This window comes from Flaviflexus salsibiostraticola (genome assembly GCF_003952265.1).
In the GTDB taxonomy this organism is placed as follows: Bacteria; Actinomycetota; Actinomycetes; order Actinomycetales; family Actinomycetaceae; genus Flaviflexus; species Flaviflexus salsibiostraticola.
Genome location: NZ_CP034438.1, coordinates 57,672 through 171,069 on the forward strand (window position 1 = coordinate 57,672; position 113,398 = coordinate 171,069).

Below are 113,398 nucleotides of genomic sequence, written 5' to 3' on the forward strand. Positions count from 1 at the left end.
GCGAGCACCGCTTCGTCGCGCTGACCGACATCCTCGGTGCCGAAGACGCACTGGGTGACATGGACTTCAAGGTCGCCGGTACCCGTGAGTTCGTCACCGCCATCCAGCTCGACACGAAGCTCGACGGTCTCCCGGCGCAGGTGCTCTCTGCGGCACTCGGCCAGGCGCGCGATGCCCGCATCGCGATCCTCGACATCATGGACGACGCCATCTCGGTGCCGGACGACATGAACGAGACCGCTCCCCGCATCATCACCATCAAGATCCCGGTTGACAAGATCGGCGAGGTCATCGGCCCGAAGGGCAAGATGATCAACCAGATCCAGGAGGATACGGGCGCCGACATCTCCATCGAGGATGACGGTACGGTCTTCGTCGGTGCGACCAATGGCGCCGCAGCCGAGGCTGCTCGCCAGGCCATCAACTCGATCGCCAACCCGACGATGCCGGAGGTCGGCGAGCGCTTTGTCGGCACCGTCGTCAAGACGACCTCCTTCGGCGCGTTCGTCTCGCTCTCCCCGGGCAAGGACGGCCTCCTCCACATCACCCAGATCCGTCGCATGGTCGGCGGCAAGAGGGTGGAGAACGTCGAGGACGTCCTCAACGTGGGCGACAAGGTCCAGGTCGAGCTCGCCGAGATCGATCAGCGCGGCAAGCTCTCGCTCCACGCCATCGTCGAGGGCGAAGAGAACGAGAAGGACAGCTCAGCCGACGATGTCGAGGAGAACGGCAACGACGAGAATGGCAACGACGAGAACGGCGGCGAGGAGCGCGGCGAGCGCAAGCCCCGCAGCCGTCAGCGTCGCCGCACCCGCAAGTCCGACGAGGACTGAGCAACCGGCATAGCCGATCATCGAACCGTGGGCCGATCCGTCAAGGATCGGCCCACGGCCGTCTCACGGTGAACCGAGAAGCGGCGGCCCGGTATTCGTCGGTAGAGTGATCGCCATGAAGGTTGCAGTCATTGGAGCACAGGGCCGCATGGGCCACGCCATCTCCGCGGGAATCGAATCGACCGACGGTCTCGAACTGGTCGCACGCCTCGATGCGGGGGACGACATCACGGCGGAGAGCCTCAACGGGGCGGAGGTCGCCGTCGAGTTCACCAGGCCGGACGCAACGCTCGGCAACGTCCTTGCCTGCATCGATGCAGGCGTGCACTGCGTCGTCGGCACCACCGGGTGGACGGATGAGAGCCTGGCCCAGGTCAAGGAGAGGCTCGCGGGCACACCCGGCACAGGCGTCATCATTGCCCCGAACTACGCGCTATCGGCGGTGCTCGCCATGGCATTCGCAGCCCGGGCGGCGGCCTACTTCGAGTCGGCCGAGGTCATCGAGCTGCACCATCCGAACAAGGTCGATGCCCCGTCGGGGACGGCCATGACGACCGCGAAGCACATTGCCCAGGCCCGCAGGGATGCAGGGATGGGTGCAATGCCGGACGCGACGGAGACCGACCCGCACGGCGCCCGCGGCGCCGATATCGATGGCGTCCGCGTCCATGCTGTCCGGCTCCGTGGCCTCACGGCCCACGAGGAGATCGTCTTCGGCAACCCGGGCGAGCAGCTGACGATCCGGACGGACTCATTCGACAGAGCGTCCTTCTATCCGGGCGTTCTGCTGGCGATTCGCGAGGTGGCGAACCGGCCCGGGCTCACCTACGGGCTGGATAGGATCATGGACCTGTAACAGGTCGCCGAGGGCCTGCGGGCGCACGTCGCCAGGCGGACCCAGGCCGCCGATCAGCCGTGGTTGTGTCCGGCGTCGTCGCCGTGGTCGTCGCCGGTCATGATCGTGTACCAGCACTGCTCGGTCACGCGCTCAGCGCCGAGGTCGAGGCTGCGCTGGATCCCGCGGGGGGCGAATCCCGCACCCTGGAAGAAACGGGTCTTCGCCTCGTCACCGACGAGGATCCAGACCTGCATCTCGGTCACCCGATCCTTCTCGGCGAACTCGGCGATGGCGGAGAGCAGGCGGGAGCCGTGACCCTTTCGTCCATTGTTCCGCGGAACCTCGAGTGCGAGGATCTCCATGACCCCGGGATTGTCCTCCGGCGCGCCCGCGAGTGCCTGATCCGCGGGAGCGGTCGCGGCGAAGCCGACGATGGCGGCTCCCTCGACCGCGGTCAGCGTGCGGTACGCGGGGGAGGGCGGTGCCGAGATCGAGTCCGACCAGCCCTTGGCAAGCTCCTCGGCGCTGATCTGCCGCTCAAGCTCCTCCGATAGATCGTGGCCGAGGGCGGCCGCCAGGGCCGCCTTCATGGTCGTCGCGTGCATCGTGCCGATGAAGGGGACGTCGGAGACGATCGAGGGCCGGACAAACGAATCTGGGAGAGCGGCAGTCATTGTGCCACCCTATCGGCAGGCCCATTCGAGGTCCACATAGTTGACACTTGGCGGCGGCGGGGTCTGCAGTATGAGGCGACGCGCTAGGCTGTGGTCATGGGTACATCACGCACATTCGGCTCCGTCGCAGTGGCCATGGCCACGCCATTCGCCCCCGACGGCTCGCTCGACACAGACTCAGCTCGCCGCCTCGCCGCCCACCTCGTTGAGGAGGGCGTCGACTGCATCGTCCTGTCCGGTACGACCGGTGAATCCCCGACGACGCACCAGCCGGAGAAGGACGACCTCGTCCGCGCCGTCGTCGCCGAGGTCGGAGACCGGGCGATGGTCATGGCCGGCGCGGGCTCCAATGACACGGCGCACGCGGTGCGGATCGCGCGGAGTGCCGAGAAGTGCGGCGCCCAGGGCCTGCTCATCGTCTCGCCCTACTACTCGAAGCCGTCGCAGGAGGGGATCTACCAGCACATCTCCGCGATCGCCGACTCGACGGATCTGCCCGTCATGGTCTACGACATTCCCGGGCGCACGGGGGTGAAGATCTCCGACGAGGTCTTCGACCGTCTGGCCGATAACCCGAAGATCAGGGCCGTCAAGGACGCGGCTGCGGACCTGCCCCGCGGCATCGCCACCGCTCGCCGCACCGGCCTCGAGTACTACTCGGGCGATGATGGCCTCAACCTCGCGTGGATGGCGATCGGCGGATCCGGTGTCGTCTCCGTTGTCGGTCACGTGGCCGCACGGAAGTACCGGGCGATGGTCGAGGCGCTCGACGCGGGCGATCTCGCGGCGGCCCAGAGGATCGACGAGGAGGTGCACCCGCTCGTTGAGGCGATCATGGGCACCGGCCAGGGCGCCGTCATGGCGAAGGAGGCTGTCGCGATGATGGGAGTGCTGCCGACTCCGACCGTCAGACTGCCGCTCGTCGGAGCGAGCCAGCTCGAGCTCGACAACCTGCGCAGAGTCCTATCCGCCCAGGGCTATATCGACTAGCCCGACCTTCCGTACCCTGAACGAGGCCCATGCGTGGGCCTCGTTCTCGTCTGTCGGCGCCGTCTCACGGCGCTTCTGCATTATGTGGCGCGTTCGTGAAACAATGATGAGGTGAACTACGCGCTAACCGAACTTCAGACCCCAGGCCCGCTCAAGAAGAACGCCCTGAGGATCGTCCCTCTGGGGGGCCTTGGCGAGGTCGGCCGCAACATGACCGTCTTCGAGATCAACGGCAAGATCCTCATCGTCGACTGCGGCGTCCTCTTCCCCGAGGAGGCCCAGCCCGGTGTCGACCTCATCCTGCCGGACTTCGAATACATCGAGGACAGGCTCGACGACATCGTCGCCATTGTCCTCACCCACGGGCACGAGGACCACATCGGAGCGGTCCCGTACCTTCTGCGTCTCAAGAACGACATCCCGATCGTCGGCTCGCAGCTCACCCTCGCCTTCATCGAGGCGAAGCTCCAGGAGCACCGCATCAGCCCCTACACCCTTCAGGTGGCAGAGGGTGACATCGAGACCTTCGGACCCTTCGAGCTGGAGTTTGTCGCGGTCAACCACTCGATTCCGGACGCGCTCGCCGCGATGATCCGGACCGTTGCCGGCAACGTCCTCATCACGGGCGACTTCAAGATGGACCAGCTGCCGCTCGACGGCCGCATCACCGACCTTCGCGCCTTCGCCCGTCTCGGTGAAGAGGGCGTCGACCTGTTCATGGTCGACTCGACGAATGCGGAGGTGCCCGGCTTCACGACCTCAGAGGTCGAGATCGGTCCTGTCCTCGAGCAGGCCTTCTCCCAGGTGACCGGTCAGATCGTCGTCGCCTCCTTCGCCTCGCACGTCCACCGCGTCCAGCAGATCCTCGACGCGGCGGCTGCGAACAACAGGGTCGTCGCCTTCGTGGGCCGATCCATGGTGCGCAACATGGGCATCGCCTCCGACCTCGGCTACCTCGACGTGCCGGACGGCGTCCTCGTCGATCTCAAGAGGATGAACGACTACCCGCCGTCCAAGCGCGTCTACATGTCGACGGGGTCGCAGGGTGAGCCGATGGCGGTGCTGTCCCGCATCGCCAACGAGAACCACCAGAGTATCGCGGTCGGCCCGGGCGACACCGTCATCTTCGCCTCGTCCCTCATCCCCGGCAATGAGAACTCCGTATTCCGCCTCATCAACGGGCTCATGCGCCTCGGCGCCAAGGTCATCCACCAGGCGAACGCCCGCGTCCACGTCTCGGGCCACGCCTCCGCCGGTGAGCTCCTCTACTGCTACAACATCGTCCAGCCGACCGCGGTCATGCCCATCCACGGCGAGATCCGGCACCTCGTTGCCAACGGCGCGCTCGCCGTCAAGACCGGCGTGCCGGCCGAGAATGTCATGCTTGCCGAGGATGGCGCCGTCATCGACCTCGTGGACGGCGAGGCGTCGATGGTCGGAGCCGTGCCCTGCGGATACGTGTATGTTGACGGCTCGTCCGTCGGCGATATCACCGAGGCCGAGCTCAAGGACCGCCGCATCCTCTCCGAGGAGGGCTTCGTTGCGATCTTCGCGGTCGTCGACACGGCGAAGCGCGCCATCATCTCCGGCCCCCACATCCAGGCTCGCGCCATGGCCGAGGATGATGATGTGTTCGAGAAGGTGCTTCCGGAGGTGACGAAGGCGCTCCAGGACGTCCTCGACAACGACGGTGACACGTACCAGATGCAGCAGGCGATGCGCAGGGCGGTCGGCCGCTGGGTCTCCCGCAGGCTCCGCCGCCGCCCGATGATCGTCCCCACCGTCATCGAAGTCTGATTCTCATCGAGGAGGCCGCCCCACGGGGCGGCCTCCTCAGTATCGGAGGGACGGGAGAGAAGTTTGGGGGCTCTGATCTCCAACCGATCGTCGTGTGGGTTCCTCATGGGGAGAGATGCCCGGGGAGATGGCGCGCCTATGGCGCTCTCGTGTGTCTCATGGCACAATCTGTCCGAAGGACCCTCGTGTCCGCATCGTGAGAACCTTCGGGGGACTGGCACACAATGCCGCCACGAGCGGGCCACGACCCGACCAGGGGAGTGACGGCGGGGCACAAGAGGCAGGAGCCGCAATGACGCAATTCGTCGGTGTGAAGGATATGGCGAGGTGGATCGCGCGTGACGGGCTGCAGCCCGTCATCCGGGCAATCGCCGCGGGCATTGAAGAGGACCTCGCCAAGTGGGAGGCGTTCGAGAAGATCCCCCGCATCGCCACGCACTCCGACATCGGAGTCATCGAGCTCATGCCGATCTCCGATGAGGACCTGTACGCCTTCAAGTATGTGAACGGGCACCCGTCCAACCCCCTGCGCGGAATCCAGACCATCGCCGCCTTCGGCGCGCTCGCCGATGTCAACACCGGTCATCCGGTCTTCCTCGCGGAGATGACGCTCCTGACAGCCATGAGGACAGCAGCGATGTCGGCCGTGGCCGCCACACACCTCGCCCGCCCGGGATCGACGCGGATGGCAATGATCGGCGCGGGCTCGCAGGCCGAATTCCAGGCGCTGGGCATGCGCGAGCTCATCGGCGTCGACGAACTCCTCATCTATGACGCTGATGGGCAGGCGACGGCCAAGCTCGCCGACAACCTCGAGCCTCTCGGCTTCCGCGTCAAGGAATGCTCAAGTGCCCACGAGGCGGTGACGGACGCCGACATCATCACCACCTGTACAGCCGACAAGCAGCAGGCGACGGTCCTCCTCGACTCCCACGTCGAGCCCGGTGTCCACATCAACGCGATCGGCGGTGACTGCCCCGGTAAGACCGAGCTCGATCCCCGTATCCTCCAGCGAGCACGGGTCTTCGTCGAGTTTGAGGAGCAGACGAGGATCGAGGGCGAGATCCAGCAGCTGCCCGCCGACTTCCCTGTCACGGAGATGTGGCGGGTCGTGACCGAGCGCGCCGAAGGCCGCCTCAGTGACCGCGACATCACCGTCTTCGACTCGGTCGGCTTCGCGCTCGCGGACCTCAGCGCCCTGCGCGTGTGCTGGCGTGCGACGGCCGGAACGGACCTGCAGACCGATATCGACCTCATCGCCGATCCGCGTGACCCAAAGGACCTGTTCTCCCTCATCATGCACCCCGTTGAGTCGACCGAGTCCCTCGAAGAGCGCCTCGCGTGAGATAGTCCGCCCCCGGCGGTTCGGCGCGTGGGTAGGAAACAGGCTGGTCGGAGAACTATCCTCGAGGGTGTGAGCAAGTCAGAACCCAGGAGACCCGGCCGCAAAGCCTCGCAGGAGACGAGCGGGCGCCGCGTGCGGCGCCGCCAGGACCCGCCGAAGACGGAGGTCCAGCCCGAGCCTGCTGTGGAGCCGTCGCCGGCCCGGCAGGATGGGCTCGCGCTGACACTCGTCGGTGCGGCGATCATCGTCGCGCTGCGGGAATGGTTCCAACTGTCGGGTGCCCTCGGCTCCGTCATCCATCACGTGACGGCTGGCCCCGTCGGCCTGCTCTCCGTTCTGGTCCCGATTGTCCTTGTCTTCTTCGCCGTCCGCCTGTTCCGGGACTCGACGAGGGGCGCCAATCGGAGCCTCGTCATCGGTACGGTCCTTCTCATCCTCGCCATCACCGGCATCCTCCACATCGTCCTCGGCGCGCAGAGCCCCCTCGAGTCGATCGAGTCGGTTGAAGCGGCCGGCGGGATCGTCGGATGGCTCGTCGGCGGCGGCTTGTCCTACCTGCTCTCGCCGTGGGGCGCCGTCCCCATTCTCGTCCTCCTCGCGATCTACGCGATTCTCTACGGCAGCTCGACGTCGATCCGGCAGATTCTCGATCGCTACAGTGCCGCACAGCCGACGGAGCGGCGCGAGCCCCTCGGGGAGCGTCTGAGGCGCCGGCGCCGGGAGGCGATCGAGGCCGAGGACGAGCCGTACGAGGAGCCGTATGAGATCGAGGAGGCGCCCGATCTGCCAGCCCCGATCGCGACACCGAAGAGGCGGTCGAAGCCTGCCCCCGCTTCTCCGTCCACCGCCGTCATCGACCCTCCCGAGGCGCCCGAGCCGACCGCTGACACCGAGCCCGAGTCGCCGACCGTCTTCGAGCAGCCCGAGCTCTCGCCGAGCCTCGCCTACGAGCTGCCGGACATGGGGATGCTGGCCGCGGGCGCCCCGCACAAGGAGCGCTCCGAGGTCAACGACTCGGTGGTCGCGACGCTGACGAACCTGTTCGAGGAATTCGCGGTCGATGCTCAGGTCACCGGCTTCTCCCGCGGGCCGACAGTGACTCAGTACGAGGTCGAGCTGGGCCCCGGCACCAAGGTCGAGAAGATCACTCAGCTGTCGAAGAACATCGCCTACGCGGTGGCCTCGGCCGATGTTCGCATCCTCTCGCCGATCCCCGGCAAGCAGGCCATCGGCATCGAGATCCCCAATGCCGACCGGGAGACCGTCGTTCTCGGTGACGTGCTGCGCTCCTCGGTGGCGAACAAGCAGACGCATCCGCTCGTCGTCGGCCTCGGCAAGTCCGTCCAGGGGAACTACGTGGTCGCGAACCTGTCGCGCATGCCGCACCTGCTGGTCGCCGGCGCGACGGGCTCGGGCAAGTCGTCCTTCATCAACTCGATGATCACGTCGATCCTCATGCGTGCGACACCGGATCAGGTCCGGCTCATCCTCGTCGACCCGAAGAGGGTCGAGCTCACCGGCTACGCGGGTATTCCCCACCTCATCACCCCGATCATCACGAACCCGAAGAAGGCGGCCGAGGCCCTCGAGTGGGTGGTCGAGGAGATGGACAGGCGCTACGACGACCTCGCCGCCTTCGGGCACCGCCACGTCGACCAGTTCAACGAGGCTGTCCACGCCGGCCATATCCAGCCCCTGCCCGGCTCCGAGCGGGAGATCAAGCCCTACCCCTACCTCGTCGTTGTCGTCGACGAGCTTGCCGACCTCATGCTCGTCGCCCCCCGCGATGTCGAGTCCTCGATCCAGCGGATCACCCAGCTCGCCCGCGCCGCCGGCATCCACCTCGTCCTCGCCACCCAGCGGCCCTCGGTTGACGTCGTCACCGGCCTCATCAAGGCCAACGTGCCCTCGAGGCTCGCGTTCTCCACCTCATCGCTGGCCGATTCTCGCGTCATCCTCGACCAGCCCGGTGCCGAGAAGCTCATCGGCCAGGGCGATGCCCTGTTCATGCCCTCCGGCGCATCGAAGCCCATCCGCGTCCAGGGCGCCTGGGTCGGGGAGTCTGAGGTCGAAAAGGTCGTCGACTACGTCAAGACGAAGATGACCCCCGAGTACCGGGAGGACGTCACGGTCAAGGCCGAGTCGAAGAAGCAGGTCGACGACGACATCGGCGACGACCTCGACATCCTCCTCCAGGCGGCTGAGCTCGTCGTCTCGACGGACTTCGGCTCGACCTCGATGCTCCAGAGGAAGCTCCGCATCGGCTTCGCAAAGGCGGGGCGGATGATGGACCTGCTGGAATCGCGCGACATTGTCGGCCCCTCCGAGGGGTCAAAAGCCCGCGAGGTTCTCGTCAAGCCCGAGCAGCTTCCCGAGGTGCTGGCCATGCTCCGGGGCGAGGAGCCGCCCGGCGGTGCCTACGAGTCGGCCATCGATGAGGAGCCGGTGGACGGCACCCAGGTCCTTCCCGCCGCCCGTGAAGCAGAAGAGTACTGGGACGAGGATGACGACGACTCCGAAGACGCCTGGCAGCTGACCGGTCGGTGATCGGAGAGTCGAACCGCCGTTGGTGACGTAGATTCCCGTGGCGATCTCGGTCTGACAGGCCTACTGTGCCGTCATAGGCCGAGAACACTGAGTCCTTCTGAGCCGATCACCCGGAGGAGGATCGTGAAGAAGAACCTCGTCATCGCAGTAAGCTCGGCCTTTCTGCCGCCGCTGTCGCGGGGGCGACATGGCCGTGGGGCGGCGAGTCCACCAGTTCGGGCCAGAGAATCGACACTGCTCCCGTCATCTACGCCTCCTTTGACGATGCGCAGAGTCAGCACGACGGGACTCTCGTCGTCACAGTGATATCGCGTGATGGAGAGTATGTCGACCACGGCGGGGACGGCACGCCCGATTCTCCCGGCGATCCGGGTCTTCCTATGGAGCACCTGACGGCACGAGTCGATGAGGTGCTGTCCGGTGACGAGTCGCTTGCGGGCAGCGAACTGACCGTCGTTCAGTCTGTGCTTGGGACGATAAGCGAGACGACGTCCGAGGAGCATCTCGTCCCCGAGAGGACATTTGTCATCATCGCGTCGGAGCACGAGCCCAAGGGACCATCGAGGGCACCGCGTGGTCAACGCCTCTCGCAGGCCAGGGTGTCTTACCTGTCATCGACGGCCGCGCTGCTCCGACGCGTTCGGACGTCTTCCCCGAGACGTTCAGCGATGGTCCGGTTCCCCTGGCAGCGCTCGACGAGAAGTAGGGCTGCGCCCAGCCAGCGGAGCCGACCTGAGGGGTTCGCGGTCACGGACAGCGACATGCGACAGGGGCCCAGCAGCAGGGTCGCTCCTGACCACCAGCTCCGTGCGGTCCGGCTATCTCCAGGGAGTGACCGACTCGACCTGGCGGGTCGGCGGATCCGTGCGCTCCGCGCGCTCGCTGCCCTCCATGACCGGATAGGTGACGTCGGCGCGGGCCTGCAGCTCGGCCGGTCCCAGCGTGAGTACGGTCGGCGGGTTGGCCATCACCTCGTTGAGGACGTAGAGACGGTTGGCTCCTGGTGCGTCCTGCGTGACGGCAGTCCAGTCAAGCGCAGTGACCGATGCAGGACCTTCTGCGGGCACCTCGACGGTCGCCGTCCCGAGGTAGCCGGTGGTGACCCGGTAACCATGGTTGGCGATGGTTTGGCCGGAGATGAGGTTGCCCATCGACCAGGCCACCCACATGCCCTCACCGCGCGGTCCGCCGTCGAGCTCGGCGACCGGCTCGGGCACGTGGGAGTGATTGCCGTAGACGAGGTCGACCTCGCCGGAGTCGGCCAACTCCTGGGCGATGGTCACCTGCTCCTCGATGGGCTCCGACACGTACTCGGTGCCCCAATGCATGGAGGCGACGACGAGATCGGCGCCCTGCTCGCGCGCTGATTGCGCCATATCGACAACGTCCGAGGTGTCGTACGGGCCGAGCTCGCCGATGACGAACCACGACCACGGCTGCTCGGCGCGGATCGGAATTCCGTTCGTCAGGGTGGTGGCGGAGATGTGGGCGACGGTCACCGTGCGCCCTTCGACTTCCAGGTCATAGAACTGCGCCTGCGTCGACTCATCCTCGGTGCGGGCGCCGCCGTGGAAGCCCATGCCGTTCTCCTCGAGCACGGTGTTCGTGCGGACGACGCCCTCGAAGCCCCTGTCCATCGTATGGTTCGTCGCCGTGTTGCAGCCGTCCCAGCCGACCTCCTTGAGGGAGGGGATGAGATCGGCCGGGGCTCCGAACATCGGATATCCAGAATAGTCGGTGCCCTCGGGCGCGATCGGAACCTCGAGCGAGCACAGCGCAAGGTCCGCGCCACTGATCCAGTGCTCGATGTGCTCGTACTGGTACGTGAAGTCGAAGTCATCCGCGCCGACACGGGCGCTCTCATAGATCGAGGGGTGGAGGAGGATATCGCCACCGGAGACGATCGACAGCTCCGCAATCGGCTCGTCGGGATTGCTCTCGGGCGTGTTGGGCGCGGCCTCGGGCGTACTGTCGGGGGTCTCCTCGACAGGCGTACTCGCCTGGTCGCTGGGCGCGGAGGCATCGGTGCTCTCAGTGTCGGCGATGACACTGGAGCAGGAGGCGAGCAGGAGGCTGGCGGCGAGAGCCGCGACTGCTGTGCGGGTCGACATGGCACCAGCATAGGGGAGGAGGTGGTTTCGGCGTAGGCTGGGAGAGTGAACTCTCAACCTCCGGTGCTCAACGTCGCGAACGCAGTGACGGTTGTCAGGCTGCTGCTCATCCCTCTGTTCATCTGGGCGTTCTGGGACGCCGATCCGGCGTCCCGCTATCTCGCGACCGGCATCTTCTTCATTGCCACGCTGACCGACAAGCTCGACGGGTATCTCGCCAGGTCCCGGAATCTCATCACCGATTTCGGCAAGCTCGCGGATTCGATCGCGGATAAGGCCCTCATCGGCGCTGCTCTCATCATGCTGTCCTGGCACGACATGCTCTGGTGGTGGGTCACGATTATCATGCTCGCCCGCGAGATCGGCATCACGATCATGCGGATGTACATGAAGAAGAAGGCTGTCATGGCAGCCGGTAAGGGCGGCAAGCTCAAGATGTTCCTCCAGTCCCTCTTCATCGGCGGTCTCCTCATGCCGTGGCGGGATTTCCTTCCGGATGGACTCGCGCTCACGATGGAATGGCTGACGTGGGCTCTGGTCGCAGCCGCGCTCGTCGTCTCGATCGTCTCCGCCATCCAATATGTTCAGGACGCACGAAGGATCAATCGTGAAACCAACTGAACTGCGGCCCGCCGAGATCCTTCTCGAGCGCGGCGACACGATCGCCACTGCCGAGTCCCTCACCGGAGGAGCCGTGTGCGTGCGCCTCGTGGAGACAGAGGGGATCTCGGCGATCCTCCTCGGAGGGATTGTCAGCTATACGGACGAGATGAAGGCCCGGATGCTGGGAGTCGATACGACTCTGCTCGACGAGCAGGGGCCCGTCTGCGGGCAGGTGGCTTCACAGATGGCGCAGGGCATCGCCCGCGTGACCGGAGCCGTCCACACCGTCTCGACGACCGGCGTCGCAGGCCCTGGTCCTGCCGACGGCCACGAGCAGGGCACCGTCTGGATCGGCCGGGAGGATGGCAGAGCCTTTGGGTTCACCTTCCCGGGGACCCGAGCCGAGGTCAGTGAATCGACTGTTATCGCCGCCGTGCATCTCCTCGCCGATCTGGAGCTCCCCGCCGACCTGGCCAAATTCCTCACGGCCGAGGAAACCTGGAGATAGCCTGTGCGACTGATCGCTTCGGTGGGAATGCGGGAACAAAAGTCGGGAATGAACCGTTGGAGATGGTGATGGCAATGGAAACACGAACCGGCGTAAACCGGAAGAACCATGCAGACATTGTTCGCCCCCGCGAGGCGCGTGCGTCTGAACCTGTGCTCCTCCGCCGCGAACTGGGCGATGTGCTTCGCGCCTACCGCCAGCGACAGGGTCGCACCCTTCGAGAGGTGTCCTCGGACGCCCGCGTCTCGCTCGGTTACCTCTCCGAGGTCGAGCGCGGACAGAAGGAAGCCTCGTCAGAGCTTCTCCTCTCAATCACCCAGGCGCTCAACGTGCCCCTGGGCCACGTCCTCCGGCTCGTCGCCGACCGGATCGACCTCTCCGAGGGCCGGGTGCCGCCGAGCTTCCGTGTCCCCGACACTGTTCAGGAGGCGCTGGCCGAGGCCGGAGTCAAGTGACAGATCACTGTGAGAGGCCGCGGCGCTGCCGCGGCCTCTCACGTTCTCGATGATGAATCACTCAGAATTCCACGACGTGCTCGCCGATGTCTTCGGGCCGGCGTACGGGCAGGCCCTTGCTCGGACGCTGGCTCTACCCGGCCTTGGGCACCGCACGGCCGACGAGCTCCTCGAGGCAGGGGAGTCGCCGCAGAAGATCTGGACCGCGATCTGTTCCGAGATGAATATCGAGGACGAGGCGTTCCGGCACCGCGTCAACAGGGACGAGCGCTGATCTCGGCGCGCCGCATTTATTCGAACGAATGTTCAGTTACGATGTTCTCCGGAGCATCGCGGCCCCGGCTTTCCACAGCGTGGAGAACACCGGGGTTATTGTGCCAAAGGCGTGGCCTAGCGTTGCTCTTAGGATGCCGCTCGGAGAGGGCGGGTTCCCTATTCGACGCCTGCTCTACCCGCATCTATCAAGGAGACACCATTGGCCGCAAAATCTGACGACCGCCAGAAGGCGCTCGACACGGCTCTCGCGCAGATCGACCGCCAGTTCGGCAAGGGTTCGATCATGCGCCTCGGCGATCAGGCCGCACAGAAAGTCAAAGTCATTCCCACCGGCTCGGTTGCCCTTGATGTTGCACTTGGGATCGGCGGGCTTCCCAGGGGCCGCGTCGTCGAGATCTACGGCCCGGAATCGTCCGGTAAGACGACCGTCGCCCTTCACGCCGTCGCCCAGGCCCAGAGGGCGGGCGGCATTGCCGGCTTCATCGATGCGGAGCACGCGCTTGACCCCGCCTACGCGCGCAACCTCGGCGTCGACACCGATGCCCTCATCGTCTCGCAGCCGGACACAGGCGAGCAGGCGCTCGAGATCATGGACATGCTCATCCGCTCGGGCGCACTCGACATCGTCGTCATCGACTCCGTCGCCGCGCTCGTCCCCAAGGCCGAGATCGAAGGCGAGATGGGCGACTCGCATGTCGGTCTCCAGGCCCGCCTCATGTCCCAAGCACTGCGCAAGATCACGGGTGCGCTCTCCGCATCCGGCACGACCGCGATCTTCATCAACCAGCTTCGCGAGAAGATCGGCGTCTTCTTCGGCTCGCCCGAGACGACGACGGGCGGCAAGGCTCTCAAGTTCTACTCGTCGGTCCGTCTCGACGTGCGCCGCATTGAGACGCTCAAGGAGGCAGGCTCGCCGATCGGCAACCGCACCCGCGTCAAGGTTGTGAAGAATAAGATGGCACCGCCGTTCAAGCAGGCCGAGTTCGACATCATGTACGGCAAGGGCATCTCCCGCGAGGGTAGCCTCATCGACATGGGAGTCGACAACGGCATCGTCCGCAAGTCCGGCGCGTGGTTCACCTACGAGGGTGAGCAGCTCGGCCAGGGCAAGGAGAAGGCGCGCGCCTACCTCGCGGAGAACACGGATACCGCCTCCGAGATCGAGCAGAAGATCCTCGAGAAGCTCGGCATCGGCGAGTACGCCGATGTCCCGAGCGCGGACAGCCCGGATGCCATGGCCGACGAATCGGTGCCCGCGGACTTCTGATGAAGATCACGGGCGAGGAGTCCCCGGAGGAGCTCCGCGAGGAGGCCAGGGCGATTGTCCTGCGGCAGTTGGCGATGATGGACCGATCGCGCCAGCAGCTGCTCGACGCCCAGATCTCTCGCGGGGTCCCCGAGGAGATCGCGATCGAGATCGTCGACAGGTTCGAGGAGGTCGGGCTTGTCGACGACGAGAAGTTCGCCGCCATGCTCGTCCGCTCGAGGATGGCCGAGAAGCCCGTCTCGCGAACCGGTCTCGCTCGGGAGCTCTCTCGGAAAGGCATCGACCGTGAAGTCGCCGATGCTGCCCTCGAGGAGATCAGTCCGGACGATGAGCGCGAGGCGGCCATCGCCCTCGCCGAGAAGAAGGCTCGGTCGACACGAGGGCTCGATGATGCGGTCCGTCGTCGCCGCATCTACGGCGCCCTTGCCCGCCGCGGCTTCAACCCGGACCAGATCATGCACGCGCTCCGCTCCGTATTGGATGACACGGACGATTCAAGCTATTAGGCTTGGAATTACTTAATCAAGTTCTATGGCTTGAATAGGAGTGGTCATGTTCGTCCTCACCCTTGATCAGATCGGCTCCCGACGCGATATCGACCGGGTTCCGGACCTCCTCGCGCGCTATGACAGCGCCGACATGGTCCGCTCCTTCGAGCGCACCGTTGGCGACGAGGTCCAGGGTGTGACCGACGATGCCGCCACAGTCCGAACAATCGCCCTCGAAACTCTGCGCGACGGGCATTGGCACATCGGGATCGGCTCCGGTCTCGCCAAGCTGGGCGGGAGTGCCCGCGAGGGCAGTGGACCCGCCTTCGAGAATGCACGGACCGCGGTCGAAGGGGCTAAGAGCACCACCCGCTTCACGCCGTCGATCGCCGTCGTCGGAACGAACGAGGGGACAGCGGCGGAGGCCGAGGCGCTGCTGAGACTCCTCGGCAATCTCATCGAGTCACGGACGGAGGCCCAGTGGGAGGCGATCGATGCTCACCGGGCCGGCGAGACGGGACAGCAGATCGCCGAGCGGCTCGACATCAGCTCTGAGGCCGTGTCCCAGCGTCGAGGGTACGGTGCCCAAACGCTCGAAGAGGCCTGCTGGCCGCTCCTCGATCGCCTGCTCGCAGAATCGGAGGACTGATGGACATCCTCATCGCGGTCCTCGCGCTCCTCATCTCCGCCGTCGTTGGCTGGCTCGTCGTCGAGGGTGTGCTCGCCATCGCCCGCGTGGTTCCCGATGTGCGAGAGGGGAAGCTCATCCTCGAGCCTGAGCCGCCCAAGCGTCGTGTGCTGCGCGGCGGGACCGTCATCGGGATCCTCGAGCGCCTCTCGGTCACCGGCCTCATCATCGTCGGTCAACCCGGCCTCATTGCCGCCGTCGTCGCCATCAAGTCGCTCGGCCGCTGGTCTGAGCTCAAGGAGGACCCGGCCGTCAGCGAGCGCTTCATCATCGGCTCGCTCGCGAGCTGCATGTGGGCCGGGGCCTGCGGCTTCATCGCCCTCCAGCTCATAGTGGCGTGACCGCCCGCGGTAGGCTCCAGCGGGTCCGAACTGCCTGCCGACGCACCCGGGTCCGCCCGAGATCAGCGTTCATGAAGGGTTTGTCGGCCCGGAATCTCGGGGACCCGGTCATGTTCGGACGATTCTCCCGCATTGACCGGCCTTCCCGAAGGACCGTCGCCTCACAGAGTTCCATCTCTGCAGGCTGTGAGCCCTACAATGGTGGGCGATGACTGAGACAGCCCTTCCTCGCACCTACGCCATCCGCACCCTCGGGTGCCAGATGAACGTCCACGACTCTGAACGTCTCGCCGGCCTCCTTGAGGGTGCCGGTTATCGACATGTCGACACCGTGCCAGAGGCGGCCGCGCGGGCCACGGACGCCGGTGACGCAGGCGCGGACATCATCGTCCTCAACACGTGCTCGGTCCGCGAGAATGCGGCGAGCCGTCTCTTCGGCAATCTCGGCCAGCTCGCGGCGGTCAAGCGTGACCGACCCGGCATGCAGATCGCGGTCGGCGGCTGCCTCGCGCAGCAGATGCGGGACGGGATCGTCGAGCGGGCCCCCTGGGTCGATGTCGTCCTCGGCACCCACAACCTCGACGTCCTGCCGACCCTGCTCGAGCGCGCGCGCCACAACAGCGAGGCGGCCGTCGAGATCGAGGAGTCGCTCAAGGTGTTCCCGTCGACTCTGCCGACAAAGAGGGAGTCGGCCTACGCGGCATGGGTGTCGATCTCCGTCGGCTGCAACAACACGTGCACGTTCTGCATCGTTCCCCACCTGCGCGGCAAGGAGCGGGACCGCCGTCCCGGTGAGGTCCTCGCCGAGATCGGTGCGGTTGTCGCCGATGGCGCCCTCGAGGTGACGCTCCTCGGGCAGAACGTCAATTCGTACGGCGTGGGCTTCGGTCAGAAGGGCGCCTTCGCCGATCTCCTGCGCGCCTGTGGCGGCATCGAGGGACTCGAGAGGGTCCGGTTCACGTCGCCGCACCCGGCAGCGTTCACCGACGACGTCATCGACGCGATGGCGGAGACGCCGAACGTCATGCCCTCGCTCCACATGCCGCTCCAGTCCGGCTCCGACAGGATCCTGCGGGCGATGAGGCGCTCCTACCGCTCCGCGAAGTTTCTCGGCATCCTCGAGCGCGTGCGAGAACGGATTCCCCACGCCGCCATCACGACCGATATCATCGTCGGCTTCCCGGGGGAGACCGAGGAGGACTTCCAGGCGACACTCGACGTCGTCGAGCAGTCGCGCTTCTCCTCCGCGTTCACCTTCCTCTACTCGCCCCGGCCCGGTACACCGGCGGCCGACATGCCCGACCAGGTCCCGGCTGACGTCGCAAGCGAGAGATATAACCGGCTCGTCGCCCTGCAGAACCGGATCTCGCTCGAGGAGAACCAGGCGGTCGTCGGCAGGACCGTCGATATCCTCATCGCCGAGGGCGAAGGCCGCAAGGATGCCGATACCGCGCGTCTGACGGGGAGGGCCGAGGACAACCGTCTCGTCCACGTCGCCCTACCCGATCACCTGCGCCCGCACGTCGACTCGTTCTCGAGCGACGATCACGCTGAAGTGCTGCCGCGGCCGGGAGACATGGTGACGGCGACCGTCACCTACGGAGCTCCGCACCACCTCCTCGCCGATTCTGCACTGACCGGTGGCACCTTCTCGGTCCGGCGGACGCGTGCGGGGGATGCGTGGGAGAGGGCCCGCAGGCGCGTCGCCGAGCTCGATGCTGAGGCGGCCGCCCCGGTCACGCTCGGCATGCCGACGGTGCGACGATGATCATTGCCGTCGTCGGGCCGACCGCTGTCGGCAAGTCGGCGGCGGCCATCGATCTCGCCCACCGGCTCGGCGGGCCCGACGCCGCCGAGATCATCGGCGCAGATGCTCTGCAGCTGTATCGGGGCATGGATATCGGCACCGCGAAGGTGACTGCAGCTGAACGGCGCGGCATCGCCCACCACCAGATCGACGTGCTCGACATCAGTGAGGAGGCGTCGGTCGCCGCCTACCAGGCGCGTGCCCGACGTGACGCCGAGGTCATCGTGGCAAGGGGGCGGACCCCCATCGTCGTCGGCGGCTCGGGTCTTTACGTCTCTGCCATCCTCGATCGGATCGACTTTCCCGGCACTGTGCCCGAGGTGCGGACCCGGCTCATGGCGGACCTCGAGCGGCTCGGCGGGGCGGCGATGCATGCGCGGCTCGCGCAGATCGATCCACCGTCGGCCGCCGTCATCGACGCCCGCAACGAGCGCCGCGTCGTCCGCGCCCTCGAGGTCAACGAGGTGACCGGTCGGTCCTTCCAGCCCGTCTTCCCCAGGCATACCTCCTTCTATGATGACGTCATCATGGTCGGGCTTGAGATGTCGGGGGATGTGCTGGAGGCTCGGATCGAGGCGCGTACGCGGACGATGATCGAGGAGGGACTCCTCGACGAGGTGCGGTGCCTCCGGGAGAGGGGCTTGGACAATGCGCCGACGGCACGCATGGCGACCGGATATCGGGAGGCCCTCGCCGTCCTTGACGGCGACATGACGCTGTCCGAGGCCGCCGATGCCATCACCGCCGCCACCCGCCGGCTCGTGAAGAAGCAGCTCACCTGGTTTCGCCGGGACCCGCGGATCGCCTGGATCGACGCCGGTGACGCCGCGGCGCAGATCGAGCAGATCATCGAAGAGACGTCAGCCCAGTAGACTGGTGCCATGATCATTCCGGCACTTGAAGGCCTCACTCTGTCGAAGGGCAACGCGGGCGGCACCGATGCCATCATCGTCCCCGACCTCGACGGGCACCGCGATTTCGGACCAGACGACATCGCTCTCATCTGCGACCGGCGAAGCGGCGTAGGCGCCGACGCGCTCATGCGCATCGTCCGCATCGTCGGCGGCACGGGCGAGACAGGCTGGCGTATCGACGCCTGGGACGCCTCCGGCGACCTCATCGATGATCCGGGGCCGCTGGTGCGGCTCGCCGCCCACTATCTGCGCGTCTCGGGACTCATCCTCATGGAGGACGGCCAGACAGTCGACTTCGAGACGGCCGGAGGTCCTCGTGCGGCAACGCGATCGGGCGCGGGCTACGCCGTCGCGGCCGCTCTCGCGCTGCCCGCGAGCGATGAGGGCCTTGAGCGCGGCTTCGACGTGGCGGTCACCCTCGATGGTGTGGACGGGATGATGGCGGGGTTGACGATCAGCTCCGACCGCAGATCCGTCGTCGTCGCAGTCGAGCGGGAGGAGGACCTCACGTCAGCCACTGGCGGCGTCCAATACGATCCGAACCCGAGGGCGCCGGGCCTCGTCCTCGTCCACCCCGAGGGCGACACGGCCTTCCTCGACTTCGATGGAGTCGAACGGCCGGCGACGGTCTTCCAGCTGCGTGCGTTCGAACGCGGGGTTGAGGGGCCTGCCGGGGATCGTTGGGTCCGCGATGCGGCAATCGCGCTCGCGACGTGGGCGGGGGAGTCCGCAACGGGCATCTACCACGCCGAGTCCGGACGTTATCGCACGGAGGTCCGGTTGACCGGTGGCGAGGTCGAGATCACCGGCATGGCCGAGATCGTCGCGGAGTTTATGCTGACGGGGCTCGCCGGCGAGGGTCGCTGACCTTCAGCACCCGGAAGCCGCCAGACGAACCGATCCGGTCGACCTCGTACCCGCGCGTCCCGAGCCACGAGGACAGCGAGTCGGAGCCGAGGTTCTTCGAGACGACGATGTCGGCGTACCCATCCAGGTGCTCGAACCAGTCGAGAAGCAGCTGCTGAAGGGCCGGCTTGCCGATGCGGACAGGCGGGTTGGACCAGATGGCTGCGATGCCGCGCTCGCGGGCGAGTGCGAGCCCCTCATCGGGGTCCGCGACGATAACATTCGTCAACCCGGCGCGAGCGGCGTTGGCGGCAGTCAGTGCTCGAGCCCGTTCGTTGACGTCCACGGCGAGCACGGTCGCGTTGGGGGAGGCGGAGGCCAGTGCGAGAGTGATGGGCCCCCAGCCGCAGCCGACATCGACCAGAAGTCCCTCCTCAGGCGGATCCTCGCAGTATTTGAGCAGAACCTGGGTTCCCTTATCGATTCTGTCGTGAGAGAATACACCGCCCGCCGTCTCGACGGTGAAGACCTCGCCACGGATCGTGAACCGGTGCTCACGCCGCTTGTCTGGTCCGATCGGCTCGGGGGAGAAATAGTGGTCTGACACAGGACCAAACTACCGCACAGGGACGGCACGTGAGAGAATGGCCGTACGAAAAGGAGAGTGCCATCACCCAACGCGATATGAGTTCCCGGGAGGGGACAGCCCTGCAGGCAGACGCAGATTACCGGGCAGATTACACGGGCGACAGCCTCGATCGCGAGGAGCGCTCAGCGCTCCGGCGCGTACCGAATCTCACGACAGAGCTCGACGACATCACCGAGGTCGAATACCGACAGCTCCGCCTCGAGAATGTCATCCTCGTCGGCGTGTGGACCTCGGGAACGGTGGAGGACGCTGAGGTGTCCCTCCGTGAGCTTGCGGCCCTCGCCGAGACTGCGGGATCGGTCGTCCGGGGCGGTGTGCTTCAGAGGCGGGCCAAGCCCGACAACGCGACCTATCTTGGATCGGGCAAGGCCAAGGAGCTCGCTCAGCTCGTCGCCGAGACTGGGGCCGATACCGTCATCGTCGACACCGAGCTGTCCCCGAATCAGCGGCGCAACCTCGAGGACGTGGCGAAGGTCAAGGTCATCGACCGCACCACCCTCATCCTCGACATCTTCGCGCAGCACGCGAAGTCGCGCGAGGGTAAAGCACAGGTCGAGCTCGCCCAGCTCGAGTACCTTCTTCCTCGCCTGCGCGGCTGGGGCGAGTCGATGTCCCGCCAGGCCGGTGGCCGCGTCGGTTCCGGAGACGGCATCGGGGCCCGTGGTCCCGGCGAGACGCAGATCGAGCTCGACCGCCGTCGGATCCACCAGAGGATGGCGAAGCTCAAGCGCGACATCGCGGCCATGGAACCCGCGCGCCGCACCCAGCGCTCCAACCGGCGCCGCAACGCGCTGCCCTCCGTTGTCGTGGTGGGCTACACGAACGCCGGTAAGTCCTCGCTCATGAACCGTCTGACGGATGCGGGGGTGCTCGTCGAGAACGCGCTGTTCGCCACCCTCGATCCGACCGTGCGCCGCAGTGCGACGGAGGATGGGCGCGTGTACACGATCTCGGACACCGTCGGATTCGTCCGGTCGCTGCCAACCCAGCTCGTCGAGGCGTTCCGCTCGACCCTCGAGGAGGCCGCCGAGGCGGACCTTCTTCTCCATGTCGTCGATGCCTCGCATCCGGATCCCGTTGGCCAGGTCGATGCTGTCCACGCGGTCCTCGCCGATGTCGAGGGTGCGGAGGATGTTCACGAGCTCATCATCCTGTCGAAGTCCGATCTGGCGGACCCCGTCGACGTTGCGGCGCTTCGCTCCCGGTACCCGGGCTCGGTCGTCGTGTCCGCGAAGACGGGTGAGGGAATCGAGCTGCTCCGCTCCCGCATCGCCGAACTCCTGCCGCGACCCTCGGTCAAGGTCGACGTCACCGTCCCGTTCGACCGCGGCGATCTCATCTCACGCGCCCACACCGAGGGAGAGATCCTCTCCGAGGAGTACAGCGAAGACGGCACGGTGATCTCCGCTCTTGTCGATCCTGAGCTTGCGGCGGACCTCCGCAGTGCCGGTGATTGATGTTCTCGATGCCGTCGTCGACTCGATCGGCGGCAGCCGCCGAGAGGGGCAGGTCGAGATGGCGGAGGCCGTCTACGATGCCCTCGACGGCGGCGGGCATCTGCTCGTCCAGGCCGGCACCGGTACCGGCAAGTCCATGGGCTATCTCGTGCCCGTCGCAATGTGGTGCGCGAAGACCGGCGGCCGCGCCATCGTCTCCACGGCGACGCTCGCCCTCCAGCGGCAGATCACGCAGGAGGATGCCCCCCGCGTCGTCGACGCTGTCGCCGAGGCAACAGGCGTGCGCGTCAAGACGGCCCTGCTCAAGGGCTGGCAGAACTACGCCTGCCTGAAGAGGATCAACCAGGACGGTCAGGAGGCCCTCTTCGGCGATGGTGAGGCGACCCGCATGGGGGAGCAGGTCGTTCGGGCCCGTCAGTGGGCGCTCGAGTCCGAAACGGGCGACCGGGATGCTCTTGTCCCCGGGGTTCCTGATCTCGTGTGGCGCCAGATCTCGGTGTCGAAGCAGGAGTGTGACGGCCGGGAATGCCCCCTGTTCACCGAGTGCTTCCCTGAGAAGGCAAGGCAGGCCGCCATGGAGGCGGACATCGTCATCACCAACCACGCGATGCTGGGGGTTCAATCCTCGGGTATCGAGGTGCTGCCCCCTGCCGGAGCCATCGTCGTCGACGAGGCGCACGACCTCGTCGGCCGCGTCACCAACCAGTTGACGATCCGCATCGGCTCCTCCGACATCTCTCGCATCTCCCGGATGATGCGGGGGCTGGGCAAGCTCGATTCCGAGTTCGTCCGCCATGGCGACAGTCTTCTCGCCGCCCTGAAGGACGTCGACGGGCGCATGCGACTCATCCCGGACTCCGTGCGGGAGTCCCTGGGCGCGATGGCTCGCGCGCTCAAGGAATCGTGCGAGTCGGAGCAGTGGGCCAAAGCCTTCATGAAGGACGTCGACGATCTGCTCGCCGATGATGGGTGCGTCGTGTGGGCCTCGGAGCAGACCCTCTATGGAGCTCCTCTCGACGTGGCCGGCCCAATCGCCGACAAGATCTTCGCCGAACGAGCCACGGTGCTCACCTCGGCGACCCTCGAGGTCGGGGGCTCCTTCAAGCCGATGGCGCATCAGGTTGGCCTCGCTTTTCCCAGTCAGGGGCCATGGGAAGGAATCGACGTCGGATCGCCCTTCGACTACGGCAGACAGGGAATCCTCTACGTCGGCGCCGATCTGCCGCCGCCCGGCCGCGACGGCCAGAGTGACGAGGCCCTCGAGCGGATGGCAGAGCTCATCCGCTCCTCGGGAGGTGGAGCGCTCGGCCTGTTCTCATCCCGGCGCGGCGCCGAAGCCGCGGCCGAGTACCTGCGCAAGCACCTGGACGTTCCGATCCTCTGCCAGGGCGAGGACCAGCTGTCGACTCTCGTCGACCAGTTCAAGGCGGATGAGCACTCATGCCTCATCGGTACGCTGTCGCTGTGGCAGGGGATCGACATTCCCGGCCCCGCGTGTCGCCTCGTCCTCATCGATCGGATCCCATTCCCCCGGCCGGACGACCCCGTCTCGCAGGCGCGGACAGAGCAGATCTCCCGGCACGGCGGGAACGGTTTCATGCAGGTGTCGGCGACGCACGCCGCCATTCTCCTGGCACAGGCCGCTGGCCGGTTGCTGCGGAGTACGAGCGATCGCGGTGTCGTCGCCGTCTTCGATTCTCGTCTCCTCACGAAGGCATACGGCGCGTACCTGAGGGCGGGGATGCCGCCCATGTGGCCGACCTCCGACCTGGAGATCGCCAAGACGTCACTCGAGCGCCTGAGTCAGAGCCTCGTGACGACGGAGCAGAGCAGCAGGGCATAGCAGCTTCGCCGCGCTCCGGCGGAGTCACATGCGGTGACGATGTGCGCCTCGGGGATCAGAGGGCGCGGATCACGGTGACAACACGGCCGAGGATTGTCGACCTGTCGCCGGGAATCGGGGCATACGCGGGGTTCTGCGGAAGCAGCCAGACGTGTCCGTCCTTCCGGTCGAACGTCTTGACGGTGGCTTCGTCGTCGATGAGTGCGGCGACGATGTCGCCCTTCTCGGCGACCTGCTGGCGTCGGACGACGACCCAGTCGCCATCGAAGATGCCGACGTCGATCATGGAATCGCCGGAGACTTCGAGCATGAACATCTCACCGGTGCCCGTCATCTGACGGGGAATCGAGAAGACCTCCTCAACCATCTGGTCGGCGAGGATGGGTGAGCCGGCGGCGATGCGGCCGACGAGGGGGACCTCAACTGAGTCGGCGTGGGAGAACCCGAGTTCGATCGGGGGATTCTGCCCCGGCATTGCCTCGAGCGCGGCATCGGTCAACATGAGGGTGCGGGGCCTGCGCGGGTCGCGCTCGATGAGGCCCTTCTTCTCCAGCGCGTCGAAGTGGTACTTGACCGAGGAGGGGCTCGAGAGGCCGATGCCGGTGCACGTCTCCCTCACGGTTGGGGCGTACCCATTGTCGGCGATGAACTGTCGCAGGAACTCGAGAATCGTCAGCTGCCGTCCCGAGGGCTTCTCGCTCATGCTCACTCCTGCACCGTGGACCCGGAATCTGTCCGAACCGCTTTCTAAGTTGTGACAAGGATATGCGGAGTCGACAGAGACAATCAAACACTTGTTCTAATCGGCATGTCGTGTATAAGATGCAAACAGATGTTCGAGAACAAACGTTCGACAGAGGAGTCAGATCATGGGTGCTGTGCTCGACAGAAGGTCACACGCAGGGACGCTGAGGCCGGTTGATCTCCCGCGGCTGCGCGCCGTATCGGCTCGCGCTCCCATCGATGTCCCCGCACTGACCGTGACCCGCCCCGAGCGAGTCGAGCTTCAGGCCGTGCCGGACATCGCCCCGGAGCATGAGCGTGATCTTGGAGGAATGGAGCGGCTGGTGGGCGTGCTCAAGGTCGGCATCATCGCCTCCGCCAGCGCAGCCTTTGCGTTCGGTCTTGAGCTCTGGCTCACTTTCTAGGTCAGTGTAAAGTGAAAGGGTGCACTGTCCTTTCTGCCACAATACTGATTCCCGAGTCATCGACTCCCGTTCTCTCGATGACGGGCAGGCGATCCGGCGCCGGCGGGAATGTCCCGCGTGCAAACGCCGATTCACAACCACTGAGACGGCGTCCCTCGTCGTCGTCAAGCGTTCCGGCGCGACCGAGCCGTTCTCCCGCGAAAAGATCATAGCCGGGGTATGGAAGGCCTGTCAGGGTCGCCCAGTCTCCCGCAGTGACCTCGCGGTTCTCGCGAGCCAGGTGGAAGAGGCGGTGCGCGCATCAGGAGCCGCCCACATCAACTCGGACGACATCGGCCGAGTCATTCTCGGCCCGCTCCGCGACCTCGACCAGATCGCTTACCTGCGATTCGCGTCCGTCTATTCGAACTTCGAAACGCTCGACGACTTCCAGCACGCCATTGAAGAGCTTCGCGCAGGTGGATCCAAGGAGTCTGAGGACTGACCTTGCCTCTCCTGCAGACGGAGTTCCACGACTAGATGAGTGCCGCCGCCCTGTTGGGCGGCGGCACTCTTGGCTTCACGGGTGGCCGATCACATCGGCCACCCGGCTTTCATCAATTCTGCGGGGGTGTCGGTCCCTGCTCGTCGTCGTTCGCGGGCTCCGGAGCCGATTGCTGGTTCCTGCCCTCCTGCGGGCGGGTGCGCTCCTCGATCCGCTCGCGCAGTTCGGTGGCGCGTCCCTTGAGATCATCGCCCGTGGCGGAAAGCTTCTTGCGCCACACACCAGCCTGTAATTCGAGGTCCTGGAGCTGGTCGCGCACCGAGCGCCTCATGACCTTGCCGAGCTGGGAGCGGGGGAGTTCATCCATGATCGCGATCGAGCGCGGCATCGAATAATGGGAGAGCTTGTCCTGGGTCCACTTTCGAACGTTTTCGAGGTCAATCGAGGCACCGGGCTCGAGAACGAGCGCGGCAACGACAGCCTCGCCGCGGCTGCCGTCGGGCATGCCGACGACCGCGACATCGTGGATGCCGGGCATCGATCGCACCGCCTCCTCGACCTGTGACGGGTAGATGTTGAAGCCGGAGGTGATGATGAGCTCCTTGCGGCGATCCGCCATGACGAGGAGCCCGTCATCCATCCGCACGAGATCTCCCGTGCGCAGCCACTCGCCGTCGACGAGGGTCTGCTCGGTCTCTTCGGGGTTGTTGAGGTAGCCGACGAAGATATTCGGCCCGCGCACGAGGAGCTCGCCGATCTCGCCCTCGGGAACCTCATTCTCGATGTTCTCCGGGTCGACGATCTTGACGTCGACGGACGGGAACGGCAGTCCGAGGGTTGACGGCCTGCGGGCGGCGGAGACGGGGGAGCCGGAGATGACCGGCGAGGCCTCTGTCATACCGTAGCCCTCGATGAGAAGGGAATCTGTCGCCTCTTCCCAGCGTCGGGCGAGGTCCGGATCGAGCGGCATAGCCCCCGAGACGGAGTAGCGCAGCTTCGTGAATGGCTTATCTCCGTTGAAGGCCTGGAGGATGCGCTCATACATCGGCGGGACACCGCCGAAGAACGTGATCGGGTGCCTCTTGTTCGCCGCAATGAGCATCTCCGGGTCGAATGACGGAAGCACGTTCTGAGTTGCGGCGAGTCCGATCGAGAGGATGAGGGACAGTATCATGCCGAATGCGTGGAAGAACGGCAGGATCGATCCAACGGTCTCCTTTCCGCGCTCGAATTGGAGCCAGGCGATGACCTGCTCGAAGTTCGACATGAGATTGAAGTGGGTGAGGCAGACGGCCTTCGGGGAGCCCGTCGTGCCACCCGTGTGCAGATAGACGGCCACGTCGTGGAGGTCGGGACCCTCTGCGACGAAGGAGGACGGCGCGGAGGCCACCATCTTCTCGAAGGAGTAGACGTGGGCGGGCACCCTGCCCCTCATCTTGTCGCGCTGTGCGCGGGCCGCCTTGACCGGTAGCTTGAGGAGCATCCGTGAGCGCCTCGGCAGGGCCGCCGTCAGATTGACGGCGATGATCGTCCGGCCGGGCAGCATGTCGGCGAGGTCGACGAGCGTCTTCTCCCAGCCGACGACCACCTGGGCGCCATCGTTCTCGATCTGCGCGACGAGCTCCTTCGCGGGGGCGAGCGGGTTGTGCTCGGCGAGGATCGCGCCGATCGACCAGGTCGCGTAGGCGAGCGCCACATGCTGTGTGCAGTTCGGGAGGATCGCGGCGACCACGTCGCCGCGCTTGATGCCGGCCAGCGTCAGCATCGAGGCGGTCTTGCGAACCATCTCTCCGAGCTCTGCGTAGCTGGTCTTCTCACCGATGAAGTCGATGGCATGGCGGGTCGGGAAGTCCGCCACTGCCCGATCGAGCAGATCGGGAAGCGGTTTCGTTGGAAGCTCGATCTCATCCGGGACACCCGGAGAGTAATGCTGACGGGCCATCTTGATCTCCTCACGCAAAATTATGGAACGCACTCCATTTTGCCATGCGGAGCGACGTCAGTCTCGAGAAAGCACCCTCAGACGGATGGTCTCCTCGGCTTCGGCGAGCTCAGCGACGGCTTCCTCTGGAATGTTCGACGAGATGTCGGTCACCGAGTAGCCCACCTGGCCCTGCGTTGCGAGCTGCTGGGCGTCGATGTTGGCACCCGATTCCGCGAAAATCCGGTTGACCTTCGCCAGGGCGCCCGGCATGTTCGAGTGCACCCAGGCTATCCGGTACCGTGCGGATTTGGCAGGGGAGTCGACGATCTGCGGCATATTGATCGACATGTCGGTCGCGCCCTTGCGGTAATAGGACACAAGCTTTTCGGACACGAACAGGCCGATGGCCCGCTGCGCCTCCTCGGTCGAGCCGCCGACGTGAGGCGTGAGGATGACATTGGGCAGGCCCGTGAGGACCGAATCGAAGTGATCGCCGTTGGCGCGGGGCTCAGTCGGGAAGACGTCGACACCGGCACCCGCGATCGAACCGTCTTCGATTCGGGCGGCGAGCGCATCGATATCGACGAGGAAGCCGCGCGACAGGTTGAGGAAAATCGCTCCGGGCTTCATCATCGCGAACTCCTTCTCGCCGAAGAGGTTCCTGTTGGAGGCGCGGCCGTCGACGTGGATGGAGACGATGTCGGCGACCTCGAGGAGCTCCTCCATCGAGTTCATGCGGCGAGCGTTGCCGATGATGAGCTTCTCGGCCGTGTCGTAGAAGACGACCCTCATGCCGAGCGCCTCGGCGACGACCGAGAGCTGCATACCGATGTTGCCGAAACCGATGATGCCGAGAGTGCGACCACGGACCTCGTGGGCGCCGACGGCGGACTTCTCCCAGATGCCACGGTGCAGCGCATCGTTCTGGACAGGAAGGCGGCGCGAGAGCGAGATGATCTCGCCGATGGCCAGCTCGACAACGGATCGCGTATTCGAGTACGGGGCGTTGAAGACGGCGACGCCGCGGTTCGTGGCGGCCTCGAGGTCGATCTGGTTGGTGCCGATCGCGAAGGTGCCGATGGCGAGCAGATCGGGGTGTGCGTCGATGACCTTCTGGGTCACCTCGGTCTTCGATCGGATGCCCAGCATGTCGAAGCCCTCGAGGGCCTCGATGAGGTCGGACTCGTCGAGCGCACCGTGGTGGCGCACGACCTCGATGCCGGCGCGGACGAACGCGGCATCAGCATTTGAATGGGGATTTTCAAGAAGCAGGGCACGGGTCATTGCTCTATCTTCGCGCCACCGGCGCCGCCTCGGCAAATGAAACCCATCTGCTGAGAAGCTATGCGTCGAAGATCTCTCGAGCCGACGGATCGCACTCGTCGAGGAATGCGGAGATCCGGTCGACTTCGGCTGTCTCGCCGATTGCCGCGGCGGCGCGGCCGAGGCAATGGAGCGCCTGGAGGAAACCGCGGTTCGGTTCATGTGAGGCAGGGACGGGGCCCTTGCCCCGCCAACCAGCCCTGCGCAGCGCGTCGAGGCCGCGGTGATAGCCGACTCGTGCGTATGCATAGGAATCGAGCTCGCGGCCCTCGGTCCAGGCCAGCTCCGCGAGTCGCGCCCACGCGAGGGGCGACTGCGGATGCCGGCGGGCGACCTCGTCGGGTGCTGCGCTCTCGATGAGCGCGCGAACCTCAGGCTCGTCAGGCAGGTGCGTGGCCTCAGGGCCGATTGAGATGTGCATCAGATCTCCGTTCCAGGGGTGAGGATGAGGTGCTGGGTGGGCCGCGTCATGGCGACATAGAGGTCACCCGGCTCCGCTATTGTCCCATCGACGATGACCGAGTCGAACTCGAGCCCCTTCGCTTCCCGCGGCGTCATCGTATGGATCTGCGGATGATCGATGGCGGGCGGGTTCTCGGAGATGATGGCGATGAGGCCCTGGCCCTCACCGTATTCGGCGGTGAGGAACGCGAGCTCCTGCTCGATCGCGACGTCCAGCTCCTCGTATCGGAGAGAGCGGTCGACCTCGCGAACGGCGTTGACCGGATGGCGGAGGCTGATGCCGCGCCGGTTCATCGCCGCCTCGGCCTCCTCGAGTACAGCCGCCGGAGTGCGGTAGGAGATCGTCAGCACCTCTTCTCGCATATGGCTCGCGAGCGGTCCGAGCAGCTCTCGCCAGCCGCCCTCGGGGGCGCCCGACGGGCGCTGATCGAGGTCGCCGACGATCGTCAGCGACCGGGACGGGACACGCCGGGCAACCATGCGCCACGCGAGGGGCGACAGCTCCTGGGCCTCGTCGACGACGACGTGCCCGTACGCCCACGTGCGGTCCTGTGCGGCGCGTTCCGCCAGGGGGAGGCGCCTGCCGCCCTGGCGCTGGCGCTCCGCCAGCATCCTGCCGGTGACGATACCGCCGCCGAGGTCCATGCTCGCCAGTGTCGCGCTCGCGTACGATTCGAGGCTGTCGTCGTCCGACTCCGCCGCGGGAACGTCGCCGAGCAGCTCGGCGAGCTCGTCGAGGATTGGAATGTCGGCCTCGGTGAAACCGGATCCTCGCGGTCGCTCGAGCAGGGCACGCTCGTCGTCCGACAGTTCGGGTGCGAGCCGCTTGAGCAGACCGGGGTGGGCATAGAGGTGCTCGAGGAGCCACGTCGGAGTCGCGGGCAGCCAGCAGAGATTGACGGCGCGGCGGACCTGCTCGTTGGACGCGATGTCGGCCTTGAGCCAGTCCTGCTCCTCCGTGTCCGAGACTTCGAGGTACTTCCTCACGAGCTCCTCGATGACGGCGCGGGCGTAGGACTGGCGCGCCTCATTGTGCGGCCGATCGCCGCGGCGGGCACGCGCGTGGCCGATCGCGATGACGTCGGGCGTCAGCTCGATATCGAAGGAGTTGATCCGGAGGGTCGTCGGCGTCGTGAGCGGGCGCTGGAGATAGTCGACGGCGCGCCGCGCGATTCGGACCCAGACGGCTCTGCCCTTGATCTCCTCGACCTCAGGGCGGTCGACTCCGGTCGCGGTCACCCCTGGGAGAAGATCGGCGACGGTCGACGACACGACGTCGGATTCGCCGAGCGAGGGCAGGACGCGTGAGATGTAGGAGAGGAACGAGGGGGAGGGCCCGAGGATGAGGACGCCGGAGTTCGCGAGCCGGTTGCGGTGCGCGTAGAGCAGGTAGGCGGCGCGGTGGAGTGCGACGGCGGTCTTGCCGGTGCCGGGGCCGCCCTGAACGATGAGGACGCCGGTGGAGTCGGCGCGGATGATGCGGTCCTGCTCAACCTGAATGGTGGCGACGATGTCCCCCATGTGGCCCTGACGGGCGGAGCCGAGAGAGGCCATGAGGGCGCCCTCGCCGGTGAGGTTGAGATTGGCGGTCGCCTCCGTATCCGACGTCAACAGCTCATCCTCGACCGAGATGACCTTCCGCAGGCGGGACTGGATGTGGCGGCGGCGCACCATGCCCTGTGGGTTGAGGGCCGTGGCCTGGTAGAACGGCTCGGCCTGAGGGGCTCGCCAATCGAGAAGAATCACATTGCGATCCTCGTCACGGAGCCCGATGCGCCCGATATGGCCCACGTCACCCGATTCGGTGTCGAGCCTGCCGAGGACCAGCTGGTGCTCGACGTGCGACAGGCGGGCGAGATGGTCCTCGTAATCTGCCGCGAACGAGTCTCGTTGGAACAGCTCCTCGGGGTTCCCGCGACCCCCCTGTCGGCGGATCTCCGCCAGTTTGCGGGTGTAGCCCGCAGCTAAGGAGTCGAGCCGTGAGTACGCCCTGTCGACGTAGGCCTGCTCCTCGGAAACTGCATCCATTGATTCTCCATCGCTCATGAGACATACAATTATCCAAGAGAGACAACTGGTTGTCATCATCGAGCGGAGGTGGAGCATGACGGACCTGCTGGAATTCACGTCGGATCCCGACGAGGCCCCGCAGCAGATCTCGACACTCATCTGCGCGGTCGGCGGAGGCCCGTTCGACGCCGGGGGGATCGCGGGATCGATCGCCCAATCCTTCGGAGAGGGCGAACTCATCGCCTCCTTCGACCCGGATCTCATCTTCGACTTCCGCTCCGAGCGGCCCATGATCACCTTCGAGAACGGCGCAATGACCCGCATGGTCGACCCGCGCCTCGACGTGTTCGTCGTCGAGGACATCGAGGGCGAAAAGCTTCTCATCCTGCGCGGCAACGAGCCGGATCTGCGCTGGCATTCGCTTGCCGAGGGCGTGCTTCAGCTCGCGACCCAGTTCGGCGTGGAGAAGTTCTACGCCATCGGCGGATTGCCGTCCGGGATACCGCACACGAGACCGGTCGATCTGCTCATCCGCGGTTATCGCCGGACCCACCCCGAGCAGGACGCGACCTACATTCAGTCCGTCAACTTCTCCGAGTTCCTCGTCTACACACTGGGCACGTCCGGAATCGACACGTCATCGGTCCTCGCCCGGGTGCCCTTCTACCTCGTCAACGGCGTCTATGCCGCGGCTGCGGGTGCGGTAGCCACGTTCGTGGCCGACGATTCGGGACTGGCGCTGCCCGTCGGCGACCTCGAGCGCGTCGCCCAGACCGAGTCCGACCAGATTGAGGCCGTGTACGGCGAGCAGGAGGACTTCCGCTCGCTCGTCGCCTCCCTCGAGGACGACTACGACACGGAGGGGCCGAACTCGGGCTTCATCCTGCCCAATGATGAGCTTCCAGAGATCCCCACCGCTGACGAGATCGGGGAGGCCGCGGAGAAGTACCTGGCTCGTCGCACCGACAGGCCCCAGCGGAAGCGGGGTCGGCACGCCCGACGCCCAGAGGAGTAGTCTGTGCGGATCTGGCTGGCGGGTATGGCCATCTACATTATGGCCATCGCCGCACGCACCAGCTTCGGCGTCGCATCGCTCGACGCGCTCGCCCGATTCGACATCTCGGCAGCGGAGCTGTCGATGTTCACCGTCATCCAGCTCGGCGTCTATGCGGCCTGCCAGATTCCGCTCGGCATGCTCCTCGATCGCTTCGGCTCGCGGCCGATTCTCGTCATCGGCGCCATCATCCTCGCGGGCGGCCAGATCTGGCTTGCGCTCGCCGCCACCTATCCGTCGGCGCTTGCCGCCCGGGTTCTCATCGGCATGGGCGATGCCTCGGCGTTCACGTCTGTGCTCCGGCTCGTTCCGCAGTGGTTCCCGCCGCGACGGGTGCCGCTGTTCACGCAGCTGACGGGAATCGGCGGTCAGGCGGGGCAGGTCATCTCCTCCATCCCGTTCGCGATGATGCTCGCCCGGTTCGGGTGGGAGACCGCCTTCATCTCGCTCGGGCTCACGGGCGCGGCGGTCGCCCTCATCGCCGCCCTCTTCATCAGGGAGAAGGAGAGGTTCTCGACGTCGACGACGAAGACGAGCGGGGGTACCTTCAGCCACCCGGGGGTGTGGCAGGGCTTCTGGACGCACTTCACCCTCGGTTTCCCGGGGCACGTCTTCCTCCTGCTGTGGGGAGTGCCGTTCATGGTCGCCAACGGCATCGACCAGCAGACGGCGGCGGCCATGCTCATCATCGCCGCCGCCGCGGGCGTCGTCACCGGGCCGCTCGTCGCACGCATGACCTCACGGCATCCGCTGCGCCGGCCGATGCCGATCGTGGCCATCATCGCGGTCTTCACTCTCTCGTGGGCGTACCTGCTGCTCATTCCGCGACCGATCCGCCTGTGGGAGTTCGCGGTGCTCCTCGTCGTCATCGCCCTGACCGGATCCGGCTCGTCGATCGCCTTCGATCTCGGTCGCACGGCAGTCCCGCTCAGCAGGCTCGGCACCGCGAACGGCATGATCAATCAGGGAGGCTTCGTCGCCGCGCTCAGCGCGTCCTTCCTCATCGGGCTCGTCCTCGACTGGCGGGCACCGGACGGCGACTACAGTACGGGCGACTTCAAGCTCGCTATGGCCTCGCAGTTCATCATCGTCGCGATCGGTGTCGTCGGCTTCCTCGCGGTCAGCCCCTTCGCGAAACGTCGATTCGAGAGGGACCGGGGACTGCGAATCGTCCCTGCGAGGGTCGCGATCGAGCGGATCATTCGGGAACGTCGTGCAGAGGCGCGGCGGAGGGAATCAGATCAGAGTAGAGCCGGGCGGGCAGCGGGAGACGATGCACCTCCCGGTGCATAGCCGGCCAGGGGGCCATCGAGGCGCCGACCGTGATGTTGCCGTAGCGCCTGCCCGACCAGACGGCGGGATCGGTGATGGCGACGACGTGGTCGAACACCGCCATGAGGGTGGCGAGCTCCGGCTTGTAGTGGCGGGAGAGATTGACGAGATAGACGCCGTCGGGTGCCAGAGCGCTCCTCGCATCGACCGCCGCCTCGTACGTCATGAGCTGATAGGGGACCGTCCCCTGGGCGAAGGCGTCCCGCACGATGATGTCCCAGCCACGGCCGGCCTGGCCCCGCATGACCGAGCGGCCCTCCGCGACCCTGATCCGCAGCTGCGGTGACCGGGGGAGGGGAAACCATTCGCGGACCTTCTCGGCGAGAATCGTGTCGATCTCGACGGCGAGCTGGTGGGCCTGGGGGTGGGAGGAGGAGAATGCGCGGGCCAGCGCGCATCCGGCCCCGCCGATGTGGAGGGCCCTCATCTTCGTGCCCCGCGGGCGGGCCGCCTCGGCGAGGATGCGCATGTGCTGCATGTACTCGAACTCGAGGTACTCGGGGTCGTCCAGATCGATCGCCGACGAGGGCACCCCGTCCAGATAGAGTATGAGCAGCGAAGGGCGATCGGGATCGACCTCGATGCGGGCGGTTCCCATCGTCGTCATTTCTTCCATGCCCACCAGCCTAAGGGAGGCGTCCATGTCTCGCGGCCCGCGCTCGGCCTCCGCCCGCCGGTCACTCGGCAGCGATGACTCGCAGACGCCGATCCTCCACGTCGACATGGATGCGTTCTTCGTCGAGGTCGAACTCCTTGAAAGGCCACACCTGCGCGGCCTGCCGGTCGCTGTGGGCGGCGCGGAGCGCGGCGTCGTCACCTCAGCGTCCTACGAGGCACGCTCCTTCGGTGTCAATTCCGCCATGCCGGTGGCGCAGGCGAAGCGCCTCTGCCCCGACCTCATCATGATCCCCGTCCGGCACGGCGTGTACTCGGCGGTGTCCCGCCGCGTCATGGAGATCCTCGGCTCGTTCACGCCACTGCTCGAACAGGTCTCCGTCGACGAGGCGTTCCTCGACGTGTCGGGCGACCGGAGGCGCACCCCCGTCCAGATCGCCACTCTCATCCGCGAGGAGATCAGGGCCAGGGAGGGAGTGCCCGCCTCCGTCGGCATCGCCGCCACCAAGCACGTCGCGAAGATCGCCTCCGCGCACGCGAAGCCCGACGGTCTACTCCTCGTCCCCAGGTCCGAGACCGCCGCCTTCCTCGGCGAGCTGCCGCTCGGCGCGATCTGGGGCGTCGGCGAGGCGACGAGAAAACGGCTCGAGCAGCGCGGCATCCGCTCCGTCTCCGATATTCGAGAGCTCTCACGTGACGACCTCGAGCGCGTGCTCGGCAGGTCGGGGGTGAAGCTGTGGGAGCTCGCGAACGGGATCGACCCGCGCCCCGTCGTCACCTCGCGGCCGGAGAAGTCGATCGGCAGGGAGGAGACGTCGTTCGATCTGCTCACCGATCCGGACCACGTGCGGGCGCGGATGCTCGAGCAGGCCCATGACTGTGCGCGGCGCCTGCGCGCCCGCTCGCTCGTCGCATGGCGCGTCACCATCAAGGTCCGCGACGCCTCCTTCACGACCATCACCCGCTCCCACACCCTTCAGGCCCCGACAAACCTCGCCCACGAGATCTACCGCGTGGCATCGACGCTGCTGGAGATGCCGCGCGGCGGGGTGCGCCTCATCGGGGTGCGGGTGGAGAACCTCGAGCCGGGGGACTCGGGCCAGGCCACGCTCGAGGACGGCGGACGCACCGAGCAGGCTGAAAAAGCCCTGGACACAATCAGGAAACGCTTCGGGACGGGGGCAGTGGGACCCGGCACCCTGCTATCGGGATCGGAGGGGGAGCGGCTATGATGGGGAGGTACGACACTAGGGAGGTTGCCATGGCGCTGTCGGAATACGAGCAGAAGATGCTCGAGCAGCTCGAGGCTCAGCTCCGCGACGAGGATCCTAAGCTCGCTGAGTCATTTCAACCTGCCCGTCAGGTCTCGCTCAAGAGGCTCGTCCTCGGAGTGTTCATCATCGTCGCCGGTCTCGGCGTCCTCGTCGCCGCGGTCGCCTTCAGCCTGAGCTGGCTGGGCATCATCGGCTTCGTCGTCATGCTCGGCGGAGCGATGTACACGTTCTCAGGCCCGATCGGGTCAATCTCGGCCAATTCTGGGTCCACACAGCCGAGCGGGGACCCGAAGGCCTCCTTCATGTCCCGCCAAGAGGAGATGTGGAACCGCCGCCGCGAGCAGGACGGCCGCTGACCCCCACATCCCTCCACCGCTTTCGATGACCCGGCTTCGGCCGGGTTTTTCGTGCGCTCAGAGTGCCCAGCGCGACGCTCCGAGCCGAGCGGACGCTCCGCGCGATTCGGCCGTGCCTGAGAGACCCCTGAAGGGACCTTTTCCCCTCCACCCGCCAATCCCTTGTCATTGCAGTGAATTCTCGATGAGACGCACGCGTTTGCCCTTGCACGTGGGGGGAAGTGGGGTAAAGTGGGGCGCAGTTGATGGCCGGGGAGGTGTATCAGATGTTCCTAGGCACGTACGAGCCCAAACTCGACGACAAGGGACGCCTGATTCTGCCTGCCAAGTACCGTGAGCAGCTCGCTGGCGGTCTGGTCATCACGCGCGGTCAAGAGCACTGTCTCTATGTGTTCAAGGTCGAGGACTTCATGCAGATGCAGGAGGACGCCCGGAAGGCCCCCCTCTCCAACAAGGAGGCCCGCAACTATCTGCGGGTTTTCCTCTCGGGAGCGGTCGACCAGGAGCCCGACAAGCAGGGTCGGATCACGATCCCTGCGAACCTGCGGGCGTATGCGGACCTCGAGCGCGACCTCGCGGTCATCGGCGCGGGCAGCCGCGTCGAGATCTGGAACTCGCAGGCATGGACCAGCTTCCTGGAAGAGCAGGAGGCCGCGTTCGCCGAGCGGGACGAAGAGATCATCCCAGGAGTTCTATAGCCGTCTTGGCGGCGGCCCCCTCCCGTGGTTCTGGCACCAATTCCCCAATGCCAGAGATACGGGAGGGGACCACCGTCAAGGCTTCATCAGGAGGTGCCATGAGCGCAGCAGACAAGCATGTTCCCGTGCTCGTCGACACCTGCATGGAGCTCCTCGCGCCCGCACTCGACGGTCCCGCCCTCCTGTTCGATGCGACGCTCGGCATGGGCGGCCACACCGAGGCGGCGCTGACGAGGTTCCCCGAGCTCCGTGTCGTCGGGATCGACCGCGACCCGGAGGCGATCCGGCTTGCCTCGGAGAGGCTGGCCCCCTTCGGGGACCGGTTCACCGCCGAGCATGCTGAGTACGACATGATCGACGAGATCGCCGAGAAGCATGGTCGACCGAACGCGATCCTCATGGATCTCGGCGTCTCCTCCCTCCAGCTCGACGACGCGAGCCGCGGCTTCGCCTACTCCCAGGACGCTCCGCTCGACATGCGGATGGACACCTCGCAGGGACGGACGGCGGCTGAGCTCATCGCCGAGTCCTCCCATGGGGAGCTCGCCCGGATCATCTCCCATTACGGGGAGGAGAAGTTCGCGTCGCGGATCGCGTCGCGGATCGTCGAGCACCCGAACAGGGCGTCGCTGACCACAGCCGAGCTCGCCGAGCTCGTCAAGTCCGCGATCCCGGCCGCGGCCCGACGAACGGGCGGCAACCCGGCGAAGCGGACGTTCCAGGCTCTGCGCATCGCGGTCAACGATGAGCTCGGCATCCTCGAGCGGGCGATCCCGCGGGCAATGGCGGTGCTCCAGGTCGGCGGCAGACTCGTCGTCGAGTCATATCACTCGCTCGAGGACCGCATCGTCAAACGGGCCATGCAGGGCATGTCAGCCTCGACGACACCGATCGGCGTCCCGATCCAGATGGACTCCCCACCCTTCCGACTTCTCACCAAACGTGCGATTCAGGCCGATGAGGCCGAGATCGCGGCGAATCCCCGATCAGCGTCGGTACGTGTCCGTGCCTGCGAAAAACTCCACGAAGGAAGACGATGAGCGCTACAGCCCATGCACCAGCTCGCCCTGCACGCCGGCCCATCGTCGCTGGTCTGCCCACGATCGAAGTTGTCCCCAGCCCCGCACCAGTCCGGGGCTTCGTTGCCGCAACGGTCGTCTGCATCCTGCTCTTCTGCGGTGCGCTCGCGACCGTCTTCGGGCTCAACACCGCGATGGTGGAAGGGGCGTACGAGATCCAGCAGAAGCAGGTCCTGCTCAATGATCTTGCCGACACCCAGGGCACCCTGACCGACCAGATCGCGGAGGCCTCGACAGCCGTCGAACTGCGGGTCCGTGCCGAAGCCCTCGGGCTAGTCCCAGCTGCTGAGATTCGACACGTTGACCTGGGAGAAGGTGTCGTTAGCGCCGGCATCGGAGGCAACGCGCCATAATGGCTGACGTGAGCACCACGTCCCGGCCCAGGCTGCCCTCTTTCTTCAGGCGAGATCGTACGCGCCCGAGCGGCAGCCTGACCTCTCGGCTCCGGGTCATCGTCATTCTCTTCGCGGTCTCGATTGCCCTGCTCGGACTCCGTCTCATCGACCTTCAGGTGGTCAGGGCCGACACGCTCTCGGAGACTGCGATCCAGTTCCGCTCGCGGACCTACACGATCCCCGCCGAGCGCGGCCAGATTCTCGACGCGAACGGCAATGTTCTCGCGGTCTCTCGCGAGCGATACAACGTTGCCGTCAATCAGAACCTCGTCGAGTCGTACGTGCGACGCGATGAGGACGGCACGATCGTCGGCCGCGGGGCTCCTGCGGCCGCGAATGTTCTGTCCCCCATCCTCGGGATCGATGAGGCGCGCCTGGCCGGCATCCTCCACGGTGGTGAGACGAAGCGCAGCTGGGTCTATCTCGTCAAGGATGTCTCTCCCGAGGTGTGGCGGCAGATCAACTCCTATGGGATCCCCGGCATCGAACCCGAACAGTTCATGCGAAGGGAGTACCCGAACGGTCGCGTCGGCGCCTCGATCCTCGGCTTCCTCGGGGAGGATGGCGAGGGTGAGCATGGGGGCCAGGCGGGCATTGAACGGAGCATGGACGAGCACCTCACCGGCGTCGATGGCTCGCTCACCGTTGAGATCTCTCGCTCCGGGGCCGTCATCCCCACCGGTCGGACCATCGAGAAACCGGCCGAGCACGGCGCAAGCGTGTCGCTGACCGTCGACGTCGACCTGCAGTTCGCCCTCGACGAGGCCCTTGAGCGGTCCGTCGCCGAACAGGGCGCCGAGTGGGGATCCGCAATCGCCATCGAGGTGGGCACGGGCCGTGTGCTCGCGCTGTCCGACACGCACACGTTCGACCCGGAGAATCCGGGCTCGGGCGGATCCGTCGGGTCTCGGGCGATCCAGTCGCCCGTCGAACCCGGCTCCTCCGGCAAGCTCATGACATTCGCGTCCGCCATCGACCAGGGACAGGTCAGCGCGACCTCCGTCTTCCCAACCGCCTCGACCCTGACCATGCCGAACGGCGAAACCATCCGGGACAATGAGCCGCACGCGGCCGAGAACCTCACCGTCGCCGGCATTCTCGCCAAGTCCTACAACACCGGCCTCATCCAGATCGGCGACACCGTGCCGGACGAGGTGCGCTTCGAGTACATGCAGGCCTTCGGCCTGGGCCAGCGCACCGGGATCGAGCTCCCAGCAGAATCGCCGGGCATCCTCGCGGACTACACGACGTGGGGCCCGCGCGAGCGATACACGACGATGTTCGGGCAGGCCTATGCGTTGACGACAGCGCAGCTCGGCCAGATGACGGCAACGATCGCGAACGGCGGTGTCCGCACCGATCTCCACATCGTCGACTCGATCATCCTCCCGGACGGGACGGTCGAGCCGACTATCGTCGACGAGCCGGTCCGCGTCGTCGAGGAGGAGACGGCGCAGGAGATGCTCGGGATCATGCAGGCCGTGACCGAGAACGGCTCGACGGGCTACTATGCCCGCATCGATGGTTACAACGTGGCCGGCAAGACCGGCACCGCGCAGATGCCCGACGGGAGCGGCGGGCTCAGCCACCGCGTCGGCACCTTCGCGGGTGTCGTCCCCGCCGACGATCCCCAGATCGCCGTCGCGGTCGTCGTCTACAACGGGCAGGGCCCGGGCTACGGCTCGGAGACGGCCGCCCCCGTGTTCGGCGAGTTCGGCGCCTTCGCCGTCCGGCACCTGGGAATCCCGCCCTCGCCCGTGCCCCTCGTCCAGTACCCGTGGTCGGAGATTGAGCTGCAGCAGGCCGCGGCCGGCGGACTCCTGTCCGAGAACGGATCATATAGAGAGTCGGTGGATCGATGAAGCTGTCCTCCCTTGCCGCGCTCGGCGTGGCGGTCACCGGTGAGGCCGACATCGTCGGCGTCGCGGCCGACAATCGCACGGTCGCCCCGGGCGACCTGTTCGCCGGCGTCCCCGGCGAGCATGTGCACGGCGCACGGTTCGCCGCGGATGCGGTGGGCCGCGGAGCGGCCGCCGTCCTCACCGACGAGGCGGGGGCAGAGCACGTGCCCGCCGGCATCCCCGTTGCCATTGCCGCCGATGTCGCGGCCGTCCTCGGCCGCGTCGCGGCTCTCGTCTACGGCGAGCCGGCCGACCGGCTCCGCAGCTTCGCGGTGACCGGCACGAACGGAAAGACGACGACCGCCTACATGGTCGAGCACATCCTCGCCCGCCTCGGCTGCGTGACGGGCCTGGTCGGCACGGTCGCGCTCCAGATCGCAGGAGAGGACGTCCCGGCCAGTCTGACGACACCCCAGCCCGCCGACCTTCAGCGCTTCCTCGCGGACCTCGTCGCGGCGGGGGGAACCGACCTTGTCATGGAGGTCTCCTCCCACGCCCTCGCCCAGCGCAGGACGGACCCGATCCGCTACACGGTCGCGGGCTTCACCAACCTCACCCAGGACCATCTTGACTACCATGAGACGCTCGAGGAGTACTTCGAGGCGAAGGCGCTGCTGTTCGCCGAGGAGAAGTCTGAGCGCGGCGTCATCTGGACCGACGACGAGTATGGCGCCCTCCTCCACGAGAGGCTCATGCGCGAGGGCAGGCCCGTCGCCTGGGCCGGCCGCACGCAGCGTGACGGAAGGGGATGGCTCGTCGAGGGTGAGGGCGAGTTCACCCTGACGGGCGAGCAGACCTACACCTGTCAGACCGGCTTGCCCGGAGACTTCAACGTGGCCAACGCCGCGCTCGCGGCAGCCATGGTGCTCGAAGCGGGCGTTCCGGGGGCCGAGACGGCGATCGCCGACATCTCTCCCGCTGTTCCGGGGCGCATGGAGGTGCTGAGCGAGCGTCCGCGCGTCGTCGTCGACTTCGCCCACAATGCCGATGCCCTGGAGAAGGCGATCTCCTCCCTGCGGAGGGACACGGCCGGCCGTCTCATCACCCTCACCGGGTCGGCGGGGGACAGGGACGCGCTCAAGCGCCCGATCATGGGCAGAGTCGTCGCCGAGGGCTCCGATGTCTTCTATCTCACCGATGATGATCCGCACAGCGAGGACCCGGCGACGATTCGGGCGCAGATCCGCGCGGGCGCTGAGGGTCTCGTCGAGATCCGGGAGATCGGGGACCGTGCCGAGGCCATCGCCGACGCGATCCTCACGGCAGGAGACGACGACACGGTTCTCCTCGCCGGCCGGGGCCATGAGACTATTCAGGAAGTCGGGAGCGACCTTATCGAGCTTGACGACCGGGTGGTCGCGAGGGACGCTCTCGCCCGAAGGGACAGGCCATGATTCCACTTTCTCTTGCCCGCACAGCGATTGCCGCCTGCGGCACCCTGCTCGCGGACGGCCACGGCGAGGACGAGGTCCGCGCCGTCACCATCGATTCGAGGTCGATCACCGGAGGCGAGCTCTTCGTCGCGATCACCGGTGACCGCGTCGACGGGCACGACTACGCCAAGCAGGCGCTCGACGCGGGCGCGACCGGTGTGCTCATCGAGAATGACGAGCGCGCCCTCGCAACGGGAGCGGATCCCGCTCGGCTCATCCGCGTCCCCTCGACTCAGGACGGGCTCGGGCTCCTCGCGAAGGACAGTCTCGCTCGCATCCGCCAGATCGCCTCACCCCTCGTCGTCGGTGTGACCGGCTCGGTCGGCAAGACGACGACGAAGGATCTTCTCGCCTCGGTCCTTGCGGGCCGCGGGCCGATCATCGCCCCGCCCGGCTCCTTCAACAACGAGCTCGGGCTGCCTCTGACCGTGCTGCGTGCAGACGAGACGACGGCGACCCTGGTTTTGGAGATGGGCGCCGACAGGATCGGCAACCTCGAGCACCTCACGTCGATCGCGCCCCTCGACATCGGCGCCGTCCTCGCGGTCGCACGCGCCCACCTCGGGGAATTCGGCGGTATCGAGAATGTCGCGAAGGCCAAATCGGAGCTCGTCTCCGGGATCCTTCCAGGGGGCACTGCCGTCCTCAATGCGGACGACCACCGCGTGAGGGCGATGTCGGCCAAGGCGTCGACTGTCCTCACCTTTTCGGCGAGTGGGAATGGCGACGTATTCGCATCGGACATCGTCGTCGGCGCCGATGGTCGGGCCTCCTTCACTCTTCACCACAGCGGATCCTCCGCCCGGGTCGACCTCGGCCTCGTCGGTGAGCACCATGTCTCCAATGCCCTTGCCGCTGCCGCGGTCGCGCTCGCCGCAGGTCTGCCGCTCGATGAGATCGCCGCTGGCCTGAGCGGGCTCGGAGCCTCCTCTCCGCACCGGATGGACGTGTGGAGCGCCGGTGATCTCACCGTCATCGACGACTCGTACAACGCGAACCCGGACTCAATGCGGGCCGGCCTGCGCGCACTCGCGCAGCTGACCGGCGAGGGCCGTTCGCTCGCGGTGCTCGGCGCCATGCTCGAGCTGGGAGAGGACTCCGACCGTGAACACGAGGCGATCGGGCGTGAGGTCGCAGCCCTCGGGATCGACACCCTCATCGCGGTCGACGCGCCCTCGCTCGCCGCGGGTGCGCGGAGTGCAGGGGTCGAGACGCTCGAGGCGGCATCGGTGAGCGAGGCGTGGCCTCTCCTGCTTGAACGCGCGGATTCTGGCACTATCCTTTTCAAGGGCTCGAACGGATCGAAGATCTGGCAGCTCGCCGATCGGCTGAAGGAGCAACTGTGCTGAGCATCATGGTGTCCATGGGAGTGGCGATGATCATCTCCCTCTTCGGCACCCCTCTCTTCATCAAGCTTCTGGTGAAGAAGCAGTACGGCCAGTTCATCCGCCAGGATGGACCGACCTCGCATCAGACGAAGCGGGGGACGCCGACGATGGGTGGGGTGGTCATCATCCTCGCGACCGTCATCGGCTACGCGGTCGCAAACCTGACGGCGGGCCGACTGCCCGGCGCCTCCGGCTGGCTCCTCATGTTCCTCATGGTGGGCATGGGCGCGATCGGTTTCGCGGATGACTACATCAAGATCTCCAACCAGCGCTCGCTCGGGCTGAGCCCGCTTGGCAAAATGGTTGGGCAGGCGCTCATCGGCATCCTCTTCGCGGTCCTCGCACTCCAGTTCCGCAACGCCGACTACCGAACACCCGCGTCCCTGCGCATCTCGTTCGTCCGCGACACGGACATCACCCTTGCCTTCTGGGGCGTGGGTTTCGGCGTCGTCCTCTTCGTCATCTGGGCGAACTTCCTCATCACGGCCTGGTCGAACGCGGTCAACCTGACCGACGGTCTCGACGGTCTCGCGACGGGTGCGTCGATGATCGCCTTCGGCGCCTACACGATCCTCACGATCTGGCAGTCGAACCAGTCCTGCCTCTCCCTGCTCGACCCGTCGACCGGCTGCTACGAGGTGCGCGACCCGCGCGACCTCGCGATGATCGGTGCCGCGATCGTCGGCGCCTGCTTCGGGTTCCTCTGGTGGAACGCCTCGCCGGCCCAGATCTTCATGGGCGACACCGGCTCGCTCGCCCTCGGCGCGGCCTTCGCGGGCATGTCGATCCTGTCCCGCACCGAGTTCCTCGCGGTCCTCATCGGCGGCCTCTTCGTCATCATCGTCATCTCCGATGTCATCCAGATCGGCGTCTTCAAACTGACGAAGAAACGGGTATTCCGCATGGCACCGCTCCATCATCATTTCGAACTCAAGGGCTGGGGTGAGGTGACGATCGTCATCCGCTTCTGGATCATCGCCGCATTGCTCGCGGCCCTCGGCGGCGGGCTGTTCTACACGGAATGGCTCTCACTCCAGTGAGGCGCACACCGAGGCTCCGAGAGCTGGACGGGGCACGCATCGCAGTCGCCGGCATGGGCATCTCAGGCACGGCGAGCCTCGCCGCGCTGTCCGAGCACACCGGCGCCGTGCTGTCCGCGTGGGACGGCCGAGGCGACGAGGCCGAGGCGCGGCTTCTCACCCCGCGGGCACTCCTCGACTGGCAGCCGGACATCGTCGTCGTCTCCCCGGGCCTGCCCGCCGTCGGTGACGTCCACACCGCCCTGCGGAAGGCTGGTATCCCGATCTGGTCCGAGGTCGAGCTCGCCTGGCGCCTGCGGGCGCGCGATGAGGATGGCGAGGCCGCTCCGTGGCTTGCCGTGACGGGCACGAACGGCAAGACGACGACAGTCCAGATGGCGGCGGCGATGGCGGCTGAGGCGGGGGTGCGGGCAGCCGCGGTGGGGAACGTGGGCGACCCGATCGTCACTGCCGTCACCCGCGGGGACGGTCCGGATCTCCTCGTCGTCGAACTGTCCTCCTTCCAGCTCCACTCCACGTCGACCATGTCTCCGCTTGCCGCGGGCTGCCTCAACATCGCCGATGACCACCTTGACTGGCATGGATCGCGCGAGGCGTACCACGCCGACAAGGCGCGGGTCTACGAGAACACGCAGCTCGCCTGCCTCTATCCGGTCGATGACCGCGCCGTCGCGGCAATGGTCGAGGAGGCCGACGTCATCGAGGGGGCCCGCGCCATCGGCCTGACCCGGGGGATTCCCGCACCGGGCCAGATCGGCCTCGTTGAGGACATCGTTGCGGAGCGCGCCTACGGCGCCGACCGCTTCCATTCCGCCCATGAGCTCTTCCAGTTGGAGGATCTTGCCCACCTCGCCCACGGCGAGGTGCCGCTCCACCTGCTGAGCGACGCGATGATGGCGGCGGGACTCGTCCGCGCCGCCGGGATCCCACCGAGTGCGATCCGATCCGCACTGCGGAGCTTCAGCCTCGGCGAGCACAGGATCGAGACCGTCGCCGTCACGGACGGGGTGACGTGGATCGATGATTCGAAGGCGACGAACGCCCACGCCGCGCGGGCATCGATCCGCGCCCAGGAGGACGGTTCGATCGTGTGGATCGCGGGCGGGGTGAGCAAGGGGGCCGAGTTCGAGTCCCTCGTTGCGGACATCGCGCCGAGGCTGCGGGCCGCGGTCATCATCGGCGTCGAGCAGGAGCCGCTGCTGCGGGCACTATCGTCGCAGGCCCCGGGCGTGCCCGTCGCCGTCATCCCACCGAGCTCCGCTACAGTCATGGCAGAGGCCGTGTCGGCGGCTCGCGAGTTCGCCGGCACCTCGGGCGTTGTCATGCTGGCGCCGGCCTGCGCCTCCTGGGACCAGTTCGCGTCCTACGCCGATCGCGGCGACCAGTTCACCCGTGCAGTCTTGGAGTAGATGATGAGCGTCCCCCTCACACCCGAGCGGTCAAGAGACGTCATCCGCCAAGCGATCCTCCTCATTCTCACCTCGACCCTCATCCTCACGGTTCTCGGGGTCGTCATGGTCTTCTCGGCGACGTCGGTCTCGTCGATCTCGGTCGCCATCGCCTTCGATGACCCGAGCGCGCGATTCGCGATGGCACAGCGCCAGCTCCAATTCGCCGTGGTGGGACTCATCTCCCTGGCGGTCTTCTCCCTCGTCCCGGCAGCATTTTATCGGAAGGCGGCATGGCCGCTCTTCGTGCTTGGGATCGTCCTCCAGCTCCTCGTGCTCACACCCCTCGGTATTTCGGTCGGCGGCAACACGAACTGGATCTCGCTCGGTGGCGTCAACATCCAGCCGTCCGAGTTCCTCAAGCTCGCCGCGGCGCTGTGGCTCGCCGTCATGCTCGGCAGAATCGCCCGGGAGGACATGACCGACCTCAGGCGGGTCCTCAACCCTGCAGGCGCGGGCGCGATCGCCGCGCTCATCGCCGTGCTCGCCGGCCAGGACATGGGAACCGCCATCATCTACGTCCTCATGTTCGCGGTCGCGTTCTACCTCGCCGGGATCCCGGGGCGCTGGTTCGCCAGTGCCGGGCTCTTCGTCGGTCTGGCCGCTGTCATCCTCGTCGCCATCCAGAGCTCGCGGCTCAACCGCATCATCGACTACGCCCAGAACCTGTTCACGATGCCGGACATCCACGAGCCCACGCAGTCCGACTACGCCATGTGGGCCTTCGGGACGGGTGGGATCGGCGGCGTCGGCCTCGGCGCCTCCCGTGAGAAGTGGAACTACCTCCCCGAGGCGCACAACGACTTCATCTTCGCCGTCATCGGCGAAGAGCTCGGCTTCTTCGGCGGGCTCGCCGTCATCCTCCTCTATGTCGTCCTCGGCTTCGGGATGCTGAGGATCATCACCCACCACAGTGAGATGTGGGTGCGCTGCTTCGTGGCGATGGTCGCCATGTGGCTGGTCGGCCAGGCGCTGCTCAACATGATGGTCGTGACGGGCGTGCTTCCCGTGTTCGGCGTGCCACTGCCGTTCATCTCCCAGGGCGGGTCCGCCCTTGTCGCCTGCCTTCTCGCGGTCGCGGTCGTCATATCCGCGGCGCTCAGCCACCCCGGGGTGGCGAAGTCGCTTCGCCTTCCCCGCATGTCCTACCGGTCCACAGCCGCCCTGAGGAGCACACGATGAGAATCCTGGCCGCCGCCGGCGGCACCGCCGGCCACGTCAACCCCATGCTCGCCACGGCCGAGCAGCTGGTCGCCCGCGGTCACGAGGTCATCGCCGTCGGGACCGCGACCGGTCTCGAGGCCGAGCTCGTCCCTGCGGCCGGCCTTGAGCTCGTGACGATCGATCGCATTCCTCTGCCGCGCAGACCCTCAGTTGACCTGCTCCGCCTTCCCGGCCGGCTCGCCGGCGCCGTCGGCGACCTGCGGTCCGTCATCCGGGACCGCGACATCCGCGTTGTCCTCGGCTTCGGCGGGTATGTCTCCGCACCGGCCTACCTGGCGGCGCGCATGGAGAGGATCCCGGTCGTCATCCAGGAGCAGAACGCCCGCGCCGGCATCGCCAACCGCCTCGGCGCCCGCTGGGCGAAGGCCGTCTCCCTCACCTTCGGGACGACCCGGCTCAAGGCCAGGGACGGGGTCACCCGGGTGACCGGCCTTCCGCTGCGCCCCGCGATCAGCGTCCTCGCTGCGGACCGGCGCGACCCTGAGAGGTCCCGCGCCCGCCGACGGGCCGCGGCCGAGCGCTTCGGATTCAATCCGGACGAGCGGATCATCGTCGTCACCGGCGGCTCCTCGGGAGCCCGTCGGCTCAACACGGCCTTCTCGGCGGCTGGCGCGGACATCGTCGACCATGCACAGGTGCTCCACGTGACGGGCAGAGGCAAAGAATCGGATATCGCCCCGGGCGTCGTCGGCGACCGCTACCGGACGGTCGACTATGTGACGGACATGGAGGAGGTCTACGCGATGGCGGATCTCGTCGTCACCCGGGCCGGTGCGGGCATGGTCGCCGAACTGGCGGCTCTCGCCATCCCCGCAGTCGTCGTCCCGCTCCCGATCGGCAACGGGGAGCAGTACCTCAATGCCCAGCCCTCCATCGAGGCCGGGGGCTTCCTCCACATCGCTGATGAGGACTTCACGGCGGATGCTGTCCGCGACCGAATCATCCCCCTCCTGACGGAGGAGGAGCTCACGCGACGCTCGTTGATCCTCGCCGGCGCGGGTGTCTCGGATGGGGCGGCGGCCGTCGCCGACCTCGTGGAGGGTGTCCTATGAGATTCCATTTCATCGGCATCGGCGGAGTCGGCATGGCGGCCGTCGCCGAGCTTCTCGCCGCCCGCGGTCAGACCGTCGAGGGGTCCGACAGGTCCGCCTCGGCCAACACGGCACGCCTCGAGAGCCTCGGCATCGGCATCCACATCGGCCACGAGGCGGGACATGTTCATCCCGAGGCGACGCTCGTCGTCTCCTCGGCGATCAAGGACTCCAACCCGGAGCTGGCGGTGGCACGCTCCCGCGGTCAGCGCATCATCCACCGCTCGGAGGCCCTCGCGCTCGCAGCAGCGGGCATGGACTTCATCGCCATTGCAGGAGCCCACGGCAAGACAACAACGTCGGGAATGCTGGCGGTCGCGCTGACAGCCGTCGGCCTCGAACCGTCCTACGCCGTCGGGTCGACGCTCCCGGGCGGCGCCTCCGGCGCGAAGCTGGGGGAGGGCGCCGCGTTCGTCGCCGAGGCGGATGAAAGCGATGGCTCGTTCCTCAACTACTCGCCGATGATCGAGGTCGTCACCAACATCGAACCCGATCACCTCGATCACTACGGCGACGTCGATGCCTTCGAGCAGGCTTTCGTCGACTTCGCTGAGCGCCGGCTTCCCGGTGGGCTCCTCGTCGCCTGCAGCGACGATGAGGGCGCGCGGCGCCTGCTGGCGAGCGCCGGTGGTCGCCGCTGGTCCTATGGGACGGATGGGCCCGTCGGGGCCGACGCCCACGTTCACCTCGAGATCACCGGTCCAACGACCGGCCGGGTCTCCTTCACGTCGATGTCCGACCAGAGCTCCGCCGAGCTCTCCCTCGCGGTCGCGGGCGACCATATGCTCCGCAACGCGGCAGCCGTGTGGGCCGTCGGCCTCGAGCTCGGCGTCGACCCGGTGGCGATGGCGGAGGCGATCGGGACGTTCAAGGGCACGGGCAGGCGCTTCGAACGCAGGGGAACGGTCCGCGGCATTGAGGTCGTCGACGACTATGCACACCACCCGACCGAGGTCGCCGCGACGCTGACGGCGGCCCGCGCGCAGACGGAGGGCAGCCTCCGCGTCATCTTCCAGCCCCACCTGTACTCCCGAACCCTCAACTTCGCGGCCGAGTTCGCACGCGCACTCGACCTCGCCGATGACGTCATCGTCACCGGCGTCTACGGCGCGCGAGAGGAGCCGGTTGAGGGTGTTGAGGGCAGCATCATCACGGACAGGATGGTCCGCGGCGAATTCATTGCGGACATGCACGAGGCGGCCGCCGCCATGACGGAGCGCGCCGAACCCGGTGACCTCATCGTCACGATGGGAGCGGGCAGCGTGACCGTCCTGGCGTCGGAGATCCTGGCGGCGCTGTGAGACCGCCGAAGCAGCCCCGCCGCTCGGCCCCCCGGTCGGCAGAGCCACAGCCCACGGGTGAACCGGTCCGCCAGGCGGCACCCCGAGAGGTGCCGGTCGAGGATCGGCCGCCCGCCTCGCGGCCGGTGCGGGACCAGGCTCCAGAGAGTGCCCCGCCCTCGTCTCGGGAGCCGGGGCTGAGCGTGCGGGCGCGGGTTGCGAAGCTCCGCCGTGAGCGCATGAAGAGTGCCGCTCCGAAGCCTCCCGTCCCCACGCATCGGAAGCGATCCTCGGATCCGTATCCGTTGAGTGAGAAGATCGCGCTCCGCAGGAGGGCCCGCCGCAGGACTCTCCTCATACGACTCGCGGTCGCCGCGGGCGTGCTCGCACTCGCGGGGGGCGCGGTGTGGCTCCTGTTCTTCTCCACCGTCTTCTCGGTGCGGGACGTCAATGTCGCGATCGAGGATCCCGCCGGGGTCGTCGACGAGGCGGAGATATCCGCGATTCTCGGCGAAGCTGAGGGAACACCTGTTCTTCGTCTCGCCGAGGGCGAGCTTGAGGAGAGGCTGCTCGGGATCCCGGCCGTGGCGAGTGCCCGCGTCGACGGGGCCTTCCCGAGCGGCGTCACTGTGGAGATCACCGCCCGTGTCCCGGTCGCCTGCGTCGGTGCCGGCGACAGTTGCGAGGGTATTGCGGCCGATGCGACTCGGCTCGATGTGGGCCCGGACCTCATGGCCACGCTGCCGAAGGTCTCGATGGACCTCGAGTCGGAGTGGGCGGCGGAGCATCTCCAGGGTCTGCTCGACGCGATTGCGGCACTGCCGGAGGACGTCCACGGCCGCGTCCGCGGCGCCTCGATCACGGAGAGTGGGCTCATTGAGTTCGCACTCGACTCAGGCACGATCAAGTGGGGCCGCTCCGAGGAGAACGAGAAGAAGGCGCGGGTCATCACCGTCCTTCTCACCCAGGAGGCCGGGACCTACGACGTGACACTGCCCGGTGCGCCGGTCACGTATTGACGAGTTTCGAGTTCCGGCGCGTCGCGGTTGAATGGGCCCCATCCTCTCCGTAACTTATGCGCGAGGTTGGAGCCAAGAAACCTCAACCAGCACTTGAGGTCCCGGAGGAAATATGTCGACAATCAACAACGCAGCCAACATCAAGGTGATCGGAGTCGGCGGCGGTGGTGTCAACGCCGTCGACCGTATGATTCAGGACGGGCTCTCCGGGGTCGAGTTCATCGCCGTCAACACGGACGGCCAGTCGCTCGTCAAGTCTGAGGCGGAGACGAAGCTCGACATCGGCAGGTCGGTCTCCAACGGTCTCGGCGCGGGTGCCGACCCGGCGATCGGCCGCAAGGCCGCCGAGGAGAACGTCGACATCATCCGCGCCGCCCTCGAGGGCGCGGACATGGTGTTCGTGACCGCCGGCGAGGGTGGTGGCACGGGCACGGGCGCCGCTCCGATCGTCGCGAACGCGGCCCGTGATCTTGGTGCGCTGACCGTCGGCGTCGTCACCCGCCCCTTCGACTTCGAGGGCCGCCAGCGGGCCAACAATGCCGCCGCGGGCATCAAGGAGCTGCGCCAGGCAGTCGACACCCTCATCGTTATCCCCAACGACCGGCTCCTCGAGATCGCCGAGAAGGAGCTGTCCGTCCTCGAGGCCTTCCACATGGCGGACGAGGTGCTCCGCTCCGGCGTCAAGGGCATCTCTGACCTCATCACCATCCCGGGCCTCGTCAACCTCGACTTCGCCGACGTCAAGGCCGTCATGAAGGACGCCGGAACGGCGATCATGGGCATCGGCTCCGCCTCGGGCGAGGATCGTGCGATGAGGGCGACGGAGAACGCAATCTCCTCCCCGCTTCTCGAGGCCCGCATCGACGGCGCCCACGGCGTCCTCCTGTCCTTCCAGGCCGGCGCGGACTTCTCCATGCAGGAGCTCGCACGTGCCTCGCAGCTCGTCAAGGAGTCGGTCGACCCGAACGCGAACATCATCGTCGGCCACATCATCGAGGATTCGCTCGGTGACGTCGTCAACGTGACCGTCATCGCGGCAGGCTTCGACGAGGCGGATGACCACATTGTGTCCGGTCGGATCCCCGGCGCCCAGCAGGTCCCGCCGAGCGTGCCCGCCGAGCCCGTCGAGCAGCCCGTCAAGGCCGCCGCCGTCGAGGAGGCCGACCCCGGCCACCTCGTCTCGCCCGCGTCGCCCGTCGCTCCCTCCGCGCATGCCGCACCGGCGCGCAGGGTCTCGGGCGATGAGCGGATCCGCGCGGATCTCGACATCCCCTCCTTCCTCTTCAACGAGGACTGACGATCACGGGCGGGATTCTCCGCGTCGATCTGCCCGGCGCCGCTGCTGGCTTCACCATGCGGGAGCCGGGTGGCGCCTTCGCGGGCAATGTCGCCCAGCACGTCGGGGACGAGCCGGCGAACGTCGATCTCTGGAGGCGGCGACTCGAAGCTGAGACGGGGCCGCTGGCCTGGATGAACCAGGTCCACGGCACCGCCATCGTCCCGGCGGATCACGCTACCGCGCCCGAGGCTGACGGTCTCATCCTTCACCCGGGCCAGGGCGGCGCCGTCATGGTCGCCGACTGCGTGCCGCTCCTCATGTGCGGCGGATCCGGCCGGCTCGGCGCCGTCGTCCATGTCGGCCGGGCAGGGCTGCTCGGCGGTATCGTCGACCGAGCGGTGGACCTCTTCCATCGCGCCGGCATCACGCAGATCGCGGCGGTCATCGGCCCCGCAGTCTGCGGCGCCTGCTATGAGGTGGGCGATGAGCTGGCGGCTGAGGCTGAGCGGACCCTTCGGGGCAGCTCCAGCACAACGCGGTGGGGGACTCGCGGAATCGACATCCCGGGGTCGGTGGCTCGTATCCTCAATCGCCGCGGCGTCGACGTCGCCTCGGTCGGTGTCTGCACGATGGAGGATGAGCGGTTCTTCTCCCACCGCAGGCAGCACGGCAGGGCCGGCAGATTCGCAGGATTCCTCGTGCTCGATCGCGACACTCCGTCGCGCTTGCCCGCCGCGGAACTTCCCCTGTTCTAACTTGAAGGTGGCATGCCACTGATGGAAGGGGGAGCGCCATGGGAATGTTCGAGCGCTTCATGGAGAAAGCCTCGCTCTCGGACGAGAGCGAAGAATTCCTCGACGATGAGGGATACGAGTATGACGACTACGACGAGGAGGCCCCTGTGAGCAGCATCAGGGCCGTCACGCCCGCCGAAGAGGTCTCGCGGATCGCCACCTGCTGGCCCCGCACATTCGCAGATATCCAGACTTTCGCCGACGAGTTCCGCAAGGACCTGCCCGTCATCCTCAATCTGTCGCAGGCGGATGATGCGGCCCGACAGAGGATCGCCGACTTCGCGCTCGGAGTCTGCTACGGCCGCGGCGGCAACCTCAACCAGATCTCGGACGACGTGCTGCTCATGACGCCGTACTCGGTTCGGATGGAAGAGCACCGCGCCGACGGGGGCAATAGACTGGGTCGATGATCCTTCTCCTCACGATCCTGTTCTGGGCGCTGTCGCTCTATACGTTTGTCCTCTTCGGCCGAGTCGTCATCGATCTGGTCTCCACGTTCTCCCGCGACTGGAGACCGACCGGATTCATGCTCATCGTCGCGAACGTCGTGTACCGCCTGACGGACCCGCCCCTGCGGTTCCTCCGGCGCTACGTTCCGCCGCTTCGTATGGGTCCTGTCGCGCTCGATATGGGGTTCATCGTGCTGTTCTTCGGGGTCTCCATCGCCCAGTGGATTGTCCAGAGAATCATCATCGGCCTCTAGCGGGCACACAAACCGGTTCCTGCACTGGCATTGACCGTGTGACAGGATTGACTGGTGTAGTCTTATGTTCGATCCAGCACTTACTGACTGAAACTACGAGGTGAAGATATGGCGCTGCTCACTGAAGAGGATGTCGTAAACAAGACATTCGCTGAAACTCGCTACCGCGAAGAGGGCTACAACCAGGATGAGGTTGATGACTTCCTCGATGAGGTGGCAGAGACCATCAAGCAGCTGATCGAGGAGCGCAATACGCTGCGCGACGAGCTCGCTGCCGCGAAGGCGCGCGTGGGTGAGCTTGAGGCCGGCGGCGCCGAGGCGCCCGCAGCCGCAGCCGGAGCGACGGCCGCCCCTGTCCAGACCACGGAGCAGACCGGCGATCTCGCCGGACCCGCCGTCGGCGTCCTCGCACTGGCTCAGGAGCTTCACGACAAGTACGTCGCGGAGGGCCGCGAGGAGGGCGACCGTATCCTCGCGGAGGCGAACGCCGAATCCACTCGCATCATCCGCGAGGCGGAGGAGCAGCACAACCGCACCCTGACGAAGCTGGAGCAGGAGCGCGGTCTCCTCGAGCGCAAGATCTCGGAGCTGCGCGACTTCGAGCGCGACTACCGCTCCCGCATGAAGTCCTACCTCGAGTCGCTCCTGGCCAACGTTGATTCGGGCCACACGAGCACCGGAAACATCTAGAGACTCGGAGTTCGATGGCGGCCTTCGGGCCGCCATCGTCATGCCATGTATCGACGCGCACTCGCCTTCGGCCTCTTCGTCATCCTCCTCGACCAGATCACGAAGTGGTGGGCCGAGAGCGCCCTCGCGGGCGGCGAGCGGATCCCCGTCATCGGGGACTTCCTGTCCTTCGTCCTTGTCTACAACCCCGGTGCGGCGTTCTCCCTCGGAACCGGCAGCACCTGGCTCTTCACGATCTTCTCGGCCGTCGTCGTCGCCGTCATCCTCTGGGTGCTGCGCCAGTGCGGGTCACGGGCGTGGGCGATCACGCTCGGCATCATCGCCGGCGGCGCGGTCGGCAACCTCATCGACCGGCTGTTCCGCGACCCGTCCTTCGGGCAGGGCCACGTCGTCGACTTCATCAGCTACAACGGCTGGTTCGTCGGCAACATTGCGGACATCGCCCTCGTCCTTGGGGTCGTCGCCCTCGTCATCATTGAGATGAGGGGCATTCCCTTCAGCGGCGCAGAGGAGTCGGCCGATGAGTGAGGCCCGTACGTACTTCGTCCCCGATGGTCTGGCGGGCGAGCGCATCGATGTCGGGGTTGCCCGGCTGACAGGTCTGTCCCGCTCGAAGGCCGGTGACCTCGTCGACTCCGAATCCGTCACCGTCGAGGGCCGCGTCGTCTCTCGATCGCGGCGCCTCATGGCAGGGGAGCGGATCGATGTCGTCCTGCCGGCCCCGCCGGCCGCGGAGCCCATCGAGACACCGATCGATATGGACGTCGTCTACGAGGACGCCGACATCATCGTCGTCGACAAACCGGCCGGCGTCGCCGCGCACCCGTCGGTCGGATGGGAGGGACCGAACGTCGTTGGGGCTCTGCGCGCCGCAGGAGTGACCATCACGTCCTACGGTCCCGCCGAGCGAAAGGGTATCGTCCACCGACTCGACGTGGGCACCTCGGGGCTCATGGTCGTCGCCAAGTCCGAGCGGGCCTACACGACCCTCAAGCGCGCCTTCAAGGAGCGCACTGTCGACAAGATCTACCACTGCCTCGTCCAGGGCCATCCGTTCCCCGAGAAGGGGACGATCGACGCCCCGATCGCCCGCGACCATCGACACTCGTGGAAGATGGCGGTGGTGGCGGGCGGCAGGCCCTCGATCACGCACTACACGACGATCGAGACACTCGGCGGGGCGGCGCTCCTCGAGGTCGATCTCGAGACGGGCCGCACCCACCAGATCAGGGTCCACATGGCGGCGATCCACCATCCCGCCGTGGGCGATCCGCTCTACGGCTCGGACCCGACACTGTCGGAGAAGCTGGGGCTGGACAGGCAGTGGCTGCACGCATGCCGACTGGCTTTCGAACATCCGGGGACCGGCAGGCGCGTCGAGTTCGAATCCGACTACCCCGAGGACCTGCAGCGGGCCCTCGACCGCATGCGACAGGGGGACCTGTGGTGATCATCGAAGTGACGACCGACGAGGACATGGCGGCCGCGTGGGCCGTCCGCAAAGAGGTGTTCGTCGACGAGCAGAAGGTGCCGATCGAGGAGGAGATCGACGACCTCGACCTCGCGCCAACAACGATCCACCTTCTTGCGAAGGATGACCGGGGCCCGGCCGCCACCGGCAGGATCCTCCTCGACAGCCCGGGTCACGTCCACCTCGGCCGCATCTGCGTCGCCGCGCGGGTGCGCGGCACCGGTCTTGGCAGGCGGCTCATGCTTGCCCTCGAGGAGACGGCACAGAAGGCCTATGCGGACGGGGGTCGACTGACGATCGCGCTGTCAGCCCAGCGCGGCGCGCAGGGCTTCTACGAGGCGCTCGGTTACGGCTATGTCAGCCATCGGGAGTATCTCGATGCGGGGATCTGGCACAAGGACATGGTCAAGACTATCAACGGCTGACGGTCTTTCCGCCCCGCGAAGCGGATGCGAACGGGCGCGGTCGAGCGGTGCACACCTGCAACCTGTTGGGTGCAGCGCGCCACGGGAGACCAACACTGTGATGATGGCCTTGTCGAATGTCTCGTCGGGTGGTCCTAGACTTGAGGTATGGCCATTGCTGATCAGGATTTCGCGCACCTTCATGTCCACACCGAGTACTCGATGCTGGACGGGGCCGCGAAGATCGGCAAGCTGGTCGATGCCGCGGTGGCGAACGGCCAGAAGGCTCTCGCAATCACCGACCACGGATATCTCTTCGGCGCGTACGACTTCTACCGCACTGCGAAGAAGGCCGGCATCAAGCCCATCATCGGCATTGAGGCCTACATGACCCCGGGCATCTCCCGGTTCTCCAAGGAGCGTGTCCGCTGGGGCACGGAGGCGCAGCGGGCGGACGACGTGTCGGCCAACGGCGCCTACACGCACATGACCCTGCTCGCCTACTCGACCGAGGGCATGCACAACCTGTTCCGTATGGGGTCAAGGGCCTCGCTCGAGGGCCAGATGGGGAAGTGGCCCCGCATCGACCGCGAGCTCCTCGAGTCCTACTCGACGGGCCTCATCGGCACGGCCGGATGCCCGTCGGGTGAGGTGCAGGTGCGCCTGCGGCTCGGCCAAGAGGCGGAGGCGATCCGCGCGGCGGGCGAGATGCAGGAGATCTTCGGCCGAGAGAACTACTTCGTCGAGATCATGGATCACGATAATGAGATCGAGCGGCGGGTGCGCAACGAGCTGCTCGAGCTGGCCAAGAAGATCGGTGCGCCGATCATTGCGACGAACGACTCCCACTATGTCCACGAGGATGATGCGAAGATCCAGGACGCGATGCTGTGCATCAACTCCGGCTCGACCCTGACCGATCCGGACCGGTTCAAGTTCGACGGACACGGCTACCATCTGCGCTCGACGGCTGAGATGGAGAGGCTGTTCGGTGACATCCCCGGGGCGCTGTCGAACACGATCGCCATCGCCGAGCGCTGCGAGATGGAGTTCGTGACATCCGCGGATGGTGCGAACTTCATGCCGGAGTTCCCAACCCCGCCCGGCGAGGATGAGACGTCCTGGTTCATCAAGGAGGTCGAGAACGGCCTCCACGAGCGCTTCGGCGAGCGGATCCCGGCCGATGTGCGGGCGAGGGCAGACTACGAGGTCGAGGTCATCACCCGCATGGGGTTCCCCAGCTACTTCCTTGTCGTCTCCGACTACATCAAGTGGGCGAAGTCCCAGGGGATCAGGGTGGGCCCCGGGCGTGGTTCCGGCGCCGGCTCGATGGTGGCCTACGCCCTGCAGATCACCGATCTTGATCCGATCCCGCACGGGCTCCTGTTCGAGCGGTTCCTCAACCCGGAGCGCGTCTCCATGCCCGATATCGACGTCGACTTCGATGAGCGCAGGCGCAACGAGGTCATCGAGTACGTCGAGGAGAAGTACGGCAAGGACAACGTCTCCCAGGTCGTCACCTACGGAACGATCAAGTCGAAGCAGGCGCTCAAGGATGCGTCGCGCGTTCTCGGCTTCCCCTTCGAGGTCGGCGAGAAGCTGACAAAGGCGATGCCTCCCTCCGTCCAGGGCAAGGACATTTCGCTCGGCGATGTCTTCGACAAGGGCGCGAAGCGCTACGCCGAGGCGTCGGAGTTCCGGAGCTTCGTCGAGTCGACGAACGAGAACCGCGAGGTCTTCGAGCTCGCCACCGGCCTCGAGGGGTTGACGAGGCAGTGGGGTGTCCACGCCTGTGCGGTCATCATGTCCTCGCGGAAGCTCGAGGATGTCATCCCGATCATGCAGCGGCCGCAGGATGGCGCCGTCATCACCCAGTTCGAGTACCCGCAGTGCGAGGAGCTCGGTCTGCTCAAGATGGACTTCCTCGGCCTGCGCAACCTCACCGTCATCGAAGATGCTCTCGAGAACATCCGCCGCAACGGCAAGGAGCCTCCCGTCATGGAGGAGGTGCCGTTCGACGACCGTGAGGCATATGAGTTGATGGCCCGGGCGGAGACACTCGGCGTGTTCCAGCTTGATGGCGCCGGCATGCGGACCCTGCTCAAGCAGATGAAGCCCGACAACTTCGAGGACATCTCCGCCGTCTCGGCCCTGTACCGACCGGGTCCGATGGGCGCCGGCTCGCACACGAACTACGCGCTGCGCAAGAACGGCCTCCAGAAGATCACTCCGATCCACCCGGAGCTCGAGGAGCCGCTCGAGGAGATCCTCGGAACGACCTACGGCCTGATCGTCTATCAGGAGCAGGTCATGCAGATCGCGCAGAAGGTCGCCGGGTTCTCGCTCGGCAAGGCCGATGTCCTGCGCAAGGCGATGGGCAAGAAACAGCTCGCGGTCCTCAACGCCCAGTTCGCGGACTTCGAGGCCGGCATGGTCGCGAACGGGTTCTCGAAGGACACGGTCAAAACCCTGTGGGACATCCTCGTCCCCTTCTCCGAGTACGCCTTCAACAAGTCCCACTCGGCCGCGTACGGCGTCATCTCCTACTGGACCGCCTACCTCAAGGCCCACTACCCGGCCGAGTTCATGGCCGCCCTCCTCACGTCCCAGAAGGACGACAAGAAGAAGCTCGCCCTCTATCTGGCCGAATGCCGCCGCATGGGCATCGTCGTCAAGCAGCCGGACGTCAATGTCTCCGCCGCTGAGTTCACGGCGGTCGGCGATGCGATCAACGTCGGCCTGTCCGCCGTCCGCAACGTCGGCATGCATGTCGTCAATGGCATCATCTCCGCCCGCGAGGAGAAGGGCGCCTACACGTCCTTCCAGGACTTCCTCGAGAAGGTGCCCCTGCCCGTCTGCAACAAGCGCGCCATCGACTCCCTCGTCAAGTCCGGTGCCTTCGACTCGCTCGGCCAGAACCGCCGGCAGCTCGCGCTCTCAGCAGAGGAGGCCATCGACGTCGTCGTCGGCGTCAAGCGGAACGAGGCCGCTGGTCAGTTCGACCTGTTCGCCGACCTGGGCGGGGACGTCGAGCAGTTCAACCTGGTCGTGCCGGACCTGCCCGAGTGGGACAAGAAGACGAAGCTCGGCTTCGAGCGCGACATGCTCGGCCTCTACGTGTCGGACCACCCGCTGTCCGGGCTCGAATCCGCGGTCGAGCGCGCGGCGAACACGACGATCGTGTCGATCTTCGAGGGCGAGGAGCGCGCCGACGGTGAGCAGGTCACCGTTGCGGGACTGCTGACCTCGGTCGAGACTCGCGTGTCGAAGAAGTCCGGCAAGCTCTGGGCCCAGGTCACCCTCGAGGACCTGACCGGCTCGATCACGATCAACGTCTTCCCCGCCACGTACCAGAAGGTGGCCGACCAGCTCGTCGTCGACTCCGTCATCGCCATCAAGTCCCGCGTCTCGAACCGGGATGGCGATGTCCAGCTCAACGCGCAGGACGTCTCCACGGTCGACACCTCGGGCGCCGACGAGCGGCCCTTTGACATCCATCTGCCCGAGGAGCGCTGCAGTGAGGACCTCATGGTGAGGCTCCGCTCGCTTCTCATCGACTACCCGGGCAACACCCCCGTGCGCCTTCACGTCAAGCGGCCATCCTCGACCGTCGTCGTTGCGATCGACCGCCGGTACCACGTCAACGCCGGCCCCGCGCTGGCAGCCGATGTCGCTGTCCTCCTCGGACAGAGAGCGCTCGGATGAGCAGACCGACACCGCAATGCCCGATCAGGCCGGGGGAGCCCTGCACGCTGTGCCAGGCGTATGTCACCGGTCCTGAGGACTGCCAGACAGTCAAGCTCGTCATGGAAGACGAGGACCTGCGGGCGGAGCTGGCGGTCAAACGCCGCCAGCACCGAGAACGGATGAGGCAGGCACAGGGCGGGCCCTAGGGAATGAGATCCGACCCCCAGCCTCAGCAGCGCCCCTTGGGCGACCTTTTCGTGAAAGCACAGTGATATGACTCGGGTTCAGCCCGGTGTGACAGCCTGCCTTGCCGCGGGCATTGCCAGCCTCCTCCTTCAGAAACTCGTGCCGGGGGCCAGCGCCCTTCTCGTCGCGATCATCGCGGGCATCGCCCTCGCCAACATTGTCACGCTCCCGGAGTGGATCGAGCCCGGCCGGGCTGTCGCCTCGAAGAAGGTGCTCCGATTCGGGATCGTTCTCCTCGGATTCTCGATCTCCCTCGGGGATATCGCCGCCCTCGGCTGGGGTGTGGTCCTCACCGTCATCCTCACCGTCTTCATCGGACTGTTCGGCACGATCGCCATCGGCAGACGTCTTGGCGTCAGCCACTCCCAATCGGTCCTCATCGGGGCAGGGTTCTCGATCTGCGGTGCTGCCGCCGTGGCGGGCGTCGAGTCGACGATCAGGCGGAAGGACTCGGAGGTCGCGACAGCGATCGGCCTTGTCGTCATCTACGGCACCCTCATGATCGGGATCGTCCCGCTCGTGCTCGGCCTCGTCGGCTTCGACGACCGGCTCAACGGCCTCATCGCAGGCGCCTCCATCCACGAGGTCGCCCAGGTTGTGGCCGTCGGAGGGATCATGGGCGGGGGAGTGCTGACCGTCGCCGTCATCGTCAAGCTTGCCCGCGTGCTCATGCTCGCCCCGGTCATCGCCGTCCTCAACCTCATGGAGCGGGGCAGGGGCACGGGAGTCCAGGGATCACCGGTCCCCGCCTTCGTCGCCGGCTTCATCGCCGCCACCATCGTGACAACGTTCGTCGACCTGCCCGGCGTCCTCCTCAGTGCGATCTCGATCGTCCAGACGATCTGCCTCGCCTCCGCGATGTTCGCGCTCGGCCTGGGGATCCGATTCTCCGCGTTCAAGCAGGTCGGCTTCAGGCCGGTGCTGCTCGGTGCGCTGTCGACGCTCCTCGTCACGGCGGTCGCCAGCACGGGAATGATTCTGCTCGGCTAGGTGCAGGACCGACAACATTCTGTTCGGCCAGCCGCTGGTCCGAGACCTTTCTGCTCGGCCGGCTGTGGAGAAGGGCAGCCCCACCCGGGACTGCCCTTCTCGGCTGTGCGTGGGGTGGCGCTCTCAGAACCGCCTGCTGCTGCGACGGACGAGGTGGATGCAGAGGGCGGCGAAGATGACGGTCCAGACGCCGACGTTGAGCAGAGCCTGCCACAGCGGCTCGTCGATCGCGTTGCCGTTCGTGTCGTACCCGGTGCCGCGCAGCAGTGGGTAGCGGGCGAGGGAGACATAGCCGTACATCGGCGTCAGCTTGGCGATGGTGAGCATCGTGCCCGAGAGCGGCACGAAGACGTTGCCGAGGAAGGCGAGGATGACGATGATGCCGGACGAGATGGAGGAGGCCGTTTCGGACTTGAAGTAGAGGCCGAACACCAGCCCATAAAGGGCGAAGATCATGGACCCGGCCGCGAGCAGAAGGGCCGAGAACAGCCATGTCGTGCCCAGTGCCTCGGAGTCGAGGAGGAACCCGACGAGGTAGATGAGGGCAATGGGGATGAGGGCGACGGTCATGGCGAGAGCAGTCTTGACCGCGACGTACGTCCCCTGCTTCATGGGGGTGAGGGCGAGCTGTCTGCCCCATCCCTGAATCTTCTCGACCGCCGCCATGCTCGAGATCGATGCGGTGGCCGTCGCGGCGCCGTAGGCGCTGAGCCCGATCATCGTCGACATGGCGACGTTCCCGTTGCCGACGCGCGCGTCTGATGAGCTCAGCGTCGTGCCGAAGATGACATACATGAACGCAGGGAGCGCCACGATGAAGAAGAGCGACGAATAGTCGCGCAGCACCCGAGCGAACTCAATCCGGTACATCGTGAGGTTCACGGGGTCTTCTCCTCGGTCATGTCGACGAACGCGTCCTCGAGCGAGGGTGCAGAGATCTCCAGATCGCTGACCCCATCGATGCCGAGAAGGACGCGCGCGAGCCCGTCCGTATCTCGATCCCGCACGAGGAGGACCCCATCCTCGATCGTGTAGGACAGGTCGGTCGAGAAGTGCTTGAGGGCTTCGCGCACGGCCGCCTCATCGGCGATCCGCGCCGTGAGGACGCGAATGTCGGTGTATTGGCGGATCTCCGACATCGGCCCGTCGGCGATGATCCGGCCGCGGGCGACGAGGATGACGCGCTCGGCGAAGGCCTGCGCCTCCTCAAGATAGTGGGTGGCGAAGATGATGGTGCGGCCCTCTCGGGCCTCAGCCTGCATGGTTGCCCAGAATGACCGGCGCGCAGTCACATCCATGCCCGCTGTCGGCTCATCGAGGACGAGGATCTGCGGGTTCGGCAGCAGCGACAGCGCGAACTTCAGTCGCTGCTGTTCGCCACCCGAGCAGAGGGACACCTTGCGGTCGGCGAGGTTGGCGATGCCGGCGCGATCGAGGGCCTCGCGCCCGAGGGTCGGGGTCCGGTACGTCGAGGCGACATAGTCGACGACCTCTCCGACCTTGAGGTCGTGGAGCAGCCCGCCGGTCTGCAGAACGGCGCTGATCTCGCCCTTGGCGACAGCGTCGCGGGGGGTGGAGCCGTTGACGGTGATGGTGCCCGATGTGGGGGTTGTGAGACCGAGAACCATGTCGAGGGTGGTCGTCTTTCCCGCACCGTTCGGGCCGAGGAAGGCGACGATCTCACCGCGTCGGATCTCGGCGTCGATTCCATCCACCGCCCGCACGCGATTGAAGTGCTTGGTGAGGCCGGTTATCGTGATCGCGGATGGGGTCCCCGAGTCGTTGTGGAGCATAGGCACATCATGCACCGCGGAATCCGCGGATTCCAAGTGTGGCGCCGATGATCGCCGATTGTTCACCTTCTGCACGGATCGGGTTCACCAGGGGAGGTGAATTGTCCGGATCGGGTGAGCCCTCGAGCGGACCCGCCTCGCTAGTCCGCCGAGATGACGGTGATGGTCGTGCCGTGGACGGATACCGTATCGCCCTCGGACAGCTGCCGGCCCCGCTGCGTGCACCTCTCGCTGTTGACCTCGACCTCGCCCGCCTCGACGAGCTCGCGCGCGTGGGTGCCGGAGTCGGCGAGATCGGCGAGCTTGAGGAGCTGACCGAGCCGGATGGGGAGCCGTGCTTCGACGTCATTCATGGATGAGCCTTCCCTGTGCGCGGCGCCGCCAGCGGAGGCCGAGCACGATGATGAGGACGAGGAGGAGAAGAAGTGCGATGCCGTAGGGTGATCCGGCGAATGCGGCGATGAGGGCGCCCCAGACGGAGAACCCGATGGTCGAGTAGATGAGGGCCCACGCCATGCATCCCGGGAGCATCGCCGCCGTGTATCGGGGCGGGGAGAACCTGATGAGACCGGCGGCGAACTGGATGATCGACTGGAAGCCGATCGTGAGGAAGGAGAGCGGAATGATGATCCATCCGCGGCGGTGGATCGTGTCGATGCCGGCCTTGACGGAGTCCTGTTCTGACCACGTGTAGAAGCGTCGGCGCCAGCCCGTCTCGGGCACATTCTTCGTCAGCCTCGTGGTGACGTAGTAGCCGATCCAGTATGTCGCCTGCGCCCGGCAGAACACGATGACGAGCAGGGCGAGGTAGACGAGCAGGAACGGGCCTGTCGAGAAGAACTCGCTCATCCGGCCGCCTGGCAGTCGGCACACACGCCGTACACCTCGAAGGTGTGGGAGACGGATGAGAAGCCGTGCTTGGCGGCCACGGCATCGGCCCACTGCTCGATCGTCAGGTCCTCGAGCTCCTTCGTCACCCCGCAGCGGCGGCAGATCAGATGGTGGTGGTGAGCCTCGCGGACACACTTGCGGTAGAGCATCTCGCCGTCGCTGTCGCGCAGGCAGTCCACCTCGCCGTCATCCGCGAACAGCTGGAGTGTCCGATAGACCGTGGCCAGCCCGACGTCCTCACCCTGCTCCGTGATCATCTCGTGCAGCCGCTGGGCGGACATGAACCTGTCCGTCGAGTCGAGCGTGGCGCGGATGATCGAGCGGGCCCGGGTGGGCCGTCGGGAGGGCTGAGCTACGCCGTTCGACACTCTGCACCTCTCAGTTGGTCATCCATGGTCGGATGAGGGTCCCCCTGGGGGGATCTTACTAGGAGTGGGCGGATGATCGATAGGACGGCGTACAGTCCGACCGCGAGGGTGACGATCATCGCGCCCGGGGAGATGTCGTAGACGTACGTGATGATGAGGCCCGCCTCCGCGACGAGGACACCGATGAGCATGGCGAACCGCATCGTCGACACGAAGGATCGCGTGACGAGTTGGGCCGTGGCGACGGGGATGACCATGAGGGCAGACACCATGAGCACACCGACCACTCGCATCGCCACCGCAACCGTGAGTGCGGCCGTGACGGAGATGAGGACCGACAGGGCGCGCACGGGCAGACCCGAGGCTGTCGCGAACTCCTGGTCGTGGCACAGCGCGAACAGGGCCGGCCGGAGCCCGACGCCGACGATGAGGACGACGACGGCGAGGACCAATGAGAGCCACAGGTCCATGACGGTCACGGTCGAGATCGAGCCGAATAGGTAGGCGTTGAGATTGTTCGTCGTACCACCGGCGATGCCGATGAGGAGGACGCCGCCGGCGATGCCGCCGTAGAACAGGAGTGCGAGGGCCACGTCGCCAGAGGCCTTGCCGCGGTCACGCAGGTACTCGATGATGAGGGCGCCGAGGATCGAGGCGATGACGGCACCGGGCACAGCCCACTCATCGCGGTTCGAGGCCCCCGCGGCAGCCGCGGCGAGCCAGCCTGCGGCGACGCCCGTGAGGGCCATGTGGCCGATGCCGTCGCCGAGAAGGGTCAGCCTGCGCTGGACAAGATAGGTGCCCATGACCGGGGCGGAGACGCCGACGATGGCGGCGACGATGAGAGCGCGGCGCAGGAGGCCGTTGCTCCACATCTCGACAAGTACGTCTATCACAGCCCCTCCAAATCCGGCGTGCGGAACGACGTCCATTCGTCCGCGTGCTCGTGGTCATGATCGTGATCCGGATCGTCGTGCCAGGCAGTCGCCCGCGGAGCATCGCCCCGGCGGATGATCCTGCCGTGCTCGATGACGATCGTGTTGTCGATGAGGGGCCGGAGGTTCTGCAGCTCGTGCAGGACGACGACGATGGTGAGGCCCTCGTGGTGCTTCTCGGTGAGAGTGCGCGTCAGCGTCTCGCGGGATGCCCTGTCGACCCCGGAGAACGGCTCGTCGAGGAAGAGGAGCGATGGGTTCGAGACGAGCGCCCGCGCGAGCATGACGCGCTGCTGCTGCCCGCCCGAGAACGTTTGAACCGATTCCTCGGCGCGATGGGCGAGGCCAACGCTGTCGAGCGCATCCATCGCCCTCTCCTTGTAGCCCCTCCCGAAGCGGAAGGTCCGCCCGTGGAGCAGGCCCGAGGCGACCACCTCAAGCGCGGTCGCGGGCACACCCGCCGTCGACGTGGGCCGCTGGGGTGCATATCCGATCTGGGCCCAATCGACGCTCCGACCCGGCAGTCTCTCCCCGAGGAGCTCGATGAGCCCTGTGTGGGGGTAGATGCCGAGCATGGCTCGTACGAGGGATGACTTGCCGGAGCCGTTCGGGCCGAGGATCGCCAGTGTTGTACCGTCCTCGATGTCGAGGTCTATTCCCGACAGGATCTGCGTGGATCCCATACGGACGCCGACATCACGGAGTCGTACGGCGGTCACCGGCAGCCCAGGGCGTCGCGAAGCTTCGCGAGATTGGTTCGCATGACACCATCGTAATCGACGTCGTCATCCACCTGAGTCGCCACCGCATCGAGCACATCGACCCGTACACCGGCCTCGTCGGCAAGTGCCTGGACGAGGCTGCGCTCCGCCTGGGACGTCGTGAAGATGACGTCGACGCCCGCGTCCTCGACGAGGGCGGTCACCTCGGCCACGCGCTTCGGAGAGGGCTCGGTATCGATCTCGGTGCCGGCGATAGCCTGCTGGTCGAGGTCGTACGCGCCTGCGAGGTAGGTGAAGGCGGAGTGCGAGACGACAAACGTCGAGCTCTCGCACTGGGCGAGTCCGTCGCTGAAGTCCGTATCCAGCTGCTCCATGCGGCCGACGAGATCATCGGCGTTGGCGCGGAAGACGTCGGCATGCTCGGGGTCGATGGATGCGAGCTCATCGGCGATGGGGTGGGCGAGCAGGGCCATGCGGGCGGGGTCCAGCCAGAAGTGCGGATCCGGGCCGTCGTGGCTGTGACCGTGATCGTCCGCGTGGTCGTCCTCGACGTGAGTCTCGTCTTCGTGCGCGTGGTCATCGTCGACGTGGGTCTCGTCTTCGTGCGCGTGGTCATCCTCGACGTGGGTCTCGTCTTCGTGCGCGTGGTCGTCCTCGACGTTCGCGTCTGCTGCCGGTGCCCCCGTCAGCTCCTGCGGCTCCCTGAGGTCAACGTGGTCGGCCGCGTCGACCACGTGAGTGGGGCTGGTCGCGGCCAGAGCGTCATCCATCGCGTTCTGGTAGCCGGAGAGGGTGACGACGAGATCGACGCGCTCGAGGTCGGTGACCTGGCGCGGCGAGAGCTCGAGGGAATGGTCGTCGGATCCTGGGGGAGTGAGTGATCTGACGGAGACCAGGTCGCCGCCGACCTCGGCCGCGACGTATTCCAGCGGGTACGTCGAGGTCACGATGCTGAGTGCGTCTGAGTCCGTGTCGGTATCGGCGGAGCAGGCGGAGATGACCAGAGCGGAGGCGCCGAGAAGTCCGGCGAGGGCAGTTCTCTTCATGAGAATCATTCTCGATCTAGTGAGAATGATTGTCAATCTCAGGAGTGCGACGCTCGCCACGGTCGATGTTGGTTTCCAGCGCACTTCGGGGATACTTGAGTTGTTGCCTCCGTGCCATCCAGGTACGGAATGAAGAAAGGTTCCCATGGCTACTTCGAAACTGGACAGCGTCATCTCCCTCGCCAAGCGGCGCGGCTTCGTCTACCCGTCGGGTGAGATCTACGGCGGCACGCGATCGGCGTGGGATTACGGGCCGCTCGGCGTCGAGCTCAAAGAGAACATCAAGCGCCAGTGGTGGCGCAGCATCGTCCAGGGCCGTGATGACGTCGTCGGCCTCGACTCCTCGATCATCCTGCCCCGCGACGTCTGGGTCGCCTCGGGCCACCTGGCGGCCTTCTCCGATCCGCTGACCGAATGCCTCTCCTGCCACAAGCGCTTCCGGCTTGATCAGATGCAGGAGGAGTACGCGCACAAGAAGGGCATCGACGACTACGAGTCCGTGCCCGTCGAGGACCTTCCCTGCCCGAGCTGTGGCACCCGCGGCCAGTGGACCGAGCCGCGCGACTTCAACATGATGCTCAAGACCTACCTCGGCCCCGTCGAGGATGAGTCCGGCCTGCACTACCTGCGCCCGGAGACCGCCCAGGGCATCTTCGTCAACTTCAACAACGTCATGACCTCGGCCCGGCAGAAGCCGCCGTTCGGCATCGCCCAGATCGGCAAGTCCTTCCGCAACGAGATCACTCCCGGCAACTTCATCTTCCGAACCCGCGAGTTCGAGCAGATGGAGCTGGAGTTCTTCGTCAAGCCCGGCACCGATGAGGAGTGGCACGAGCACTGGCTCCAGGCCCGCACCGACTGGTACGTCGACCTCGGCATCTCGCGCGAGAACCTGCGCCACTTCGAGCACCCGAAGGAGAAGCTCTCACACTACGCGAAGCGCACCGTCGACATCGAGTACCGGTTCGGCTTCCAGGGTGGGGACTGGGGCGAGCTCGAGGGCATCGCCAACCGCACCGACTTCGACCTCGGCACCCATACGAAGCACTCCGGCAAGAAGCTCGAATACTTCGACCAGCAGACTGGCGAGCGCTACACGCCCTACGTCATCGAGCCCTCGGCCGGTCTCACCCGCTCGCTCATGACCTTCCTCGTCGAGGCCTACGAGGAGGACGAGGCACCGAACACGAAGGGCGGCGTCGACACCCGCACCGTGCTCCGCCTCGACCCGCGCCTCGCACCGGTCAAGGCGGCCGTGCTGCCGCTGTCCCGCAAGGCCGAGCTCACCGGCCCGGCGAAGGAGCTCGCGAAGGAGCTTCGCCAGTCCTTCAACATCGAGTACGACGACGCCGGCGCGGTCGGCCGCCGCTACCGTCGCCAGGACGAGATCGGCACGCCCTACTGCGTGACGTACGACTTCGACTCGATCGAGGACCAGGCGGTGACGATCCGCGACCGCGACACGATGAAGCAGGAGCGCGTCAACCTGTCCCAGGTCTCCTCCTACCTGAACGAGCGGATTCCCCGCTAGTGCATCGGAGGACCGGGCCCGGGGAGAATGCCCTTGAGCCGGGTGCGGCGAGGCGGGCTGCCATCTGGCAGGCCGCCATCGTCGTCCCGCTCGCTCTGGCAACCCTCCTCGGGCTCGTCGTCCTCTGGCCGGGCGAGAGCCCAGCCGGCTCCGTGCCGGTCACGGCGGAGTCCGTCACGCTCGAGACCGGCGTCATCACCCAGATCGGCGAGACCGACGAGGTCGGGTCGACCGAGGTGAGGATGTCGCTCACGGGGGCGGATATGGAGGTGCCCGTCCACGTCCCGGCAGAGATCGTCGCCAACGGCCTCGACGTGGGGGACCGGATCGAGGCGATGTTCACGCCGGCCGCGATCGGCACGGGCACGCCCTACATCTTCTGGGACTTCGAGCGGGACGTGCCGCTCTGGCTCCTCATCGGCGCCTACATTCTCGTCGTCGCCCTCGTCGCGCGCGGCAAGGGCCTGGCGGCGGTCGCGGGTCTCGCACTGTCGCTCGCGATCGTCGTCCTCTTCATGCTCCCGGCGCTGCTCGCGGGTCAGAACCCGCTCCTCGTCGTCCTCGTCGGGGCGGGGGCGATGATGTTCGCCTCCATCTACCTCGCGCACGGCATCTCGATCCGGACGACGACGGCGATTCTCGGCACGGCCGGTGGCCTCCTCGTCACGGGACTGCTCGCGGTCATCGCCTCGGATCGGACGAACCTCACCGGCACCCTGTCCGACTCGGCGCTCTCGCTCACCGGATACGGAATCCAGCTCGACCAGATCCTCATCTGCGGGATGATCCTCGCCGGCCTCGGCGCGCTCAACGACGTCACGATCACGCAGGTGTCGACCGTGTGGGAGCTGAGGGCGGCGAACCCGGCATCCACTGCTGCGCAGCTCTACCGGCAGGGCATGGTCGTGGGCAGGGACCACATCGCCTCAACGATCTACACGCTGGCCTTCGCCTACGTCGGCACAGCGCTGCCCCTGCTCATGTCAGCCGCTGTCATCGACCGGACATTTCTCGATACACTGGCGACCGGCGAAATCGCGGAGGAGATCGTTCGCACACTCGTCGCGTCGATCGGTCTCGTCCTCGCCATACCCCTGACCACCGGAATCGCAGCGAGGCTGGCACGTGCCTGAACTGACCATCGGTCCTCTGACCGTCACCGACGTCGTCCTGGCCCCCATGGCCGGCGTCACCAACCCGCCGTTCCGCAGGCTCTGCCGGGAGGCGGGCGAACTCGGTGCCCGCCAGGCGGGCTACGAGGGGATCTCCGGGCTGTACGTCTGCGAGATGGTGACAACGCGTGCGCTCGTCGAGCGCCATCCGGAGACGATGCGGATGATCGAGCCCGATCCCGGTGACCCGATCCGCTCGATCCAGCTCTACGGCGTCGAGCCGAAGACCGTCGGCGCGGCGGTGCGGATGCTCGTCGACGAGGACCGCGCCGATCACATCGACCTCAACTTCGGATGCCCGGTCCCGAAGGTGACCCGGCGCGGCGGGGGAGCGGCGCTCCCGTGGAAGCTCGACCTCTTCACGGCGATCGTCGAAGCCGCCGTCGACAACGCGGGCGGAATTCCGATCACCGTCAAGACGCGTGTCGGCATCGACGCCGACCACATCACCTATCGCGACGCCGGGCGGATCGCCCAGGACGCAGGGGTTGCGGCAATGTCGCTCCACGGCCGGACGATGGCCCAGCACTACGCGGGCAGAGCCGACTGGGACACGATCGCCCTCCTCGTCGAGGACCTCGACATCCCCGTGCTCGGCAACGGCGACCTTTTCAGCGCCGATGATGCGAGGGCGATGAGAGAGCACACGGGCTGCGCCGGCATCGTCGTCGGCCGCGGCTGCCAGGGCAGGCCGTGGATCTTCACCGATCTCGTCGCAGATTCCCACGGCTCGACCGTCCGAGCGCGGCCGAGCTTCCGCGAGGTCTCCGCCATCATCCACCGGCATGCGGAGTACTCGATCGAGCATTTCGGGGATGAGCTGCGCGCCATGCGGGAGATGCGCAAGCACATCACCTGGTACCTGCGTGGATTCTCCGTAGGTGGGGAACGGCGCCGCGAACTCGCGCTCGTCGCCACGCTCGACGAACTCGACGAGCGCCTCGCCGACATTCCCGACCAGGACTACCCGGACGCGGCCGAGGGTCCCCGAGGGAGGGCCGGCACAGAGAAGAAGCCGCACCTGCCGGAATTCTGGCTCGACTCCCGCCAGCTCTCCGCCGACCAGCAGCTGAAGATCCAGGCCGCGGAGGTCAACATCTCCGGCGGCTGATCAGGCCGATTCTCAACGCGAACGCCCGTGTCCCCACCGGCATGTTCGAACGCCTTCTCCGCGGTCCGCTGCACCCGGGGCCAATGCTCTGTCGCCCAACGCAGTCGGGGTAAGCTCTAGGGGTGGAGTACGGAAGCAGTGACATCGAGCGGTGGGCACCAGAGGGTGCCCACAGCCAGGCCCGCGGGCCATTCGAGCGCGACCGGGCCCGTGTCCTCCACTCCTCCGGCCTGCGCCGCCTCGGCGCGAAGACGCAGGTGCTCGGACCCGCCACGAACGACTTCATCCGCACCCGCCTCACCCACACCCTCGAAGTGGCCCAGATCGGCCGCTCGCTGGCGAAGTACGTGGGCGCCGACCAGGACCTGGTCGAAACCGCCTGTCTCTGCCATGATCTCGGGCACCCGCCCTTCGGCCACAACGGCGAGCGGGCACTCGCGGAGGTCGCGGCCTCCATCGGCGGCTTCGAGGGCAATGCGCAGACGCTGCGCCTCATCACGCGCCTGGAGCCCAAGAGATTCCAGCCCGATGGCAGGCCCGCCGGGCTCAACCTCACGCGGGCCGCGGTCGACGCGACGATCAAGTACCCCTGGGGCGCCGACGCGGGGAAGAGAAAGTTCAACTACTACGACGACGACGTGGACGTCTTCGAATGGGCACGGCTCGACGCCGATGGCCTGTGTGCCGAGGCACAGATCATGGACCTCTCGGATGACATCGGATATTCGGTCCACGACGTTGAGGATGCCGTCGTCCGAGGCCATGTCGTCCTCGACCGTCTCCCCGATGAGCATGAGCGGATCATCGAGGCGACCGTCGGCTGGTACGGGGGAGACGCGGACCGCCTCAGCGCCGCCTTCGACCGACTCCTGCCGCTGTTCCCGCAGTCCTACAGCGGCTCACAGGCTGACCTCGCTCACCTCAAGGACCTCACCTCGGAGTTCATCGGGCGGTTCCTCACTGCCGTGACAGAGGCATCGCCGCAATCCGCGCGGTACCGCGGCGGTATCATCGTGCCTGAAGAGATCGCGGATGAGATCCTTCTCCTCAAGGGCATTGCGGTCACCTTCGTCATGGCGCCGCGCGAGCTGGAGCCCACGTACCTCTCACAGCGGTCGGTGCTCTTCGACCTCGTCGACGCCCTGTGGGACCGGCCCGCGGAGATGGAGGCGATGTACCTCGAGCCGTACCTCCGCTCGGGCGATGACGCCGCGAAGCTGCGGTGCATCATCGATCAGATCGCGGCCCTCACCGACCAGTCGGCGATGGCGTGGCATGCCCGCCTGTGCGGGATGCTGAGGAGCTCGCTGTGATCCCTCGGGAGGACATCGACAAGGTCAGAGAGCTCGTCCGCATCGAGGAGATCGTCGGCGATTACGTCTCCCTCAGGCATGCTGGTGCGGGCTCGATGAAGGGGCTCTGCCCCTTCCACGACGAGAAGACCCCGTCCTTCCACGTGCGACCCCTCGTCGGACGGTGGCACTGCTTCGGTTGCGGCGAGGGTGGCGATGTGTTCTCGTTCGTCGAGAGGATCGAGCACATCCCCTTCATCGAAGCGGTCCAGTTCCTCGCCCGGAAGGTTGGCGTCGAGCTGAGGGATGATGCGCGGCCGAGGGAGAACAGGGGCATCACCCGCTCCCGGCTCGTCGACGCCCACACTCAGGCCGTCATCTTCTACCGTGAGCGCCTCCGGGAGAATGCTCGCGCCCAAGACTTCCTCACGGGCCGCGGCTTCGACCAGGACGCCATCGACGCGTTCGAGGTGGGGTATTCGCCGGACTCGTGGGATGAGCTGCTGCGCCACCTCCGGGGCAAGGGGTTCACGGAGCAGGAGCTTGCCGCGACCGGGCTGTTCTCCTCGGGAACCCGAGGTATGTACGACCGGTTCCGAGGGCGGCTCATGTGGCCGATCCGCTCGATCACCGGCGAGACGATCGGCTTCGGCGCCCGTATCATCGGCGAGGGTCAGCCCAAATACCTCAATACGCCCGAAACGCAGCTGTACCAGAAGTCGAAGGTGCTGTACGGTCTCGACCTCGCGAAGAAGCAGATCGCGGCTGAGCGCCGGGTGGTCATCGTCGAGGGCTACACGGACGTCATGGCCGCCCACATCGCCGGCGTCAAAACCGCCGTCGCCACCTGCGGCACCGCCTTCGGCACCGAGCACACGAAGATCGTCCGCCGCCTCATCGGCGACTCCGCCTCTCCCTCGGCCGGCGTCATGCTCTCGAGCGGGCAGTCGATCGGCGGGGAGATCATCTTCACCTTCGATGGCGACGCAGCCGGCCAGAAGGCCGCCCTTCGCGCCTACGAAGAGGACCAGGCCTTCGCCGCCCAGACCTTCATTGCGGTTGCGAAAGATGGGCGAGATCCGGCCGATGTGTGGCTGGCGGATGGCGATGAGGCGATCCACCGGCTCATCGAGACACGCGAGCCGCTGTTCGCCTTCGCGATCCGCTCCGTCCTCACGGGAGCACGGCTCGAGACCGCTGAAGGGCGGGTGGCGGGGCTCAGGGCCGCGGCGCCGATGGTCGCCGGTATCCGGGACCGCGTCCTGCGCGGCGAGTACACGCGGCAGCTTGCCGGGTGGCTGGGCATGGATGAGGACACGGTTCGCAGCTATGTGCGCGGCGCGGGAGGCCCCCAGGGCCACGCCCGCCAGACTCCCGCCCAGCTCGCCCCGCGCAGCCAGCTGCGGGATCCAATCGAGCGGATCGAGCGCGAGTCCCTTGAGGTCATCCTGCAGATGCCGAACTATGCGGGTGCCGCCGGCGTCGATGACCTGCCGGCCGAGACCTACGTCGTTCCGGTCCACCGCTCCATCCACGATGCAATCCGGGCCGCTGGCGGAGTTGCGGCCTATTCCCGTAAGGCGGAGGAGTTCGCCGCCCGCGGCATCGATGATCCCCAGGGTCGGGCGAACGCCTGGTTCATCGACGAGGTCACATCCCAGGCGGGACCCGAGGTTGCCGCCGCCATCTCCCAGATCGCGGTCGCCCCTCTTCCCCAGTCCGACCCGGAGGGGATGTGGGGCTATGCCCGCGGAATCATCCTGTCCCTCCTCAGACTCGGCGTCACACGCCAGATCGGTGAGATCCGGGGCAGGCTCCAGCGCACGAACCCGGAGGACGAGGACTACGTTGCCCTCTTCACTCGGCTCATTCAGCTCGAACAGCAGAAGCGCGCCTACGAAGAGGCGTGATCGGCGCCGGGTCTACGATCGATCGACAGGGCTCGGTCATCGTCCCCGGAGCTCCGGCATGGGGTATGCGCCGAGTCGGAGCGGCGCATACCCCAGAGATCAGAGGAATCGATCGAGATAGGGCAGCGCGCGGGACGTTCCGACATACACGTGCACCGCGGCATACTGGTCGCCGCGGGTGGGCCCCCTGTTGATGATGACGATGGGCACCTGAGTCTTCGCGGCCTCGCGGACAAAGCGCAGCGCCGAGGCGACGGAAAGGGAGCTCCCGGCGACGAGCACTGCCTCGGAATCGGTGACGATCTCGCGCGCCGCTACGACGTTGGCGGGGTCGACTCTGCCGCCGAAGAAGACCACGTCAGTCGACAGAATTCCGCCGCACCTCGGGCAGTCGGCGACGCGGAAGTCCGCGGTGTCGGTGATCGCGGCGTCCGCATCTGGTGCCACCTCGACATCCTCGACGTGCTTCTCCGACCAACCGGGGTTGAGCTCGGTGAGGATCTCGTGGAGCGCGGCTCGGTCCATGTACCTGCCGCATTGCGTGCAGACGACCCGATCCCCGCGACCATGAAGGTTGACGAGCCGCTCAGTGCCGGCGACAGCGTGGAGCATGTCGACATTCTGGGTGATGACACCGGTGACGATCCCGCGATGTTCGAGGTGCGCCAGAGCGTAGTGACCGGCGTTGGGAAGGGCCTGGACGGGACGGGACCAGCCGATGTGGTTGCGAGCCCAGTAATGGGCGCGGTAGGACTCGCTCGCCATGAACTGCTGGATGGTCATGGGGTTGCGGGGCGGGGAGCCCGGCGAACGGTAGTCGGGTAGGCCCGAGTCGGTTGAGACGCCGGCGCCGGTGATGGCGGCGATGCTGCGGCCGGAGAGGATCTCCACGGCGGGCTCCATGGCTGCGGCGAGGTCGTCGGGGTCGGGACGGGCCGCGTCGGCGGGTGGAGCCTGGATGTTTCTGATGCGCAGATTCTGGGGCGCCTTCCCGCTGGGGAAGTAGTCCTCGATCGAATTGGCCATGGGGCAACTTTAGTCGATCCTTCGGGTGCCGCCGGGTGACCGTCGCGACACGTCGACGTCGCAAAACCGGCTCATCCGATTTCAGGGTGTAGTTGGGGTCTGAATCCGCCTGCTTCCAGCAGGCTGCGGGCGACGTAGTTGGCGAGGTTGCGGAATCCGAGGGCGGAACCGCGGAGGTGCTCGAGCCTGCCGTTGATGGCCTCGGTCGGACCGTTCGACGTTCCCGGGTGGTCGAAGTACGCCAGGATGTCGCCGGCACGGCGTTTGAGCGTGCGTCCGAGCGTGATGACCTCACGGAGTGCCTTCGGCACCCCTTTGCTGATGTTGGCGATGAGCCTTGTCATGATGCGTTTGCCCTCGGCCGGGTCGGGATGCCGGTAGGCTGCTATGACCTCTTGGTAGACGCACCAGGTCGCTTCGACTTCGGCGTGGCGCTCATCGGTGAAGGCGACCATGAGCCTGGTCCGCTGTTTGTCCGTGAGCAGGTTGTCTCCGGTGTGCAGGGTTCGGCGGATGCCGTAGAGCGGGTCACCGGAACGGCCGCGGTGCCCGGTAGTCTCCTGCTGGATGCGCTGGCGGGTCCGGTCCAGGGCGTCCCCGGAGAGCTGGGTGACGTGGAAGGGATCCATGACCTCGATCGCGTCGGGCAGTTCGGTCTCTGCTGCGGTCTTGAATCCGGTGAATCCGTCCATCGCCACGACTTCCACGTTGTCCCGCCAGGCTTGGGGCCTGGCCTGAAGCCAGGCCGTGAACACGGCTTTGGAGCGGCCTTCGACCATGTCGAGCAGTCGGGCCGTCCCGGTCTTGTCCCGGGCTGGGGTGAGGTCGATGATGACGGTGACGTACTTGTCGCCCTTACGTGTGTGCCGCCACACGTGCTCGTCAACACCGATGACCTGAACCCCGTCGAACCGGTCAGGCTTGGCGATGAGCACACGCCGTCCCTCGGCGATCACTGCTGTGTTCGCGGTATCCCAGGACACGGCGAGACTCTCAGCGACACGAGCCACGGTCAGGTGCTGGCACACGATTCCTTCGAGTGCCCAGCGCAGTCCTGTGCGGGAGAGTTTCGCGCGGGGTTCGGCTGCAGTGCTCATATCCTGTCGCCACACGTGACCGCATTCTGTGCACCTGTAGCGGCGCACGCGCACGTGCAGAGTGGTCGGCCGCCAGCCCAACGGCTGGTGGGCAAGTCGGCGCACGAGGGTGTCGCGGGGAATCCCTGGGCATCCGCAGCGGTGGCACCAGTCATCCGGCTCGGTCACGGTGCAGGAGATGATCGCGCGATCCGGTGTCAGCGACTGGCCAACAGCACGTAGGCCAAGTCCGTCGAGTCCGGTGAAAGTCGTGAGGTCAGGGGCAGTGAAGGTAGGCTTGAGCATCGAAGGCCTTGTGGTGAGGAATCGGTTTCTAGACAATTCCCATTCTCACCACGAGGCCTTCTTCAAACCCTTACGACACACCTACCCCTGTCGGATACTTCACTACACCCTCAATCCGGAAGAGCCGCAAACCACGGTGCGGGCAGTGCTCACCCCCTAGGATCGGGGGATGAAAGGCATGGTCGCGCGCGCACGGAGGGAGCTGGGCCCGGGCAGGGCTCGGGCTTGGTGGGCGATTGCCGCGCTCTGTCTGTTCCTTCTCCTTGCGCTGATCGCGGTCGATGTCATGCACCGCCTCTATTACACGCACGGGTTGTTTCCGCAGCTGCGTCATTGGCGATTCAATTCCGATGCGGACCAGAGCATCTCGGAGATGGTCGGATACGTCCAGTCCCTCATCGCCCATGGCGCTCTCCTTTATCTGGGCGTCAAGCTGAAGGATGCATGGACTCACATCGTCCTCGGCCAGACCATGCTCCTCATCTTCCTCGACGACTATCTGCGTCTGCACGAGACGATGAGGGAGACCTTCATCGACGTCCTCGGCATCCAGCCCGCATTCGGGGTTCGAGCGGAAGACATCGGGGAGCTCATAGCGTGGGCGGTCCTGGGAATCCCGGCACTCCTCCTGCTCGTGCTGGCTTGGCGATATTCGGGCGAGCGGGCCAGAAGTCAGGCGAAGCTGATCGTCGTCGGACTTGCGATCCTCGTGTTCTTCGCCGTGGTTGTCGACATGACGGCGGTGTTCCTCGAAGAATTCGGCATAGCGCCGGGTGCTGTCGGCTGGGAGGGACGGGCCTACTTCGCTCTCACCGTCATCGAGTCGACGGGTGAGCTGGCGGGGCAGTCAATCGTCATGGTGCTCGCCCTCTACTTCCTCTTCGAACAGCTGGAGGAGCGCGACCGGCTGACGCATCCGAGACCGCATACTGCCGAACGCGGCTGACCGTGGTGCCCCCAACAGGACTCGAACCTGTGACCTATGGATTATGAGTCCACTGCTCTAACCGACTGAGCTATAGGGGCCAGCCTGTTAAGTCTAATAGACCGTCTGGATGTGGGCGAAATGCGCGCACGCGGGCGAATCACGCACAGTGAGCGGCTGTGCAGGCGCCGTGAAATACCGTTCTCCTGGGTCCGTTCTGCGTGCCCGGTTGGTCAGCGGCGTCCCTAGGTCCCGCCTATCCCGCCTTTGCCCTTCATAGACTCAAGGTGAACCCAAGGAGGGATTATGTCTATTGATTCCCAGGAATTGAGCTCGCCTCCGCGCCGTCTCCCGCGTGCCGGGCACATGACCAACGTCGACCAGGCGGTCCTCGAGCGCGGTCGAGTTGCGACGGCACAGGCGCCGCTTCCCGCTGAGCATGGTCCACGGCTGCGACAGAAGCGGGTGAGGCCCGCCAACTGGGTGCTCAACGCAACCGCGGCCGTCACCGGAACCCTACTCGCACTCTTCGTCACCATCCACATGGTCGGCAACCTCAAGGTCTTCGCCGGTGCTGACGCCTTCAACTCGTATGCTCACTGGCTGCGCGTCGTCGGGTACCCGCTGCTCCCGGAGATGTCGCTCCTGTGGATCGTCCGCTTCGTCATGGCGGGCGCGATCATCCTCCACATCTGGGCCACGCTCCTCATCCGGTACCGCGGCGCGAAACAGCGCGGTGCTCGACGGTCGCCGATGATGAGGGCGGGTTCCATCATCTCCCGCCTCATGCTCACAACCGGCCTCGTGCTCCTCGTCTTCATCATCATCCACATCCTCGACCTGACGACGGGCCACATCAACGGAAGCTTCCTCAGCCCGACGGCGACGGAGTCCTTCGCGTACGAGAACCTCATCGCGTCCTTCCAGCGGCCGCTCTTCGCCGGCGTCTATGTGTTCTCGATGCTCGCACTCGCCGCGCATCTCATCCACGGTCTCTGGCTCATCGCCACCGACCTTGGGATCACCGGCGGCCGGATCAGGCCGATCTGGAAGGCCGTCGGCTACTCCCTCGGTGTCGTCGTCGCCGCTGTCAACCTGTCGATCCCCGTCGCCGTCCAGTTGGGAGTGCTCGCGTGAAGATCTTCAAGTCAGCGCCTTGGGGTGCGAAGGACGTGCAGCCATCAGAGGCTCGCGCCGCCACGCCCTCGACCATTCCACCCATCACCGCGAAGAAGGCCGGAGTCCGCCCCGGCACCGTGCTCGACCCGGCTGAGCCCGATGGCCCCCGCGACACCGCGTGGCAGCGGGCGAAGGACGGGTACCGCATCGTCTCGCCTCTCAACCGCCGAAAGTTCTCCGTCATCGTCGTCGGCACGGGCCTGGCAGGCGCCGGTGCCGCCGCGACGCTCGCCGAGCTCGGCTACGACGTCACGTCCGTGACGTACCATGACACTCCTCGCCGCGCCCATTCGGTCGCGGCCCAGGGCGGCATCAACGCCGCACGGGCGAAGAAGGTCGACAACGACTCGATCTCCCGCTTCGTCACCGACACCGTCAAGGGCGGCGACTTCCGCGGCCGCGAGTCCGAGGCGTTCCGGCTCGCGGAGGAATCCGCTCGGGTCATCGACCACATGAATGCGATCGGTGCTCCGTTCGCCCGCGAATACGGCGGCTCTCTCAACACGCGGTCCTTCGGCGGCGTGCAGGTGTCGCGCACCTACTACACCCGTGGACAGACGGGTCAGCAGCTGCAGGTCGCCGCCGCCTCGGATCTTGCGCGCCAGGTGCGGGCAGGACGGGTGAAGCAGTACGTGCGCCACGAAATGGTGGACCTCATCGTCAAGGATGGCAGGGCCTGCGGCGTCGTTGTCCGTAGCCTGCTGACCGGTGAGCTCAAGCCCCTCATGGCACACGCCGTCGTCCTCGCGACCGGCGGCTATGGCAACATCTACTTCCGATCGACGCTCGCGAAGAACTCCAATGCCTCCGCGTCGTGGCGCGCCCACAGGCGCGGGGCACATATGGCGATGCCGTCCTTCATCCAGTTCCACCCCACTGCGCTGCCGATCTCGTCGGAGTGGCAGTCGAAGACGATCCTCATGAGCGAGTCGCTGCGCAACGACGGCCGCATCTGGGTCCCCAAGGATCCAGCCGACGCCCGCCCGGCGAACGACATCCCCGAAGAGGATCGCGACTACTACCTCGAGCGCAAGTATCCGGCGTTCGGCAACCTCACCCCGCGGGATGTCGCCTCCCGCGCCGCGAAGGAGCAGATCGACAGCGGACACGGCGTGGGTCCGCTCAAGAACTCCGTCTACCTCGACTTCCGAGACGCGATCGCACGGCTCGGGAAGAAGGAGATCGCCGCCCGGTACGGAAACCTCTTCCACATGTATACCGACGCGACGGGGGAGGACCCATACACGGTGCCCATGAGGATTGCGCCCGGCGCGCACTTCACGATGGGCGGGCTGTGGGCCGATTACCAGCTGCAGACGTCGATCCCGGGACTCTTCGTCGCCGGCGAGGCAGGGTTCAGCTACCACGGCGCCAACCGTCTCGGTGCGAACTCGCTCCTCTCCGCCTGTGTCGACGGTTTCTTCACCATCCCGTATACGGTGCCGAACTACCTGGCCGACAAGCTCGGCCAGGAGCTCGTCAGCACCGACGATCCCGCCGTGACCCAGGCCATGGAGGATTCGTACGCGCGGTTCGATCGGCTCCTCGCCATCGGGGGCACCCGCCCGCCGCGTGACTTCCACCGAGACCTCGGTGAGGTGCTGTATGCGGGGTGCGGGGTGGCACGCACAAAGAAGGGGCTGATGGAGGCCATCGCGAAGATCCGGGCGATCCGTGCGGACTTCTATCGCGACCTCCACATCGCCGGCCCCGTCGACCGGGTCAATCAGGAGCTCGAGTACGCCGGACGCGTCGAGGACTACCTCGAGCTCGCCGAGCTCATGTGCGTTGACGCACTCGAGCGCGAAGAGTCCTGCGGCGCGCACTTCCGAGAGGAGTATCGCTCGGAGACCGGCGAGGCCAAGCGCGATGACTCGACATGGGCCGCCATCCTCGCCTGGGGGACAGATTCGTGGGAGGGCACGCCCGCATTCATCCGACACGTGGAGCCGCTCAACTTCGACGCGGTGCCACTCGTAGTGAGGGATTACCGATGAGGCTGACAGTTCGCGTATGGCGCCAGGCGACACCGACGGGCGCCGGCCGCTTTGAGACGCACAGCGTCGAGGGCCTGGAGCCGTCGATGTCTGTCCTCGAGCTGCTCGACAAGATGAACCACGACATCGCACTCGAGGGCGGGGAACCGGTCGTCTTCGAGTCCGACTGCCGCGAGGGTATCTGCGGTGCCTGCGGCATCGTCGTCAACGGCCGGCCCCATGGGCCGATCAAACGCACCCCCGCCTGCCACCAGCGACTCAGCTCCTTCGCCGATGGCTCGACAGTGACGATCGAACCGTTCCGTTCCGGTGCCTACCCGGTCATCGGCGACCTCATGGTCGAACGGGCGGGCTTGACGGAGATCATGCAGGCGGGCGGGCACGTCCAGGTCGCCGCGGGCACCGCGCCGGAGGCGGACCAGGATCGCATCACCTACAGCGAGGCGGAGGAGGCGCTCGACTTCGCCGCCTGCATCGGATGCGGGGCGTGCGTGGCCGCCTGCCCGAACGGCTCGGCGAATCTCTTCCTCGGGGCGAAGCTCGCACACCTGGCGAAGCTGCCCATCCCCGCCGCCGAGCGTGGATCCCGCGCTGCGGCGATGGTCGAAGAGGCGGACCGGATCTTCGGGCCGTGCTCGCTTCACGGCGAGTGCGCGGAGGTCTGCCCCGCGGGCATCCCCCTCGTCGCGGTGTCCTGGGTCAACCGGGAACGGTTGAGGAGGGGCGTCCTCGGCCGCGACTCCTGACGGAGTCCCACAGTCGCAAGGCCCTCAGCTTGATCGTGTGGTGTCAAGCTGAGGGCCTTGTCTCGTCACATGACGGCGAGGTCGCGGCGCCTGAACGCGACGAAGCCGAGGGCAAGGAGCGCTGCAGCGATCCCAGCCATAATGAGCAGCGGCTGGGCCTGGACATCCTCGAACGGGACGAGCGGGGTTTGGTTGAGGGGCGAGAGGTTCCGCAGCCACTGGGGAAGCTTGAGAAGGTCCCCGAGGAACGCCTCGAGCGTGACGAAGGCGATGAACACCCACGCGACAGGCGACAGGCGGGGACTGAGGCCGTACAGGGCGATAGCGAGGACCCCGGATACCGCGACGGCGGGCAGGAACGCGGCGGATGCCGTGAACATGCGCATGATCCACGACATATCGCCCGAGGCCACGGCGAGGCCGAGGCCCGCTCCGAATCCGAGGATGACCGTCGCCGCTGCCGACCAGACGGCAGCGACCGCCGACCACGCTCCGAGGAGGGTTGACCGGGAGGCCCCGGTCGCGAGCATGCCATCGACGCGGCCGAGGCGCTCCTCGCCGACCATCTGGAGGATTGTCGAGACGATGAGGATGACGGGCCCGAGGGCGAGATACATGAGGATGACGGACGCGAACGACAGCGTGAGGTCATCGGCGGAGATCGGCACCCACTGGGAGATGTCCGGGTTGTCCTCGAGGAAGGAATCGAGTTCCGTTGCAAGGCTGCCGAAGGCGACGGCAAAGAGCGACAGCCCGATGGTCCATGCCATGAACATGCCGGACTGCATCCGGCTGGCCAGCCCAAGCGGCGTGAGAAGGGGTCGAGCAGCAGTGGCCGGTCCCGGCCTCGAGTGGAAGACGCCCGCGCCGAGGTCGCGGCGCTGGCTGAGCGCTGCGGCGGCGACGACGAGGAGTGCGATCAGCGCTGCCGAGAGGAGCATCGGCCACCAGCGCAGGTCGACGAACAGCTTCATCTGCTGAGCCCAGGCGATCGGGGAGAACCACGACAGCCAGGAGCCCTGCGGTTCGATCACGTCGCCGATGCCGCGGATGACGGCGGCGATTCCGAGGGCGCCGAGAGCCATGCCCGTGGCCGACCTGCTGTGCTCGGTCAGCTGGGCCGTGAGGAGGGCGATCGCTGCGAAGACGAGGCCGGTCAGGCCGGTGGCGGTTCCGAAGGCGAGGGAGTCGGCGATCGGCTGGCCCGATGTTGCGAGCGCGAGCGCTGTCGCCGAGCCGACTGCGAGATTGGCGACGGCGACGGCGAGAAGCGCGGCGGTGAGCGGAGCGTGTCGGCCGACCGGCAGGGAGCGGAGGACCTCGGCTCGGCCGGTCTCCTCCTCCTGGCGCGTGTGGCGGACGACAAGGAGGATGCTCATGATCGCTGCGGGGATGAAGGTCCACAGCGAGAGCTCGTTCGACAGCATCGCCCCGAAGGTGTAGTTGTCGAGTGAGAAGGCTGGGCCGGTCATCATGATCGCGGCCGGGTTCGTCATGAGGCTCGCTCGCGCATCCAGCGCCGCCTGAGTCGGGTACGACTCGACGAGGGCGATGACCGACAGGTAGATGATCGCGAAGAACGAGAGCGTCCAGATGATGATCCGCGTTCTGTCGAGGCGCAGATAGAACCGGAGGATGAAGCCGAGGCCGGTCAGGTCGGACGTCGTGTCGGCGGTCCGCGCACTCATTGGTCGTCCTCGATGATGTCGCCATAGTGGCGAAGAAACATCTCCTCCAGCGATGGCGGGCTGATACGGACGTTGACAACCTCGAGCTCGGCGAGCGTTGAGAGGATCGAGGCGACGGCGTGGTCATCGATGTCGAACGAGACTCTGCTTCCGTCGATGCGCAGATTATGGATCTCGGGGATGGCGGAGAGGCCGGACGCGTCGCGGCCGACCGTTGCCCGGACGGTGGAGCGGGTGAGGTGGCGGAGCTCCTCGAGTGGTCCGCTCTGGACGTCCCGGCCCGCGCGAATGATCGTGACCGAATCACACAGCTTCTCGACCTCGGCGAGGATATGGCTCGAGAGGAGGACGGTTCGTCCCTGGCTCGTCAGGCTCCGGATCTCATCCATGAAGATCGCCTCCATGAGGGGGTCCAGGCCAGCCGTCGGCTCATCGAGGAGAAGCAGTTCCGCATCCGAGGCAAGTGCTGCCACGAGTGCCACCTTCTGGCGATTGCCCTTTGAATACGCTCGGGTCTTCTTGGTCGGGTCCAGCTCGAACCGCTCGATCAGCTCCTCCCTGCGCCTCCTCTGGGCGGGGGAGCGGTGATGACGGGTGAGAATGTCGATGGCCTCGCCGCCTGTCAGGCTCGGCCACAGCGCGGTCTCGCCCGCCACGTAGGCAATGCGTCGATGGATCGCGACGGAATCCGCCCAGGGGTCCATGCCGAGCACGCGCACCTCGCCCTCATCGTGTCGGAGGAGTCCGAGGAGAATGCGGATCGTTGTCGACTTGCCGGAGCCGTTCGGCCCGAGGAAACCTTTCACCTCGCCCGGCTGAACCTCGAGCGACAGCCCGTCGAGGGCACGGGTGGTACCGAACGTTCGGACCAGATTGGATACAGAGACTGCAGGCTCGCCCATTGCGGCTCCTCACTTCCGACGGTGAGCCCGGGCCCACCCGATGGGCCTATTCTACGCGTCGACGGCTCCCGCGGACTCGGCTCCGGTGCAGAATGCCGCCCGGGGCCATCCGAGGTGAGACTTGCTCCGAGCAGGCAGGCTGGCGAACGATGTCCGGCACCGGTGAAGGTGACAGGTTTCGACGATCAACCGACGCCCTCGTGGCTCCTCGACAAAGGTCCCAGATCAGTGGGACTAAGCTTGACGTGAGCACATCGAAAGGCGGCATCGTGAAGCGGACCAGGTCCACAATTGCGCGCATCATCATCCTTCTCATCTGGCTCGCCGTCGGCGCAGTCGGCGGCCAGGCCCAGGGCCAGCTGTCCTCGGTGCAGGAGAACGATCAAGCGCTTTATCTGCCGGAGTCGGCTGAATCGACACTCGTCGCGGAGAGGGTCGGGGAGTTCAGCGATTCGCAGTCTCTGCCGGTCTTCGTCGTGTTCGAAACGGCCGATGGCTCTCCGCTCACCCAAGAGCAGATTGTCGGACTCAACGCCCGGGCGCAGAGTATCGCGCAGGCGCCGATGGCGGACGGGACGGTGCTCGGCGACTATCTCGACAGCCCGATGTCTGCCTTTGTGCCTGCGGAGAATGGCTCGGCCGGCATGTGGCCGATCGCGCTGGACGCCGCGCAGCTCAAAGACTTCGACGAGTCCGGTGAGCAGATCCAGTCGACAACGATCGAGGCGATCAGGGCCTACGCTGCCGAGGCGGTTGACGATCTCGGCAATCTTGAGACGTCGACGACCGGCCCCGGCGCGCTTGTCGCCGACCTCGGAAACGCATTCGACGGCATCGACCTGTTCCTCCTGCTCGTCGCGGTTGTCCTCGTCTTCATCATCCTCATCATCGTCTACCGCTCCTTCGTCCTGCCGATCGTCGTCCTGTTGACAGCGATCTTCGCGCTGAGCGGCGCCGGACTCGTCGTCTATTACCTCGCCAAGGCTGAGGTGGTCCTGCTGTCCGCCCAGACGCAGGGCATCCTCTCGATCCTCGTCATCGGCGCGACGACCGACTACTGCCTCCTCATCATCGCCCGGTACCGCGAGGAGCTCGGACTCAACGAGTCCCCATTTGACGCGATGAAGAAGGCGATCGCGGCGACATGGGAACCGGTGTTCGCCTCGGCTGCGACGGTGTCCGCCGGGCTCCTGTGCCTCCTGCTCTCCGATCTGCGCGTAACGACCTCGCTCGGCCCCGTCGCCGTCATCGGCATCATTTTCTGTGTGCTCGCTGCCATGACTCTCCTCCCAGCGCTTCTCCTGCTGCCGGGCAGGCGAGCCCGGTCGATCTTCTGGCCCGCCAAGGTCGGCAGCCCCAGCAGCGGTGACACGTATGAGAAGAGCGTCGACAGCGGCTGGTGGGCGCGTTCGGCCCGGTTCGTCGCTCGGAATGATCGCCGGGTGTGGGTCTCGACGTCGGTCGTCCTTCTCGCCTTCGTCGCCTTCGTCCCGACCTTTGAGGCGAAGGGCCTGTCGGTTGCGGACACGATCGTCGGCGAGACCGAGGCAGAGGCCGGACTCGAGACCCTCTACGAGATCTTCCCGCAGACGGCCGGTGCCCAGCCCGTCAACATCCTGGCACCCGAGGACGGGGCCGACGAGGTCGTCACCGCCGTGCAGGGAGTCGATGGCGTCATCTCGGCCGAGGTGACGACGAACGACGAGGGTCCCATTGTGCGCGATGGTCAGGTCCTCATCGCCGCCACCACCGCCGCACCGTCCGAGGATCTGGCGGCACAGGAGACAGTCGGCGACATTCGGGATGCCGTGGACGGAATGGATGCCTTCGTGGGGGGCGATGCGGCGACACGTCTCGACACTCAGCGGACCGGGACATCGGACCTCATCAAGGTCGTTCCCGCCACTCTTCTCGTTGTCGGACTCATGCTCATGGTCCTGCTTCGGTCGATTACGGCGCCGCTGCTTGTGCTGGCCGCCAACGTGCTCTCCTTCGGCGCGACGATGGGACTCGCGGCAATCCTCTTCAATCACGTCCTGGGCTGGCCGGGTTCGGACTCATCCGTGCCGCTCTATGCCTTCATCTTCCTCGTGGCGCTGTCCATCGACTACACGATCTTCCTCATGACGAGGACGCGGGAGGAGGCGCTCCGGCATGGCACGCGCCGCGGCGTCATCAAGGGCGTGGCGGTGACGGGCGGTGTCATCACGTCGGCCGGCATCGTCCTCGCCGCGACGTTCGCCGCCCTCATGGTGATCCCGCTGCTCTTCATGATCCAGCTCGCCATCATCGTTGCCCTCGGCATCCTCATTGACACCTTCGTGGTCCGCACCCTCCTCATTCCGGGACTTGTCCACGACATCGGCAACCGTGTGTGGTGGCCCTGGCAGGACAGGATGGTTCAGCCGGAGGACAGTGAAGAGCCGGCAGCGATCGGCTCCTGATAAGCACGCACAGGCCCGGTCAGAGAGTGGCCACATGAGTTGACCCGAGCCGAGGCTCGGGTCAACTCATGCATGGAAATGTCGCCGTACCCGCAGGTCAGCGGGCGATGATGACGGCGATGAGGAAGTCCTCTGACGGCGGGTCGAGCTGCCAGCTCGAGAACCTCGATTGCATGGCAAGGCCAGCCTCGGCCAGATCGTCCTCGAACTGCGCGAATTCGTACCCGCGTCCCGCTCCGAATCCGATGGTCATCCTGCCCCCGGGCGCGAGGTGCTCGCCGAGCCTGCGCAGGGCGGGGATTCTCTCGCTTCCCGCGAGGAACGTCATGACGTTTCCGGCAGAGACGATGTGATCGAATTCGGCACCATCCAGCGTGAACTCGGCGAGGTTGCCGACGTGCCACTGGGCGAGCGGATGGTCGGTGCGGGCGACGTCGATGAGGTAGGGGTCAAGGTCGACGCCGACGACCTGATGTCCGCGGCGTGCAAGGTACCCGCCGACGCGCCCAGTCCCGCACCCGGCGTCGAGGATTCGAGCGCCCCGTTCGACCATGGCGTCGACGAGCCGTGCCTCGCCGTGGATGTCGCGACCCATCCGCTCCAGATTCCTCCAGCGCTCAGCGTAGTTCGCGGAGTGGTCGGGATTGCGGGCCGTCACGGCTGTCCAGACGTTCGTCTCGGGGGTGCTCATATGCCTCAGTATCGGCTCTGCACGTGCGGATTGTCGAGTTTGCGACGTCGGGCACAGGCGGCCCGGCGCCGCGCGTGACCGTCAGACGAGCTCGGCGTCGACTGTGATGTCGGCGGCTGCGAGGAGCCGCGACACTGGACAGCCGGCGGCCGCATCGTCGACCGCCGCCCGGAAGGCGTCCTCATCGATTCCCTCGATCCGGGCCCGCAGGGAGATCGCCGAGGAGACGATCGTGGGCTCGCCACCGACCTCGTCGAGCGTCACCTCGGCGGTCACCTCGACGCTCGAGGGCGTGACACCGTCCTCGCTCACGCGGTTGGTGAACGCCATGGCGAAACAGGAGGAGTGGGCGGCCGCGATGAGCTCCTCGGGGCTGGACTTGCCCTCGGGTGCCCTCGTGCGCGATCCCCAGGTCACCACCTGGTCGTCGAGAACGCCAGAACTGGTCTTTCCCAGCGTGCCTCGGCCGGAGGGGAGATCCCCCTCCCACCGGGTTGTTGCTGTGCGAGATGCGATAGCCATGGAGTGCTCCTTTGATCTGATCGTGTGGGCCTCCCATTCTTCGGTGACCCCGGGCAGGGGTCAACGGCTGCGAGGGGCCAGGTCAGGCTTCTACCAGGCCGCGTGGAGCCGGTTCGTCGGGTTCAGGGTGGGCGTCCGAAGTCTGATAGCGTCGTCGGCGATCGAGGATGCGGCCAGTAGACTGAGGTCGCACGCCGAGCCGAGGAGAACCAGTGACGGACGACGACAACAAGGTGCCGAAGCCTTTCAATGAGCAGGAGGCCATCCGGAGGCAGCGGAAGCAGTTCCTCCTCTTCGCCCTCGCTGGCCTTGTCATGCTCGTCCTCGCCTTCTTCGCGGGACGGACCGTCAAGGGCTGGGTGTCGGATGACGAGGGTGCTCCCGAGAGCCCCTCAACGGCGATTGTGGAGATGGTGGACTATGAAGCGTGAGCGCACCCTCTGGCAGGGCACATTGGGGAATGGCCATTCGCTCGTCGTGACGAAGAGTTTCGGGTGGATTCTCGATGGCGACACGAAGGTGAAGGAGTGGGCGTGGGTCAACTACGCCTCCGGCACCTGGGAGGGGGAGGAGGGTCTCTTCACCGCTCAGGCGATCGCCGACGATGTCGAGGATCTCCACCTGCAGTTCCCGACGGAGTCGGATCTGAGCATTGGATTGGTGCTCTCCGACCGGATCGAATCATCGATCGTCTACCAGGAGACCGCAGCCGTCGGCGAAGCCGGATGGGTGAGGGTCTTCGTCAGGCGGAACCCCGATGGCACGATGTTCACGCAGTCCCTTGGCTTCAACGTCGATGCAGTCGATCGAGCCGAGCTGGAGAGAATCGTCCTCGAGCTCGAGACCTCGGTGCGCGAAGCGGTCGGAATGCCGATCGGCTAGTGCCCTTCCGCACAGTTTCTGGAAAAGATCGGATCGAGTTTGAAAGTGCTCGAGCGGACTTGCTAAAGTCACTGTGTTGCAATCCCGCATAGCTCAACGGCAGAGCATTCGACTGTTAATCGAAGGGTTGTTGGTTCGAATCCAACTGCGGGAGCCACTGGCCTCGGACCGATCGGTTCGAGGCCTTTCACGTTCCTCAGCGCGGTCCCTCGCGAGGGCCTGATCGGATGGTGTCGCGTCAGGACCGGCTTATAGGACATTTCGTGTTGCTGGGATCCGGGTTTTTCGTTGTGGTGGCGCGGTTTTCGGTGCTCGGAGTCGGTTTGGCCTGAGTTCTTGGTTGGACATTTCGTGTTGCTGGAAGACCCATTTTTGCCTGGTGTGATGCGGAAAGGTCGGTGTCGGAGTCGGTTTGAATTGAGGGATGGGCAATCCTTCATGCGGCTTGTGCGGCCGGGTCATGATCCGTCACGGCAAAACCGCCTCAGGCCGACAACGTTTCCGATGCAAGGCCTGCTCGGCCACAGGCACAAGACGACTCGACACGCGGGCCCGTGATTTCGCTGCGTTCTTGAGGTTTGTCACCGGCACGGGCACCTACCTCGACCTGCCCGGAGGTGGACGGCAGGCCCGACGACGATTCGCCCCGTTCTGGAGCCTGTGGCCGTTATCGCCACTGGTGGACGAGGTTCACCCGGTCGTGTTCGTGGACGCGATCTATCTGCACCGGCGGGCCGCGATCCTGATCGCGTGCACGCCCACGCACGTAGTGGGCTGGTACGTGGCCCGCACCGAGCGCACGGACGCGTGGGCGGCACTGTTCTCCCGGATTGCCGCCCCTGATGTGGTCGTGTGCGACGGGGGCAGCGGCATTGTCTCGGCCCTTGCCCAGCAGTGGCCCACCACCCACGTTCAGCGCTGCACGTTCCACGCGTTCAGCGTGGTCAAGCGCTACACCACCAGCCGGCCGCGTACCCAGGCCGGAGTGGAGCTCTATGAGCTCGCCAGGGGCCTGTTGGCGATCCGCACCCGCGAGGAATCCCTGGCCTGGCTGGTCGAGCTCACGGCGTGGAACGCCCGGTGGAAGGGCTTCCTCGCGCAGAAGACGCGTCTGCCCGACGGCAGCTATGTCAACACCCATGACCGGCTCGTGCGAGCGAAGAACTCGCTGAACACTCTCGCCCGGCGTGGCACCCTGTTCACCTACCTGCGCGAGGACCTCGCGGGCCTGGATGTGCCCGCGACGACGAATCGGATCGAAGGGCTCAACAGTCGTATCCGTGACCTGCTGCGCCACCACCGCGGAATGGGACTGACCCACCAGATCAAGTCCGTGTGCTGGTGGCTGTACGCACGCACCGAATATCCCTTGACGCCAGCGCAGATCCTTACCGCCACGCCAACCGATCAGCAGATCACTGCGCTGTTCACCGCCGCAGATCACCGAGCCCATGCCCAACACGAGATCAACCGGTGGGGCACTGCCGTCAACTGGACCGACCTCCACCACAGCAGCCCCTTCCAACAGGACTACTGACCCCGAACCTCCAACCCCACCAGCAACACGTTATGTCCTATAAGCCTCAGGACCGCCCACTGTCGTTCGCCCGGCTCGAGCGACCTGCTGTGGAATAATGATCGCTATGGCTAACCGTGAAATTCGAGTGATCGGCGATCCCGTCCTGCGCACCGTCTGCGACGAGATCACCGTCATCACACCCCAGGTCGTCTCGCTGGTCGAGGATCTCCTTGAAACCGTCGATGAAGAGGGTCGGGCGGGACTTGCCGCCAACCAGATCGGCGTCTCCCTTCGAGCGTTCTCGTGGAATCTCGAGGATAAGGGAATCGGCTACATCCTCAACCCGACGATCGTCGACCTGTCCGAGGACGAGTACCAGGACGATGAGGAGGGCTGCCTGTCGATTCCCGGCCACTTCTTCCCGACGAAGCGCTCGTGGTACGCGAAGGCGGTCGGCATTGATCTGGACGGCAACGAGGTCGTCCTCGAGGGCGAGGAGATCACGGCTCGTCTCATTCAGCACGAGGTGGACCATCTCGATGGTCACCTCTACATCGACCGCCTCGACCGAGCGGCTCGCAAGAAGGCACTGAGAGCGATACGAGACCTATGAGAGTCCTCATCTCCGGAGCATCCGGCTTCATCGGAACCGCACTCGTCGACGCCGCCCGCGAGGACGGCATGGCGGTCGTCAGGATTGTCCGCTCGAAGCCGGAGCCCGGAGACATCGTCTTCGATCCCGCAAGGGGCGACATCGACCACCGAGAGCTGGCGGGAGCGGATGCCGTCGTCTGTCTCAACGGGGCGGGCCTCTTCTCGAAGCCGTGGACAGCCTCCTATAAGGAGACGCTCCTGCGGTCGCGGATCACCTCGGTGCGCACGTTCACGGACGCGTTCGAGCGTCTACCGGAGGACGAACGGCCGACGCACTTCATCACCGGCTCCGCCGTCGGCTACTACGGCGCCGACCGGGGCGATGAGCTGCTGACCGAAGCGTCCGGACCGGGCGATGATTTCCTCGCACGAGTCTGTGTCGCCTGGGAGGAGGCCGGCGAGCGGGCCGTGGATCTCGGGATCCGCCACTCTGCGCTGCGGACGGGGCTGGTCATGGACGGATCGGGCGGCATGCTCGGCCTTCTCAAGCACGCCTACCGGCTCGGACTGGGCGCAAAGCTCGGTGACGGCAGTCAGTACATGTCGACAATCTCGCTGGCGGATCACGTCCGCGCAACCCTCCATGTCATCAGGAACAGCGTCGACGGCCCGGTCAACCTCACGGGGCCGCACCCCGTGACGAACCGGGAATGGAACAGGCTGCTCGCGAGGCACGTCAATCGACCGGCCTTCCTCACTGTCCCTCGCTTCGCAATGAAGCTCGCCCTCGGTGACTTCGCCGAGCAGGCGGCACTCGCCTCGCAGAACGCCTACCCGGCAAGACTCGAGTCGACCGGGTTCGAGTTCACGGCACGCACCGCGGAGGAGATCTTCGCACAGGCGCTGCCGCGCTCCTGACCAGGCATCGTGGCCGCGTGTGGCGCGGAGCACCGAACTGTGGCACAGTTGTTCACATCGGGACCGATCGGGTGTGACGGGGAATCTCACCTAAGGAGGTTCCGATGACAGCACAGCGCGCCACTCGTGGCGTCATTTTCATACATTCTGTTACGCCCGCCCTCGAACCGCATGTGGAGTGGGCGCTTTCTGGTGTGCTCGGCTACCAGGTGTCGATCGAGTGGATCGACCAGCCCGCCGACCCTCTCTACCACCGTGGCGAGTACTCGTGGACGGGCGAGATCGGCATGGGCGCCATGCTCGCCTCGGCCCTCAACGGCTGGGAGCATCTGCGCTACGAGATCACCGAGGAGGCGACCCCGCAGACCGAAGGCGGTCGCTGGTCGCACACGCCGGGACTTGGAATCTTCTACGCTCAGACCGACCTCGTCGGCAACATCGTCGTACCCGAGAACCGTATTCGCGCGGCCCTAGAACACGCCGACTCAGATCCGGGTGAGATGAGGCGGCTCCTGAACCTCGCACTGGGGCAGGCCTGGGATGACGAACTCGAGCCGTTCCGCTACGCCGGGGCTGGTGCCCCCGTGCGCTGGCTCCACCGCGTCGGCTGAGCCGCTCCGACCGGCTGCGGTGAGAGCACGCTCCGGTTCAACTGGCTGAATCCTCGAGAAGGTCGGCGATCGTCCGCGCCTGCGCAACTCGAGAATCAGGGATCTGGATTGTGAGGGCGCGCTCAAGGGCGAACGCGAGCGCGTAGCGGGTGAGCGGATCCAGCCTCAGATCATCGACGAGATCGGCGTCCGCCGTCACCTCATCCGGGCTGATTTCGGGTGCAAGTCCAGCAAGAATCTCCCGCGCAGTTTCAATCGACATACTCCCATTATTACCCTGAGCGCGGATCAGGCGGGCTGACTGCCCGTTGCGTGTGGCGTTTAGGTATCCTGGTCACATGGCATTTCTTGACATTCTCAAGCAGCTCATGCAGGTCAGCGGCGCTGCCGACACCGAAGCGGACCGAGTGGCCCGAGGCCTCGAGCTTCGGGAGACCCTCTATGAGGACCCGAACGACATCGCCGCCTTCCAGAGCCTGGCCGAGATTGTCGAGCAGGCCGTCAAAGCCGCCGAGGTCGAAGATCCGCTCACGGCCGAGAGCGATCACCATGCCGATCAGGCGAACCTCGCGATGTGGTCCCTCGCGGAGGAGCTGAGCGGCCGGCCGAACGCCTGGTACCCGCTCATCGAGCTGGCGCGGCTCTCGGTCGATTCGGACATCGAGGGCGCCAACAGGCGCCTCCACACGGCGATCGAGCGCGACAGGACCGGCCGAGCCCTCGGAGAGGCGATCAAGATTCTGCGGGAGGCGGGCCACGCCGACGCCGGCATCTCCCTCGGCATCGCCTACTGGGATCCGGCCGAACATAAGTTCGCCGCCGGTGAGCAGATCGTCATGGCGGCGATCGATGCGGAGAAGCCGGAGGTCGCGCGCAAGCACTTCGAGACTCTTCATGAGCACCGGATTCCCGGCCAGCATGAGGATCGACTCGCCTACCTCCATCTCTGCATCCGCGACGCGGAGGACAGAGCCGAAGAGAAGTACAGGGAGCGCGAGCAGCGCGAGAATTGAGCAGCAGTGGCACGGTACGTTGAGATCCATCCCGAGAATCCTCAGTCCCGACTCATCAGTATGGTCGCCGACCGTCTCCGGTCGGGGGAGGTGATCGCCTTCCCGACGGATTCGGGCTATGCGATCGGATGCCGCCTCGGCAACAAGGAGGGCCTCGACCGGATCCGCGCGATTCGACGCGTGAGCGCCAAGCATCATTTCACGATGCTCTGCTCCGACTTCGCACAGCTCGGTCAGTTCGTCATCGTCGGCAACGCCCAGTTCCGCCTCATCAAGCAGCTGACCCCGGGCCCCTACACCTTCATCCTCAAGGGCACGAAAGAGGTGCCCCGCATGACTCTCCACCCGAAGAAGAACACGGTCGGCGTGAGGATCCCCGACCACGCGATCACCCAGGCCCTCCTCGCCGAACTCGGGGAGCCCCTGCTCTCCTCCACGCTCATCCTCCCCGATGAGGAGGAGCCGATGACCGATGGGTGGGACGTGAACGAGACGCTCGGCCATGCGCTCGACATTGTCATCGAAGGTCCCGTCGGCACCGAGGGTGCGACGACTGTCGTCGACATGTCCGACGGTTTCGCCGAGGTCGCCCGTGTCGGCGCCGGAAGCACGGAGATGTTCGAGTGAGCCTGGGAGCGGTCCTCTTCGACCTCGACGGCACCGTCGTCGACTCCGCACCGATCGTCACGTCCCTCTTCGCGCTGACCGCGAAGGAGATCTCCGGGAAAGACTATGAGCCCGAAGAGCTCCTCAAGTACGTGGGGCCGCCACTGCCGTGGACGATGATGGACTTGGGGGCGGACGAGAAGGACGTCCCCTACTACATCGACTACTACCGGTCCCACTACAACGCCCTCATGCTCGACTCCCCGCTGTTCGATGGGATCGACACCGTCATCCGGAACCTCGCCGCGCGAGTGCCCGTCGCGGTCGCGACCTCGAAGAAGGAATCAGGCGCCCGCCTCATCCTCGACAGATACGGGCTTCTCGACACGTTCACCGCCGTCTGCGGCGGCAGCGAGGATGGCCTACGCTCCGACAAGGAGCAGATCGTCGGTGAGGCCATCCGCCGAATCGGCCCCGTCGACGGCGAGATCATCATGGTGGGGGACAGGGTCTACGACATCGAGGGGGCCGCCGCCCATGGGCTGCGGGCCGTCCTCGTCGGCTGGGGCGCCGGCACCCCGGATGAGCACGACATGGCGTGGCGGTCAGCAGCGACGCCTGCCGAGCTGGAAGACATTCTGCTCGGAGTCTGAGACATGCTGTGGGGGCCCGCGATCATCGCGGGCCCCCACAGTCGCCGTCATCTGGCTGCCGATCTCCCGCCCTGGCGTCGGGCGGCGGCTGCCACGCTAACGCTGCCTCTCGGCGGGCTCGCGATTCTCGAACTGGGCCTGGTAGAGCCGCGAGTAGGCGCCCTCGCGGGCAATGAGCTCGTCGTGTGTACCCTGCTCGACGACATCCCCATCCTCCATGACGACGATGAGGTCCGCGTCGCGGATCGTCGACAGCCGATGGGCGATGACAAAGGAGGTGCGGCCCGTCTTGAGGTTGGCCATGGCGTCCTGGACGAGCATCTCCGTCCTCGTATCGACAGAGGATGTCGCCTCGTCGAGGATGAGGATCTCGGGGTCGGCGAGGTAGGCGCGGGCGATCGTGATGAGCTGCTTCTCGCCGACGGAGATCGTCTCACCCTCATCGTCGACGATGGTGTCGAGACCCTGGGGGAGCTGGCCGGCGAGACGATCGACTGAGGCAGCCCGTGCGGCCGCGAGGATCTCCTCGTCCGTCGCATCATCCTTCGCGAAGGCGATGTTCTCGGCGATCGTGCCCTCGAACAGCCACGTGTCCTGCAGGACCATGCCCATGTTCGCGCGCAGCGCCTCTTTCGAGATCGTCGAGATGTCGACGCCATCGATGAGGATCTGTCCCGAGTCGATCTCGTAGAACCGCAGAAGCAGGTTGACGAGGGTCGTCTTGCCGGCGCCGGTGGGTCCGACGATGGCGACGGTCTGGCCCGGCTTCGCATGGAGTGACAGCCCGGTGATGACGGGGGAGTCCTCCTCGTAGGAGAAGCGGACGTCGCGGAACTCGACCTCCCCGCGGGTGGGTGAGGACAGGGTTCCAGCCGCGTCCGGCTCCATCTCGTCCGCATCAAGGTAGGCGAAGATGCGCTCGGCACTCGCCGCACCCGACTGCAGGAGGTTCGCCATCGAGGCGAGCTGACCGAGCGGCTGGGTGAACTGGCGGGAGTACTGGACGAAGGCCTGGACGGCACCGAGTGTGATGGTGCCGGAGGCGACCTGGATGCCGCCGACGACGGCGACGATGATGTAGCCGAGATTCGATACGAGGTTCATCGCCGGCTGCATGAGTCCGGAGATGAACTGGGCCATGAATGACGCGTGACGAAGCTTCTCGTTGCGCTCATCGAACTCCTCGGTGAAGACCTCCTGGAGTCCGAAGGCGGTGACGACTTCGTGGCCGGTGAAGGCCTCCTCGACGGTGCCGGACACCTCGCCGGTCAGCTTCCACTGATCCCGGAAGTGCGGCTGCGCCTTCTTCATCACCCGCGTCGCGAGCAGGATCCCGCCGGGGACGACGAGGAAGGTGAGCAGCGCGAGCTGCCAGGAGATGATGAACATCATGGCGACGATCCCGATAATGGTGAGCAGGTTCTGGAAGATCGAGTTCATCGTCTGCATGAGGGTCTGCGTGATGTTGTCGACGTCGTTCGTCACCCGGGACAGCAGATCGCCGCGCGACCTGCGGTCGATGTAGGACAGCGGGACGCGATCGATCTTCGCCTGTGCCTTCGCCCGCAGCTCCCAGCCGAGGTTCTGGACGACGATGCGGATGATCCATCCTGCCACGAACTGGAAGACGGCTGAGATGACGTAGATGGCGGCGACGAGCAGGAGGATCCGACCAAGGCTGCTGAAGTCGATGCCGATGCTCGGCGTCACGTCGGCGCGGCCCACCATGTTGGCGAGCTCGCCCCGTCCCTGCTCCTCGAGCAGCTCGACGGTCTGCTCGGTGGTCAGACCCTGCGGAAGGTCGGCGAGCACCCGACCGAGCACGCCCGTGTAGATGACGTCTGTTGCCCGACCGAGAAGGGCCGGTCCGACCACCTGGAGGACAACGGCGATGGCGGTGAGGACGATGATGAGGGCGATCTTCATGCGCGCCGGGCGCAGCATTCTGACGAGGCGCTTCATCGTGCCGCCGAAGTTCTCAGACTTCTCGATGGCGCGGGCGCCATGGTGCGGGCTCATGCGGCCTCCTCTGCGGAGAGCTGGGATGCGACGATCTCCCGATAGGTCGAGCAGGATTCCATGAGCTCCTCGTGTGTTCCCTGACCGACATCGCGGCCGCCGTCGAGGACGACGATCCGGTCGGCGTGGCGAATGGTGGAGATGCGCTGGGCGACGATGAGGACAGCGACGCCGGGGACGGCGTCCGGAAGTGCGTGCCGAAGCTTTTTGTCAGTGGCGAAGTCGAGCGCGGAGAACGAATCGTCGAAAATGATGAGGTCCACCTCTCCCGCCATCGCACGGTACAGGGCGCGGGCGATGGTGAGCCGCTGGCGCTGGCCTCCCGAGAGGTTCCGACCGCCGGGGTCGATCCGGGACTCGAGGCCGTCGTCGAGCTTCGCGACGAACTCCGTCGCCTGAGCCGCATCGAGAGCCCGCCAGATCCGCTCCTCATCGAACTCCAATGCTCCTCGCTGCCCGGTGACCGTCGACGCGACGGTGCCGGCGAACAGGTACGCCTTCTGCGGGACGAGGGCGATCCGGGCGCGCAGCGACGTCGGATCGAAGGAGCGGATGTCGGTACCGCCGAGGGTGACGGTGCCGGAAACCGGGTCGACCATGCGCGACAGCATGTGGACGAGCGTCGTCTTGCCGGATCCGGTGCCGCCGACGAGGGCAGTCGTCGAGCCCGCCGGAAGGCGGAGGTCGATCGAATCAAGCACGGGTCGGTCCGCGTCGTCGTATTGGACGGTTGCCCCGTCGAGCCGGAACTCGGCCGGGGATGGCGGCAGCGGAGTGGGCTCCGCGGGGGCGACGATGTCGATATCGGTGTGGAGGACGTCGCCGATGCGGTTCGCGGAGACGCGCGCCCGCGGCACCATCATGAACATCATCGCCGCCATCATGATCGCCATGAGGATCTGCATGAGGTAGTTGATGAAGGCGATGAGAGAACCGACCTGCATGGCGCCATCGTCGATGCGGTGACCGCCGAACCAGACGATTGCGACCGAGGATAGCCCGACGATCATCTGGATGACCGGCATCATGAACGCCCACGTCGTGCCGATCTTGAGCCAGACCTCCCGCATGTCATCGTTCGCCCTCCGGAAGCGCCGCTTCTGCGCCTGCTGACGGAGGAATGCGCGGATGACCCGAACACCGGTCAGCTGCTCGCGCAGGAGCCTGTTGATCGTATCGACCCTGGTCTGCTGGACCTCGTAGAGCGGGCCGAGCCGGACCATCATCGAGAACGTGAAGAGACCGAGAATGGGGACGATGACGACGAACAGTCCGGACAGGACAACATCCTGGGCCGCCGCCATAACGATCCCGCCGACGCCCATGATTGGCGCCATGACGATGATCGTGAACGTCAGGTGAACGACCATCTGCACCTGGCTCACGTCATTGGTCGAGCGGGTGATAAGGGAGGCGGGGCCGAAGCGGTGCAGCTCGGCACGGCCGAAGCTCTGGACCTTGCCGAACACTTCGGATCGCAGATGATGGCCGAGGCCCATGGCGAGGCCGGCGCCGAGGTAGATCGCGGCCGAGATGGCAATGACCTGAAGGATGGTGACGCCGAGCATGACCCCGCCCAGCTGCCAGATCACGGGGATATCAGCCTCGAGCACGCCGTCGTTGATGATGGCGGCGTTGAGGGCCGGCAGCCACAGCGAGGCGATCGATTGAATGAGCTGCAGGACGAGAACGGCCGCAACCCTGCCCTTCCGGTGTCGTAGATAGTCCCAGGTCAACTGGATAAGCATTGTTCTCTTTTCACGAGTGAGGGCGCCACGGTATCACCATGGCGCCCCCGACGTCAGGATCTACGCGTCGCCGCCGGCTTCGCCGGACTGACCCGCATTGACGTTGAACAGATCGTACTTCTCGATCGCCTGCGAGACGGTCGATCGGTCGATCCGGCCGAGGTCGGCGAGCGTCGACAGGGCGCGGACCACCATCGAGTGGGCGTCGATCTTGAACTGGCGGCGTGCAGCCGCACGGGTGTCGGAGTAGCCGAAGCCGTCCGCACCGAGGGTGGCGTACGTACCGGGGACCCAGGGACGGATCGCGTCCTGCACCTGGTGCTCGAAGTCGGACGTCGCGACGAAGACGTCGGCATCATCCTTGAGCTTCTGCGTGACGAACGGGACCCGACGCTCCTCCTCGGGGTGGAGGAAGTTGTGCTCGTCGGCCGCAAGGCCGTCCCTGCGCAACTCGTACCACGAGGTCACGGAGTAGACGGAGGCCTTGATGCCCCAGTCGTTCTCGAGGAGCTCCTTCGCATGGATCGCCCACGGGACACCGACGCCCGAGGAGAGCAGGCCGACGCGGTGGCCGTCGCCCTCGGCCGTGGCCACGCGGTGGATGCCGCGGAGGATGCCCTCGACGTCGACGTCCTCTGGCTCCGCCGGCTGGACCATCGGCTCGTTGTAGACGGTCATGTAGTACATGACGTTCTGGTCGCGGCCGTCGGAGCCATCCCCGTACATGCGGGTGATGCCGTCCTTGACGATGTGGCCGATCTCGTAGGAGTAGGCCGGGTCGTACATGACCATCGCCGGGTTCGTCGAGCCGAGGACGGGGGAGTGCCCATCCATGTGCTGCGTACCCTCACCCGCGAGGGTGGTGCGGCCGGCCGTTGCGCCGATGACGAAGCCGCGCGCGAGCTGGTCGCCCGCCGCCCAGAACTGGTCGCCCGTGCGCTGGAAGCCGAACATCGAATAGAAGATGTAGAACGGCATCATCATCTCGCCGTGGACGGCGTGTGAGGTGCCGACGGTGGCAAGAGTGGCGGCGGAGCCGGCCTCGTTGATGCCCATGTGGAGGATCTGGCCGGTCTCGGCCTCCTTGTAGGACAGGAGCAGGTCGGCGTCGACGGACGTGTAGCGCTGCCCGTGCGTGTTGTAGATCTTCGCAGTCGGGAAGATCGCATCGAGACCGAAGGTCCGCGCCTCGTCGGGGATGATCGGAACAACGCGCCGGCCGAACTCCTTGTCCTTCATGAGCTCCTTGAGGAGCCGCACGAGGGCCATGGTCGTTGCGACCTTCTGCTGACCGGAGCCCTTCTTGAGGATGTCGAAGCGCTTCTCCTCGGGGAGCTTGATGTCGTTCCACGTCTGGCGGCGCTGCGGCAGGTAGCCGCCGAGCTGCTTCCTGCGGTCCTGCATGTACTGGTACGCCTCGTTGTTCGGCGAGGGGCGGTAGTACGGCGCGGTGTATGGATCGTCGAGCTGGGAGTCGTCGATGTCGAGGTTGAGCGTGTCGCGCAGACCCTTAAGATCCTGCGAGTTCAGCTTCTTCATCTGGTGGGTCGCGTTGCGGCCCGCGAAGTTCCGTCCGAGCAGGTAGCCCTTGATCGTGTGGGCGAGGATGACGGTCGGCTGCCCGGTGTGCTCGGAGGCCGCCTTGTAGGCCGCGTAGACCTTGCGGTAGTCATGACCGCCGCGCTTGAGCGACCAGATCTTCTCGTCCGACCAGTCCTTGACCATCGCCTTCGTGCGCGGGTCACGGCCGAAGAAGTGCTCACGCACGTAGGCGCCATCGTTGGCCTTGAAGCCCTGGTAGTCGCCGTCGAGCGTTGTGTTCATGATGTTGACGAGCGCGCGATCGTGATCGGCCTCGAGCAGCGGGTCCCACTCGCGGCCCCAGATCACCTTGATGACGTTCCAGCCGGCGCCGCGGAAGAACGCCTCGAGCTCCTGGATGATCTTGCCGTTGCCACGCACCGGACCATCGAGGCGCTGCAGGTTGCAGTTGACGACGAAGTTGAGGTTGTCGAGGCCCTGCTGTGCAGCGAGCTGGAGCATGCCGCGCGACTCGGGCTCGTCCATCTCGCCGTCGCCGAGGAATGCCCAGACGTTCTGCTGGGAGGTGTCCTTGATGCCGCGGTCGTGCAGGTACTTGTTGAACCACGCCTGATGGATCGCCTGCGCCGGGCCGAGGCCCATCGACACGGTCGGAAACTCCCAGAAGTCCGGCATCTGGCGCGGGTGCGGGTACGAGGGCAGGCCGCGACCGCCCGAGGGGCGGGAGTGCTCCTGGCGGAAGCCGTCCATATCCTTCTCGGACAGGCGGCCCTCGACGAAGGCGCGGGCGTAGTTGCCGGGGGCCGCGTGGCCCTGGAAGAACACCTGGTCGCCGCCGCCCGGATGGTTCTTGCCCCGGAAGAAGTGGTTGAAGCCGACTTCGTAGAGGGTGGCCACCGACGCGTAGGAGGAGATGTGGCCGCCGACCTGGACGCCGGGGCGCTGAGCGCGGGTCACCTGAACCGCGGCGTTCCAGCGGACCCAGCGGCGGATCTCGCGCTCGAGCTTCTCATCACCCGGGAAGTAAGGCTCGTCCTGGACCGCGATCGTGTTGACGTACGGAGTTGTGAGGCTCGCCGGCACCTGGATGTTCCGCTGGCGGGCGCGGCGCAGCATCGACAGGAGGATGTAGCGAGCGCGCGGGCCGCCCCGGCTATCGATGAGATCATCAATGGAATCCAGCCATTCCTGCGTCTCTTCGGTGTCGAGATCAGGTACGCGGCTGAGAAGCCCATCGATGAGCGGGAAGGTATCGTCTTTCGAACTCACAGCATCTCCTTGCAGTGCGATTGCGCGGTGGGGCGGGCCGTCGGCGGCCGGAAACCCAATGGTCCAAATCTACCCCCTTCCAGGCCGAACGTCCCGCTTCGATCTGTTCACCGGGTGAGAAAGACGGGCTCTCAGCGTGCTGTTCCTCACCCGCTTCCGTCGTTTCGGTCGAAATGGCGGCAAGACATGGAAATTTCCCTCAATCTTTGGTGAACTATGAGTGTGGATAACAAGGCGACCGCATCCTCGCGGTCTACACAGGAAAGGACCGGTTCTGCGGCCGGATCAGTGGAGCTCGGACTGAAGACGGGGCAGGTGATCCAGGAGTTCGGCTGGGACGACGACGTCGAAGAGTCGTTCCGCGGCAGGATCGAAGAAGCGACCGGGACGACGCTCGTCGACGAAGAGTATGAGGACGTCTGCGACGGGACCCTCATCTGGTGGCGCAGCGACGATGGCGACGAGGACGATCTCGCCGATCTCCTCGTCGACGCCAAGGCCAATCTTGACGACGGCTCCGGCATCATCTGGGTCATGATCCCCTCCATGGGCACGGCGGGCTACGTCGAGCACATCGTCGTCGAAGAGGCGGCGCAGACAGCCGGTCTCGCAGCGACGACGGCGGCGGCGCTGTCGCGCGACTGGACGGGAGTGCGTCTGACGGCGCGCGGACCTCGACGCTGATCACTTCATTGGAAAGCAGTGGGCGGCCCTCGGGCCGCCCACTTTCACGTTGAGACGACTCCGCGAACATGGGACCAAGGGCCGTGGATGGAGCGGACGGTGTGTCTGCAGGGCTGATCGCCGGCGAGACTGCCGAGGGCGATACGCCCTTTCTCGGCACGGTCACCTAACCTGAAGGCTGGCTTAAAGGGTTCACGTATCAGGCCGGTGCATGGCTTCAGAACCCCCACCCCACAGGGTGCGCATTCCAGCAGAGAAAGGCTGACACGACCATGTCGTACCGTGTTGAACACGATCTTCTCGGCGCGCGGGAGATTCCCGCCGACGCCTACTACGGGATCCATACGCTCCGCGCCATCGAGAACTTCCCGATGTCGGGCAGGCTCGTCCGCGACGTCCCGGATTTCGTCCGCGCCATCGTCCAGGTGAAGAAGGCCTCGGCGCTCGCGAACGAGGAGCTCGGAGTCCTGCCCTCGGACATCGCCCAGGCCATCGTCGCCGGCTGCGACGAGGTGCTGGAGAAGGGCCGCTGCATCGACGAGTTCCCGATCGACCTGTTCCAGGGCGGGGCAGGCACCTCGGTCAACATGAACTCGAACGAGGTCGTCGCCAATCTCGCCCTCGAGCTGCTCGGCTATGAGAAGGGCCGCTACGACGTCATCAACCCGAACGACCACGTCAACAAGTCCCAGTCGACGAATGACGTGTACCCGACGGCGCTGCGACTCGCCATCTACGTCGGCGTCAAGCGCCTCATCACCCGCATCAAGCTCGTCGCCGAGGTGCTCCGCGAGAAGAGCGAGGAGTTCTCCGACGTGCTGAAGATGGGCAGGACCCAGCTGCAGGACGCGGTGCCGATGACGCTCGGCCAGGAGCTCGGCGGGTGGGCGACAACGCTCGAGGAGGAGGTCGTCGTCATGAACCGTGCGGCCAACTACCTCCTCTCCATCAACCTCGGGGCGACCGCGATCGGAACAGGCCTCAATGCGCCGGAGAACTACGCCGAGGTCGTCTCTCGGAAGCTCTCGCACGTGACGGGTCTCGACCTGACCCCTGCCCCGGACCTCGTCGAGGCGACGAGCGACACGGGCGACTACGTGACCGTCCACTCCTCACTCAAGCGCGGCGCCCAGAAGCTCTCGAAGATCGCCAACGACCTGCGGCTGCTCTCCTCGGGGCCGAGGGCCGGGTTCAATGAGATCAATCTGCCGGAGATGCAGGCGGGATCGTCGATCATGCCGGCGAAGGTCAACCCTGTCATCCCCGAGGTCGTCAATCAGGTGTGCTTCAAGGTCATCGGCAACGATGTGACGGTGACGATGGCGGCGGAGGCGGGTCAGCTCCAGCTCAACGTCATGGAACCCGCTCTCGCAGAGGCCACCTTCGAGTCGATCATGCTGCTGAGCAACGCCTGCGACACCCTTCGCACCCACTGCCTCACCGGCATCACCGCCAACGGTGAGCGGACCCGCCAGGACGTCGAGAACTCGATCGGGATCGTCACCTACCTCAACCCGATCATCGGTCACCACAACGGTGACCTCGTCGGCAAGGAGTGTGCCCGCACCGGCAGGACCGTCAAGGAGGTCGTGGTGGAGATGGGCCTCATGACTCCCGAGCAGGTCGACGCGGTCCTCACCGCTGAGTCGTTCCGCCGCCCGACCTACACGGGTCGGATCTGGGCTGCGGGGGAGAAGGGCCTGCCAGAGAAGTAGCGGGGTCAGCCGCGGGGGCGGTTCTCGCAACAGCCCCCGCGGCTGCCGTCCGTGGAGCACCGTCCAACACCGGGATTTCAGGATCGCTGTGACGATGTCGGTGCCGAGCAGATTGGTTCAACTTCACAAGGCAGTGTAAAGTCATCTATCGATCCGCGCTGCCTGTCTGCCGCTCTTTCGAGCCCGACATGCGGTTAGGGCCTGTAGCTCAGTTGGTTAGAGCGCCACGTTTACACCGTGGATGTCGGGGGTTCGAGTCCCTCCGGGCCCACCAGAAGGTCGTTGTTCAAACCGGCAACATTACCGGTTTGAGACCTCGACTCAGCGGCCCGCCCCTCGTGGCGGGCCGCTGCTGTCTGTATGCCAGGGTCGAAGAACGCGTTGAACGGTTCCCCTGGCTCGCCGATGACGGTGCCCTCTTCGCTGAGGTAGAGCTTGTCGAAGAATGCCTGGTTGGCGATGCGCCGCAGTGAATCGCTCTGGGTTTGGTGGAGATTCCTGAGCTTGGAAACAAGGATGGAAGAATGTCACGTATGAACAATTCCGGGCGCCCTTCTCAGCGGCGGTATTCACCAGAGGAGAAGGCTGCAGCGGTGCGTATGGTTCGCGCCTTACGCACCGAGCTGGGCTCGAAGAACGGCACGGTTAAAAGAGTTGCCGATCAGCTCGGCTACGGACCAGAGTCGGTCCGCACCTGGGTGCGTCAAGCCACCACCTGATCGGATCGATGGGGAAAGTCGGTGCTGCCGGAGACAACGCCGCGATGGAGTCCTTCTTCGCCCTGCTGCAGAAGAACGTCCTGGACCGCAAGCGGTGGCGCACTCGAGAGGAACTCCGGATCGCGATCATCACCTGGATCGAGCGGACCTATCACCGCCGCCGCCGGCAGGACAGCCTGGGCCGATTGACCCCCATCGAGTACGAGACCATCATGAACCCGACCGTCAGCCTGGCGGCCTAAACCCAGCTGTCACCTATCGGCGCACCAGTCCCTGACGCTGCGAGGTCGGCGTTGACGCGGGCCTCGAGTACCGGGTCCTTTGCCACTTTCCGGACCTGTGGGCGAGAGCGCTGGCGTTGCGCTTTCACGTCCGCGGTCACGGCTTGATAGCCGCGCGTCTTCGTCGAGTTCGGTCGAAGCTCTCTGGAGACCACCGAAGGGCATCTACCCAGGTGAGACGCGATCTTCCGGACTCCCCACCCGGCCTTCGATCCCGTCGAGATCTCCATCCGCTCCGTGAACGTGAGTCGCCGCCGCACCATCCCAGGCCTCCTCGCCTCGAGCCCCCACCGACCGGGAGTGTTGCTACGACGCTATGACACCACCAACCGACAGTCATCTCTTGCCGATTTACATTCAGCCGACGACCTGAATGAAGCCAGCAGCCGAATGCACTCGACGGTCTACGTCGAAGTCGTGGTCTGGTCCAGGTCTCGGCGTCCCTTGCGGAGCCCGATTTCGTAGGCTGTAAAGGAAATGAGCGTCAGTGCGATTAACGGCAGCACGAACCACGCCATGGCTACGGTGAATCCCTCCAGTGCATCGTGCGCTGTGGCAGCCAGCACAAGGTATCCGGTGTAGGCGGCGTACAAAACCACGAACAAGCCGCCCTCCCAACGCGCCACCGCGAAGCCCGTGAACGCGATCGGCAGTAGTGCCACTGCGGCCGCCAGCATTACTGGGATATCGAAGGCCACTGCGGCGCCGGATACGGGAATGCCTTCAAGAGAGATGAGCGCGGTTAGTCCTAGCACTACCCCTATGTTGATGATATTGCTGCCGACCACGTTGCCCACCGCTAGGTGTAGTTCCCAGTGAGGTTGTGAACACGGTCTGAGGGAGTCTGTCCTCCGATTCCGGTGTGGGGTCGGTGATGATTGTAGTGGTGGAGCCAGGTGCTGTACGTTGCGGCCCTGGCTCCGTCGCTTTCGTACATCTGGGCGTAGGCCCACTCGGTCGCGAGGGTGCGGTTGAAACGTTCAACTTTCCCGTTGGTCTGGGGCCGATACGGACGAGTTCGACGATGTTTCACATCAGGTCCGAGCGCGGCTGCGAACGTTCGAGAGCGGTAACAAGACCCGTTATCGGTCATCACCGCCGCAACGGTCACTCCGGCCTGGGCGAAGAACATGCGCGCTCGGTGCCAGAACGCGGCGGCTGTTTCTTTCTTCTCGTCGGCAAGGATCTCGGAGTAGGCCAGACGCGAGTAGTCATCGACCGCGTGATGCAGAAACGCGTACCCGACGCCATGGCGACGGTTACGCTTGCCGTTGGCGCGTCCGAGCATGCGATGTCCACCACCGTCAGGGATACGGCCGAGCTTCTTGATGTCGACATGCACAAGCTCGCCCGGACGCTGTTTCTCGTAGCGCACAGGGCGAGGCTTACGGACGGGCAGCCCGGTTGCCTGATCCAGATGTGCCAGCAGAGGCATCCGGTACCGGGCAAGGACGCGTTCGACCGTGGACCGCGGGATGCCCAGGTGGTAGCTGATCCGGTGCGGTCCCCACCGGCGGGTGAACCGCAGGCTGATGATGCGGTGCTCGCGCCGCTCCGCAAGCCTCATGGGTGAGTGATGCGGGCGCGAGGAACGATCCACGAGAGGTTCACCCGCGCGGTATCGGGACGCCCATTTCGATGCGGTGGCAGGTGAGACCTGGAATCGCTCCGCTGCGCGTCGGATCGACCATCCCTGATCGACGATCAGAGAAGCCAGGCGCTGCCTGCCCACAGGGGTCAATGGTGCGTTAGCGTGGGACATGAAGACCTCCGGTTACTGGATGCGAGTGTGGTAACCCACATCCTGGCTTATAGGACATTTCGTGTTGCTGGGATCCGGGTTTTTCGTTGTGGTGGCGCGGTTTTCGGTGCTCGGAGTCGGTTTGGCCTGAGTTCTTGGTTGGACATTTCGTGTTGCTGGAAGACCCATTTTTGCCTGGTGTGATGCGGAAAGGTCGGTGTCGGAGTCGGTTTGAATTGAGGGATGGGCAATCCTTCATGCGGCTTGTGCGGCCGGGTCATGATCCGTCACGGCAAAACCGCCTCAGGCCGACAACGTTTCCGATGCAAGGCCTGCTCGGCCACAGGCACAAGACGACTCGACACGCGGGCCCGTGATTTCGCTGCGTTCTTGAGGTTTGTCACCGGCACGGGCACCTACCTCGACCTGCCCGGAGGTGGACGGCAGGCCCGACGACGATTCGCCCCGTTCTGGAGCCTGTGGCCGTTATCGCCACTGGTGGACGAGGTTCACCCGGTCGTGTTCGTGGACGCGATCTATCTGCACCGGCGGGCCGCGATCCTGATCGCGTGCACGCCCACGCACGTAGTGGGCTGGTACGTGGCCCGCACCGAGCGCACGGACGCGTGGGCGGCACTGTTCTCCCGGATTGCCGCCCCTGATGTGGTCGTGTGCGACGGGGGCAGCGGCATTGTCTCGGCCCTTGCCCAGCAGTGGCCCACCACCCACGTTCAGCGCTGCACGTTCCACGCGTTCAGCGTGGTCAAGCGCTACACCACCAGCCGGCCGCGTACCCAGGCCGGAGTGGAGCTCTATGAGCTCGCCAGGGGCCTGTTGGCGATCCGCACCCGCGAGGAATCCCTGGCCTGGCTGGTCGAGCTCACGGCGTGGAACGCCCGGTGGAAGGGCTTCCTCGCGCAGAAGACGCGTCTGCCCGACGGCAGCTATGTCAACACCCATGACCGGCTCGTGCGAGCGAAGAACTCGCTGAACACTCTCGCCCGGCGTGGCACCCTGTTCACCTACCTGCGCGAGGACCTCGCGGGCCTGGATGTGCCCGCGACGACGAATCGGATCGAAGGGCTCAACAGTCGTATCCGTGACCTGCTGCGCCACCACCGCGGAATGGGACTGACCCACCAGATCAAGTCCGTGTGCTGGTGGCTGTACGCACGCACCGAATATCCCTTGACGCCAGCGCAGATCCTTACCGCCACGCCAACCGATCAGCAGATCACTGCGCTGTTCACCGCCGCAGATCACCGAGCCCATGCCCAACACGAGATCAACCGGTGGGGCACTGCCGTCAACTGGACCGACCTCCACCACAGCAGCCCCTTCCAACAGGACTACTGACCCCGAACCTCCAACCCCACCAGCAACACGTTATGTCCTATAAGCCCACATCCTGCCGGAGGTCTTCATCTAACTCGAGCGTTCACAACCTCCCGAGGAACTACAACTAGGTCCCGTTCACCGCGACGCACGGCAATGATGGACGTCGCCAGCTCGGGCAGCGATGTCCCGACAGCCACAACGGTCAGTCCGACCACGAGGCTGCTTACGCCCAACGTGGTGGCTATGTTCACTGCTCCTTCCACGAGCAGCGTGGCACCGGCGACCAGCAACGCGACCCCCAGCAGCACAAAGAAGAGCGACCTGCTGACCGAGGCGCCTAGCTGTACTGACCGGACAGGTTGGTTGAGGCAGTGCGATGACACGCGCTGACTTGTGACGTGAAGGGAGGGCCTTCCGCGGTTGAGTGGGAGTTGCGAAACCAGCACTCCGAGGAAGGCCCTCCGTATGTCCCACGCTAATGCAGCCCTGACCCCTCGCGCCCGTTTGACCGTCGCCCGGCTCGTCGTCGACCAGCAGGTGCCGATTGCCGAGGTCGCGGCTCGGTTCCAATGCTCCTGGCCGACGGTCAAACGCTGGGCCGACCGCTACCGGGCTGGTGAGTCCATGCAGGACCGTTCCTCACGCCCGAAGACCTCTCCCTACCAGACCCCGCTGAAGATCAGGAGGCGAATCGTGAGCCTGCGGCTGCGGCTGCGGGAAGGGCCGGTCCAGCTGGCCGTCCGGGTCGGGCTGGCACCCTCGACCGTTCATCAGATCCTGCGCCACTGCCGGCTGAACCGACTCGCCCATATGGATCGCGCCACCGGGGAGCCGGTGCGCCGCTATGAACACCCCCACCCCGGCTCGATGATTCACGTCGATGTGAAGAAGCTCGGCAACATCCCCGATGGCGGCGGCTGGCGCTTCGTCGGTCGCCAGCAGGGAGGCCGCAACCGCGCAGCAACGCCGGACAAGGCCCGCAACCACCACCACAACCCGAAGATGGGCCACGCCTTCGTCCACACCGTCATCGATGACTACTCTCGCGTCGCCTACGCCGAAGTCCACGATGATGAAACTGCTCCCACTGCCGTCGGGGTGTTGGAGCGGGCCACAGCCTGGTTCAACACCCGAGGCGTCACCGTCGAAAGAGTGCTCTCCGACAACGGTCCGGCCTACCGCTCGATATTATGGCGCGAAACCTGCGCCAGGCTGAAGATCACAGCAAAAAGGACCCGCCCGTACCGACCCCAGACCAACGGGAAGATCGAGCGCTTCCATCGCACCCTGGCAGACGGGTGGGGTTACGCCCGCTGCTACACCTCAGAAACCGAACGCCGCAACGCCCTACCAGGATGGTTGCATCACTATAATCATCACCGACCCCACACAGCCTGCGACAGGCTCGCCCCATTCACCCGGTTAACCAACCTCCCCGGACAGTACACCTAGCGCAGCCCCTTCCTCGTCGGCTGGATCGACGGTTGCCGAATCTCCTGTCCCTTCCCGGGCATTCACCGCGGTCTTGGCGTCCCGCCGACTAATCACCACGGACATTATGGTGTGGACCACCACACCGAAAAATAGTATCAGCCCGTCCACCGCACTGATCCTCCCATCCAGGGACACAAGGAGCAGTAGAACTGACAAGACGACCATCAGGGGCAGGTCAAAGCGGACCAGCCTCCGCTTTACAGCGAGGGGAACGACCAGCGCGGACAGTCCCAGGATGAGCAGGACATTAACGATGTTGCTGCCAACCACATTGCCCACGGCAAGCCCCGGTTCATCACGCAGTACAGCACCGACGCTCACTGCGAACTCGGGTGCCGACGTCGCCGCTGACACTACGGTGAGACCGATCACCAATGACGAAATCCCGAAACGTCCGGCCAGTGCTGACGCCCCACGCACCAAAAATTCCCCACCCAAGACCAGCAGCACCAGTCCGGTCACGATCCGTCCAATATCAAGCACATCCATGAGTAGGAGTGTACTGAAGCGTCCTGGGTTTCGTTCCGATTCGTTGATTGAGGAGAATTGGAATATGGGAAGGTCTTACAGCCCGGAGTTCGTTGAGCGGGCCCTTCGGATGATGGATGACTATCGTCGTGATGGCGATGTCTCGGAATGGGCAGCGGCCTCGGCGGTGGGCGAGAAGCTCGGAGTCTCTGCGCACACGATGCGCGGATGGTCCAGGAGGGCTCGGACCGAAGCCGACAGTGACACCCGCCCGGCGAGTGTCGAGTCGGAAGAGATCAGGGAGCTGCGCCGAGAGGTGCGAGAGCTGCGGCGCGCCAACGAAATCCTGAAGACAGCGTCGGTGGATTCAACCGGTCAGCGCAACAGTGCTTCAAGCCTATCGGCTGGGGTATCAAAACTGAGTGTCTTACGCGGTCGTGAGTTCAACCGTGCCGCCACTTTGTTGAGGTCGTCCTGGGTGAGATCTTTCATGCTCACGCCTTTGGGGAAGTACTGACGGAGCAGACGGTTCGTGTTCTCGTTCGTCCCACGCTGCCAGGGGCTGCGAGGGTCTGCGAAATACACGTCAAGCCCGGTGCTGCTCGTAACGGTCTTGTGGTCCGCGAGTTCCATTCCACGATCCCAGGTGAGTGAGCGGCGCAGCTGCTCGGGCAGGAGATTCATCTCTCGTGAAAGGCCCGCAGTCACCGACGCCATATCGCGCCCATCTACGTGAACGAGCACAGTGAACCTCGTCGCGCGCTCGACGACAGTTGCGATCTGAGAAACGCCCCGGCCGAGGAGAAGGTCTCCTTCCCAGTGCCCAGGAATCGCACGATCCTCAGCTTCGGCGGGTCGCTCCGAGATCGATACGGCATCCTTGATCTGTGACCGCCACTGACCGGTCACCGTGTTGTGGATACTGCGCCGGATCGGGCGGCCTGATCGCAGATGCTTCTGCAGTTCCTTTGCTAGTACCCCGCGGGATTGAACATACAGAGACTGATAGATCGTCTCGTGTGACACCAGCATCCTGCTTCCCGCTGGGTAGCGCTTTTTCAGAGTCCCGGCAATCTGTTCTGGTGACCAGTCTTCCCGCAGACGTGCCGCGACGTACCTGCGAAGCACGGGGTTCTTCGCGAGTTTGCATTTCTTTGGTCGTTTGGCACGCCGCCAAGCACGATCGTCAGCGTCAACCGCGCGATACCTTGCCGCCCCTCGATTCTTTGCGATCTCACGACTGATGGTCGATGCTGAACGGCCGAGTCGTCGTCCAATCGATCGGAGCGACTCACCAGCTGCAAGCCCCCTGGAAATCTCTTCGCGCTCATGAAGAGTTAGTGTGCCGGAGCGACGTCTTTGAGGCGGCTGATAGATCCCGCCATAGGGTAACAGGATCGAGAAGATTGAGCCTGGAGGGGAGCCCACGGTTCGACCGATCTCGCTGATTGATGCCCCTGTCTTCCACATGTCCCACACTTGCTGCCGTCGATCCGACGGGAGTCCTGGTCTACCGATCTTTGCCACATCACACCTCTGAGTACATTATCGATGGTGTTGCGTTGACCGGTTGAATCCACCGCTGCGCGCTTAAGGATCTCATTGGCCCGGCGCAGTTCACGGTTCTCCTGCTCCAGTTGGGCTAAGCGGCGGGCCTCATCGGTGCTCACACCGGGGGCCTGCCCGTCATCGATATCGGCTTGACGCACCCAGGTGCGGACCGACTCTGGTCCGTAGCCGAGCTGATCGGCAACTCTTTTAACCGTGCCGTTCTTCGAGCCCAGCTCGGTGCGTAAGGCGCGAACCATACGCACCGCTGCAGCCTTCTCCTCTGGTGAATACCGCCGCTGAGAAGGGCGCCCGGAATTGTTCATACGTGACATTCTTCCATCCTTGTTTCCAAGCTCAGGAATCTCCACCAAACCCAGAGCGATTCATGCTGAGCTTCGCAAAGCTAATGAAGTCCTCAAAGCTGCGAGCATATTTTTCGCGAAGGAACCGGGCCACCCACGGACGAGATGATCACCTTCATCGATGCATATCGTGATCGTTTCGGGGTTGAGTTCCTCTGCCGCACTCTTGGCCAAGCAGTACGTGGATTCCTCACCTCTCGCGGATACCGAGCCGCTAAGAGCCGGCCTCCGTCAGCACGTCAGTTGAAGGACGAGCTCTTGATCCCCGAGATCCAGCGCCTCCACACAGAGAACTACGGAGTCTATGGTCGCCGGAAAATGCATGCCCTCCTTCAGCGTGAGGGCTGGGACATCGGCCGCGATCAGACCCACAGGCTCATGAAGCTCGCCGGGGTCGAAGGTGTTCGCAGGTCGAAGAAAGCCTTCACAACGAGGCCTGATCCCGCCTTGGCGTTGCCAGGGGATCTGGTCGAGCGTCGGTTCACTGCTGATCGGCCCAATCAGCTGTGGGTCTGTGACATCACCTATGTCGCGACATGGTCGGGCTTCGCCTATGTCTCGTTCATCGTCGATGTGTTCTCCCGCCGTATCGTCGGCTGGAATGTCGCTGCAACCTTAAAGGCCGATGTCCTGCCGCTGCAGGCGTTAGAGATGGCTGCCTGGCACAATGGCGGGGACCTTGATGGCGTCATTCACCATAGCGATCACGGCTCGAACTACATGGCCCTGGTCTACACCGGCCGCGTCCAGGAGCTTGGGGCGATACCGTCAACAGGCACGGTCGGTGACAGCTTCGACAATGCGATGGCTGAGGCCGTGAACGCGCTCTACAAAGCTGAACTTATCCGTCAACGCGGACCGTGGAAGACCGTGGAGGAAGTCGAGCTCGCAACTTTGGAATACGTGTGGTGGTGGAACAACAAACGCCTCCATGGTGAGCTCGATCTGCGCACTCCTCTTGAGGTCGAAGCCGCCTACTACACTGAACAAGAATCCCTCCTGACATCAGCACGGTGACAGGAAAAACGGTCGGAACTCAACCCAGGCCGAATCACCTGCCCCGAATCGGTGAGGGCACAAGCCCAATGGTCGGTCTTGCCGACATCGAGGCCAAGATAAATATCGGGTTTGGCAGTACTCATGGCAATCGTCCTATCGCTTAGCGCCATAACCGGCCAAGCCATGACAGCACGCCTCACATCCACGTTACGACAGGCATCCCACACTGGTGCCGAGCCCCTAATCAGCGATCACATGCTGCCAACCGACCCTGGTGGCAACACCCCCCGGATCATTCAAGAGACAGGGGCAAGAAGCCATGCCAGGGCGGCCGGCCGACAGTCCTAATCAACACCCGCCAATCAGAACCTGTCAACAAGGTAACGGGGCGGCGTTGTCTCGGCTCCTGCCCAGCGGTGGCCCACCCTGCTCCGAGCTGCTCCATTATCTCGGCGTGCTCGGATACACATTCTTGCAGGGTGGGCGCACTGACCGTGCGATTCAGGGGTCACCAGCCGCGCTCAGCCAGCCGATGCGGCGCCGCAAGATCAGAGACGTTGATACCGACCATAGCCTCGCCCAGACCGCGTGACGCGTCAGCAATTGCGTGAGGGTCATCGAAATGTGCGGTTGCCCTGACGATCGCTGCGGCGCGCTTGGCAGGTTCGCCTGATTTGAAAATGCCGGAACCCACGAAGACTCCGTCGGCACCGAGCTGCATCATCATGGCCGCATCGGCGGGGGTGGCTACACCGCCTGCCGTGAAAAGCGCGACGGGCAATTCGCCAGTGATTGCAACCTCTGCGACGAGGTCGTATGGGGCCTGCAGTTCCTTCGCGGCGACGTAAAGCTCATCCGCACCAAGTGAAGCAAGTCGGGCGATCTCGCCGCGGATTGTGCGAATATGCTTCGTGGCTTCAGAAACGTCGCCTGTGCCAGCTTCACCCTTCGAACGAATCATGGCTGCGCCCTCGGCAATGCGCCGCAGTGCCTCCCCCAAGTTCGTCGCCCCGCACACGAACGGTACGGTAAACGAGCGCTTATCGATATGGTTCACGTAATCGGCAGGCGAGAGGACCTCTGACTCATCGATGTAGTCCACTTCGAGCGCTTCCAGTATCTGTGCCTCAACGAAGTGCCCGATGCGAGCTTTTGCCATCACCGGAATTGACACTGCCGACTTGATGCCGTCGATAAGATCAGGGTCACTCATGCGGGCAACGCCGCCCTGCGCGCGAATATCCGCAGGGACACGCTCCAGTGCCATGACTGCAACCGCCCCGGCTTCTTCTGCGATGCGAGCCTGCTCAGGCGTCACGACATCCATGATGACGCCTCCCTTGAGCTTGTCAGCGAACCCACGTTTCACGAGAGGCGAACCGGTGGAAGCGGGCGATGTGGAAGGAGAGTTTTCAGTCATAGCCTCAGTGTGTCGTCAGCCTTGGCCCTACGCAAGAGCCAAAAAGTCAAGTTTCAAATAGACCAAAACATATTGCTGTTGCACACTGGAAATATGCGTGATCCAAGCGGTGCCGCCGAGCTGCCCCTCTCTCTTGATCGAGGGGCCGAGGCGTCTCTACCCACCCAGCTCGCGACCGCTCTCCGTGGCGCCATCGATGCAGGCGTACTGCGGCCAGGCGAGTTGGTGCAGGCTACCAGGCAACTCGCCTTGCGGCTCGGCGTCGCGCGCGGCGTCGTGGTTGCCGCCTATGAACAACTCATCGCCGAGGGGTACCTTGAAGCTGGGCATGGACGTGGAACATTTGTCCGCCCGGAACTGCCCGCTTTGCGGTCTGCCGTGAGCTCAGAAGCAGTAGAGAGGCGAGAGCTTCGGGGGGCTGGCGAAGCTGCCAGCAGAGAGCTGGACCACTTTGGTCTTTCGCACAGTGCCCCGTCACCTCTTCCACTGACGCCGGGAGTGCCTGACACAGGCGCGGTCGACCGTCCTGCTTGGCGCTCTGCCTGGCGCCATGCGCTCATTCGGGCGCACGTCGAGGCGCCTGATCTTGGTGACCCACGCTTACGCGTTGAGATTGCCGAGCACCTGCGTCGAATGCGCGGCACAAATAGACTCCCGGAGGATGTGATCGTCACTGCTGGGGCCCGTGAAGGTTTGGGGCTGCTGCTGACCGCGCTCGGCGCGAGCAGTAACCGTCGTTTGGTGGTCGGGGTCGAAGATCCGGGTTACCCATCCCTGCGTCGTGTAGCGATCCGTCATGGCGCACAGATCCTAGCGCTCCCAGTCGATGCAGAGGGCCTTGATCCACACGCGCTGCCCACTGGGGCGCTTGATGTCATAATTGTGACACCGAGCCATCAGTACCCTCTCGGTGGGTCCCTGCCGTTGGCCCGACGCCGCGAACTTCTCACCTGGGCCGCACGCGCTGGAGTCGTTATCGTCGAGGACGACTATGACTCCGAGCTGCGGCACACCGGAAGCCCACTCCCAGCGCTCGCTGCTCTCGATGATCCCGCCGAAGGGTCAGTCGTGCTCCTCGGAACATTCTCGACGACCATCTCACACGCCCTCTCCGCTGGGTACCTGCTGGCTCCAGCACGTTTGAGGAAGGTGATCGAGCCGGTTAGGCACGACCTGGGAGGCGCGGCCTCGGCCGTCGTGCAGGCCGCATTGGCTGAGTATCTTGCTGGTGGTGAACTGCGCCGACACACGGCCCGTATGCGCAGGCGGTACGCAACTCGGCGCGACCTGGTAGTTTCTAAGCTTGACGGCATCGATGGCGTTCGAGTCAGACCCATGAGCGGCGGACTTCACGCGGTGCTCGAATTTGATCACGCGCAAGAAGACGCGGATGCTGAAGAGCGAATACTGAAGAGGACCGCCGAGGCTGGCTTGGGTGCAGTTGCTCTGAGTAGGTACTG

The 113,398-nt window shown here is 65.7% G+C and carries 107 protein-coding genes, 3 tRNA genes and 5 pseudogenes (2 of these 115 only partly in view); 78 read left to right on the forward strand and 37 right to left on the reverse strand.

The features are described 5' to 3' along the window. Together EJO69_RS00295 and dapB are read left to right on the forward strand one after the other, a co-directional pair. Window positions 1–833: pseudogene (locus tag EJO69_RS00295) on the forward strand (polyribonucleotide nucleotidyltransferase); it begins 1,494 nt to the left of the window's first position. Between the two features lie 109 nt (window positions 834–942). Next, window positions 943–1,689 (forward strand): 4-hydroxy-tetrahydrodipicolinate reductase, encoded by a 747-nt coding sequence (dapB, locus tag EJO69_RS00300; RefSeq protein ID WP_126042232.1) that lies wholly within the window; start codon window positions 943–945, stop codon window positions 1,687–1,689. A gap of 53 nt (window positions 1,690–1,742) precedes the next feature. Here dapB and EJO69_RS00305 read toward each other — a convergent pair whose 3' ends face one another. After that, complete coding sequence (locus tag EJO69_RS00305; protein ID WP_126037666.1) at window positions 1,743–2,345, reverse strand: GNAT family N-acetyltransferase; 603 nt, start codon at window positions 2,343–2,345, stop codon at window positions 1,743–1,745. A 90-nt stretch (window positions 2,346–2,435) separates the two neighbouring features. Here EJO69_RS00305 and dapA point away from each other — a divergent pair, with 90 nt between their 5' ends. From dapA to EJO69_RS00325, 4 genes are all read left to right on the forward strand, one after another. Further along, window positions 2,436–3,335, forward strand: coding sequence for a 4-hydroxy-tetrahydrodipicolinate synthase (gene dapA / locus EJO69_RS00310; protein ID WP_425454731.1), 900 nt, complete (start codon window positions 2,436–2,438; stop codon window positions 3,333–3,335). A 165-nt stretch (window positions 3,336–3,500) separates the two neighbouring features. Next, window positions 3,501–5,132, forward strand: coding sequence for a ribonuclease J (locus EJO69_RS00315; protein WP_211331521.1), 1,632 nt, complete (start codon window positions 3,501–3,503; stop codon window positions 5,130–5,132). A 292-nt stretch (window positions 5,133–5,424) separates the two neighbouring features. Beyond that, window positions 5,425–6,477, forward strand: coding sequence for an ornithine cyclodeaminase (locus EJO69_RS00320; protein ID WP_126037675.1), 1,053 nt, complete (start codon window positions 5,425–5,427; stop codon window positions 6,475–6,477). A 69-nt stretch (window positions 6,478–6,546) separates the two neighbouring features. Further along, window positions 6,547–9,024, forward strand: coding sequence for an FtsK/SpoIIIE family DNA translocase (locus tag EJO69_RS00325; protein WP_425454732.1), 2,478 nt, complete (start codon window positions 6,547–6,549; stop codon window positions 9,022–9,024). A gap of 71 nt (window positions 9,025–9,095) precedes the next feature. Here EJO69_RS00325 and EJO69_RS00330 read toward each other — a convergent pair whose 3' ends face one another. After that, window positions 9,096–9,527: a hypothetical protein gene (locus tag EJO69_RS00330; protein ID WP_126037679.1), complete on the reverse strand. Its 432-nt coding sequence runs from the start codon at window positions 9,525–9,527 to the stop codon at window positions 9,096–9,098. 315 nt (window positions 9,528–9,842) lie between these two features. Beyond that, window positions 9,843–11,135 carry a CapA family protein gene (locus EJO69_RS00335; RefSeq protein WP_126037682.1) on the reverse strand — a complete coding sequence of 431 codons (1,293 nt, stop codon included), beginning with the start codon at window positions 11,133–11,135 and terminating at the stop codon, window positions 9,843–9,845. A gap of 45 nt (window positions 11,136–11,180) precedes the next feature. On the opposite strand from EJO69_RS00335, the gene pgsA reads away from it, so the two are divergent. From pgsA to EJO69_RS00390, 11 genes are all read left to right on the forward strand, one after another. Further along, window positions 11,181–11,756, forward strand: a complete 576-nt coding sequence (gene pgsA / locus EJO69_RS00340) for a CDP-diacylglycerol--glycerol-3-phosphate 3-phosphatidyltransferase (RefSeq protein ID WP_126037685.1) — start codon at window positions 11,181–11,183, stop codon at window positions 11,754–11,756. Further along, a complete protein-coding gene (locus tag EJO69_RS00345; protein WP_245993682.1) occupies window positions 11,743–12,246 on the forward strand; it encodes a CinA family protein in 504 nt (167 codons plus the stop codon). Before pgsA ends, EJO69_RS00345 begins: the two co-directional genes overlap by 14 nt. Before the next feature lie 68 nt (window positions 12,247–12,314). Next, window positions 12,315–12,701, forward strand: a complete 387-nt coding sequence (locus tag EJO69_RS00350; protein WP_126037690.1) for a helix-turn-helix domain-containing protein — start codon at window positions 12,315–12,317, stop codon at window positions 12,699–12,701. Window positions 12,702–12,753: 52 nt separating this feature from the next. Continuing rightward, window positions 12,754–12,975, forward strand: a complete 222-nt coding sequence (locus tag EJO69_RS00355; RefSeq protein WP_164519804.1) for a DUF3046 domain-containing protein — start codon at window positions 12,754–12,756, stop codon at window positions 12,973–12,975. 201 nt (window positions 12,976–13,176) lie between these two features. Further along, window positions 13,177–14,244: a recombinase RecA gene (gene recA, locus EJO69_RS00360; protein WP_126037695.1), complete on the forward strand. Its 1,068-nt coding sequence runs from the start codon at window positions 13,177–13,179 to the stop codon at window positions 14,242–14,244. Next, window positions 14,244–14,750 carry a regulatory protein RecX gene (locus tag EJO69_RS00365; protein WP_126037698.1) on the forward strand — a complete coding sequence of 169 codons (507 nt, stop codon included), beginning with the start codon at window positions 14,244–14,246 and terminating at the stop codon, window positions 14,748–14,750. The genes recA and EJO69_RS00365 overlap by 1 nt, the downstream gene beginning before the upstream one ends. A 46-nt stretch (window positions 14,751–14,796) precedes the next feature. After that, entirely contained in the window at window positions 14,797–15,381 is a 585-nt protein-coding gene (locus tag EJO69_RS00370; RefSeq protein WP_126037702.1) for a hypothetical protein, read from the forward strand. After that, on the forward strand, window positions 15,381–15,761 hold the full coding sequence (locus tag EJO69_RS00375) for a hypothetical protein (RefSeq protein ID WP_126037705.1): 381 nt from the start codon (window positions 15,381–15,383) through the stop codon (window positions 15,759–15,761). The genes EJO69_RS00370 and EJO69_RS00375 overlap by 1 nt, the downstream gene beginning before the upstream one ends. Before the next feature lie 208 nt (window positions 15,762–15,969). Then, a complete protein-coding gene (gene miaB / locus EJO69_RS00380; RefSeq protein ID WP_126037707.1) occupies window positions 15,970–17,529 on the forward strand; it encodes a tRNA (N6-isopentenyl adenosine(37)-C2)-methylthiotransferase MiaB in 1,560 nt (519 codons plus the stop codon). Next, window positions 17,526–18,440, forward strand: a complete 915-nt coding sequence (gene miaA / locus EJO69_RS00385; RefSeq protein ID WP_126037710.1) for a tRNA (adenosine(37)-N6)-dimethylallyltransferase MiaA — start codon at window positions 17,526–17,528, stop codon at window positions 18,438–18,440. Before miaB ends, miaA begins: the two co-directional genes overlap by 4 nt. Before the next feature lie 9 nt (window positions 18,441–18,449). Beyond that, window positions 18,450–19,349, forward strand: a complete 900-nt coding sequence (locus EJO69_RS00390) for a diaminopimelate epimerase (RefSeq protein ID WP_126037713.1) — start codon at window positions 18,450–18,452, stop codon at window positions 19,347–19,349. Here the strand turns inward: EJO69_RS00390 and EJO69_RS00395 are convergent. Continuing rightward, a complete protein-coding gene (locus tag EJO69_RS00395) occupies window positions 19,315–19,935 on the reverse strand; it encodes a class I SAM-dependent methyltransferase (RefSeq protein WP_126037716.1) in 621 nt (206 codons plus the stop codon). The two genes, EJO69_RS00390 and EJO69_RS00395, sit on opposite strands and share 35 nt — an antisense overlap. Window positions 19,936–20,012: 77 nt before the next feature. Between EJO69_RS00395 and hflX the strand changes: the two genes are divergently transcribed. After that, entirely contained in the window at window positions 20,013–21,434 is a 1,422-nt protein-coding gene (gene hflX, locus EJO69_RS00400; RefSeq protein ID WP_126037718.1) for a GTPase HflX, read from the forward strand. Then, a complete protein-coding gene (locus EJO69_RS00405) occupies window positions 21,421–23,277 on the forward strand; it encodes an ATP-dependent DNA helicase (protein ID WP_245993683.1) in 1,857 nt (618 codons plus the stop codon). Before hflX ends, EJO69_RS00405 begins: the two co-directional genes overlap by 14 nt. Window positions 23,278–23,332: 55 nt before the next feature. On the opposite strand, the gene lexA is transcribed toward EJO69_RS00405, so the two are convergent. Then, the gene (gene lexA, locus EJO69_RS00410) at window positions 23,333–23,980 is read right to left on the reverse strand and encodes a transcriptional repressor LexA (RefSeq protein ID WP_126037721.1); all 648 of its coding nucleotides are present in this window, start codon (window positions 23,978–23,980) and stop codon (window positions 23,333–23,335) included. A gap of 166 nt (window positions 23,981–24,146) precedes the next feature. Between lexA and EJO69_RS00415 the strand changes: the two genes are divergently transcribed. Together EJO69_RS00415 and nrdR are read left to right on the forward strand one after the other, a co-directional pair. After that, window positions 24,147–24,425 (forward strand): hypothetical protein, encoded by a 279-nt coding sequence (locus EJO69_RS00415; protein ID WP_126037724.1) that lies wholly within the window; start codon window positions 24,147–24,149, stop codon window positions 24,423–24,425. A gap of 19 nt (window positions 24,426–24,444) precedes the next feature. Continuing rightward, window positions 24,445–24,909, forward strand: a complete 465-nt coding sequence (gene nrdR / locus EJO69_RS00420; protein WP_126037727.1) for a transcriptional regulator NrdR — start codon at window positions 24,445–24,447, stop codon at window positions 24,907–24,909. A 112-nt stretch (window positions 24,910–25,021) separates the two neighbouring features. On the opposite strand, the gene EJO69_RS00425 is transcribed toward nrdR, so the two are convergent. From EJO69_RS00425 to EJO69_RS00440, 4 genes are read right to left on the reverse strand one after another with little or no spacing between them, the layout of a single operon-like run. Continuing rightward, window positions 25,022–26,851, reverse strand: a complete 1,830-nt coding sequence (locus EJO69_RS00425; RefSeq protein ID WP_126037730.1) for an AMP-binding protein — start codon at window positions 26,849–26,851, stop codon at window positions 25,022–25,024. Window positions 26,852–26,908: 57 nt separating this feature from the next. Then, the gene (gene serA / locus EJO69_RS00430) at window positions 26,909–28,153 is read right to left on the reverse strand and encodes a phosphoglycerate dehydrogenase (protein ID WP_281272844.1); all 1,245 of its coding nucleotides are present in this window, start codon (window positions 28,151–28,153) and stop codon (window positions 26,909–26,911) included. A 22-nt stretch (window positions 28,154–28,175) separates the two neighbouring features. Continuing rightward, the gene (locus EJO69_RS00435; RefSeq protein ID WP_126037735.1) at window positions 28,176–28,577 is read right to left on the reverse strand and encodes a DUF3151 domain-containing protein; all 402 of its coding nucleotides are present in this window, start codon (window positions 28,575–28,577) and stop codon (window positions 28,176–28,178) included. Further along, the gene (locus EJO69_RS00440; protein WP_245993686.1) at window positions 28,577–30,646 is read right to left on the reverse strand and encodes a HelD family protein; all 2,070 of its coding nucleotides are present in this window, start codon (window positions 30,644–30,646) and stop codon (window positions 28,577–28,579) included. Before EJO69_RS00440 ends, EJO69_RS00435 begins: the two co-directional genes overlap by 1 nt. A gap of 76 nt (window positions 30,647–30,722) precedes the next feature. Here EJO69_RS00440 and EJO69_RS00445 point away from each other — a divergent pair, with 76 nt between their 5' ends. Both EJO69_RS00445 and EJO69_RS00450 read left to right on the forward strand, forming a co-directional pair. After that, window positions 30,723–31,643 carry a PAC2 family protein gene (locus EJO69_RS00445; RefSeq protein ID WP_164519805.1) on the forward strand — a complete coding sequence of 307 codons (921 nt, stop codon included), beginning with the start codon at window positions 30,723–30,725 and terminating at the stop codon, window positions 31,641–31,643. Window positions 31,644–31,646: 3 nt separating this feature from the next. Continuing rightward, the gene (locus EJO69_RS00450) at window positions 31,647–32,975 is read left to right on the forward strand and encodes an MFS transporter (protein ID WP_126037744.1); all 1,329 of its coding nucleotides are present in this window, start codon (window positions 31,647–31,649) and stop codon (window positions 32,973–32,975) included. Here the strand turns inward: EJO69_RS00450 and EJO69_RS00455 are convergent. Next, on the reverse strand, window positions 32,881–33,630 hold the full coding sequence (locus EJO69_RS00455) for a spermidine synthase (RefSeq protein WP_126037747.1): 750 nt from the start codon (window positions 33,628–33,630) through the stop codon (window positions 32,881–32,883). The genes EJO69_RS00450 and EJO69_RS00455 overlap by 95 nt on opposite strands. A gap of 25 nt (window positions 33,631–33,655) precedes the next feature. On the opposite strand from EJO69_RS00455, the gene dinB reads away from it, so the two are divergent. The 25 genes from dinB to EJO69_RS00580 all read left to right on the forward strand — a co-directional run bounded on the left by dinB (window position 33,656) and on the right by EJO69_RS00580 (window position 59,519). Further along, on the forward strand, window positions 33,656–34,861 hold the full coding sequence (dinB, locus tag EJO69_RS00460) for a DNA polymerase IV (protein WP_126037750.1): 1,206 nt from the start codon (window positions 33,656–33,658) through the stop codon (window positions 34,859–34,861). Between the two features lie 29 nt (window positions 34,862–34,890). Beyond that, the gene (locus EJO69_RS00465) at window positions 34,891–35,259 is read left to right on the forward strand and encodes a DUF3040 domain-containing protein (RefSeq protein ID WP_164519806.1); all 369 of its coding nucleotides are present in this window, start codon (window positions 34,891–34,893) and stop codon (window positions 35,257–35,259) included. Between the two features lie 266 nt (window positions 35,260–35,525). Then, window positions 35,526–35,957, forward strand: coding sequence for a division/cell wall cluster transcriptional repressor MraZ (gene mraZ, locus EJO69_RS00470; RefSeq protein ID WP_126037756.1), 432 nt, complete (start codon window positions 35,526–35,528; stop codon window positions 35,955–35,957). A gap of 98 nt (window positions 35,958–36,055) precedes the next feature. After that, window positions 36,056–36,997 (forward strand): 16S rRNA (cytosine(1402)-N(4))-methyltransferase RsmH, encoded by a 942-nt coding sequence (rsmH, locus tag EJO69_RS00475; RefSeq protein WP_245993688.1) that lies wholly within the window; start codon window positions 36,056–36,058, stop codon window positions 36,995–36,997. Continuing rightward, entirely contained in the window at window positions 36,994–37,389 is a 396-nt protein-coding gene (ftsL, locus tag EJO69_RS00480) for a cell division protein FtsL (RefSeq protein WP_126037762.1), read from the forward strand. Before rsmH ends, ftsL begins: the two co-directional genes overlap by 4 nt. 8 nt (window positions 37,390–37,397) lie before the next feature. Then, entirely contained in the window at window positions 37,398–39,293 is a 1,896-nt protein-coding gene (locus tag EJO69_RS00485; RefSeq protein ID WP_245993690.1) for a peptidoglycan D,D-transpeptidase FtsI family protein, read from the forward strand. After that, entirely contained in the window at window positions 39,290–40,726 is a 1,437-nt protein-coding gene (locus EJO69_RS00490) for a UDP-N-acetylmuramoyl-L-alanyl-D-glutamate--2,6-diaminopimelate ligase (protein ID WP_126037767.1), read from the forward strand. Before EJO69_RS00485 ends, EJO69_RS00490 begins: the two co-directional genes overlap by 4 nt. Next, window positions 40,723–42,114, forward strand: coding sequence for a UDP-N-acetylmuramoyl-tripeptide--D-alanyl-D-alanine ligase (locus tag EJO69_RS00495; RefSeq protein WP_126037769.1), 1,392 nt, complete (start codon window positions 40,723–40,725; stop codon window positions 42,112–42,114). The genes EJO69_RS00490 and EJO69_RS00495 overlap by 4 nt, the downstream gene beginning before the upstream one ends. After that, window positions 42,108–43,193, forward strand: coding sequence for a phospho-N-acetylmuramoyl-pentapeptide-transferase (gene mraY, locus EJO69_RS00500; protein ID WP_126037771.1), 1,086 nt, complete (start codon window positions 42,108–42,110; stop codon window positions 43,191–43,193). Before EJO69_RS00495 ends, mraY begins: the two co-directional genes overlap by 7 nt. Next, window positions 43,175–44,602, forward strand: coding sequence for a UDP-N-acetylmuramoyl-L-alanine--D-glutamate ligase (gene murD, locus EJO69_RS00505; RefSeq protein ID WP_126037774.1), 1,428 nt, complete (start codon window positions 43,175–43,177; stop codon window positions 44,600–44,602). The genes mraY and murD overlap by 19 nt, the downstream gene beginning before the upstream one ends. Then, window positions 44,603–45,823, forward strand: a complete 1,221-nt coding sequence (locus tag EJO69_RS00510) for an FtsW/RodA/SpoVE family cell cycle protein (protein WP_126037777.1) — start codon at window positions 44,603–44,605, stop codon at window positions 45,821–45,823. Continuing rightward, entirely contained in the window at window positions 45,820–46,917 is a 1,098-nt protein-coding gene (locus EJO69_RS00515) for a UDP-N-acetylglucosamine--N-acetylmuramyl-(pentapeptide) pyrophosphoryl-undecaprenol N-acetylglucosamine transferase (RefSeq protein WP_126037779.1), read from the forward strand. The genes EJO69_RS00510 and EJO69_RS00515 overlap by 4 nt, the downstream gene beginning before the upstream one ends. Further along, a complete protein-coding gene (gene murC, locus EJO69_RS00520; RefSeq protein WP_126037782.1) occupies window positions 46,914–48,257 on the forward strand; it encodes a UDP-N-acetylmuramate--L-alanine ligase in 1,344 nt (447 codons plus the stop codon). Before EJO69_RS00515 ends, murC begins: the two co-directional genes overlap by 4 nt. 284 nt (window positions 48,258–48,541) lie before the next feature. Next, complete coding sequence (locus EJO69_RS00525) at window positions 48,542–49,255, forward strand: cell division protein FtsQ/DivIB (protein WP_164519807.1); 714 nt, start codon at window positions 48,542–48,544, stop codon at window positions 49,253–49,255. Window positions 49,256–49,367: 112 nt separating this feature from the next. Continuing rightward, entirely contained in the window at window positions 49,368–50,552 is a 1,185-nt protein-coding gene (gene ftsZ / locus EJO69_RS00530; protein ID WP_126037787.1) for a cell division protein FtsZ, read from the forward strand. Between the two features lie 56 nt (window positions 50,553–50,608). Next, window positions 50,609–51,289: a purine nucleoside phosphorylase YfiH/LACC1 family protein gene (locus EJO69_RS00535; RefSeq protein ID WP_126037790.1), complete on the forward strand. Its 681-nt coding sequence runs from the start codon at window positions 50,609–50,611 to the stop codon at window positions 51,287–51,289. A gap of 38 nt (window positions 51,290–51,327) precedes the next feature. Next, the gene (locus EJO69_RS00540; protein ID WP_126037792.1) at window positions 51,328–51,738 is read left to right on the forward strand and encodes a cell division protein SepF; all 411 of its coding nucleotides are present in this window, start codon (window positions 51,328–51,330) and stop codon (window positions 51,736–51,738) included. Next, window positions 51,735–52,031, forward strand: coding sequence for a YggT family protein (locus EJO69_RS00545; protein ID WP_211331452.1), 297 nt, complete (start codon window positions 51,735–51,737; stop codon window positions 52,029–52,031). Before EJO69_RS00540 ends, EJO69_RS00545 begins: the two co-directional genes overlap by 4 nt. A gap of 108 nt (window positions 52,032–52,139) precedes the next feature. After that, complete coding sequence (locus EJO69_RS00550; protein ID WP_126037795.1) at window positions 52,140–52,721, forward strand: DivIVA domain-containing protein; 582 nt, start codon at window positions 52,140–52,142, stop codon at window positions 52,719–52,721. 45 nt (window positions 52,722–52,766) lie between these two features. Continuing rightward, on the forward strand, window positions 52,767–53,249 hold the full coding sequence (lspA, locus tag EJO69_RS00555) for a signal peptidase II (RefSeq protein WP_126037798.1): 483 nt from the start codon (window positions 52,767–52,769) through the stop codon (window positions 53,247–53,249). Next, window positions 53,242–54,171, forward strand: coding sequence for an RluA family pseudouridine synthase (locus tag EJO69_RS00560; RefSeq protein WP_126037801.1), 930 nt, complete (start codon window positions 53,242–53,244; stop codon window positions 54,169–54,171). Before lspA ends, EJO69_RS00560 begins: the two co-directional genes overlap by 8 nt. Then, window positions 54,165–54,617 carry a GNAT family N-acetyltransferase gene (locus EJO69_RS00565; RefSeq protein ID WP_211331453.1) on the forward strand — a complete coding sequence of 151 codons (453 nt, stop codon included), beginning with the start codon at window positions 54,165–54,167 and terminating at the stop codon, window positions 54,615–54,617. Before EJO69_RS00560 ends, EJO69_RS00565 begins: the two co-directional genes overlap by 7 nt. Window positions 54,618–54,764: 147 nt before the next feature. Then, complete coding sequence (dnaE, locus tag EJO69_RS00570; protein ID WP_126037806.1) at window positions 54,765–58,301, forward strand: DNA polymerase III subunit alpha; 3,537 nt, start codon at window positions 54,765–54,767, stop codon at window positions 58,299–58,301. Beyond that, window positions 58,298–58,489 (forward strand): DUF6767 domain-containing protein, encoded by a 192-nt coding sequence (locus tag EJO69_RS00575; protein ID WP_126037808.1) that lies wholly within the window; start codon window positions 58,298–58,300, stop codon window positions 58,487–58,489. The genes dnaE and EJO69_RS00575 overlap by 4 nt, the downstream gene beginning before the upstream one ends. A gap of 67 nt (window positions 58,490–58,556) precedes the next feature. After that, entirely contained in the window at window positions 58,557–59,519 is a 963-nt protein-coding gene (locus tag EJO69_RS00580; RefSeq protein WP_126037811.1) for a YeiH family protein, read from the forward strand. Between the two features lie 123 nt (window positions 59,520–59,642). On the opposite strand, the gene EJO69_RS00585 is transcribed toward EJO69_RS00580, so the two are convergent. The 8 genes from EJO69_RS00585 to EJO69_RS00620 form a co-directional block, all read right to left on the reverse strand. Further along, window positions 59,643–60,401: an ABC transporter permease gene (locus tag EJO69_RS00585; RefSeq protein ID WP_126037814.1), complete on the reverse strand. Its 759-nt coding sequence runs from the start codon at window positions 60,399–60,401 to the stop codon at window positions 59,643–59,645. Beyond that, complete coding sequence (locus tag EJO69_RS00590) at window positions 60,398–61,312, reverse strand: ABC transporter ATP-binding protein (protein ID WP_126037817.1); 915 nt, start codon at window positions 61,310–61,312, stop codon at window positions 60,398–60,400. Before EJO69_RS00590 ends, EJO69_RS00585 begins: the two co-directional genes overlap by 4 nt. A 140-nt stretch (window positions 61,313–61,452) precedes the next feature. Then, window positions 61,453–61,665, reverse strand: a complete 213-nt coding sequence (locus EJO69_RS00595) for an RNA-binding S4 domain-containing protein (protein ID WP_126037820.1) — start codon at window positions 61,663–61,665, stop codon at window positions 61,453–61,455. After that, the gene (locus EJO69_RS00600) at window positions 61,658–62,161 is read right to left on the reverse strand and encodes a VTT domain-containing protein (protein WP_126037823.1); all 504 of its coding nucleotides are present in this window, start codon (window positions 62,159–62,161) and stop codon (window positions 61,658–61,660) included. The genes EJO69_RS00595 and EJO69_RS00600 overlap by 8 nt, the downstream gene beginning before the upstream one ends. Beyond that, the gene (locus EJO69_RS00605; protein WP_126037825.1) at window positions 62,158–62,571 is read right to left on the reverse strand and encodes a Fur family transcriptional regulator; all 414 of its coding nucleotides are present in this window, start codon (window positions 62,569–62,571) and stop codon (window positions 62,158–62,160) included. Before EJO69_RS00605 ends, EJO69_RS00600 begins: the two co-directional genes overlap by 4 nt. Beyond that, window positions 62,556–63,467 carry a metal ABC transporter permease gene (locus EJO69_RS00610; RefSeq protein ID WP_126037828.1) on the reverse strand — a complete coding sequence of 304 codons (912 nt, stop codon included), beginning with the start codon at window positions 63,465–63,467 and terminating at the stop codon, window positions 62,556–62,558. Before EJO69_RS00610 ends, EJO69_RS00605 begins: the two co-directional genes overlap by 16 nt. Then, on the reverse strand, window positions 63,464–64,189 hold the full coding sequence (locus EJO69_RS00615) for a metal ABC transporter ATP-binding protein (RefSeq protein ID WP_126037831.1): 726 nt from the start codon (window positions 64,187–64,189) through the stop codon (window positions 63,464–63,466). The genes EJO69_RS00610 and EJO69_RS00615 overlap by 4 nt, the downstream gene beginning before the upstream one ends. 32 nt (window positions 64,190–64,221) lie before the next feature. After that, the gene (locus tag EJO69_RS00620; RefSeq protein ID WP_211331454.1) at window positions 64,222–65,274 is read right to left on the reverse strand and encodes a metal ABC transporter substrate-binding protein; all 1,053 of its coding nucleotides are present in this window, start codon (window positions 65,272–65,274) and stop codon (window positions 64,222–64,224) included. 145 nt (window positions 65,275–65,419) lie between these two features. On the opposite strand from EJO69_RS00620, the gene EJO69_RS00625 reads away from it, so the two are divergent. The 5 genes from EJO69_RS00625 to dnaG all read left to right on the forward strand — a co-directional run bounded on the left by EJO69_RS00625 (window position 65,420) and on the right by dnaG (window position 72,290). Further along, entirely contained in the window at window positions 65,420–66,805 is a 1,386-nt protein-coding gene (locus EJO69_RS00625; RefSeq protein ID WP_126037836.1) for a glycine--tRNA ligase, read from the forward strand. Continuing rightward, window positions 66,805–67,938 carry a YibE/F family protein gene (locus EJO69_RS00630; protein WP_126037839.1) on the forward strand — a complete coding sequence of 378 codons (1,134 nt, stop codon included), beginning with the start codon at window positions 66,805–66,807 and terminating at the stop codon, window positions 67,936–67,938. The genes EJO69_RS00625 and EJO69_RS00630 overlap by 1 nt, the downstream gene beginning before the upstream one ends. Continuing rightward, window positions 67,931–69,088, forward strand: a complete 1,158-nt coding sequence (gene dusB / locus EJO69_RS00635) for a tRNA dihydrouridine synthase DusB (RefSeq protein ID WP_126037842.1) — start codon at window positions 67,931–67,933, stop codon at window positions 69,086–69,088. Before EJO69_RS00630 ends, dusB begins: the two co-directional genes overlap by 8 nt. Before the next feature lie 122 nt (window positions 69,089–69,210). Further along, window positions 69,211–70,401: a deoxyguanosinetriphosphate triphosphohydrolase gene (locus EJO69_RS00640; RefSeq protein WP_126037845.1), complete on the forward strand. Its 1,191-nt coding sequence runs from the start codon at window positions 69,211–69,213 to the stop codon at window positions 70,399–70,401. Beyond that, window positions 70,398–72,290, forward strand: a complete 1,893-nt coding sequence (gene dnaG / locus EJO69_RS00645; protein WP_126037848.1) for a DNA primase — start codon at window positions 70,398–70,400, stop codon at window positions 72,288–72,290. The genes EJO69_RS00640 and dnaG overlap by 4 nt, the downstream gene beginning before the upstream one ends. A gap of 99 nt (window positions 72,291–72,389) precedes the next feature. Here dnaG and EJO69_RS00650 read toward each other — a convergent pair whose 3' ends face one another. Both EJO69_RS00650 and EJO69_RS00655 read right to left on the reverse strand, forming a co-directional pair. Then, entirely contained in the window at window positions 72,390–73,316 is a 927-nt protein-coding gene (locus EJO69_RS00650) for a Sir2 family NAD-dependent protein deacetylase (protein WP_126037850.1), read from the reverse strand. 71 nt (window positions 73,317–73,387) lie between these two features. After that, window positions 73,388–74,698, reverse strand: a complete 1,311-nt coding sequence (locus EJO69_RS00655) for an ISL3 family transposase (protein WP_126037853.1) — start codon at window positions 74,696–74,698, stop codon at window positions 73,388–73,390. A gap of 169 nt (window positions 74,699–74,867) precedes the next feature. On the opposite strand from EJO69_RS00655, the gene EJO69_RS00660 reads away from it, so the two are divergent. Further along, window positions 74,868–75,644 carry a hypothetical protein gene (locus tag EJO69_RS00660; RefSeq protein ID WP_126037856.1) on the forward strand — a complete coding sequence of 259 codons (777 nt, stop codon included), beginning with the start codon at window positions 74,868–74,870 and terminating at the stop codon, window positions 75,642–75,644. A gap of 3 nt (window positions 75,645–75,647) precedes the next feature. Here the strand turns inward: EJO69_RS00660 and EJO69_RS00665 are convergent. Continuing rightward, window positions 75,648–75,724, reverse strand: a tRNA-Ile gene (locus EJO69_RS00665). Between the two features lie 205 nt (window positions 75,725–75,929). Here EJO69_RS00665 and EJO69_RS00670 point away from each other — a divergent pair. From EJO69_RS00670 to EJO69_RS00680, 3 genes are all read left to right on the forward strand, one after another. Next, the gene (locus EJO69_RS00670; protein ID WP_211331455.1) at window positions 75,930–76,760 is read left to right on the forward strand and encodes a succinate dehydrogenase cytochrome b subunit; all 831 of its coding nucleotides are present in this window, start codon (window positions 75,930–75,932) and stop codon (window positions 76,758–76,760) included. An 83-nt stretch (window positions 76,761–76,843) separates the two neighbouring features. Next, complete coding sequence (locus EJO69_RS00675; RefSeq protein WP_126042242.1) at window positions 76,844–78,799, forward strand: fumarate reductase/succinate dehydrogenase flavoprotein subunit; 1,956 nt, start codon at window positions 76,844–76,846, stop codon at window positions 78,797–78,799. After that, window positions 78,796–79,545, forward strand: coding sequence for a succinate dehydrogenase/fumarate reductase iron-sulfur subunit (locus tag EJO69_RS00680; RefSeq protein ID WP_126037859.1), 750 nt, complete (start codon window positions 78,796–78,798; stop codon window positions 79,543–79,545). Before EJO69_RS00675 ends, EJO69_RS00680 begins: the two co-directional genes overlap by 4 nt. Window positions 79,546–79,610: 65 nt before the next feature. Here the strand turns inward: EJO69_RS00680 and EJO69_RS00685 are convergent, their stop codons facing one another. Together EJO69_RS00685 and EJO69_RS00690 are read right to left on the reverse strand one after the other, a co-directional pair. Beyond that, complete coding sequence (locus EJO69_RS00685; RefSeq protein ID WP_126037862.1) at window positions 79,611–81,233, reverse strand: ABC transporter permease; 1,623 nt, start codon at window positions 81,231–81,233, stop codon at window positions 79,611–79,613. Continuing rightward, entirely contained in the window at window positions 81,230–82,135 is a 906-nt protein-coding gene (locus EJO69_RS00690; RefSeq protein ID WP_126037865.1) for an ABC transporter ATP-binding protein, read from the reverse strand. The genes EJO69_RS00685 and EJO69_RS00690 overlap by 4 nt, the downstream gene beginning before the upstream one ends. A 245-nt stretch (window positions 82,136–82,380) precedes the next feature. Here EJO69_RS00690 and EJO69_RS00695 point away from each other — a divergent pair, with 245 nt between their 5' ends. Next, window positions 82,381–84,579 (forward strand): MMPL family transporter, encoded by a 2,199-nt coding sequence (locus EJO69_RS00695; protein ID WP_211331456.1) that lies wholly within the window; start codon window positions 82,381–82,383, stop codon window positions 84,577–84,579. A gap of 97 nt (window positions 84,580–84,676) precedes the next feature. Here the strand turns inward: EJO69_RS00695 and EJO69_RS00700 are convergent, their stop codons facing one another. Both EJO69_RS00700 and EJO69_RS00705 read right to left on the reverse strand, forming a co-directional pair. Beyond that, a complete protein-coding gene (locus EJO69_RS00700; protein ID WP_126037871.1) occupies window positions 84,677–85,270 on the reverse strand; it encodes a class I SAM-dependent methyltransferase in 594 nt (197 codons plus the stop codon). 81 nt (window positions 85,271–85,351) lie between these two features. Then, window positions 85,352–85,792 carry an OsmC family peroxiredoxin gene (locus EJO69_RS00705; RefSeq protein WP_126037874.1) on the reverse strand — a complete coding sequence of 147 codons (441 nt, stop codon included), beginning with the start codon at window positions 85,790–85,792 and terminating at the stop codon, window positions 85,352–85,354. 212 nt (window positions 85,793–86,004) lie between these two features. Between EJO69_RS00705 and EJO69_RS00710 the strand changes: the two genes are divergently transcribed. The 7 genes from EJO69_RS00710 to EJO69_RS00740 all read left to right on the forward strand — a co-directional run bounded on the left by EJO69_RS00710 (window position 86,005) and on the right by EJO69_RS00740 (window position 90,316). Beyond that, window positions 86,005–86,223 carry a hypothetical protein gene (locus tag EJO69_RS00710; RefSeq protein ID WP_126037877.1) on the forward strand — a complete coding sequence of 73 codons (219 nt, stop codon included), beginning with the start codon at window positions 86,005–86,007 and terminating at the stop codon, window positions 86,221–86,223. Next, on the forward strand, window positions 86,213–86,674 hold the full coding sequence (locus EJO69_RS00715; RefSeq protein ID WP_126037880.1) for a hypothetical protein: 462 nt from the start codon (window positions 86,213–86,215) through the stop codon (window positions 86,672–86,674). Before EJO69_RS00710 ends, EJO69_RS00715 begins: the two co-directional genes overlap by 11 nt. Window positions 86,675–86,756: 82 nt before the next feature. Continuing rightward, window positions 86,757–86,831: transfer RNA gene (locus EJO69_RS00720), tRNA-Asn, on the forward strand. A 267-nt stretch (window positions 86,832–87,098) separates the two neighbouring features. Continuing rightward, window positions 87,099–88,211 (forward strand): IS1249 family transposase, encoded by a 1,113-nt coding sequence (locus EJO69_RS00725; RefSeq protein WP_126037883.1) that lies wholly within the window; start codon window positions 87,099–87,101, stop codon window positions 88,209–88,211. A 106-nt stretch (window positions 88,212–88,317) separates the two neighbouring features. Next, on the forward strand, window positions 88,318–88,806 hold the full coding sequence (gene def, locus EJO69_RS00730; RefSeq protein ID WP_126037886.1) for a peptide deformylase: 489 nt from the start codon (window positions 88,318–88,320) through the stop codon (window positions 88,804–88,806). Next, window positions 88,803–89,705 (forward strand): TIGR01777 family oxidoreductase, encoded by a 903-nt coding sequence (locus EJO69_RS00735; RefSeq protein ID WP_126037889.1) that lies wholly within the window; start codon window positions 88,803–88,805, stop codon window positions 89,703–89,705. The genes def and EJO69_RS00735 overlap by 4 nt, the downstream gene beginning before the upstream one ends. A gap of 104 nt (window positions 89,706–89,809) precedes the next feature. After that, on the forward strand, window positions 89,810–90,316 hold the full coding sequence (locus tag EJO69_RS00740) for a DUF3145 domain-containing protein (RefSeq protein ID WP_126037892.1): 507 nt from the start codon (window positions 89,810–89,812) through the stop codon (window positions 90,314–90,316). Window positions 90,317–90,353: 37 nt separating this feature from the next. Here EJO69_RS00740 and EJO69_RS00745 read toward each other — a convergent pair whose 3' ends face one another. Next, the gene (locus EJO69_RS00745; RefSeq protein WP_126037896.1) at window positions 90,354–90,578 is read right to left on the reverse strand and encodes an acyl carrier protein; all 225 of its coding nucleotides are present in this window, start codon (window positions 90,576–90,578) and stop codon (window positions 90,354–90,356) included. 76 nt (window positions 90,579–90,654) lie between these two features. On the opposite strand from EJO69_RS00745, the gene EJO69_RS00750 reads away from it, so the two are divergent. From EJO69_RS00750 to EJO69_RS00760, 3 genes are read left to right on the forward strand one after another with little or no spacing between them, the layout of a single operon-like run. Then, complete coding sequence (locus EJO69_RS00750; RefSeq protein ID WP_126037899.1) at window positions 90,655–91,329, forward strand: hypothetical protein; 675 nt, start codon at window positions 90,655–90,657, stop codon at window positions 91,327–91,329. 6 nt (window positions 91,330–91,335) lie between these two features. Beyond that, window positions 91,336–91,956 (forward strand): L-threonylcarbamoyladenylate synthase, encoded by a 621-nt coding sequence (locus tag EJO69_RS00755; RefSeq protein ID WP_126037902.1) that lies wholly within the window; start codon window positions 91,336–91,338, stop codon window positions 91,954–91,956. Next, on the forward strand, window positions 91,953–92,588 hold the full coding sequence (locus EJO69_RS00760) for an HAD hydrolase-like protein (protein ID WP_126037905.1): 636 nt from the start codon (window positions 91,953–91,955) through the stop codon (window positions 92,586–92,588). Before EJO69_RS00755 ends, EJO69_RS00760 begins: the two co-directional genes overlap by 4 nt. Before the next feature lie 96 nt (window positions 92,589–92,684). On the opposite strand, the gene EJO69_RS00765 is transcribed toward EJO69_RS00760, so the two are convergent. The 3 genes from EJO69_RS00765 to aceE are packed head-to-tail and all read right to left on the reverse strand — an operon-like array spanning window position 92,685 to window position 99,166. Beyond that, window positions 92,685–94,607 (reverse strand): ABC transporter ATP-binding protein, encoded by a 1,923-nt coding sequence (locus EJO69_RS00765; RefSeq protein ID WP_126037908.1) that lies wholly within the window; start codon window positions 94,605–94,607, stop codon window positions 92,685–92,687. Then, a complete protein-coding gene (locus EJO69_RS00770; RefSeq protein WP_126037911.1) occupies window positions 94,604–96,355 on the reverse strand; it encodes an ABC transporter ATP-binding protein in 1,752 nt (583 codons plus the stop codon). The genes EJO69_RS00765 and EJO69_RS00770 overlap by 4 nt, the downstream gene beginning before the upstream one ends. Window positions 96,356–96,415: 60 nt before the next feature. Then, window positions 96,416–99,166, reverse strand: coding sequence for a pyruvate dehydrogenase (acetyl-transferring), homodimeric type (aceE, locus tag EJO69_RS00775; RefSeq protein ID WP_126037915.1), 2,751 nt, complete (start codon window positions 99,164–99,166; stop codon window positions 96,416–96,418). Between the two features lie 216 nt (window positions 99,167–99,382). On the opposite strand from aceE, the gene EJO69_RS00780 reads away from it, so the two are divergent. The 5 genes and pseudogenes from EJO69_RS00780 to EJO69_RS00800 form a co-directional block, all read left to right on the forward strand. Then, a complete protein-coding gene (locus EJO69_RS00780; RefSeq protein WP_126037917.1) occupies window positions 99,383–99,850 on the forward strand; it encodes a DUF3052 family protein in 468 nt (155 codons plus the stop codon). A gap of 272 nt (window positions 99,851–100,122) precedes the next feature. After that, window positions 100,123–101,565 carry an aspartate ammonia-lyase gene (gene aspA, locus EJO69_RS00785; protein ID WP_126037920.1) on the forward strand — a complete coding sequence of 481 codons (1,443 nt, stop codon included), beginning with the start codon at window positions 100,123–100,125 and terminating at the stop codon, window positions 101,563–101,565. 197 nt (window positions 101,566–101,762) lie between these two features. Next, window positions 101,763–101,839: transfer RNA gene (locus tag EJO69_RS00790), tRNA-Val, on the forward strand. Between the two features lie 250 nt (window positions 101,840–102,089). After that, window positions 102,090–102,275, forward strand: a pseudogene (locus EJO69_RS00795) (transposase); the annotation flags it as partial. Further along, window positions 102,275–102,526, forward strand: a pseudogene (locus tag EJO69_RS00800) (integrase core domain-containing protein); the annotation flags it as partial. The pseudogenes EJO69_RS00795 and EJO69_RS00800, both read left to right, overlap by 1 nt. On the opposite strand, the gene EJO69_RS12645 reads toward EJO69_RS00800, so the two are convergent. The 3 genes from EJO69_RS12645 to EJO69_RS00815 all read right to left on the reverse strand — a co-directional run bounded on the left by EJO69_RS12645 (window position 102,523) and on the right by EJO69_RS00815 (window position 104,327). Further along, window positions 102,523–102,828, reverse strand: a complete 306-nt coding sequence (locus tag EJO69_RS12645) for a helix-turn-helix domain-containing protein (protein ID WP_281272845.1) — start codon at window positions 102,826–102,828, stop codon at window positions 102,523–102,525. The pseudogene EJO69_RS00800 and the gene EJO69_RS12645 sit on opposite strands and share 4 nt — an antisense overlap. A gap of 141 nt (window positions 102,829–102,969) precedes the next feature. Beyond that, a complete protein-coding gene (locus EJO69_RS00810; RefSeq protein WP_211331457.1) occupies window positions 102,970–103,353 on the reverse strand; it encodes a hypothetical protein in 384 nt (127 codons plus the stop codon). Between the two features lie 11 nt (window positions 103,354–103,364). Continuing rightward, window positions 103,365–104,327: an IS481 family transposase gene (locus tag EJO69_RS00815; RefSeq protein WP_126037923.1), complete on the reverse strand. Its 963-nt coding sequence runs from the start codon at window positions 104,325–104,327 to the stop codon at window positions 103,365–103,367. A gap of 222 nt (window positions 104,328–104,549) precedes the next feature. On the opposite strand from EJO69_RS00815, the gene EJO69_RS00820 reads away from it, so the two are divergent. Continuing rightward, window positions 104,550–105,662 carry an IS1249 family transposase gene (locus tag EJO69_RS00820; RefSeq protein ID WP_126037883.1) on the forward strand — a complete coding sequence of 371 codons (1,113 nt, stop codon included), beginning with the start codon at window positions 104,550–104,552 and terminating at the stop codon, window positions 105,660–105,662. A gap of 65 nt (window positions 105,663–105,727) precedes the next feature. Here the strand turns inward: EJO69_RS00820 and EJO69_RS12720 are convergent, their stop codons facing one another. Continuing rightward, complete coding sequence (locus EJO69_RS12720; protein ID WP_425454733.1) at window positions 105,728–106,090, reverse strand: sodium:calcium antiporter; 363 nt, start codon at window positions 106,088–106,090, stop codon at window positions 105,728–105,730. Between the two features lie 19 nt (window positions 106,091–106,109). On the opposite strand from EJO69_RS12720, the gene EJO69_RS00830 reads away from it, so the two are divergent. Beyond that, entirely contained in the window at window positions 106,110–107,096 is a 987-nt protein-coding gene (locus tag EJO69_RS00830) for an IS481 family transposase (protein ID WP_126037926.1), read from the forward strand. Here the strand turns inward: EJO69_RS00830 and EJO69_RS00835 are convergent. After that, entirely contained in the window at window positions 107,067–107,627 is a 561-nt protein-coding gene (locus tag EJO69_RS00835; protein WP_211331459.1) for a sodium:calcium antiporter, read from the reverse strand. The genes EJO69_RS00830 and EJO69_RS00835 overlap by 30 nt on opposite strands. A 64-nt stretch (window positions 107,628–107,691) precedes the next feature. Here EJO69_RS00835 and EJO69_RS12725 point away from each other — a divergent pair. Further along, a pseudogene (locus EJO69_RS12725) lies at window positions 107,692–107,913 on the forward strand (transposase); the annotation flags it as partial. Window positions 107,914–107,981: 68 nt separating this feature from the next. Here EJO69_RS12725 and EJO69_RS00840 read toward each other — a convergent pair. Both EJO69_RS00840 and EJO69_RS00845 read right to left on the reverse strand, forming a co-directional pair. Beyond that, entirely contained in the window at window positions 107,982–109,076 is a 1,095-nt protein-coding gene (locus tag EJO69_RS00840) for an IS30 family transposase (RefSeq protein ID WP_126037929.1), read from the reverse strand. Window positions 109,077–109,186: 110 nt separating this feature from the next. After that, window positions 109,187–109,489: pseudogene (locus tag EJO69_RS00845) on the reverse strand (transposase); the annotation flags it as partial. A 135-nt stretch (window positions 109,490–109,624) separates the two neighbouring features. Between EJO69_RS00845 and EJO69_RS00850 the strand changes: the two are divergent. Then, complete coding sequence (locus tag EJO69_RS00850; protein WP_126037932.1) at window positions 109,625–110,536, forward strand: IS3 family transposase; 912 nt, start codon at window positions 109,625–109,627, stop codon at window positions 110,534–110,536. Window positions 110,537–111,026: 490 nt separating this feature from the next. Here the strand turns inward: EJO69_RS00850 and pdxS are convergent, their stop codons facing one another. Then, window positions 111,027–111,938: a pyridoxal 5'-phosphate synthase lyase subunit PdxS gene (gene pdxS / locus EJO69_RS00855; RefSeq protein ID WP_126037934.1), complete on the reverse strand. Its 912-nt coding sequence runs from the start codon at window positions 111,936–111,938 to the stop codon at window positions 111,027–111,029. 93 nt (window positions 111,939–112,031) lie between these two features. On the opposite strand from pdxS, the gene pdxR reads away from it, so the two are divergent. After that, window positions 112,032–113,398 carry the 5' portion of a MocR-like pyridoxine biosynthesis transcription factor PdxR gene (pdxR, locus tag EJO69_RS12730; protein ID WP_126037937.1) on the forward strand. The gene runs 145 nt beyond the window's last position, so the window shows 1,367 of its 1,512 coding nt (coding positions 1–1,367); it begins with the start codon at window positions 112,032–112,034; its stop codon lies beyond the right edge, outside the window.

Excerpts from the sequence above, each read along its gene's own strand:
- murC (WP_126037782.1), top strand. The coding sequence starts at position 46,914 with ATGAGATTCCATTTCATCGGCATCGGCGGAGTCGGCATGGCGGCCGTC.
- ftsZ (WP_126037787.1), top strand. The coding sequence starts at position 49,368 with ATGTCGACAATCAACAACGCAGCCAACATCAAGGTGATCGGAGTCGGC.
- EJO69_RS00355 (WP_164519804.1), top strand. The coding sequence starts at position 12,754 with ATGAATCACTCAGAATTCCACGACGTGCTCGCCGATGTCTTCGGGCCG.
- def (WP_126037886.1), top strand. The coding sequence starts at position 88,318 with ATGGCTAACCGTGAAATTCGAGTGATCGGCGATCCCGTCCTGCGCACC.
- EJO69_RS00700 (WP_126037871.1), bottom strand. The coding sequence starts at position 85,270 with ATGAGCACCCCCGAGACGAACGTCTGGACAGCCGTGACGGCCCGCAAT.
- EJO69_RS00595 (WP_126037820.1), bottom strand. The coding sequence starts at position 61,665 with ATGAATGACGTCGAAGCACGGCTCCCCATCCGGCTCGGTCAGCTCCTC.
- EJO69_RS00540 (WP_126037792.1), top strand. The coding sequence starts at position 51,328 with ATGGGAATGTTCGAGCGCTTCATGGAGAAAGCCTCGCTCTCGGACGAG.
- hflX (WP_126037718.1), top strand. The coding sequence starts at position 20,013 with ATGAGTTCCCGGGAGGGGACAGCCCTGCAGGCAGACGCAGATTACCGG.
- EJO69_RS00320 (WP_126037675.1), top strand. The coding sequence starts at position 5,425 with ATGACGCAATTCGTCGGTGTGAAGGATATGGCGAGGTGGATCGCGCGT.
- dinB (WP_126037750.1), top strand. The coding sequence starts at position 33,656 with ATGTCTCGCGGCCCGCGCTCGGCCTCCGCCCGCCGGTCACTCGGCAGC.
- EJO69_RS00490 (WP_126037767.1), top strand. The coding sequence starts at position 39,290 with ATGAAGCTGTCCTCCCTTGCCGCGCTCGGCGTGGCGGTCACCGGTGAG.
- EJO69_RS00655 (WP_126037853.1), bottom strand. The coding sequence starts at position 74,698 with ATGCTCAAGCCTACCTTCACTGCCCCTGACCTCACGACTTTCACCGGA.
- EJO69_RS00465 (WP_164519806.1), top strand. The coding sequence starts at position 34,891 with ATGGCGCTGTCGGAATACGAGCAGAAGATGCTCGAGCAGCTCGAGGCT.
- EJO69_RS00745 (WP_126037896.1), bottom strand. The coding sequence starts at position 90,578 with ATGTCGATTGAAACTGCGCGGGAGATTCTTGCTGGACTTGCACCCGAA.
- murD (WP_126037774.1), top strand. The coding sequence starts at position 43,175 with ATGGCTCTCACTCCAGTGAGGCGCACACCGAGGCTCCGAGAGCTGGAC.
- EJO69_RS00365 (WP_126037698.1), top strand. The coding sequence starts at position 14,244 with ATGAAGATCACGGGCGAGGAGTCCCCGGAGGAGCTCCGCGAGGAGGCC.
- EJO69_RS00685 (WP_126037862.1), bottom strand. The coding sequence starts at position 81,233 with ATGAGTGCGCGGACCGCCGACACGACGTCCGACCTGACCGGCCTCGGC.
- EJO69_RS00780 (WP_126037917.1), top strand. The coding sequence starts at position 99,383 with ATGAGTGTGGATAACAAGGCGACCGCATCCTCGCGGTCTACACAGGAA.
- EJO69_RS00735 (WP_126037889.1), top strand. The coding sequence starts at position 88,803 with ATGAGAGTCCTCATCTCCGGAGCATCCGGCTTCATCGGAACCGCACTC.
- EJO69_RS00550 (WP_126037795.1), top strand. The coding sequence starts at position 52,140 with ATGGCGCTGCTCACTGAAGAGGATGTCGTAAACAAGACATTCGCTGAA.
- EJO69_RS00680 (WP_126037859.1), top strand. The coding sequence starts at position 78,796 with ATGAGGCTGACAGTTCGCGTATGGCGCCAGGCGACACCGACGGGCGCC.
- EJO69_RS12645 (WP_281272845.1), bottom strand. The coding sequence starts at position 102,828 with ATGGTGCGGCGGCGACTCACGTTCACGGAGCGGATGGAGATCTCGACG.
- ftsL (WP_126037762.1), top strand. The coding sequence starts at position 36,994 with ATGAGCGCTACAGCCCATGCACCAGCTCGCCCTGCACGCCGGCCCATC.
- EJO69_RS00600 (WP_126037823.1), bottom strand. The coding sequence starts at position 62,161 with ATGAGCGAGTTCTTCTCGACAGGCCCGTTCCTGCTCGTCTACCTCGCC.
- EJO69_RS00535 (WP_126037790.1), top strand. The coding sequence starts at position 50,609 with ATGCGGGAGCCGGGTGGCGCCTTCGCGGGCAATGTCGCCCAGCACGTC.
- EJO69_RS00425 (WP_126037730.1), bottom strand. The coding sequence starts at position 26,851 with ATGGCCCGTCAGCATTACTCTCCGGGTGTCCCGGATGAGATCGAGCTT.
- EJO69_RS00835 (WP_211331459.1), bottom strand. The coding sequence starts at position 107,627 with ATGGATGTGCTTGATATTGGACGGATCGTGACCGGACTGGTGCTGCTG.
- EJO69_RS00370 (WP_126037702.1), top strand. The coding sequence starts at position 14,797 with ATGTTCGTCCTCACCCTTGATCAGATCGGCTCCCGACGCGATATCGAC.
- EJO69_RS00445 (WP_164519805.1), top strand. The coding sequence starts at position 30,723 with ATGACGGACCTGCTGGAATTCACGTCGGATCCCGACGAGGCCCCGCAG.
- EJO69_RS00620 (WP_211331454.1), bottom strand. The coding sequence starts at position 65,274 with ATGAAGAGAACTGCCCTCGCCGGACTTCTCGGCGCCTCCGCTCTGGTC.
- EJO69_RS00715 (WP_126037880.1), top strand. The coding sequence starts at position 86,213 with ATGAAGCGTGAGCGCACCCTCTGGCAGGGCACATTGGGGAATGGCCAT.
- EJO69_RS00580 (WP_126037811.1), top strand. The coding sequence starts at position 58,557 with ATGACTCGGGTTCAGCCCGGTGTGACAGCCTGCCTTGCCGCGGGCATT.
- EJO69_RS00560 (WP_126037801.1), top strand. The coding sequence starts at position 53,242 with ATGAGTGAGGCCCGTACGTACTTCGTCCCCGATGGTCTGGCGGGCGAG.
- rsmH (WP_245993688.1), top strand. The coding sequence starts at position 36,056 with ATGAGCGCAGCAGACAAGCATGTTCCCGTGCTCGTCGACACCTGCATG.
- EJO69_RS00350 (WP_126037690.1), top strand. The coding sequence starts at position 12,315 with ATGGCAATGGAAACACGAACCGGCGTAAACCGGAAGAACCATGCAGAC.
- EJO69_RS00660 (WP_126037856.1), top strand. The coding sequence starts at position 74,868 with ATGAAAGGCATGGTCGCGCGCGCACGGAGGGAGCTGGGCCCGGGCAGG.
- EJO69_RS00770 (WP_126037911.1), bottom strand. The coding sequence starts at position 96,355 with ATGCTTATCCAGTTGACCTGGGACTATCTACGACACCGGAAGGGCAGG.
- dnaE (WP_126037806.1), top strand. The coding sequence starts at position 54,765 with ATGGCCATTGCTGATCAGGATTTCGCGCACCTTCATGTCCACACCGAG.
- EJO69_RS00820 (WP_126037883.1), top strand. The coding sequence starts at position 104,550 with ATGGGCAATCCTTCATGCGGCTTGTGCGGCCGGGTCATGATCCGTCAC.
- EJO69_RS00305 (WP_126037666.1), bottom strand. The coding sequence starts at position 2,345 with ATGACTGCCGCTCTCCCAGATTCGTTTGTCCGGCCCTCGATCGTCTCC.
- EJO69_RS00850 (WP_126037932.1), top strand. The coding sequence starts at position 109,625 with ATGATCACCTTCATCGATGCATATCGTGATCGTTTCGGGGTTGAGTTC.
- EJO69_RS00625 (WP_126037836.1), top strand. The coding sequence starts at position 65,420 with ATGGCTACTTCGAAACTGGACAGCGTCATCTCCCTCGCCAAGCGGCGC.
- EJO69_RS00515 (WP_126037779.1), top strand. The coding sequence starts at position 45,820 with ATGAGAATCCTGGCCGCCGCCGGCGGCACCGCCGGCCACGTCAACCCC.
- EJO69_RS00765 (WP_126037908.1), bottom strand. The coding sequence starts at position 94,607 with ATGAGCCCGCACCATGGCGCCCGCGCCATCGAGAAGTCTGAGAACTTC.
- mraZ (WP_126037756.1), top strand. The coding sequence starts at position 35,526 with ATGTTCCTAGGCACGTACGAGCCCAAACTCGACGACAAGGGACGCCTG.
- miaA (WP_126037710.1), top strand. The coding sequence starts at position 17,526 with ATGATCATTGCCGTCGTCGGGCCGACCGCTGTCGGCAAGTCGGCGGCG.
- EJO69_RS00330 (WP_126037679.1), bottom strand. The coding sequence starts at position 9,527 with ATGCTCCTCGGACGTCGTCTCGCTTATCGTCCCAAGCACAGACTGAAC.
- EJO69_RS00750 (WP_126037899.1), top strand. The coding sequence starts at position 90,655 with ATGGCATTTCTTGACATTCTCAAGCAGCTCATGCAGGTCAGCGGCGCT.
- EJO69_RS00830 (WP_126037926.1), top strand. The coding sequence starts at position 106,110 with ATGTCCCACGCTAATGCAGCCCTGACCCCTCGCGCCCGTTTGACCGTC.
- lspA (WP_126037798.1), top strand. The coding sequence starts at position 52,767 with ATGTATCGACGCGCACTCGCCTTCGGCCTCTTCGTCATCCTCCTCGAC.
- EJO69_RS00375 (WP_126037705.1), top strand. The coding sequence starts at position 15,381 with ATGGACATCCTCATCGCGGTCCTCGCGCTCCTCATCTCCGCCGTCGTT.
- EJO69_RS00705 (WP_126037874.1), bottom strand. The coding sequence starts at position 85,792 with ATGGCTATCGCATCTCGCACAGCAACAACCCGGTGGGAGGGGGATCTC.
- EJO69_RS00510 (WP_126037777.1), top strand. The coding sequence starts at position 44,603 with ATGATGAGCGTCCCCCTCACACCCGAGCGGTCAAGAGACGTCATCCGC.
- EJO69_RS00670 (WP_211331455.1), top strand. The coding sequence starts at position 75,930 with ATGTCTATTGATTCCCAGGAATTGAGCTCGCCTCCGCGCCGTCTCCCG.
- EJO69_RS00725 (WP_126037883.1), top strand. The coding sequence starts at position 87,099 with ATGGGCAATCCTTCATGCGGCTTGTGCGGCCGGGTCATGATCCGTCAC.
- EJO69_RS00815 (WP_126037923.1), bottom strand. The coding sequence starts at position 104,327 with ATGTCCCACGCTAACGCACCATTGACCCCTGTGGGCAGGCAGCGCCTG.
- EJO69_RS00455 (WP_126037747.1), bottom strand. The coding sequence starts at position 33,630 with ATGGAAGAAATGACGACGATGGGAACCGCCCGCATCGAGGTCGATCCC.
- EJO69_RS00575 (WP_126037808.1), top strand. The coding sequence starts at position 58,298 with ATGAGCAGACCGACACCGCAATGCCCGATCAGGCCGGGGGAGCCCTGC.
- EJO69_RS00495 (WP_126037769.1), top strand. The coding sequence starts at position 40,723 with ATGATTCCACTTTCTCTTGCCCGCACAGCGATTGCCGCCTGCGGCACC.
- miaB (WP_126037707.1), top strand. The coding sequence starts at position 15,970 with ATGACTGAGACAGCCCTTCCTCGCACCTACGCCATCCGCACCCTCGGG.
- pdxS (WP_126037934.1), bottom strand. The coding sequence starts at position 111,938 with ATGACTGAAAACTCTCCTTCCACATCGCCCGCTTCCACCGGTTCGCCT.
- EJO69_RS00415 (WP_126037724.1), top strand. The coding sequence starts at position 24,147 with ATGGGTGCTGTGCTCGACAGAAGGTCACACGCAGGGACGCTGAGGCCG.
- EJO69_RS00335 (WP_126037682.1), bottom strand. The coding sequence starts at position 11,135 with ATGTCGACCCGCACAGCAGTCGCGGCTCTCGCCGCCAGCCTCCTGCTC.
- EJO69_RS00435 (WP_126037735.1), bottom strand. The coding sequence starts at position 28,577 with ATGCACATCTCAATCGGCCCTGAGGCCACGCACCTGCCTGACGAGCCT.
- EJO69_RS00440 (WP_245993686.1), bottom strand. The coding sequence starts at position 30,646 with ATGGATGCAGTTTCCGAGGAGCAGGCCTACGTCGACAGGGCGTACTCA.
- lexA (WP_126037721.1), bottom strand. The coding sequence starts at position 23,980 with ATGAGCGAGAAGCCCTCGGGACGGCAGCTGACGATTCTCGAGTTCCTG.
- EJO69_RS00740 (WP_126037892.1), top strand. The coding sequence starts at position 89,810 with ATGACAGCACAGCGCGCCACTCGTGGCGTCATTTTCATACATTCTGTT.
- EJO69_RS00590 (WP_126037817.1), bottom strand. The coding sequence starts at position 61,312 with ATGCTCCACAACGACTCGGGGACCCCATCCGCGATCACGATAACCGGC.
- EJO69_RS00840 (WP_126037929.1), bottom strand. The coding sequence starts at position 109,076 with ATGTGGAAGACAGGGGCATCAATCAGCGAGATCGGTCGAACCGTGGGC.
- EJO69_RS00615 (WP_126037831.1), bottom strand. The coding sequence starts at position 64,189 with ATGGGATCCACGCAGATCCTGTCGGGAATAGACCTCGACATCGAGGAC.
- EJO69_RS00545 (WP_211331452.1), top strand. The coding sequence starts at position 51,735 with ATGATCCTTCTCCTCACGATCCTGTTCTGGGCGCTGTCGCTCTATACG.
- aspA (WP_126037920.1), top strand. The coding sequence starts at position 100,123 with ATGTCGTACCGTGTTGAACACGATCTTCTCGGCGCGCGGGAGATTCCC.
- EJO69_RS00650 (WP_126037850.1), bottom strand. The coding sequence starts at position 73,316 with ATGGCCAATTCGATCGAGGACTACTTCCCCAGCGGGAAGGCGCCCCAG.
- EJO69_RS00690 (WP_126037865.1), bottom strand. The coding sequence starts at position 82,135 with ATGGGCGAGCCTGCAGTCTCTGTATCCAATCTGGTCCGAACGTTCGGT.
- EJO69_RS00390 (WP_126037713.1), top strand. The coding sequence starts at position 18,450 with ATGATCATTCCGGCACTTGAAGGCCTCACTCTGTCGAAGGGCAACGCG.